This is a genomic window from Streptomyces sp. NPDC054757 (genome assembly GCF_053612185.1).
In genome coordinates this window covers 57,672-149,218 of the sequence record NZ_JBSHBW010000021.1, presented here as the reverse complement: position 1 = coordinate 149,218, position 91,547 = coordinate 57,672, and the positions used below count along the sequence as shown (strand labels likewise).

Genomic DNA, 91,547 nt, shown 5'->3' with positions numbered 1-91,547 from the left:
TCACCCTCTCGGGCTTTCCTCCGGGCTTTTCCCTTCGGTCTTGCGTTTCCGACTCTATCAGACTCTTTCGTGTCCGATTCCCGGCCGGCCGGGTGATTTCCAGTTCCACGCTTTCGCGTTTCCCTTTCCGGCGATTCCGACTTTATCAGAAGCATTTCGGCCGACCTAATCGGCTTCTTGATTCGGATTCGTCGAGTGGCTCTGCGAGAAATTTGATTTCCGCGAGCGAGATAAACAGTAACTGCTGGGCCCGATCTTGTCTAACTCGGGGCAACCGTTCTAACCTACCTCCCCACTCGAACCGTGTCAACGGTTTTTGTGGGCAGACGAGACACTAGCAGCTCAGCAGGGTCGGACGCACATCGCGCCGGCGACCTGACCGGTGCGGTTCGTCAGCCGAAGACCGACGGTGGCGTTTCCAGGTGTTCCAGCTCGATGCCGGGGGCCGCGAGGACCACGTCGCCGGCGATGTGGACCGTGTGCTGCTCACCGGTGTCCAGGGCGCTGACCTGGTATTCGTCCACCATCAGGGGCCCGTTGTCAGTGGCGTGCGCTTCACTCTTCAGCAGCGCCCAGGACTGGTCGACGGTTCGGGGGGCCAGGACCGGGTCGGTGAAGGCGACCAGACGGACGCGAGTAGCGGAGGAAGCGGGGGTGAGACCGAGCAGGCGGGCGGTGGCGACAAGGAAGGCGGGGGACGTACCGGTGAAGGCATGGGCGGGGGCATTGCCTTCGGTGGCATGAACCCCCGTGGGGTCGGATCTGACCCAGGTGACGCCCTCGATGGCCGCGCCGCGAACCTGCCAGCTCGCGGTGTGGAGTTCGAGGCGGATGGGGCGGCCGAGTTCGTCGATGGCCAGGTCGACGGAGCCTCTGTGGTCGCCCGAGGGGGCGGTGGTCTGAGAGACGTAGCGCCAGCCGGAGGGGCCTGGCGCGCAGTGGAAGTGTTCTTCACCGAGGGGGGTGTGGTCGTGCAGATCGTGGAGCGAATAACGGCCGCGGGGCATGGGGTCCTTAAGGTCCTTCCGGAGCCGGTACGGGGCAGGCCCCCGACACGGGGGTGCGGGGGCCTGCCTGGTACCTACTGCTTCTGCGGTGCCGGCTGCTGACGGTGCGACGCGGTGCGCACCAGCGGCACTGGCTGCGTCAGTAGCGGTAGTGGTCCGGCTTGTACGGGCCTTCGACCTCGACACCGATGTACGCGGCCTGCTCAGGGCGGAGCGTCGTGAGCTTCACCCCGAGGGCGTCGAGGTGGAGCCGGGCGACCTTCTCGTCCAGGTGCTTGGGGAGCACATACACGTCGGTCGGGTACTCGGCGGGCTTGGTGAACAGCTCGATCTGGGCCAGCGTCTGGTCCGCGAACGAGTTCGACATCACGAACGACGGGTGGCCCGTCGCGTTGCCCAGGTTCAGCAGGCGGCCCTCGGAGAGGATGATCAGGACCTTGCCGTCAGCGAACGTCCAGGTGTGGACCTGCGGCTTGACCTCGTCGCGCACGATGCCGGGGATCTTCGCCAGGCCGGCCATGTCGATCTCGTTGTCGAAGTGGCCGATGTTCCCCACGATGGCCTGGTGCTTCATCTTGGCCATGTCGGCGGCCATGATGATGTCCTTGTTACCCGTGGTGGTCACGAAGATGTCCGCGACCGAGATCACGTCGTCCAGCGTCGAGACCTGGAAGCCGTCCATCGCCGCCTGCAGCGCGCAGATCGGGTCGATCTCGGTGATGATCACGCGGGCGCCCTGGCCACGCAGCGACTCCGCGCACCCCTTGCCCACATCGCCGTAACCGCAGACGACGGCGACCTTGCCGCCGATCAGGACGTCGGTGGCGCGGTTGATGCCGTCGATCAGCGAGTGGCGGCAGCCGTACTTGTTGTCGAACTTCGATTTGGTGACGGCGTCGTTGACGTTGATCGCCGGGAACAGGAGGGTGCCGTCGCGGTGCATCTCGTACAGCCGGTGCACACCGGTCGTGGTCTCCTCGGTGACACCGCGGATCTCGGACGACAGCTGCGTCCACTTCTTCGGGTTCTCGCCGAGGGTGCGGTTGAGGAGTTTGAGGATGTAGCTGTACTCCTCGCTGTCCGCGGTCGCCGGGTCCGGGGCCGCGCCGGCCTTCTCGAACTCGACGCCCTTGTGTACGAGGAGGGTGGCGTCACCGCCGTCGTCGAGGATCATGTTCGGGCCGCCGGTCGGGGTGTTCGGCCAGGTCAGCGCCTGCTCCGTGCACCACCAGTACTCCTCCAGGCTCTCGCCCTTCCAGGCGAAGACCGGCACGCCCGCCGGCGCTTCCGGGGTGCCCTTCGGGCCGACCGCGATGGCCGCGGCCGCGTGGTCCTGGGTGGAGAAGATGTTGCAGGACGCCCAGCGCACCTGAGCGCCGAGAGCGACCAGCGTCTCGATCAGCACGGCCGTCTGCACCGTCATGTGCAGAGAACCGGTGACCCGCGCACCGGCCAGCGGCTGGGCCGCGGCGTACTCCTTGCGGATCGACATCAGGCCCGGCATCTCGTGCTCGGCGAGAGTGATCTCCTTGCGCCCGAACTCGGCCAGCGAAAGATCCGCGACCTTGAAGTCCAGGGTGATGGCGTCGGTCGTCATACGAGCTGCTCCTCGGAAGGTTGGTCGAGGGTGTATGGGCTGGATGCTGCGGCGACGGGCGGAAAGGCACACGAATGCCCGAGCGCTCGCGGCGCAGTCCGTCGGAGGCCCTCTCTCCCTCGGCCGGTCCGCGGAACGGACCGCCCGACCGCCATCAGCAGCGACGTCTGGCTCCCGTCGAATCTACACCGATCGGCCCAGCAGCCCCCAGCCCGCCGTGGGTACCGGCCGGATTCCGGCCGGATTCCAGCCCGGTAGGGGCTGGGGCGCGGTCCGGTTCCGTACCTCGGACGGCGCCCGTGGCGGGGTGGGTGGGGTGGTGCTCGGCCCGGTTGGGCCGAGCGGCCACTGGTGGCTCGGGTCAGTGGTGCGGCACGGGTGACGGGCCACCCGGTGTGGCCTTCGGGTCTGCGCCCGCGGTGGCCTCGGCGTCGCTGTAGATGTCCGGTTCCAGATAGATCACCCGGGCGATGGGGACGGCTTCGCGGATACGGGCCTCGGCGGCGTTGATCGCGCGGGCCACTTCCGCCGCCGTGTCGTCGTGCTGGACCGCGATCTTGGCGGCCACCAGCAGCTCCTCGGGACCGAGGTGCAGCGTACGCATGTGGATCACGGAGGTGACGGTGTCATGGTCGACGATGGCTTCCTTGATCTTGTCGACCTCCGCCGTGCCCGCGGCCTCACCGAGCAGCAGGGACTTCGTCTCCGCTGCCAGGACGATCGCGATCAGGATGAGCAGGGTACCGATGCAGAGCGTGCCGATGCCGTCCCAGACGCCGTTGCCCGTCGTCACGGCCAGCCCGACGCCCACCAGTGCGAGGGCCAGACCGATCAGCGCGCCGAAGTCCTCCAGCAGCACCACGGGAAGCTCGGGGGCCTTGGCGCGGCGGATGAACTGCGCCCATGAGAGCGTGCCGCGCGTCTGGTTGGACTCCTTGATCGCCGTACGGAAGGAGTAGCCCTCCGCGATGATCGCGAAGACCAGGACGCCGACCGGCCAGTACCAGTTGTCCAGGGAGTGCGGATGCTTGACCTTCTCGTACCCCTCGTAGACGGCGAACATCCCGCCGACCGAGAAGAGCACGATCGAGACGAGGAAGGCGTAGATGTAGCGCTCGCGGCCGTAGCCGAAGGGGTGTTGCGGGGTTGCCTCGCGCTGGGCCTTCTTGCCGCCGAGGAGCAGCAGGCCCTGGTTGCCCGAGTCGGCGAGTGAGTGGACGCTCTCTGCGAGCATCGACGACGAGCCACTGAAGAGGAACGCCACGAACTTCGCTGCCGCGATCGAGAGGTTGGCGCCGAGCGCCGCCACGATCGCCTTGGTTCCACCTGACGCACTCATGGGTGGACGTGTTCCCTTCGTCGGTGCCGCGGCGTGGGTGCCGCTATTCGGCCGCACATTGTTGCATCAGGCCACAACGGTGGCGCGGAAGACCGTCCCTGCCCCGGTCAGGGTGACGGTCTCGCCCGCGGGGACGAACACCGACTGCCCTGGTGCCAGGACGAGTTCACCCGCGTGGGGAGCGCCGGCGGTGCAGAGCAGGATCTGTGCGGTGCCCGCGGGGAGCCGTAGGGGCCGGGCGTCCTCGGGGCGTACGTAGCGCGAGAGCCGGAACTCGTCGATCGGTGTCTCGTACAGCTCCTCGCCGTCCGGGGCCGCTTCCGGGCGCAGGACGGCGGGTTCGGCCGCCTCGAAGCGGACGACCCGGAGCAGTTCGGGAACGTCGACGTGTTTCGGGGTCAGACCACAGCGGAGCACATTGTCGGAGTTCGCCATGATTTCGACACCGAGGCCGTCGAGGTACGCGTGCGGAATGCCGGCGCCGAGGAACAGTGCTTCGCCCGGCTGGAGTTGTACGTGGTTGAGCAGCATCGCGGCGATGACGCCCGGGTCGCCGGGGAAGTGGTGGGCGAGCGAGGCGTACGGGGTGTAGGGGCCGCCGAGGCGTTCGGCCGCGGCGGCGGCCTCGGTGACCGTGGCCGCCATCTCGGCCGGGTCCGCCGACAGGATGGCCGTCAGGACCTCGCGCAGCGCCGCCTCCTCGGGGTGCGCGCGCAGGATGTCCACGTACGGCTTGAGGGAGTCCACGTCGAGGGCGGCGAGCAGGTCGGCCGATTCGGCGGGGGCCCGGAATCCGCAGAGGCCGTCGAAGGGCGTCAGCGCGCAGATGAGTTCGGGTTTGTGGTTGGCGTCCTTGTAGTTGCGGTGCGGGGCGTCGATGGGGATGCCCCGGCGCTCCTCCGCCGCGAATCCCTCCTCCGCCTGGGCGAGATCGGGGTGGACCTGGAGGGAGAGAGGGGCTCCGGCGGCGAGGACTTTGAGCAGGAAGGGCAGTCGCGGGCCGAACTTCGCCACCGCCGGTGCGCCCAGCTCGGCCTCGGGGGCCGCGTCGATGACGGCCGAAAGCGCCTGGTCTCCGCCGCCGCGGTCGATACGGGAGGGGGCTCCGGGGTGCGCGCCGAGCCACATCTCGGCCTGCGGTTCGCCGGTGGGCTCGGTGCCGGTGAGGGCCGGGATGGCGGTGGTCGAACCCCAGGCGTAGGGGCGCACGGTGTTGGCGAGGCGGTCCATGAGGCTACTTTCCGGGCTGCTGGGTCGGCTTCGGGGCGGGTCCCGCGCGGCTGGGTGGGTCGCGGGGCGGGGCTGGTCGCGGGGCGGGGCTGGTCGCGGGGCGGACGTGATGGTTTGCGGTGAGGTGGGGCGGTACGGGGGTGGTGATGCGCGGTGGTGCTGCGTGATGTGCAACGCGGGGTGGTGCGGTGCGGCGGGCTCTCGTACCGGCGTGCGCCCGGGAACGGGACGGGGTGGGGTGGGCGGTCGGTCGGCGGTCGGCGGTCGGCGGTCGGCGGTCGGCGGTCGGCGGTCGGCGGTCGGCGGTCGGCGGTCGGACCGTGGTGTCAGACCGTGGCGAGAGCGGTGTAGGCGGCGGCGAAGTCGGTGACTGCCAGGAGTTCGGCGAGGCATTCCAGCTCGCTGCCCTCCTCCGGTTCGAGCTCGCTGATCGGGGTGTCCTGGGCGAGGGCGATCTCGCGGGCCGCCGGGGCCGCGGTGAGGCCGCCGGCCGGGCGGTCGCGGAGGAGCACCACACGGGCGTGCAGCGCCTGCGGGTCGTCCACCCGGTCACGGAAGAAGTCGTCCGGGTCGGCGTCGCCCGCGAAGGGGCCGACGAGCAGCGCACCGTGCGCGGGCAGCGCCTCGGGCAGTTCGGCGGCGAGAGCGGGCCTGCCCGCCAGCTCGGTCAGTACGGCGGCGAAGCGGCGGCCGACGGAGGCCGCTGCGGTGCCTTCGGTCCAGACGAGCGGGAGGGAGTCGGCGAGCTCCGAGGCCAGGGTCTTGGCCGGGTTGCTGTAGGTGGCGATGGCCGGACCGCAGCGTTCCGCCGTGCTGTCCAGGCGGTCGGCCACCTGTTGCAGCGTCTCGGGCGGTGCGCCGACCAGGCCGACCCGGTCGAGCAGGACCAGCAGTGGGGTGAGGAGCGCCCACAGGGCTCCGGGGCCGACGTCGGTGAACGGGACCTCGGCCTCCTCCTCGTACGGTGCCTCGGCCATCGGTACGACGAGGCCGTGCGCACCATTGACCGCTTCGGTCAGCGGCGAGCGGCGCGGGGCGACACCGACGACGGTGCAGCCACGCCGGTATGCCTGTTCGGCCAGCAGCGAGAGGCCGGGCTCGGTGCCGTCGGCGGTGGCGATGAGCAGCAGGTCGACGGAGCCGGCCCAGCCGGGCAGCGCCCAGCGCAGTGCGCCGGCGGCGGGGGCCACGCCGGTGGGGCGCAGCCGGGTGACCGGGGCCGCCCCGCCCGCCAGGGCGGTGAGCAGATCGGCCACACCGGTCGCGGCGGCGCCGGACCCGGCGACGAGTACGGCGCGGGGCCGCCCTTCCGGCCGCAGGTCGCCGAGGCCGGCCTCGGCCGCGTGCCGGGCGGCGGTACGGACGCGGGCTCCGGCCTCGGCTGCGCCGCGGAGCAGGCCGCGTCGGTCGGCTCGGGCCAGGGCCTCGGGGGCATCGAGCAACGACTCGTCGAGCATCGGGGGTGCCTCTCCGATTCCCCTTGCGGGTGCGGGTGCGTACGGATACGGGTGCGTGCTGGGGGCGGCGCCGGTGCTGGGTGCTACGCCGTGGCTGCGGCGCGACAGTGCGCGGCTGTCGTGCGGCGCCGGGGCCCGGGGCGCGCTGTCCTACGCGGGTCGGCGGGCCTCGTCGACGAGCAGGACCGGGATACCGTCGCGGACGGGGTACGCGAGGCCGCACTCCTTGCCCGTACAGATCAGTTCCGGGTTCTCATCGGCCGCCGACTGGTCGTTGAGCGGGGAGTGGCAGACCGGGCAGGCGAGGATCTCCAGGAGACCGGCTTCGAGCGGCATGGGGGTGGTCCCTTCGAACATACGGTTTGGGCCAGGTCAGCGTACCGCCGGGGCGGGGCGGGTGCGGGGCATCGGGACGGTTCGGGCGGGGCCGGAGGAACGGGTGGGGTCCAGCGGAACAGACCGGGCCGGGCGAACGGGCCGGGCCGGGCCGGGCCGGGCCGTTGAAGGCCAGGCCCGTCAGCCGGGTTTCTCAGCCGTGTGCCTCAGCCGGGCCCCTCACTCCGTGGGCCAGTCCCGTCAGCCGGTGCCACCAGCCGGTCCCTTCAGCCCGTCCGCCCCTCTCATCGGCCAGTCCCGTCAGCCGGTTCCGCGTACCAGACGGAGAACCTCGTCCCGGACTCCGGCCATCGTCGCCTCTTCACGCGCCTCCACGTTCAGCCTCAGCAGCGGCTCGGTGTTGGACGGGCGGAGGTTGAACCACCAGTCGGCGGAGGTCACCGTCAGACCGTCCAGGCTGTCCGTCGTGACGCCCTCGCGGTGCTCGTACGCCTCCCGTACCAGCGCCGCGCTGGCTGCCTGGTCGGCGACCTCGGAGTTGATCTCGCCCGAACCGGTGTAGCGGTCGTACGGAGCGACCAGTTCCGAGAGGGTGCCCGGCTGGTTGCCGAGGGCGGCCAGGACGTGGAGCGCCGCGAGCATTCCGGTGTCGGCGTTCCAGAACTCCCGGAAGTAGTAGTGCGCCGAGTGCTCACCGCCGAAGATCGCCCCGGTCGTGGCCATCTCCTGCTTGATGAAGGAGTGCCCCACCCGGGTGCGTACGGGGGTGCCGCCGTGCTCCCGTACGACCTCGGGGACCGACCAGGAGGTGATCAGGTTGTGGATGACCGTGCCGCCGGGGTGCGCCGCCAGTTCGCGGGCAGCGACCAGTGCCGTGATGGCGGACGGTGAGACGCCCTCGCCGCGCTCGTCGATGACGAAGCAGCGGTCCGCGTCGCCGTCGAAGGCCAGGCCGAGGTCCGCGCCGGTCTCGCGGACCTTCGCCTGGAGGTCCACGAGGTTGGCCGGGTCCAGCGGGTTGGCCTCGTGGTGGGGGAAGGTCCCGTCCAGCTCGAAGTAGAGGGGGACCACTTCGAGCGGGAGCGGGGCGAGCACCGTGGGGACCGTGTGGCCGCCCATGCCGTTTCCCGCGTCCACCACGACCTTCAGCGGGCGGATCGCCGAGAGGTCGACCAGGGAGAGCAGGTGGGCCGCGTACTCCTTCAACGTGTCACGCTCGGTGACGGTTCCCGATGCCGGTACGGGTTCGGGGGCGCCCGTGGCGGACCAGGTCTCGACGAGCGTACGGATCTCCGCGAGGCCCGTGTCCTGACCGACCGGTGAGGCTCCGGCCCGGCACATCTTGATGCCGTTGTACCGGGCCGGGTTGTGCGAGGCCGTGAACATCGCTCCCGGCAGGTCGAATTGGCCGGAAGCGAAGTACAACTGGTCGGTCGAGCAGAGGCCGATGAGGGTGACGTCTGCGCCGCGGGCGGCCGCGCCGCGCGCGAAGGCCCCGGCGAGGCCGGGCGACGACGGGCGCATGTCATGGCCGACGACGATCGCCGAGGCGTCCGTCACCTGCACAAAGGCGGCACCGAACAGCTCGGCGAGCGATTCGTCCCACTGGTCGGGTACGACCCCTCGCACGTCGTACGCCTTCACGACCTGTGACAAATCGACAGCACCAGCCACGTCGGTCCTCCTGATATCCGCTCTGTCCGCTACGGGTCCATCAAACTACCTGGAGGAATCGGCACTCTTCGCGCACCGGAGCCGATAGTGGCGGTATGCCGGAGCCGGTGGCGTCCAGGTGCCGGAGCCGGTGGCGTCCGCTCAGGCCCGCACCGCGGAAGCGGTCCCTCACGGCAGCATCCAGCCCAGGAGCGCCGTACTCTGCGCCGTCACGATCAGGCACATCACAAGGAGCAGCCCCAGGCTCCACGGCAGCACCCTGCGCAGCAGATCGCCCTCCTGTCCCTTCAGGCCCACCGCCGCACACGCGATCGTCAGATTCTGCGGGGAGATCATCTTGCCCAGGACTCCGCCCGAGCTGTTGGCGGCCGCCAGCAGCTGCGGGGAGAGTCCGGACTCATGGGCGGCGGAGACCTGGAGTGCGCCGAAGAGCGCGTTGGACGAGGTGTCGGATCCCGAGACCGCGACCCCGAACCAGCCGAGCACGGGTGAGAGAAAGGCCAGTCCGGCACCCGCGGCGGCGACGAAGTGGCCGATGGTGGCGGCCTGTCCGGAGAGGTTCATGACGTAGGCGAGAGCGAGTACGGAGGTGACCGTGAGGATCGCGTACCGCAGTTCGTGCACGGTCGCCGCCCATTCGCGGAGCGCGGCGCCCGCCCGTACGCCGATGACCGCCGCCGTGAACACCCCCGCGAACAGGACCAGTGTCCCGCCGGTCGAGAGGAGCGGGAGCGAGAAGGCGTTGCCCGGCACCGGTGTGCCGCCAGGACCCGCGACATCGAGGAACGGCCAGTCGAAGAGCCGGGTCGCCCCGTCGAACAGCCGCTTCACGGGCGGGATCTGGGCGAGCGAGAAGACCACGACGATCAGCGCGTACGGGGCGTAGGCGCGTACCACTTCGCGCCGCGGGTCGGCCTCGTCCAGGTCCTCGCTGCGTTCGCCGGTGAGCACGGCGGCCCGCACCGGTTCCGCGACGGGCCTGCGGGCGCCGGGCACCGCCATCAGAGCCGCGGCGCCGGTCAGCGCGGCCAGGATGTCGGCGAGCTGGACGGAGACGAAGTTGGACGCGGCGAACTGCGCGGCCGCGAAGGCCACTCCGCAGACGAGCGCGGGCGCCCAGGTCTCGCGGAGTCCGCGCCGGCCGTCCACGATGACCACGAGCAGCAGCGGTACGACGAGGGCGAGCAGCGGGGTCTGCCGGCCGACGACCGAGGCGACCGTGTGCAGCGGCACTCCGCTGACCTGTGCGAGCGTCACCACGGGGGTTCCCATGGCGCCGAAGGCGACCGGCGCGGTGTTGGCGACGAGCGCGACGACCGCGGCACGCGCCGGAACGAAGCCGAGCGCGACCAGCATGACCGCGCAGATCGCCACCGGAGCCCCGAATCCGGCGAGCGCTTCGAGCAGCGCGCCGAAGCAGAACCCGATGACGAGGGCCTGGATGCGCGGGTCGTCGGAGAACCGGCCGAAGGAGCGCCGCAGGATGTCGAAGTGCCGGGTGCGGACCGTCATCCGGTACACCCAGAGGGCGTTGACGACGATCCACAGGATGGGAAAGAGGCCGAAGAGCGCCCCCTGCGCGCCCGATGACAGGGCCTGGCCCAGCGGCATGCCGTACGCGAACAGGGCGACCAGGACGGCGACGGCCAGCCCGGCCGGGCCTGCCCAGTGGGCTCTCATCCGTACGGCGCCCAGCAGCACCAGGACGGTGAGCAGCGACAGAGCGGCGACGAGTGCGGACAGGGCGAGTGAATCGGCTACGGGTTCCAGCGGCTGCACAAACACGGGGCCTCGATCCTCGCGGGTGGAGGAATGCTCATGTTCATGGCAACCGGAAGTCAATGCTCCGGACCGGACGCTCCGGACGGCATGCGGAGCGTGCGGGAACGTGCCCTGTGCACGAACTCCGGGAACACTCGCCGGTGTCAGGACTCCGGGGAGCGCAGTACGCGGAGGTGGCCCCTTCGGCCGCTCTCGGCCGGGCCGGCCTGGCGCATGCCGCCGCCCGGCTCGGGTGCGCGCTCATGCGGCCGGGCGGCTTCCCGTACGGCGTTGGCGAGCGCTTCGAGATCGTCACCGCTGGGCCTGGCGGGGGCCGAGCCGTCGGTGAGGCGGACGACCTCCCAGCCGCGCGGGGCGGTCAGCCGCTCGCCGTGCTCGGCGCACAGGTCGTAGCAGTGGGGCTCAGCGTAAGTCGCGAGCGGACCGAGGACCGCGGTCGAGTCGGCGTAGACGTACGTCAGCGTCGCGACGGCGGGGCGGCCGCACGCGGTGCGAGAACAGCGACGTACAGGGCTCACGGTATTGGACGGTACCGCACTCTTGAGCGGGCCGCGACGACTCGCCCCGGCGTCACCCCACCGTGTCGTGGCGCGGAGGCCGCCCCGTCCGGGCCGGGGCAACTCGCTTGACCTGCACGGGTACAGGCGCATACAGCGAGTGACGAATCGAATCCAGTCATTCCTCCGTCGATATCCAGTCAACCGACGTGAGATCACCGATCGAAAGCAGCGGAGCCGCCGGTCGCGAACTTGTCCGGAATGTTCATTCCGCGACATGACGGCCCTGCTGCCGCCGTCGGCCTCGCCGTACCGTACGGAGAGCTACCCTGCGTCAGTGATGGACAGCTCACTACCGCCCCAGCCCGCGGACCCCAGACCGCGCCGACGCGACCGGCACGGCAGGGGGATGCGCGGGCCCGTGGCACCTCCGCAGGTTCCGCTCTCGGCCAGTCGCGGGGACTCCTTCCGTGATCTTGTGGCGGACTCCGTTGAGCGCCTGGAACGGCGCTGGCCCCAACTCTCCGAAGTCGACTTCCTGGTGCTCGACGTCCCACGCGTCGAGGGCGCGGGGGCTGCCGGAAGTGCCGACGAGTGGCCGGGCGAGACCTCCGTACCGCTCGGCAGCGCGGTCTCCGCGGAGAAGGACCGGCCCGCGCGGATCGTCGTCTACCGGCGCCCCGTCGAGATCCGCACCAAGAACCGCGACGAGCGGGCGCTGCTGGTGCACGAGGTCGTCGTGGAGCAGGTCGCCGAACTGCTCGGCCTGGCGCCGGAGTCGGTGGATCCGCGGTACGGACAGGACTGAATAGGACTGAACAGGACTGAACAGTGCTGAACAGGACTGAGCCCGGCGGTCCGCCCGCCGGGCCTGCTTCCTGTTCCGCGTCTTCCGCGTCCGCTTCCCTTTCCGGTCCGCGGCCGTTTCTGATCCGCTTGCCGTTTCTGATCCGAGGCCGTCAGACGTCAGCCGTCAGTCGTCCAGCAGCGACAGGTCCTCCCGGGCCCGCGGCACCGAGACCGTCCCCCGGTCGTCGGGGAGCGTCTGCACCGTGAACATCGGGACGCCGTCCTGCGGGAGTTCGAGCGTGCGCGACGCGTAGACCGGGCCGCCGCCCGCCTCCGGTTCGACCGTCAGCGCGTACGAGCCCTTGAGTCCGGACGGCGGGGTCGGCTTGACCGCGAGCGTCGTACCGCCCTTGACCGTGTACGTCTTGACGACCGGCGAACCGCCTTCGCTGCCCTGCGACGCGGTGACCTTCACCTTCGCCGTCGCGCCCGGGGCGGCCAGGGAGAGCACCGAGCCCTTGGAGCGGTTGTCGGCCACCGATGCCCGCTCCCCCACCGGCGAGGTGGCCGGGATGAAGGCGACCTCCTGCTTGCTGCCCTTGCCGCGCACCACGCGCAGCGCGGCCACCACGGGCGTCTTGCCGCCGCCCGAGGGAGAGAGCACCAGCGACCCTGCCGCGTCCCTGGTCACGGGGCCCAGATCGGCGGAGGTCGTCATGCCCGCCTTGAGGTGCAGCGACTCATGGCCGGCCGGGGAGATCGTGCCGTCGGCGCCGGCCAGCTGGACCTTGAGGTCCACGTCGTCGGAGCCCGGGGCGAGGGCCACCAGCCGTACGGATGTGGCGTCCGCCGGGATCCCGGGGAGTACCAGCTTGTCGGCCGGGGCGGTGGAAGCGGGCAGCCAGTCGCTGCCGAGCTTGTTGTCCATCGACTGCACTACGGCGCCCACCCGGCCGGTACGGGTGCTGACATGGACGGTGAGGTTCTCCGCCGGATCGGGTGTCAGCGTCGAGAGCAGGACCGGGACCGACGACTTCGCGGGGACCGTGATCCCCTCCCCCACATCGGACTTGATGGCGCCGTTCTTGCCGTACAGCTCGATATCGGCGACGGCCGCGCTGTCGTCGGGGTTGGTGAGGTGCACATAGTCCTGGCGGGAGGCCGCCGTGCTGGCCGCCGGGAACCAGAAGTCCGTGTCCGGGGCTGTGCAGTTGGTGCCGAGCACCCCGCGCGAGCCGCCGACGTCGACGGTCGTGGTCTGCTGCGCGGTCCAGCCGGGGGCCAGCGGGCCATCGGCCGAACCGGTCAGGGCCGGTGAATCGCCGCCGGACTCCTTGTCGACGACCGGCTTGCCCGGCTCCTTGAGCGACACCACCGGCTTGCCGTCCGGTGCGCCGCTCTTGTCCTTGCCGTTCTTGCCGCCCTTCTTGTCCTTCCCGGCGCCCGTGACCGACGGCAGCAACTGGGCGCTCCCGGCGGAACCGCCGCCCTTCCCGGCCGGGGTGAAGGCGGTGTACGACGTCTCCGCGATGTCGGACGTGCTGGGCACCGGGCACGTCAGGGTGGAACGCTCGACCGGCAGCCGGGCGGCGCCCTGCGGCGTGGTGGCGGCGTCCGAAGGGGCGGCGACCACGGCGAACCCGGTGATGGCCGCGAGGGCTGCGACGGCCGCCGCGAGGGCGATGGCGGTGCGGTTCACTGGTTGCTCCCGTCGGGGCGGTGCTCGTTCTCGTCGGGGTAGGGCGGTCGCTGCTGCGGCTGCTGGGCGTAGCCGTACGGGTCGTAGGGGGCGTCCTGCTGCTGATAGGGGTCGTACTGTTGCTGCCCCTCCGGGTACTGGCCCGGGTGGCCGTCCCCGCCCTGGCCGTTGCCGGTGTACCCGCCCTGGCCCTCGTCGGCGTATGTGGCGTCGTTGCCGTACGGGTTCTCGTGGCCGTACTGCCCCGGGGCGTACGCGCCTTCGCTGCCGTAGTGGGCTTCGCCGCCGTCGTTCCCGTAGTGGCCTTCGTTGCCGTACTGCCCTGCCGGGTAGGGGCTGTAGTCGCCCGTCGCGTACGCGGACTGCTCCCACTCGCCGTAGGCGGGCTGCTGGGGGACCTCCGTCCCATACTGCGGGGCGAAGTTGTCCTCGGTCGCGGGTGCGGCCCGGTCCGCTGCGGGGTGCCCTGCGGGATCGTCCGCGGGGTCTGCGAAGTCTCCTGCCGGGTGTCCTGCGAAGTCTCCCGCCGGGGTGTACGGGCCCTGCTCGCCGGGTTCGCCGGCCGGGCCGTCATCGGTGGGGCCTGCCGCGCCCGGTGCGGCCGGGCCGTCCGGGGAGCCCGCCGCCTCCGCCTCGGCCTGGGCGGCGGCGCGCAGTCTGCGGGCCCTGCGGCCCTCCCCTGCCACCGGCTCGGCCGGTACGGGGAGTTCCTCGTCGGGCAGGTCGTCGTCGTTCCGCTTCCGGCGGCCGGGCAGGGCGAGCACCAGCAGCACGACCGCGAGGAGCACCTGGGCCCAGACCCAGAGGGTGTGGGTGAGTGGCTCGTCGTAGCTGACGTCGAGCTTGCCGCCCTGGGTGGGGAGTTGGAACCCCTGGGCCCAGCCGTCGACGGTCGTCCGGGTGAGCGCGCGGCCGTCCAGCGTGGCCTGCCAGCCCGGGTCGGCGGAGTCCGCGAGCCGCAGGACGCGGCCGGACTTCCCGGCCGGGACGGTGGTGTGGATGTCCACCGGGCCCGCGGCGACGGACTGCGTCTCGGCGCTCGCGTCCGACGTACTCGTTGACGTACCCGTTGACGTACTCGCCGACGAGCCGGACGACGTACCGGACGACTGGCCGGGGACGATCGTGGCCCGCGCGACCTGCCGGTCGACGCGCCAGAGTTCGCTGCCGTCCAGCTGGCTGAGCCGGCTCAGCCCCGGGGTCGCGTCGAGCACCCGGCTCATCCCGCGCGGCGCACCGCCCCTGACCAGCAGGTAGCGGATGGCGTACCCGCTGAGCTGGCTGGACTGGTCAGCGCCCGAGCCCGCGACCAGATGGGACACGACCTTGTCGAGCCGGGGGCTGCTGCCGCCCGAGCGGGCCAGCTCGGCGTCGCCGAGCCTGGCGCCCGAGCCGCGTACCAGTGTGTACGAGACCTCGGCGGGCGAGGTCCCGCCGAGGATCAGGGTGCGGGCCTGGTCGCGGGTGCCGCTCTCCTCGGCGACGAACGCCGGGACCTGCACCGGATCGCGCCGCTCCAGCGGCCCGTCCGCACCGCTGACCATCCAGCTGAAGGCGGCGATCACCGGTGCGAGCAGCGCGGCGATCGCGATCAGCCCGGCGACGGGCTGGCGCCAGCCGAAGCTCTGGGTGGCCACGCGCCCGCGTGCCCCCTCCGCGCCGAGCACGGCGGCGGCCAGCAGCGCGATCCCGTAGACGAGCGTCGTGGGTCCTGCCCAGCCCGACCTGTTGGCCAGGACCGAGAAGACCAGGCCCAGCAGGGCCACCGCCCAGGCGGAGCGGATGGCGAACTGCCGCTCACCGCGCAGCAGTGCGGCCAGTGCGGCGAGCACCACTCCGATGAGCAGCGCCCCGCCCGCGGCCTTCGGGCCGCCGGGGCTCATACCGAGCAGGTCGAGCGCGGATGCCGAACCCTTGCCGAACTCCATGCCCGACTCACGGAAGAAGCCCGAGGGGCCGGCGAGGAGCGAGAGCGACCAGGGCGCGAGCAGGACGAGCGGGGTGCCGACGACGGCGAGGAAGCGCAGCCCGTACGCGGTGATCTCGTCGCGGCGCAGCGCCAGGACGCCGATCCCGGTGACCACGGCGAGCGGCCAGACGACGGGGGTGAAGGCCATCGTGAGGGTCAGCAGGAAGGCGTAGGCCCAGGCGGCCCGCCAGCTGCCGCGCTCCCCGCGCATCCCGGAGGCGGCGACGGCGCAGCGGGCGATCAGCGGCAGCAGGACGGCGAGTACGGCCGTGCCGAGCCGCCCGGATGCCAGGGCGCCGGTGGCGGCGGGCAGGAAGGCGTACGCGATGCTTCCCCAGGCGCGCAGCAGCCGTGATCCGGTGAGCGGGCGGGAGGCGAAGTACGCGGTGAGACCCGCCAGCGGGACCGAGCAGACCAGGAGCAGGGTCAGCGCGAGTCCGGTGTGTCCCAGGAGGACGGTGGAGAACACGGCGAGGATGCCGAGGTACGGCGGGGCGGTCTGGGTGCCGCCGGTGCCGAGGGGGTGCCATACGTCGGCGTAGCGGTTCCACAGCTCCGATACGTGATCGGGCGCGGGGAGCAGGGCGCCGCCCGAGAGTGCGCCTCCGCCCAGCAGCGCCCGGCAGGCGACGAGCGACACCAACAGGAGGACGGCGAACAGCACGGGGGCCGGTTTGCGGGCTATCCGCTTCAGCCGGGCGAACTGCTCGATCTCCAGGAAGTCGGCGTCGTCGCCGCCCGGACCGGATTCGACGGCGCCGTGCCGCGAACCGGCCTCTACGTCGGAGCTACCGCCGAAATGGCCGACCACCTGCTCGGCGGTGGCCTTGACGGTGGCTCCGGGCGGCGGGAAGAGCGGGCGCAGTTCGCCCGCCTCGACCGTGCCCGTTCCTCTGGCGCGCCGTGCGGCGAGGATCCGCTCGGGGCGCAGCAGGGTGCCGATCAGCCCGGCGACCTCGTCGAGCGCCTGTCCCGGCGCCTTGCCGACGAGATAGGCGATCACCCGCAGCAGCGTGCCGAAGACCAGCCGGAGCAGGACGTACGGCACTCCGCGGCCACGGGTGTTGACGAGCAGGGTGTAGACGGCGCCGGCCTTGTCGACGCGGTGCGGGCTGGCGACGGAGCGGCCCACGCAGTCGATGGGCCTGCGCTCACGGGCGGATGCCTCCGCGTGCCGCAGTACGGCGTCGGGTGCGACGACGACGCTGTGGCCCGCGGCATGGGCCCGCCAGCACAGGTCGACGTCGTCGCGCATCAGCGGCAGCCGGCGGTCGAATCCGCCCAGTTCCTCCCAGATGTCCCGCCTGATGAGCATTCCGGCGGTCGATACGGAGAGTACGGAGCGGACCTGGTCGTGCTGGCCCTGGTCCTGTTCGCGGCGGTCGAGTCCGGTCCAGCGGCGACCGCTGTTGGCGATCGAGACGCCGACTTCGAGCAGTTGCTTACGGTCGTACCAGCCGCGCAGCTTGGGTCCGACGATGACGGCGTGCGGGTCGTTGTCGACCACGCGCAGCAGCCCGGCGAGCGCGTCGGGGTCGGGGGCGCAGTCGTCGTGCAGCAGCCAGAGCCACTGCACCGGTTCCCCGTGCGGCAGTTCGGGCATGTCGTAGGTGTCGTCGTTCCAGCTGCGGCTCACCGGATCCCAGCCGCTGGGCCGCTTCAGATACGGCAGCTCTTCGGGGGTGAGGACTCCGGCGGTGCGGGCCGCCTCGTCGACGGCGGCTCCGAAGCCGGTGCGGCGTGCAAGGTGCAACACCCGGTCGGCGCCGATCGCTTCGGCGACCAGGCTCGCGGAGGCGTCGGCGCTGCCGGTGTCGGCCGCGACGACGTTCTGGACGGGCCGCTCCTGTCCGAGCAGTCCGGCGAGTGCGTCGGGCAGCCAGCGGGCACCGTCGTGGGTGACGAGTACGGCGGTGACGACGTGCTGCGGGAATTCGGGTGGGTGTGCGGGAGCGAACGCAGGCGTTGCGGCCTCGTAAGGGGCCGTCGATTGGCTGTGCACGGACATCGAGGTACGGGCCCCTCCGGCCGGAGTCCGGGTGGCGTGGCCCCCCGGAAGGCTGGTGTGCGGATGCGGTGGACGCACGCGCCCCGTGGGGGCGTTGGTGCATCGCGGACGGGGCCCCACACTAACGGCTGGTTCGGACAGCGGTCCGCCGCCCGCCCCAGGGGGACGGACGGCGGACCGGGTGGCGTGCAGGGACTTGTGCCGGTTCCCCGGCCGGGCGGCCGGGGAGCGGGGGCGGTGAACCTGCCTGGCAGCGGCTGGAGAGCGGCTAGACGGCGGCCTTTTTGAGCCGCCGGCGCTCGCGTTCGGAGAGGCCGCCCCAGATCCCGAACCGCTCGTCGTTGGCGAGGGCGTACTCAAGGCATTCGGAACGGACCTCGCAGGCGAGACAGACCTTCTTGGCCTCGCGGGTGGAACCGCCCTTCTCGGGGAAGAAGGACTCGGGGTCGGTCTGGGCGCACAGTGCGCGCTCCTGCCAGCCGAATTCTTCGTCCGCGTCCTCGACCAGCAGTTGCTGGAACAGCTCGGTCATGTGCGCCCCTTGTCCGTCTTTGCGTCCCCGTGTTGCTGTCGCTACCGATTTCGGCCGAACGACACGAGTGAAATTACAAGTGTGCGGATCCGAGCCAGTCAAGCCGAGATCTGCTATTGGGCCCCTTATTCACTCTGCGGAACCAAGGCTATGCGGAAAGTGTTCAAATCACGAAAAATCTGACACATGCCACTGGCCCATACCTTCGCCTTCCCTGCCTGCGGAGGGTGATGCCCTCACAGACTGAGACTCCACAGAGGCCGGCCCCGTTCGCGCTCCGCCCGCTGAAGCGATCAAGATCACAGTCAGGTCACGAGATCTCCGTGACGTTTGCGGTGGGACCTGCTGCGCCACATCTCCCGGGCGGCGGACGAGCAAACCTCCCACCGGGCCGAGTAACCGGATGAGGTGAAACATTGCACCCAAATCGGTCAGCAAGTTGACAGGGGAGGCGAGGGCCCGCTCTTCTAGGTCCCATGCCAGCGACCGCAGCGTTCTCCGTGACCCACGCCCGTGGGTTCCGTAGCGCTGTCCGGGCGTGCTGTTGCTGTTCCTGCTGTTGAAGCCACCGGGCTCCAGCGTCTTTCCGCAGCTCTGACTGCACTTTCCTTGCGACACCCCAGCACTTTCACTGCCGAGGAACCCCCGCATCATGAACAGCGACAGCGACCTCCAGATCGCAGGCGACATCCTCGCCGTCCAGCACCTGCTCAAGCCCGCCCGCGAGCACCCGGCCACCGTGGCCGAGTTCGCCGGGCTCGCGCGGGCCATCGCCGCCGACCGCAGCCAGTGGGCCCCGCTCGTCCAGTACGACGCGATCTCGCGGTGGTACCACCGGCTGCGCGCCGTTCCCCCGTCCCTCGGCCACGCCCGGAGCGGCGAGACTCCGCTCGGCTACGAGATCTGGCTGCTCAGCTGGGTCCCCGGGCAGGGCAGCGGGGAGCACGGCCACGGGCGTTCGTCCGGTGTGCTGACCGTCCTCGACGGCAGGCTGACGGAGCGGACGGTGCACGGCGGGCAGGTACTGGAGGCGGGCGCGCAGCGCGTCTTCGCGCCGGAGTACACCCACGAGGTCGTCAACGACTCGCTGGAACCGGCCGTCAGCCTGCACATCTACTACCCCGGGCTCACGGAGATGCCGATGCACAGCCCGCAGTGCGCGGTCCCGGCCGCCCACGACGCCGTCCCCGCCTGACGGCCGCTCCCCTCTCCCCGCCGTCACCCCCCGGGGAATCACTGACAGACTGTCCGTATGCGCATTGTGGTTCTGGCCGGCGGCATCGGTGGTGCCCGGTTTCTGCGTGGCCTCAAGCAGGCCGCGCCTGACGCGGACATCACCGTCATCGGCAACACCGGTGACGACATCCATCTGTTCGGGCTGAAGGTCTGCCCCGACCTCGACACGGTGATGTACACCCTCGGGGGTGGCATCAACGAGGAGCAGGGCTGGGGGCGTACCGACGAGTCCTTCACCGTCAAGGAGGAGCTCGCCGCGTACGGCGTCGGACCCGAGTGGTTCGGGCTCGGCGACCGTGACTTCGCGACCCATATCGTCCGTACCCAGATGCTCGGCGCCGGCTATCCGCTGAGCGCCGTCACCGAGGCGTTGTGCGAGCGCTGGCAGCCGGGGGTGCGGCTCATCCCGATGTCCGACGACCGGGTCGAGACGCATGTCGCCGTCGACATCGACGGAGAGCGCAAGGCCGTCCACTTCCAGGAGTACTGGGTGCGGCTGCGGGCGTCGGTCGACGCCGAGGCGGTCGTGCCGGTGGGCGCCGACCGGGCGAAGCCCGCGCCGGGTGTGCTCGACGCCATCGCCTCCGCCGACGTCGTTCTCTTCCCGCCGTCGAACCCGGTGGTCTCGGTCGGCACCATCCTCGCCGTGCCCGGTATCCGGGAGGCCATCGCCGACGCAGGGGTGCCGGTCGTCGGGCTCTCGCCCATCGTCGGGGACGCGCCCGTGCGCGGGATGGCCGACAAGGTACTCGCCGCCGTGGGCGTCGAGTCGACGGCGGCCGCGGTGGCCGAGCACTACGGATCGGGCCTGCTGGACGGCTGGCTGGTCGACACCGTCGACGCCGCGTCCGTGGCCCGGGTCGAGGAGGCGGGGATCCGCTGCCGCGCCGTGCCGCTGATGATGACCGACCTGGACACGACCGCGGTGATGGCCCGTGAGGCGCTCACCCTGGCCGAAGAGGTCAGGGCGTGACGTCCTTCCACGTCTGGGCCGTCCCCGGACTGCCCGAGGTGCGCGAGGGCGACGACCTCGCCAAGCTGATCGCGACAGCGGCGCCCGAGCTGGCGGACGGCGATATCGTCCTCGTCACCTCGAAGATCGTCTCCAAGGCCGAGGGCCGGATCGTGCAAGCCGACGACCGCGAGGCGGCCATCGACGCGGAGACGGTACGGGTGGTGGCGCGGCGCGGCACGCTCCGTATCGTCGAGAACCGGCAGGGCCTGGTGATGGCCGCCGCCGGGGTCGACGCCTCCAACACCCCTGCGGGGACGGTCCTGCTGCTCCCCGAGGACTCCGACAGCTCGGCGCGGACGATCCGCGAGGGGCTGCGGGACGCGCTGGGTGTGGCGGTGGGTGTCATCGTCACCGACACCTTCGGGCGACCGTGGCGCAACGGCCTCACCGATGTGGCGATCGGGGCCGCCGGGGTGCGGGTCCTCGACGACCTGCGCGGCGGCACCGACGCGTACGGCAACCCGCTGAGCGCCACGGTCGTCGCCACCGCGGACGAACTGGCCGCGGCGGGCGACCTGGTGAAGGGCAAGGCGGCGGGTCTGCCGGTCGCGGTGGTCCGCGGTCTGCCGCACGCCGTGACGGATCCGGCGTCCGGGCCGGGCGACGACACCGATGACGCCGGTTCCGCGTCCGGGGGCGCCCGCGACCTGGTGCGGGTCGCCGCCGACGACATGTTCCGGCTCGGTACGTCCGAGGCGGTACGGGAAGCGGTCACCCAGCGGCGTACGGTCCGCGACTTCACCGATGAGCCGGTCGACCCGGGTGCGGTCCGGCGTGCGGTCGCGGCGGCGGTCACCGCGCCCGCCCCGCACCACACGACACCGTGGCGTTTCGTCCTGCTGGAGTCGGCGGCGGCGCGCACCCGGCTGCTGGACGCGATGCGGGACGCGTGGATCGCGGATCTGCGGCGCGACGGCAAGTCGGAGGAGTCCATCGCCAGACGGGTGCGCCGCGGTGAAGTGCTGCGGCGGGCACCGTACTTGGCGGTGCCCTGCATGGTGCTCGACGGCTCGCACACGTACGGGGATGCCCGGCGGGACGCGGCGGAGCGCGAGATGTTCACCGTCGCGGTCGGTGCGGGCGTGCAGAACTTCCTGGTGGCGCTCGCGGGTGAACGGCTGGGCTCCGCCTGGGTCTCGTCGACGATGTTCTGCCGGGACGTGGTGCGGGAGGTGCTGGCGCTGCCCGCGGAGTGGGAGCCGATGGGGGCGGTGGCGGTCGGTCATCCGGCCGCGTCGGCGGCTCCGCGACCGGGGCGTGCGGTGGAGGGGTTCATCGCGGTGCGGTGAACCCTGGGGGCGGGGTACGGGGCCGCGGTGCGGCGCCCCCCGTGCAGGTCACAGCCGCGCGATGTCCGTACGGGGCATTTTCGGGACCCGGCGCTGCGGTACCCGGCCCGCGAGCAGGATCAGTCGGACCGCGCGGTGGCGCTGGCCCGCGTACGGCTCCAGGAGTTCCAGCATCCCGTCGTCGTCGACGCCCCGGCGGCCGGTCAGCGCGTAACCGACGATGCCCGGCAGATGCAGATCGCCGACCGTGACCGCGTCCGGTGCCCCCATGGCGCGCTGGAGGGTCTCCGCCGAGGTCCAGGGGCCGATGCCGGGGATCAGCTCCAGGCGGCGGGCCGCGTCGGCGGGCTCCATCGCCACCGCTTCCTCCAGGCGGCGGGCCACCCGGACCGCGCGCAGGATCGTGGAGGCGCGCTTGTTGTCGACGCCCGCGCGGTGCCACTCCCAGGACGGGATGAGCGACCAGCCGCGCGGATCGGGCATGACGTACATCTGCTCGGGCGCCGGGCCCGGTGCCGGGGTACCGGAAGCGCGGAGCAGCCGTCGCCAGGCGCGGTACGCCTCGTCCGCCGTGACCTTCTGCTCCAGGACCGACGGGATCAGCGACTCCAGGACCAGACCGGTGCGGCAGAGCCTGAGGTGGGGGCGGCGGCGGTGCACATCGGCGACCAGCCGGTGGCGCGGTACGAAATCCGACGGGTCGTCCAGCTCGCCCAGCAGCCCGGGAAGGGCCGCGAGCAGCCAGTCCGCGCCGGGGCCCCACGCCTCGGCCCCGTCCGCCGTGATCCGCAGGGTGCCGGGCCCCTCCGGCGTACGGCTGGCCCGCCACACCGCACCGTCGGGGGTCGCCCGGTAGGTGGGGTCCCAGGGGCCACGGCGGAGCACCCCGAGGACCAGAGCGAGGTCGACGGGGCCGCCCCTCGCGATGAAACGTCCTGCCACGGCGTAGAGGTTACTGGTCCGACGAGAAGCGCACGGAGCCGTCCGGCAGCACGGCCCCGCACCAGATCCGTATCCCGGCACGCAGCTCGTTGTCCGCGCCCACCCGGGCGTGGTCGCCGATCACCGCGCCGTTCAGCACCGAGCGGGCACCGACCCTGGCACCGGCCCCGATCAGCGAGTCGGTGACCACCGCGCCGGGCTCGACGACCGCATGATCGAGGACGGTGCTGCCGTCGATCCTGGCGCCCTCGCCGACGACCGCGCCCGCACCGATGACCGTGCCGCCTGTCACCTTGGCGCCGGGGGCCACCGTGGCGCTGTCCAGGATCAGCCGGTCGCCGCAGCGGCCCGGTACGGCGGGCGAGGGGGCGTGGCCGAGTACGAGGTCGGCGGAGCCACGTACGAAGGCCTGCGGGGTGCCGAGGTCGAGCCAGTAGGTCGAGTCGACCATGCCCTGGAGGTGGGCGCCCGAGCCGAGCAGGCCGGGGAAGGTCTCCCGTTCCACCGAGACCGGGCGCCCGGCCGGGATGGTGTCGATGACCGAGCGCGTGAAGACGTACGCCCCCGCGTTGATCTGGTCGGTGACGATCTCCTCGGGTGTCTGCGGCTTCTCCAGGAAGGCCGTCACCCGGCCGGTGCCGTCCGTGGGGACGAGACCGAAGGCACGCGGGTCGTCCACCCGCGTCAGATGCAGGGAGACGTCGGCGCCCGAGGTCTCGTGGGTGGTGACGAGCGCCTCGATGTCGAGTCCGGTGAGGATGTCACCGTTGAAGATGAGGACCGGTTCGTCCGGCTCCGATTTCAGGCGCCCGGCGACGTTGCGGATGGCGCCGCCGGTGCCCAGCGGCTCCTCCTCGGTGACGTACTCCAGGTGCAGACCCAGGGCCGACCCGTCGCCGAAGTACGGCTCGAAGACCTCGGCGAGATACGACGTGGCGAGCACGATGTGATCGACCCCGGCGGCCCGCGCGCGGACGAGCTGGTGGGTGAGGAAGGGGACCCCCGCGGCCGGGACCATCGGTTTGGGTGTGTTGACCGTGAGCGGCCGCAGCCGCGTGCCCTTGCCGCCGACCAGGAGAATCGCTTCTGTCACCTTGACGTCTCTGCTTCCTGCTGGGGCGGGCCTTCGAACGGGCTGGCCAGTGTATGCAGACGGGTGAGGCGCGGGTGCGGGCAGGCCGTACGGAGTCGGTACGGCCGGCACGGCTGTCCTGGATGGTGTGGCTCGGCGGGCCCGGCCGGTGTGGCTGTCCTGGCCGGTGTGGCTCGGCGGGCCTGGCACGGCCCCGGCTGCGTGGCGGGCCTGCTGCTCAGCGGGGCCTGCTGCTCAGCGGGCCCTACTGCTCAGCAGCCCCTCGCCTCAGCAGCCTGTCGGTTCAGCGGCCCGTCGGTTCAGCGGCCCTGGTCCTTGGCGGCCGCGTCGCGGATCTCGCCGAGTTTGGCGTAGAGGCGGGCTCCCGGGCACTCGGTGGCGAATCCGTCCCGGTGCCCGGAGATCACATTCAGCTTCACCTCGTCGCCTTCCGGGTAGCGGTTGCCGCCGCCGGACACCAGCGTGGCCTTCCCCTTCGGGTCGGCGCCGGTCAGCCCGAGCTTCCACGCCGTGAAGTGCGAGAGGGCGGTGACGACGGCGGCCGGCGGTTCGGCCGATGTGAAGGTGCCGAGTACGGCGATGCCGGTGCTGTCGGTGTTGAACCCGAGAGTGTGGGCGCCCATCACCGGCTTGGTCACCCCGCCCGCGCGGCCCTCGTAGACCGTGCCGCACTTGTCGATCACGAAGTTGTAGCCGATGTCGCGCCAGCCGAGGCTCTTCACGTGGTAGCGGTACATGCTGCGCAGCAGTGCGGGCGACTGTGCGCAGGTGTAGTTGTTGCCGGTGGCGGTGTGGTGGACGAACGCGACCTTCACCGTGTCCGTGTAGCGGAAGGACGGCTCGCGGACCTTCTCGTCGGCGCCCCAGCCCTTACGGGTGACGATGCGCGGCCGGGGCGCGACATAGGGGGTCGCCCTGGCCCCGGTGGCCTCCAGCTCGGCCACGGTGGCCTCCTTGCTGAGGGCGGGCAGTTCGGTGGGGTCGGACTGGGCGGCGTGTTCGGGGCCTGCGGTGTTCGCGCCGGATGCGGTGGGGTCGGCCGCGGTCGGGTCGGTCGCCGTGGGGTCGGCCGCGGTCGGGTCGGATGCGGTCGGGTCGGTCGCCGTCGGGTCGGCAGCGGTCGGATCGGATGCGGTCGGGTCGGTCGCCGTCGGGTCGGACGCGGTTGGATCGGTCGCCGTGGGCTCGGTGGGCTTCGGCGTCGTCGGCTTCGGCTTCGGCTTCGTCGGCGTCGGATCGGGGCCCGGGTCCACGAGGTCCAGCCGCAGCCCCTCCGGGAGCGGGGTGGCCGCGGCGCGGGTGGAACCGGCGGGCGCCTTGGCCCGCACACGGACCTGGACGGCGTCCGAATTGCCCACCCAGAGCGGCGCGGTGGAGCCGCGCACGGCCGAGGACCTCGCCTCCGCCGTGCCCGGGTCGGCCGCGTGGTCCTCGTTCTGTGTCTCGACCGGCTGCCAGCCGGTCCAGGCCGTGGAGCCCACCGGCCGGGTCCGCACCTGGACGGTGCCGTCGAGGCGGGCGTTCTTGTCGTTCCAGACGACGCCGACCAGCGAGAACGGCTTGACCTTCTGCCGGGACAGCGCGGCGGTGGCCGAGGTGTCCGTGGAGCGGTCGGCGGAGACCGGAGCGATCCGCAGCGACTGGGTGGAGCCGGGGAACGGCGTGGCCGGCGGGTCGGTACGGGGCGTGGTCGCGCCGGCCGGTGCGGCGAACGGGAGGGTGAGCGCGGCGGCGCAGGCCACGGCGATCGAGGCGGAGAGCACGGAGGCAGTCATAGGAGCACGCATAGCAACGATTTGGACATAGCACCCTGCCACCGGCATCCCGGAACTGACGCCTCATCGGCCCACCGGCGCGGCCGGCCGGCCGCGGAATCCGCGGCGGCAGCCGTCTGCGGCCCCGCCCCGCGACGTACGCTTCGCGCATGACTGCCAGCGACCACACCCCTGCCGACCTGCTGCGATCCGCACTCGCCCTGGAACCGGCGCGCCCGCTCGTCACGTTCTACGACGACGCGACCGGCGAGCGCGTCGAACTTTCCGTGGCGACCTTCGCCAATTGGGTGGCCAAGACCGCGAATCTGCTCCAGGGCGAGCTGTCGGCCGAGCCCGGCGACCGGCTCGCGCTGCTGCTCCCCGCGCACTGGCAGAGCGCCGTGTGGCTGCTCGCCTGTTCGTCGGTGGGCGTGGTCGCCGACATCGGCGGCGACCCGGCCGATGCGGATCTCGTGGTCAGCGGCCCCGACACCCTGGAGCAGGCGCGCGCCTGTGGCGGGGAACGGGTGGCGCTGGCGCTGCGCCCGCTCGGTGGCCGTTTCCCGCAGCCGCCGGCCGGCTTCGCCGACTACGCGGTCGAGGTCCCCGGCCAGGGCGACCGCTTCGTGCCGTACGCCCCGGTCGACCCGGACGCGCCCGCGCTCGCGGTCGGCGGGACCGAACTGTCCGGTGCGCAAGTGGTGGAGCGGGCGATGCACGATGCGGCGGGCGTCGGACTCGCCCCGGGCGCACGGCTCCTTTCGGGACGGCCGTACGACAGCTGGGGCGGTCTCTCGACCGGGCTGTACGCACCGCTCGCGGCGGGCGCGTCGGTGGTGCTCTGCCGCAATCTGGACCAGCTGGCCGAGGGCGGTCTCGAACAGCGCGTCGAGACCGAGCGGGTCACCCACTCCGTCCCGCACTGACGCCCGCCAGGACCGACGCCCTCCCGCGCCCCCCACCCGGACCGACACCGCCCCGCACGGGCCCCGTCCCGGACCGACGCCGCCCCGCGCGCCCCCTCCCCGGACCCATTCCGCCCCGCACTGACGAGCGGGTCGCGTACGGCGCCACGCACGCGCCGGCCACCCGTCTGGCCCACCGCAGGACGAGCCCCCGGGAACACTCGCGGTCCGCGGTACATGATCGGGAGAGAGCACAACCAAGCGCGCGGTTCAGTCGTCTATCCGTTCGATCGGCGGCCCAGCGCGTCGCCGACTCCGTGAAGGATGGACGCAGACGTGACGGACAGTGCTGGCACGCCCGACGACGAGCCGCAGACGGACGCCCCGGACACTGATCCGTCGAAGGCCCCCGAGCCGCCGGACCGCCACCGACGGCACTGGGTGCGCTGGGCCGCGCTGGGGGTCGCGTTCGTCGTGCTCGTCGCCGCGGGCGTCGGCTGGTGGTTCTACAACAAGCTCGACCACAACATCAGGACGGACAACACCGCGACCGCGGAGCTGCGCGCGTACGAGAAGGAGCGCCCCGCGCCCGTCGCGGCCGGCGCCGAGAACATCCTGCTCATCGGGTCCGACTCACGCGCGGGCGACAACAAGAAGTACGGCAGGGACGAGGGTTCGCAGCGCTCGGACACCACGATCCTGCTGCATCTCGCGGCGGACCGGAAGAGCGCGACGGCGGTCTCGCTGCCGCGCGACCTGATGTCGCACGTGCCGAGCTGCATCAAGGCGGACAAGAGCCGTACGAAGAAGCAGTTCGTGCAGTTCAACTGGGCGTTCGAGATCGGCGGCACCGCCTGCACCGTCCGTACCGTGGAGAACATGACCGGCATCCGGGTCGACCACTACATGGTGGTCGACTTCGAAGGCTTCAAGGGCATGGTCGACGCGGTCGACGGCGTCCAGGTCTGCCTCAAGAAGCCGGTGGACGACAAGGACGCCCATCTGAAGCTGCCCGCGGGCCGCCAGACACTCAACGGGGAGCAGGCGCTGGGATATGTACGTGTCCGGCACTCCATCGGCAACGGCAGCGACACCGAACGCATGCAGCGCCAGCAGGAGTTCCTCGGTTCGCTGGTGAAGAAGGTGCAGAGCAACGGCGTCCTGCTCAACCCGACGCGGCTCTACCCGGTGCTGGACGCCGCGACCAAGTCGCTGACCACGGACCCCGGTCTGGACACGCTGAAGGATCTGTACGACCTGACCCGGCGGCTGCGCGACATCCCCACGGACAAGGTCCAGTTCCTGACGGTCCCGCGCGAGCCGTACACCGGCAACCGCGACCGCGACCAGCTGGTGCAGCCGGACGCGGACCGGCTCTTCAAACGGCTCCGCGAGGACGACCCGGTCAACGTCACCAAGGGCAGTACCGGCACCGCCGCGGGCACGCCGGGTGCGGAGAGCACCGGGGGCACCGCGGACGCCGACGGCAAGGGCAAGCCGTCTCCTTCGCCGCGGAGCACTTTCCCGGGGACGAATGCGGCAGCCGCGGCCTGTGGGTAAACAATTCCCAAATCCGCGTCCGCGGGGCATGTGGATTGAGTGGTATGCCCAGTTGTAAGCGCCAAGGAATACATCCCGGACGTCGCTCGACATTGACCCGGGCAGATAGTGTGACGCGATCCGGTGCGTCCGGCCATGTGGTCGCGCACTGCAGGACGAAAGACCGAGCGCCCGGGGGGAGGGCGCCTCGCGTGGCACCGACGGAGGACACAGGCAACCGTGGACGCGCATAGCCGTGGGCGGGACGATATCGACCCCGCAGACCAGTGGGTGCTCAACCCGGAAACCGGCAATTACGAATTGCGACTGAACCCCTCCGGACCGCAGTCGGGAGGCAGACAGTCATCCGGGCACGAATCCGCTCCCGCCCGGCCGCAGCGCAGGGACTCGGTGCCCGAACAGGCTTCCCGCAGGCGCTCGCAGCAGCAGGCGCCGCGCCGCGACGTGCCGGGCCAGCGCAGCCGCAGAGGATCGGGCGGCGGCGGGCAGGACGGCCGTCCCGGGGGCGGTCCTCAGGGTCCCGCGGGACGCCGTAAGCGCAAGCAGCAGAAGTCACGCAAGAAGAAGGCGCTGCTGTGGACCGGCGGTGTGGTGGCCTTCGTCCTCGTCGCCGGGTCCAGCGGGGCGTACCTGCTGTACCAGCACTTCAACAACAACATCAACAAGATCGACGTGGTCGGCGGCACTTCGGGCTCCACCAAGGACCGGGCCGTCAACATCCTGCTGATCGGTACGGACAAGCGCACCGGCAAGGGCAACGAGGGCTACGGGGACAAGGGCAGCGTCGGCCACGCCGACACCAACATCCTCTTCCATGTCTCCAAGGACCGGACCAACGCGACCGCGCTCTCCATCCCCCGGGACCTGATCACCGACATCCCGGACTGCCAGGTCAAGGAGCCGGACGGGACGACGAAGACGATCCCGGGCAGCTCGCAGGTCCGCTTCAACACCAGCCTGGGGCAGGACGACCGCGACCCCGGCTGCACCATGAAGACGGTCAAGGCGATAACCGGCCTGACGGTTGATCACTTCATGATGGCCGACTTCAACGCCATCAAGACGCTCAGCACCGCGGTGGGCGGCGTCGACGTCTGTGTGGCACACCCGGTGGACGACAAGGAGTCGCATCTCAAGCTCCCTGCGGGCAAGTCCAAGGTCGAGGGCGAGCAGGCGCTGGCCTTCGTCAGGACCCGGCACAGTTTCGGCAACCACGGCGACCTCGACCGCATCAAGGTGCAGCAGCAGTTCCTGGCCTCGCTGATACGCAAGATGACGTCGGGTGACACGCTCACCAGCCCCACCAAGCTCTACAACCTGGCCAATTCGGCGACCAAGGCGCTCACCGTCGACAGCGGCATCGGCAGCATCGACCACCTCAAGAGCCTCGCGATGGACCTGAAGTCGGTGGACCCGAAGAACGTCACCTTCACCACGCTGCCGGTCGTCGACAACCCGGCGGAGAAGACAGTCCACCTCACGGTCGTCCTGAACCCCACCCAGGCGGACCCGCTCTTCTCGATGATGCGCGACGACGTCTCGCTCACCGAGGTCAAGAAGGAGAAGAAGGAGGCCGCGAGCAAGCAGGAGGCGCTCCTCAAGGGGAAGCAGGCCAACGCCTCCGACGTCCGGGTGAAGGTGCTCAACGGCGGGGCCCAGGCGGGATCGGCGCAGACCACGCTGACCTGGCTGCAGAACACCGAGGGCGTGCTGAAGTCGGAGAACGGCGGCAACTACAAGCCCGATCTGGCCAAGACGACCCTCACCTACGCGCCGAACCAGGCCGACCAGGCCCGCAAGCTCGCCGACATCATGGGCCTGCCGGCAGCGGCGATGAAGCCCGGCACGAAGGACTCCGTGGGGCTCACCCCGATGACGCTGGTCCTCGGTGCGGACTTCAAGGCGGCCGGTACGCCGATCAGTGCGCCGACCAAGGCGCCGGCGGACATCCAGAAGGTCGAAGCAGACAAGACCATCTGCGCCAAGTGACACCAGGTCACCGGGGCATACGCAGACCTGAGCAACAGGGGGGACCTGGTGGGACAGAACAGCACGCGGGGGGAGGGGACTCGGCCTCGCGTTCCGGGCGCGGGGCAACTCGGCTGGGACGAGAGCCTCTACGAGGAGGGGGCCTCCCGACCGGCCCCCGACGCCCGGGCGGGCGGCGGCGCGGGCGGAGGCCGCAGGAAGCAGTCCCGGCGGCGGGCGCGGCGCGGGAAGCGCCGAATACTCCGCTGGGTGGCGGGCACCGTGGCGTTCCTCGTCATCGGCACGGCGGGCGCGGGATATCTCTACTACCGCCACCTGAACGGAAATCTGCAGAAGAGCGCCCTCAACCTGGGTGACCACCAGGCCCCGAAGACGAAGGCCAACGCGGCGGGCCAGACCCCGCTGAACATCCTGCTGATCGGCTCGGACGCACGGGACTCCAAGGAGAACCAGAAGCTCGGCGGCGCCAGGAACACCTTCGGCGGCACTCCCCTGGCGGATGTGCAGATGCTGCTGCACGTCTCGGCGGACCGCAGCAACATGTCGGTGGTCAGCCTGCCGCGCGACACCGTGCTGAAGATCCCCAAGTGCACGGACGAGAAAGGCAAGACCTACCCGGCGACGGGCTGGACGCTGGCCAACGAGTCGCTCGGCCGCGGCGGTCCCGGCTGCACCGTCGCCACCTGGGAGTCCCTCACCGGCATCCACATCGACCACTTCATGAAGATCGATTTCTCCGGTGTGGTCTCCATGGCCGACGCGATCGGCGGGGTGCCGGTCTGCGTGGACGCCAATGTGTACTCGCACACCCGCGACGGCCACGGCTCGGGACTCAAGCTGAAGAAGGGCATCACATCGGTCAAGGGGCAGCAGGCGCTCCAGTGGCTGCGGACGCGGTACGGATTCTGGCCGGACACCGACGTCGTACGGACCAAGGCCCAGCACGAGTACATGAATTCGATGGTCCGCCAGCTGCGCAAGGGCACCAAGCTCACCGACCCCGGCAAGCTCATGGACCTCGCGGAGGCGGCCACCAACGCGCTCAAGGTCGACAACGGGATCCGCGACATCAAGAAGCTGTACGACCTCGCGGGGGAGCTCAAGAAGGTCCCGACGGCGCGGATCACCATGACGACCATGCCGAACGTGAATTCCGTACGGCCCGGGTTCGAGGAGAAGGTCGACCCCAAGGCGGGCGACGCGGACAAGCTGTTCGCCATGGTCAGGAACGACACCCCGCTGGACGGCAAGGGATCGAAGAAGAAGAAGCCCGCCGAGAAGGTCTCGGACGACCCGGCGGCGCCCAAGGCCGAGATCGGTGTCACCGTGCGGAACGGCACGGGCGGTGACGGCGGGCTGCCGTCGAAGGGCCGGGCCGGGTCGGTCGCGGCGCTGCTGACGGGCCAGGGTTTCGCGCGCGCCGTGGCCGATCAGACGCTCGACCCGCAGAAGACGACCCAGGTGCTCTTCCCCGGCGCCGATCTGGAGGGCGACGCCCAGGCGGTGGCGAAGGCGCTGGGCGTGCCGCTGACGTCGGTGAAGAAGTCCACCGGGGTCACCGGGGTCACGGTGGTCGTGGGAAGCGACTGGCGTGAGGGGACGACGTACCCCAAGTCCACGGCGGACGACGGGAAGACGCCGGACTCGGCCAACGCGCTGCACGGGGACGACGAGTCGGCGTGCATGAACGTCGACAAGGCGTACACCTGGACCTCGTAGCCGGGTGAGCACAGCGGAAAGGGCCGGTCCCGGGCGCCTCACGGCGACCGGTCCGGCCCTTTCCGTCTCCCGTTTCCGTATCGCGCTGCCGTCTCCCGGACGGCGGCGCCCCGTGAGCCCCTCAGACGGCGGCGCGGACCGCCGGGCGGCGGCTGGCGATGACCTTGCGGGCCAGCGCGCGCGGGCTGGTCAGGAAGCCGAAGCCCCAGCACATGTGCATGGTGGCCAGGGCCACCGGAATCCGTACCCGAGCCTTCGGCGAGAGGCCCTTACCGGCCGGCAGTGAGCCCGCGACGATGGCCGCGACGTAGGCGGCCGGGACCAGGAAGGCCCACGGGGTGACGGCCGCGCCGACCACGATGCCCGCCGCGATCGCGCAGACCGCGGTCGGCGGGGCGAGGTAGCGGAGGTTGATCGAGCCCTCGTGGTAGCGGGCGACGACATGGCGCCAGCGGCCGTAGTCCTTGTACTGCTTGGCGAGCGCCCGGACCGAGGGGCGCGGGCGGTACTGGACGCGCAGCTCGGGCGAGAACCAGATGAGGCCGCCGGCCTCACGGATCCGGAAGTTCAGCTCCCAGTCCTGGGCGCGGATGAACTCCTCGTTGTATCCGCCCTGCTGCTCCAGCGCCTCACGCCGGAAGACCCCCAGATAGACGGTCTCGGCCGGGGCCGCCTTGCCGCCGGTGTGGAAGGCCGCGTTGCCGACGCCGATCCTGGAGGTCATCGCGGCGGCGACCGCGTCCTCCCAGGCGTTCTCGCCCTCGGCGTGCATGATCCCGCCGACGTTCATCGCGCCGGTCTCCTCCAGGAGGCGGACCGCGGTGGCGATGTAGTTCGGCGAGAGCATGCCGTGGCCGTCGACGCGCACCACGACGGGGTGGCTGGACGCCTTGATGGCGGCGTTGAGCGCGGCGGGCGTACGGCCGGTGGGGTTGGCGACGGTGTGGATCCTGGGATCCTCCCGTACCAGCTCGGCGGCGATCTCCTCGGTGCGGTCCGACGAGGGGCCCACCGCGATCACCACCTCCATCTCACCGTCGTACTCCTGCTCCAGGATGTGGCGGACCGAGTTGCGCAGATGCCGCTCCTCGTTGAGGACCGGCATGATCACAGAAACAGCGGGCGTGGCGTGCGTGGCGTCCATAGGACGGTCACGTTACCGCGAACGAGGGACACCGGGCGCGGCGGCCGGGTGGCCTGCCCGGGATGTTGATCACAGCGGCTTACGGTGGTCGCTTCTCCTGCCCGTCCGCCGCGGAGGTGTCCCAGTTTCTCCCGTGCCCCCGCCCCGTCGCAGAAGGCCGCCGCCGCGCCGCCCGCCCCGCCCCCGCTGGGGCATGCGCCTCACGACCGCCCTGTCCGTCCTGGTGCTGGGCGCCGGCGGGATCGGCCACGCGCTCGTCGGTGAGCTGGACGGCATCGGGCGTATCGACCCGTTCAAGGACATGAAGAATCGTCCCGCCCCGGGCCGCGGCATGAACGTGCTCCTCGTCGGCACCGACGGCCGCGACAAGATCACGCCGGCGGAGAAGAAGAAGTACCACCTGGGCGGCGCGCCCTGCCACTGCACCGACACGGTCATGCTCGTCCATGTCTCGGCGGACCGCTCCCGGGTGAGCGTCGTGAGCCTGCCCAGGGACAGCTACGCGGTGGTGCCCGAGCACACCGATCCGGTCACCAGGAAGCAGGTCACCGCCCATCCGGTCAGACTGAACGCGGCGTATGCGCAGGGCGGCCCCCAGCTCACGGTGGAGACCGTGGAGAAGATGACCGGTGTGCAGATCAACCACTATCTGGAGGTCGACTTCACGAGCTTCATGAAGACGGTGGACGTGCTCGGCGGCGTCGACATCTGCACGGCCCGCCCGCTGAAGGACTCCTACACCGGACTCGACCTGCCGGCGGGGACCAGCAAGCTGGACGGGGGCCAGGCGCTCCAGTACGTACGCTCCCGGCACCTCGACGCCGCGTCGGACCTGGGCAGGATGCAGCGCCAGCAGCGCTTCATGGCCTCCCTGATCGCCAGGGCGACCGGCAGCGGTGTGCTGCTGAACCCGGTGAAGTTCCGCGATGTGGCGTCCACGGTCTTCGGCTCGGTCCGGGCGGACAGGGGCTTCGGCCCGGACGAGATGCTCTCCATCGGGGAGGCGATGCGGGGCTTCAAGCCGTCGTCGTCGGAGTTCACCTCCGTACCCATCGGGCAGATGAACTACCGGGTCCCCGGCATCGGCTCGACGGTGAAGTGGGACCCCGCGAAGTCCGGGAAGCTCTTCAAGGAGATCCGCGAGGACGTGCCGATCGCGGTGCACAGGGCGTCGGAGGCGAAGGCCCGGACGGTGGACGTGCCGCCCGACCAGATCAGGGTCCAGGTGGCGAACGGCACATCGACCACGGGACTGGCCGCTCGCGCGGACAAGAGCCTGCGCGCCACCGGCTTCCTCTCCTCGGTCGCCGCCACGGCACCGGGCCACTCGGCCTCCGACGCCGCGCACACCGTCATCGAGTACGACCCGCGCTGGAACCGGTCGGTGCGTTCGCTCGCGGCGGCGCTGCCGCACGCGCAGCTGCGCGCGGTGGCGGGGATCGGCTCCACGCTCAAGGTGACGCTCGGCACGGACTTCAGAACGGTGACACCGGTCCGGGCGGACGAGCCGGACCCGGGCAGGTTCGCGGCGGTCACGGGCGATCAGGTGGCCTGCAAGTAGGGGCCCGGCCACGGGCCACCCGGTCGTCACGTGCCACCCGGTCGTCACGTGCCACCCCGTCGTCACGTGCCCCTCGGTCATCAGGGCCGGGGCGGTCCGCCTCCGGTGGGCTCAGTCGTCGATGCCGTCGGCGATGCGCTGCTCCCGTAGCTCCTTGATCGCGCGGCGCCGGGCCAGCCGGTGGGTGCGGCGGATCTGCGCCTCCTCGTAACGCCGCTTGTCACGCTCACTGCCGGGCAGCACCGGCGGTACGGCCCGGGGCTTGCCGTCCGCGTCGACCGCGGCGAAGACGAGGTACGCGCTGCCGACCTGCTGGGCCGGTGAGGACTCGTTCCACCGCTCGGCCAGGACCCGTACACCGACCTCCATCGAGGACCGGCCGACCCAGTTGACCTGTGCCTTCACATGGACCAGATCGCCGACCCGCACCGGTTCGAGAAAGACCATCTCGTCCATCGACGCGGTGACGGCGGGCCCGCCGGAGTGCCGGCCCGCCACCGCGCCCGCCGCGTCGTCCACCAGCTTCATGATCACGCCACCGTGCACGGTACCGAGCAGATTGGTGTCGTTGCCCGTCATGATGTGGCTCAGGGTGGTTCGTGAGGCCGAGGTGGGCTTGCCCGGAAGATCTGTCATACGTGCCACCTTAGAGCGGCCCGGCACCACGGGACTTTGCATCAGCTCTGCAACAGCACTGCCGCGATTCCACACCCGCCCTGTATTACATACGCACCGTGACGGCACACTGGTCCACATGGACGACAGGGACCGCTACGGACGTGGCAGTGAGAACGTGCAGCCCGAGGGCGCCCGGGTCATGCGGCACGTGCAGCGCCCGGCGCCTCCCGCCCAGCGGCAGTACGGCGGACGCCAGCAGGGACAGGGGTACGACGACGGGTACGACGACCCGTACGACAGTGGCTACAACACGGGCCAGGTCTACGGACAGGGCGGCCCCAGCGGACCCGGCAGCCGCAGAAGCCAGGGTGGCCAGGGCTACGGCGGCCCGCGCCCCAGCGCCCGCCCGGGTACCACGCCGAACTGGGGCCGCCGCATCAGGATCGGCGCGCTGGTCCTGGTGATCGCCTTCCTCGGGGTCTCCATCGGTACGTACTTCTGGGCGGACGGAAAGCTGCGCCGCGAGGTCGACCTGTCCAAGGTGATCGACCGCCCCGCCACCGGCAAGGGCACCAACTACCTCATCGTCGGCTCGGACAGCCGCGAGGGCATGTCGGCGGCCGACAAGAAGAAGCTGCACACCGGCTCCGCCGAGGGCAAGCGCACCGACTCCATGATCATCCTGCATGTCGGCGACCACGGGAACACGATGGTCTCGCTGCCCCGTGACTCGAACGTCACGATCCCGTCGTACAAGGGCTCCGACTCCGGCAAGCTCTACCCGAACACCGGCCGGCAGACGAAGCTCAACGCCGCGTACGCGGAGGACGGCCCGGAACTGCTGGTGCGCACCATCGAGTACAACACCGGTCTGCACATCGACCACTACGCGGAGATCGGCTTCGACGGCTTCGCGAGCATCGTGGACGCGGTCGGCGGTGTGGAGATGGACATTCCGCAGGCGTTCAAGGACAAGGACTCCGGCGCCGACTTCCCGGCGGGCAAGCAGACCCTCAACGGCAGCCAGGCCCTGGCCTTCGTCCGCACCCGGCACGCCTTCGCGGCCAGCGACCTCCAGCGCACGAAGAACCAGCAGAAGTTCCTGGCGGCCCTGGCCTCCCAGACGGCCACCCCCTCCACGCTCATGAACCCGTTCAAGCTCTACCCGGTGATGGGCGCGGGCCTGGACACGGTGATCGTGGACAAGGACATGAGCCTGTGGAACCTGGCGTCCATGTTCTGGGCGATGAAGGGGGTCTCGGGCGGTGACGGCAAGCAGATGAACATGCCGATCTCGGGCTCCACCGGCGGGAACCTGGTCTGGGACAAGACCAAGGTCAAGCAGCTGGTGCAGGAGATGAAGGACGACGACACGGTGACGGTCTCGGGCAACTGACACCCCGCACCCCGCAACAGGCCCCCGGAGACGGCTCCGGGGGCCTGTTCTGTCTCCTGCGCGCCGCCGCGTCCTGCGCGCCGCCGCCTTCGGCGCTACTCCGACTCCGCCCCCTGGGTGATCGTGCCCCACTCGTCCATCGTGGGGCGGATCTTGATGGGCTCCTGGATGTCCGTGTCCGAGCGGCGCGGGGGCTCGGGGCCGTCCGGGCCGATGCGCATCATGCGCTCCACCCGGACGATCTGGAAGCAGCGGCCCCTGACCCGCAGTTCATTGGGCCTGCGCTGCCGGGTGAACCTCTCGGCGGCCTTCGCGTACACCGCGGCGTCCCGTTCGCCGATCTCCCCGGAGACCGGCAGCGACTCGGTCAGATAGTGGACCAGCAGCCGCCTCGCCTCCTGCGGGGTGTCGCACTGCGCGCCCACCATCGACCACGAGTGCTCCTTGTGCTCCATGATCCGGAAAGCGACGGGCAGCAGCACCAGGCCCGGGTGGGTCGCCACCGCGCGCCGCGAGTCCGCCAGTACGTCGGGCGGGAAGCGCCGCGAGGTGTACGAGAGCGAGAGCAGGCCGACCCGGTCCATGCCCTCGGTCAGCCCGACCGCCGCGCTGTGGTCGATCACGAAGCCACTGGTGCGCGGCACCGGACGGACGGGTGGCTCGTCCCAGCCGTCCGTATCGACGTCGGTGGCCCTGGGCGGCTCCAGCCGGCCGCCGCCGATCCTGGCGAACTCGTCGGCGCGCACGATGCGGTAGCGAGTACCCCAGGCGGACACGGCGTTCACCGGTTCGGTCTCCAGCCGGGCCACCGCGGCGAGCAGTTCACGCCGTTCCAGATGGTCGTCGGTATCGTCCTTGGCCTTGAGCCAGAGGTACGAGTTGAGCTCGTCCCGGGCGTCCTGCGGATAGCCGGTGTCCATGCCGCCGAGCAGCCGCCACCGCGGCCGCTCGCCCCGCCGCTGCTCCGCGAAACCGAAGAGCGGGCCGCGCACCACGATCTCGCCGTAGGTGCGCGCCGACGCCATCGCGTCCAGCTCGGTGACTTCGGACACGGGGTCGTCCCGCCGCCGCACATTGATGAAGAACTGCCCCGGGGCCTGTGTCTGCTGCTCCTGCTCCTCCATGGCGACAGTGTGCAGGCGTCCGGTCACACCGGGCGAGGGAATGCCGAAAGAGGGTCCGCATCGGTGGGCGCTGCCGTATATCTGTCTGGTTCACGGCCGTGCGTACCCGGGATACCTGAGCCCGAAGCCCCGCTTCGGGGCTTCGGGCTCAGGGGTTCAGGGGTTAGCGCCCCGTGTTCGTGGTGACAGCCGCTACGGCAGGTTCCGGGCCATCACGATCCGCTGGACCTGGTTGGTGCCCTCGTAGATCTGGGTGATCTTCGCGTCCCGCATCATGCGCTCCACCGGGTAGTCGCGCGTGTAGCCGTATCCGCCGAGCAGCTGGACCGCGTCCGTCGTGACCTCCATCGCGACGTCCGACGCGAAGCACTTGGCCGCGGCACCGAAGAAGGTCAGGTCGCCGTCGACGCGCTCCGACTTCGCGGCGGCCGAGTAGGTGAGCTGGCGGGCCGCTTCGAGCTTCATCGCCATGTCCGCGAGCATGAACTGGATGCCCTGGAAGTCGCCGATCGGCTTGCCGAACTGCTTGCGCTCCTGGACGTATCCCTTGGCGTAGTCGAGTGCGCCCTGCGCGATGCCGATGGCCTGGGCGGCGATCGTGATGCGGGTGTGGTCCAGGGTCTTCATCGCCGTGGCGAAGCCGGTGCCCTCCTCGCCGATCATGCGGTCGGCGGGGATCCGGACGTTGTCCAGATAGACCTCGCGGGTCGGGGAGCCCTTGATGCCGAGCTTCTTCTCGGGGGCGCCGAAGGAGACGCCCTCGTCGGACTTCTCGACCACGAAGGCGCTGATGCCCTTGGAGCGCTTGGCGGGATCGGTGACGGCCATCACCGTGTAGTACTCGGAGACGCCCGCGTTGGTGATCCAGCGCTTCACACCGTTGAGCACCCAGAAGTCGCCGTCGCGCACGGCCCTGGTCTTCATGCCCGCCGCGTCCGAACCCGCGTCGGGCTCGCTCAGACAGTACGAGAACATGCCGTCGCCCTGGGCGAGGCGGCCCATGTACTTCTTCTTGAGGTCCTCGGAGCCGGAGAGGATCACCGGGAGCGAGCCCAGCTTGTTCACGGCGGGGATCAGCGAGGAGGAGGCGCAGACGCGGGCCACCTCCTCGATGACGATGACCATGGCGAGCGCGTCGGCCCCGGCGCCGCCGTACTCCTCGGGTACGTGGACGGCGTGCAGGTCGGCGGCGGTCAGCGCGTCCAGCGCCTCCTGCGGGAAGCGGGCCTCCTCGTCGACCGCGGCGGCGAACGGCGCGATCTTCGCCTCGGCTAGGGCACGGACCGAGTCGCGGAGCATGTCGTGCTCTTCGGCCGGGCGGTACAGGTCGAAATCGGGCGAACCTGCCAAGGTCACTCACTCCCCAGGATGCTAACTACCGTTAAGTAACCCAATTTTAGGGGCTGCCCGCGTCCAGGGATACGTGAGGTTGGCGACAGGTTCGCGGCAGGGCGGGCCGGGAGTGCGCGACAGGGCCGGAGCAGGGCGCCGAACGGCCCGGCTATGCTCGGGCGCGCACCCGATCCCGTACGCCCCCTGGAGCTTCCGATGGCCCTGAAAATCACCGTGATCGGTACCGGCTATCTCGGTGCCACCCACGCCGCGGCCATGGCGGAGCTGGGATTCGATGTGCTCGGCCTCGATATCGTGCCCGAGAAGATCGAGATGCTCTCGCAGGGGCGCGTACCGATGTACGAGCCCGGCCTTGAGGAGATCCTCCAGCGCCATGTCGCGGGGATCGAGGGGTCCACCGGGCGGCTGCGCTTCACCACCTCGTGGGAGGAGGCGGGCGAGTTCGGTGATGTGCACTTCGTGTGCTGCAACACCCCGCAGAAGCACGGTGAGTACGCCTGCGACATGTCGTACGTCGACAACGCGTTCCGCTGGCTCGCCCCGCATCTGAAGCGGGACGCGCTGGTCGTCGGGAAGTCGACCGTGCCCGTCGGCAGCGCGGCCAGGCTCGCCGGGGTGCTCCGGGAGCTGGCGCCCGCGGGTGAGAGCGTGGAGCTGGCGTGGAACCCGGAGTTCCTGCGCGAGGGCTTCGCCGTCCAGGACACCCTGCACCCCGACCGGATCGTCGTGGGGGTGGAGAGCGCGGGGGCCGAGAAGCTGCTGCGCGAGGTGTACGCGGGCCCGGTGGGCGAGGGCTCCCCGTTCGTGGTGACCGACTTCCCCACGGCCGAGCTGGTGAAGACGGCGGCGAACTCCTTCCTCGCCACGAAGATCTCCTTCATCAACGCGATGGCCGAGGTCTGCGAGGCCGCCGACGGCGATGTCGCGAAGCTGGCGGAGGCGCTCGGGTACGACGAGCGCATCGGCAACAAGTTCCTGCGGGCCGGAATCGGCTTCGGCGGCGGCTGTCTGCCCAAGGACATCAGGGCCTTCATGGCCCGCGCGGGCGAACTGGGCGCCGACCAGGCGCTGACCTTCCTCCGTGAGGTCGATTCGGTCAACATGCGCCGCCGCGGCCACATGGTGGAGCTGGCTCGCGAGGCGGTGGGCGGCGGTTCGTTCCTGGGCAAGCGGGTCGCGGTGCTCGGCGCGACCTTCAAGCCGGACTCGGACGACGTACGGGACTCCCCCGCACTGAACGTCGCGGGGCAGATCCACCTCCAGGGCGGCCAGGTCACCGTCTACGACCCCAAGGGCATGGAGAACGCCCGCCGGCTCTTCCCGACGCTCGGTTATGCGGAGAGCGCGCTGGACGCGGTGCGCGGCGCGGATGTCGTCCTGCACCTGACGGAGTGGCGCCAGTTCCGCGAGCTGGACCCGGCGGCGCTGGGCGCGGTGGCCTCCGAGCGGATACTGCTGGACGGCCGCAACGCGCTGGACCCGGCGGCGTGGCGGGAGGCCGGCTGGGTGTACCGGGCGATGGGACGGCCGCGGGCCTAGGGTCTGCCGGACCGGGACGGGCCGGACCGGTCCGTCCCCGGGTCGCGTCCGGAAGGGCGACCGGATGTACGCGGACCCGCCCGGAACCCGTTCTGCCGCCGCGCGCAGCGGGCGAACGGGTTCCGGGCGGGCCGGCTCAGCCGTCCAGCTCGGCCAGAGTCGCGTTCGACGGGCCGCGTTCGGTCCGGAGGGTGCGGGAGACGTCCTCCGCCGCGCGCAGCACCCGTACCGCGTTCTGCCAGGTCAGCTTCGCCAGGTCCGGCTTCGACCAGCCGCGGGCGATCAGCTCGCCGATCAGGTTCGGATAGCCCGCCACGTCCTCCAGGCCGGCCGGGGTGAAGGCCGTGCCGTCGTAGTCGCCGCCGATGCCGATGTGGTCGACGCCCGCGACCTCGCGCATGTGGTCCAGGTGGTCGGCGACCGTCGACGCGGTGGCCATCGGGCGGGGGTGCGCCTCCTCGAAGGCGCGCTGGACCTTCAGCCCGGCGGGTGTGGTGTTCAGGTGGTGCAGCCCGTGGGTGCGCATGTTCTCGTCCGCGCGTGCGGTCCAGGCGACCGCATCGGGGAGGATGAACTTCGGGACGAAGGTGGCCATCGCGATGCCGCCGTTGGCCGGGAGCAGCGCGAGTACGTCGTCCGGGATGTTGCGCGGGTGGTCGCAGACCGTACGGGACGAGGAGTGCGAGAAGATCACCGGCGCCGTCGATGTCGCCAGCGCGTCACGCATCGTGGACGCCGCCACGTGCGAGAGGTCCACCAGCATGCCGGTGCGGTTCATCTCGCGGACGACCTCGTGGCCGAAGGCGGTGAGCCCGTGGGCCTTCACGACATCGGTCGCGGAGTCCGCCCAGGCGATGTTGTCGTTGTGCGTGAGCGTCATGTAGCGCACGCCCAGCGCGTACAAGGAGCGCAGCGTGCCCAGCGAGTTGTTGATGGAGTGGCCGCCCTCGGCCCCCATCAGTGAGGCGATCCGGCCCTGGCTCCTGGCCTTCTCCATGTCGTCGGCGGACAGCGCGCGTACCAGGTCGTTGGGGTAGCGGGTGAGCAGCTGGTCCACCGCGTCGATCTGCTCCAGCGTCGCGCTGACCGCGTCCTCGCCCGCCATGTCGCTGCGGACGTAGACCGACCAGAACTGCGCGCCGACGCCGCCCTTGCGCAGCCGGTGCAGATCGGTGTGGAGGTGGCCCGTCTGGTCGCGGGCGATGTCCAGCGCGTCGAGGTCGTACCGTACGTTCTCGCGCAGCGCCCAGGGCAGGTCGTTGTGGCCGTCCACCACCGGGTACTCGGCGAGCAGGTCAAGCGCTTCGGTGAGGTGATTGCTCATGAGGACCGCCTACTTTCCGAATCCGAAGGTTTCCGCCCCCGCCGCCCTGGCGCGCAGCCGGGCGCCCTTCTCCGTCGCCTCGTCGTTCAGCTTCTGCTGGAACTCCCGCATCCGCTCCTGGAGACCGGCGTCGGATGCGGCCAGGATGCGGACCGCGAGCAGCCCCGCGTTGCGCGCGCCGCCCACCGAGACCGTCGCCACCGGGACACCGGCCGGCATCTGCACGATGGAGAGCAGCGAGTCCATGCCGTCCAGGTACTTGAGCGGTACGGGGACGCCGATGACCGGCAGTGGGGTGACCGATGCCAGCATGCCCGGCAGATGGGCCGCTCCCCCGGCGCCAGCGATGACCGCCCTGAGGCCCCGGCCGTCCGCCTCCTCGCCGTACGTGATCATCTCGCGCGGCATCCGGTGCGCGGAGACGACGTCCACCTCGTACGCCACCCCGAACTCGTCCAGGGCCTTGGCCGCGGCCTCCATGACCGGCCAGTCGGAGTCCGAGCCCATCACGATGCCGACGACGGGGGACCCGGAGGCCGTGGAAGCTGACGGAGAGGTCATTCGGTGATCGTCCCTCGCAGATATCCGGCGGCGTGACGGGCGCGCTCCAGCACCACGTCGAGATCGTCGCCGTAGGTGTTGACGTGGCCGACCTTGCGCCCCGGCTTCACGTCCTTGCCGTACATATGGATCTTGAGCTGGGGGTCGCGGGCCATGCAGTGCAGGTACCCCTGGTACATGTCCGGGTAGTCGCCGCCCAGGACGTTGCACATGACCGTCCAGCGGGCGCGCGGGCGCGGATCGCCGAGCGGGAGGTCCAGGACCGCGCGCACGTGGTTGGCGAACTGCGAGGTGATCGCACCGTCCTGGGTCCAGTGGCCGGAGTTGTGCGGGCGCATCGCCAGTTCGTTGACGAGGATGCCCGGCGTGCCGTCGGGGCCGCGGACCTCGAAGAGCTCGACCGCGAGATGGCCGGTCACATCCAGTTCGTCGGCGATCCGCAGGGCGAGCTGCTGGGCCTCGCCCGCCAGCTCCTCATCGATGCCGGGCGCGGGGGCGATCACCGTGTCGCAGACCCCGTCGACCTGCCGGGACTCCACGACCGGATAGGCCACGGCCTGGCCGTGCGGGGAGCGGACGACATTGGCCGCCAGCTCCCGTACGAAGTCGACCTTCTCTTCGGCGAGGACCGGGACACCCGCCTTGAAGGGGGCCTCGGCGTCCGCGAGGGAGCGTACGAACCAGACGCCCTTGCCGTCGTAGCCGCCCCGGACCGTCTTGAGGATGACCGGGAAGCCGCCCACCTCGTCCGCGAAGGCGACCGCGTCGGCCGGGTCCGAGACGATGCGGTGGCGCGGGCAGGGGGCGCCGATCGCGGTGAGCTTCTCGCGCATCACCCCCTTGTCCTGGGCGTGCACCAGTGCGTGCGGGCCCGGCCGGACGGGAATGCCGTCCGCCTCCAGGGCGCGCAGATGCGCGGTGGGCACATGCTCGTGGTCGAAGGTGATCACATCGCAGCCGCGCGCGAAGTCGCGCAGCGTGTCCAGGTCGCGGTAGTCGCCGATGACGACTTCGCTGACCACCTGGGCCGCCGAATCCTGCGGGGTGTCACTGAGCAGCTTGAATCTGAGGCCGAGGGGGATACCCGCCTCGTGGGTCATCCGGGCGAGCTGTCCGCCACCGACCATGCCGACTACGGGGAACGTCACGTACCCCAGGGTATCCGCAGCCCAGGACCGGCGTACCAGCACGTCACGGCCTGGCCGGGGCACCCGAACGGAGCACTGACTAGCATGGGCGCGTTGACACACTCGACCGAACGGGGCTTTCCACCACCATGAGCGATTCCGGCGGGATGCGGACGCGGGTGCAGCGGCTCTGGCGCGAGGTCGCCAAGTTCGGCGCGGTGGGCGCGCTGGGCCTGCTGGTCAACATGGCGGCGTTCAATCTGCTCCGCCACACGACATCCCTCCAGGTGGTACGGGCCAGTGTGCTGGCGACCGTCATCGCGGTGGTCTTCAACTACATCGGTCTGCGGTACTTCGCCTACCGGGACCGCGAGAAGAGCGGCCGGGGCAGGGAGATGGGGCTCTTCCTGCTGTTCAGCCTGGTCGGGGCGGTCATCGAGAACGGGATCCTCTACGCGGCGACGTACGGCGCCGACTGGAACTCGCCCCTGCAGAGCAACTTCTTCAAGTTCCTCGGTATCGCCGTCGCGACGCTCTTCCGCTTCTGGTCCTACCGCACCTGGGTGTTCCGGGCGCTGCCCGCGCAGGTCCCGGCCCCCGGGCCCCTGGTGGAGGCCGGGCCGGAGTAGGGCCCGCACCGGGCCACCGGGCCACCGGGCCAGGGTCACCGGATCGTCGGCCGCGGGTTCCCGGAGTTCTGCGAGGGGTCCTGCGGGCCCTGTTCCTTGGACGGGTTCCTCGACACCCGGCTCAGGAAGAGCGCGAAGACCGGCGGATGCTGCTGGAGCATTTCGAGCCGCCCGCCGTCCGCCTCGGCCAGATCGCGGGCGACGGCGAGGCCGATGCCGGTGGAGTTGCGTCCGCTGATGGTCCGCTCGAAGATCCGCGCCCCGAGGTCGGGCGGCACCCCGGGCCCCTCGTCGGTCACCTCGACGACCGTCTGTGTACCGGTGACCCGCGTACGGACCGCGACGGTGCCACCACCGTGCATCAGCGAGTTCTCGATCAGCGCGGCCATCACCTGGGCCACCGCGCCCGGCGTGCCGATGGCCCGCAGCCCGCGCTTGCCCGACCGTACGATCGCGCGCCCCGCGCTGCGGTAGGCCGGGCGCCACTCCTGGAGCTGCTGGGTGACGACCTCGTCCAGATCGAAGGTGACGGCGGAGCTGGTGCGCGGGTCGCGGGAGTTGGTCAGCAGCCGCTCCACGACGTCCGTCAGCCGCTCGACCTGGGTCAGCGCGATGGTCGCCTCCTCCTTCACCGTGTCCAGGTCCTCGGTGAGGGTGATCTCCTCCAGCCGCATGGAGAGCGCGGTCAGCGGCGTACGGAGCTGGTGGGAGGCGTCGGCCGCGAGCCGGCGCTCGGCGGTCAGCATCCGGGTGATCCGCTCGGCCGACGAGTCCAGCACATCGGCGACCCGGTCCAGCTCCGGCACCTGGTACCGCTTGTGCCGGGGGCGCGGATCGCCGGAGCCGAGGCGTTCCGCGGTCTCGGCGAGGTCGGTGAGCGGCGAGGTGAGCTTGTTGGCCTGGCGTACGGCGAGCAGCACCGCCGAGACGATGGCGAGGAGGGCAACCGCGGCGATGATCAGCAGGGTGCGGCCGACCTCGCGGGTCACGGTGGAGCCCGCCTCCTCGACGGTGACCTCCTCACCGTCGGCGCCGGTCGCCCTGGACCGGATGACGCTGCCCTGCGGCTCGGTGCCGAGCCTGATGGTGTCCCGGCCGGGGATCTTGATCACCGCGTAGCGGTGGGCGTCGACCTGGTCGTGCAGGATCGTCTCGGTGACCTGTTCGTCGCTGAGGATCCGGCTCTCGACGATGCTCGCGAGGCGCAGCGCCTCGGAGTCCACGCTCTCCTGGGCGCTGTTGCTGATGGTGCGCGTCTCGACGATGACGAGCGAGACACCGAAGACGGCGATCACGACGAGTACGACGGCGAGCGTGGAGTTGATGAGTCGGCGGCGCATGCGGCAAGTGTCGCAGTCGGCGCCCGCGGGGCCGGGACGGTGCCGCCCCGGCTACGGCCCCCGGCCTCAGCTCTTCTCGAAGCGGAAGCCGACGCCCCGCACGGTGGCGATATAGCGCGGGTTCGCCGCGTCGTCGCCGAGCTTCTTGCGCAGCCAGGAGATGTGCATGTCGAGCGTCTTGGTCGACGACCACCAGGTGGTGTCCCAGACCTCGCGCATCAGCTGGTCCCGGGTGACGACCCGTCCCGCGTCCCTGACCAGAACCCGCAGCAGGTCGAACTCCTTGGCGGTGAGCTGGAGTTCCTCGTCGCCCATCCAGGCGCGGTGCGACTCGACATCGATCCGTACGCCATGGGTGGCGGGCTGCGGGGCGGTGTCGGCGGCGCCGCGCCGCAGCAGGGCCCGCACCCGCGCCAGCAGTTCGGCGAGGCGGAACGGCTTGGTGACGTAGTCGTCGGCGCCGGCGTCCAGGCCGACCACCGTGTCGACCTCGTCGGCGCGGGCGGTGAGCACCAGGACCGGCACCGTGTGCCCGTCCGCGCGCAGCCGCCTGGCCACTTCCAGACCGTCCATGCCGGGCAGGCCCAGATCCAGGACGACCAGGTCGATCCCTCCTTGAAGGCCGGCGTCGAGCGCGGTCGGTCCGTCTTCCCGCACCTCGACCTCGTAACCCTCCCGACGCAGTGCGCGGGCCAGCGGCTCCGAGATGGATGCGTCGTCCTCGGCGAGCAGTACACGGGTCATGAAGGTGATGGTAGACCGCGACAGGTCGTGCTCGTGAGGTGATCGCACAGGGCTGCGGGCGCGGGGGCTCCGGTTTGAGCCAGGCCGGATCCGGACGGTGGACCCTGGGCGGCCGTACGGGTTGTTACCTTCGAATACGGTCGCCGGTTCCGGCATTCACCTGTGATCCATGTCTCAACCCCTTTCAAATGCCGCAGCTGCCTCTTTATGGTGGCGAGACGCCTGTAGCAGTACGTGGACGTCTTTGGCATGCCTTGTTGCGCCAAAGACTCCTTCTTCTGTGCGCGGTTGGCACCCCGGCCGCGTGGACAGTGAATGACCTAGCGGCCGGGCCCCGTGTGCGAGGAAGCACGTGGAGCGTGGATCCCGACACGGTCTCCCCCTTCGGTACGGAACCCATCCGGCTGGCCCCTCTGGCGTGGGGCGGGGAAGGACCGTGCCGGTGCCGGCCACCCCCCACCGGGCGCGTCACCGATCTGCGACGCGTCCCGAAAAGCAAGGAACGACCATGGCGTCAAGCCTGACGAAGGCTCCGGAGACCCCGGAAAAGACCTTCTTCGGACACCCCCGCGGCCTGGCACCGCTCTTCATGACGGAGATGTGGGAGCGTTTCAGCTTCTACGGCATGAGGGCGCTGCTCCCCCTGTACCTGGTGTCCAGCGCCGGCCCGCATCTGAGCGGGGCCACCGCCACGGCGATCTACTCGATCTACCTGGCGATGGTCTATCTGCTCACCATGCCGGGCGGCTGGTTCGGCGACCGTGTCTGGGGTGCCCGCAAGACGGTCACCATCGCGGCCTCGGTCATCATGGTCGGGCACCTCGTCCTGGCGCTGCCCGGCACAGGCTCGTTCTTCGCGGGTCTCGCGCTCGTCGCGTTCGGTTCCGGACTGCTGAAGGCCAACATCTCCACGATGGTCGGGCACCTGTACAAGGGCCCCGACGACCCGCGCCGGGACGGTGGCTTCACCGTCTTCTACATGGGCATCAACATCGGCTCGTTCTTCGCGCCGCTGGTGATCGGCACGGTCGGCGAGAACGTCAACTGGCACCTCGGCTTCGCCCTCGCGGCGGTCGGCATGGGTCTGGGCCTGCTGCAGTTCCTCATCGGCACCCGCCATCTGAACGAGCGCAGCTCGATCGTCCCGAAGCCGCTGTCGGCGCAGGAGCGCAGCTCGGTCCTGACCAAGGGCCTGATCTGCCTGATCATCGCCGCGGTCTTCTACGGCATCGTGGTCTTCAGCGGCGCCTTCACCCAGAACTGGGCGCTCTACCCGATCACCGTGCTCGGGCTGCTCATCCCGATCGGTGTCCTGGTGCGCATGAAGCGCGACCGGGAGCTGTCCGGCCTGGAGCAGAAGAAGATCTCCGGGTACATCTGGTTCTTCGTAGCCGCTGCCGTCTTCTGGATGATCTACGACCAGGGCGGCTCCACGATGTCGCTCTTCGGCGAGAACTCCACGACGAACAGCCTGCTCGGCTTCCACTTCCCGACGTCCTGGTACCAGTCGGTGAACCCGGTCTTCGTCATGGCGCTGGCCCCGGTCGTCGCCTGGATCTGGCTGGCCCTCAACAAGAGGGGCAAGGAGCCGAGCACGGTCGTCAAGTTCGTCTCGGGTCTCTTCCTGATCGGTGTCTCCTTCTTCGTCTTCATGCTGCCGCTGATGTCGACGACGGACGGCTCCAGGGTCAGCCCGATGTGGCTGGTGGCGATCTACTTCGTGCAGACCGTCGGTGAGCTCTGCCTCTCCCCGGTCGGCCTCTCGGTGACGACGAAGATGGCGCCGGCGAAGTACGCCAGCCAGATGATGGGTGTCTGGTTCCTCGCCGTCACGGCGGGCGACTGCGTCACCAGTCTGCTGTCGCTCTCCGGCGTGAACCTCAACAAGTCCGGCATGGTCGGCCTTGAGGCGGCGCTCGCGGTGGTCGCGGCCGTCGCGGTCTGGATGTACCGCGGCAAGGTCAAGGAGCTCATGGGCGACGTCCGCTGACGCGTTCCGCTCGTGCTGTACGCAGGCCCCGCCGCACCGGTCAGTGCGGCGGGGCCTGTTCCGTAGGTGCGGGGGCCTGTTCCGTAGGTGCGGGGCCCTGTTCGTAGGTGCGGGGCCCTGTTCGTAGGTGCGGGGCCCGTCGCCGTGAGGGTGGCGGGCCGTCGGCCCCGTGTCCGGGGTCAGCGGGTGCCGCGCAGCCTCCTCCAAGGGGTGAAGGTGAAGACCGCGCCGCCCAGCAGGATCACCGTGCCGGCCACCAGGCCGAGCGCCCGCAGGCCGCCGTTGTCGCTCGCGCCGGTCTCGGCGAGACCACCGCTGGTGCTGGCGGAGCCGCCCGAACCGCCGGTCGCCGAGCCGCCGGTGGCGCCGCCGGTCGATGTGCCGCCCGACGCACCGCCCGGCTGGGCCGAAGTGTCGAGTTGCAGGGAGACGGCGACATTCGCGGGCGGGGTGCAGGTGGTGGTCGTACCGAGCGCCTTGACCGTCAGTACGCCGGGGCTGAGTGTCGTCTTGCCGTCCGCGCCCGGCTTGTAGGTGCCGGTGAGATCGGGGATCTCGATGGGCGCGCCCGACTTGATGGCCGACTTGTTGGCCGGGCCCGCCACATGGACCGTGCCCTTGTCGGAGCCGCCGAGCTTGACCTCCATGGACGGGACGACCGAACCGGCGGGGATGTCGGCCGGGCTGTCCATGACGGACTTGCTGAACTTCACGGTGAGGCCGTAGTCCCCGCCGCTCTTCTTCGCGTTGATCTGGACCGGCGATGTGGCGTTCTTGTCGCCGATGGGCGTCTTGCAGGCGTACGGGACGGAGACCTGCTTGCCCGTGAAGTCCGTGGCGCCCCCGGTGCCGCCCGAACTGCTGCCGCCCGTGCTGCTCCCACCGGTGGTGGTGCCCCCGGTGGTGCTGCCGGCCGTCGTGCCGCCGGTGGTGGTCCCGCCGGTGGTACCGGCCGTGGTACCGCCGGTCGTGGAGCCCGCGGTGGTGCCACCCGTGGTCGTACCGCCCGTGGTGGTGCCGCCGCTGGTGGTGCCGCCGCCGTCCGTGACCTTGATGGTGGCCGACGACTTCACCGTCTCCTTGGGCGAGCACTTGGTGTCCGTGGAGATCGGCTTGCTGACGTTGATGTTGTACTTGTCGGCCGTCAGCGTGACGTCACCGGCCTTGGTCAGCTTCAGCTTCCCCGTCATGTCGGAGAGGACCATCGGGGCGCCCTTGGCGATGGGCGGATTGGTCCGGGGCCCCTGCATGGCCAGGTCGGCGGTCTGCGCCCCGGCCACCTTGACCGTGCCGGTGGGCTGCACGGTGTTGGCGTCCAGGTCGAGGATGTCCGGGTTCTTGGAGGCGGCCGAGACCGTCTTCCACACGACGTCGACCTCGTCGCCCACCTTCGCTGTGGCGGGCGCCGTGATCGCCACCTCCGTCGTGCCCTCGATGGCCGGCAGGCCGGAGATCGCGGGCGGTATGCACTCGGTCTTGTACGAGACGTCCGCGGCATGGGCGGGGCCCGCGGCCAGCATGATCCCCGCACCGCCGAGCATCAGCGCGAACCCTGCCGCGCTCATCCTCCGTTGTCTGATCACGGGTTTCCCTTCGTCGTGGGGTGCTTCTCGGCCGGGTGGTTCTCAGACAGGTGGTGCTCGGACGGTGCGGTGTCCGGGGTGAACCACGGCAGAGCCGTGGTCGTCGGGGGATGCGGCCCGGCACCGGACGGCGGTGCCGCCCGCTCGGGCCTGCGGAAGGCGGGCATGCGTACGGTGATCCCCGGCAGCAGCGCGTTCCGGTGACGGCCCGCGCCACCCGGCGTACCGCGTGCGGCCCGCGGCCTGACCTTGTCGACGACCGCCATGCCGATACGGAAGACGGCGGCCGGTACGACCACGCACAGCAGCAGCCAGAAGAAGGTGACGCCCCAGGGGCGCCCCACCCCCCAGGGCTGCTCGATCAGCACCTTGCCCGCGTACTTCACCGCGATCTGGTAGTCGCCGTGGGCGCCCGCCGACAGTTCGGCGTCCAGTCTGATCCGCGCCTTCTTGCCGGGCGCGACCGTGCCGTGCCACTGGCGGTCCTCCCACTGCGGGGCGAACACCCCGTGCGAGGTGCCGAGGGAGAAGAGCGGGTCCTTGACGGGCGTCGAGCCGAGATTGCCCACGGTGAAGACGACGGTCCTGCTGGGCGGCGCCCCGAACCAGGTGAGGAGGCCGCTCGACCCTTCGAGCCGGGCGCCGGAGAGTACCGCGAGCCGCCCGCCCGGCGGGGGCTTCGGCAGGGCCGCGACCGGATGGCCCGCGACCTTGAACACGACATCGGCCGCGGCCTGTTCACCGGTCACCGTGGCGATGTGCACCACGCACGGGCATGGTTTGGGCGGCTCGGCGACCGGCAGCTTCTTGGTGAACGCGCCCTTGGAGTCGGTGGTGACGGCCCGGCCCTCGGAGTTGGCGCAGGCGTTGGTGCCGCCGATCACGCCACGGGCCGGGGTGGCCTGACCGCAGATCAGCAGCATCAGCAGCGCGTCGCGGCGCCAGCCGGTGCCCTTGACGGTGATGTCGCCGCCCTTCCCCGCCTGTTGCTGGGAGAGCGTAGCGCCCGGCTTCCCGGCCGCGGCGGCGCCGGGGGCCGGTACCAGGGCCAGAGCGGGCAGCAGCGCCAGGAGGAAGGCCAGGGACGCCCCCCAGCTCCCGAGGGCCCGCAGCCACCGGGCGGGTTCGATCTTCACGTTGCCGCTCCCGCCGTCGCCGGTTCGCTGTCGGTGGTGCTGGTGCTGGTGCTGGTGCTGGTGCTGTCAGTGCCGCTGTCGCTCTCGTACGCTCCCGTGTCCCGGGCACGTCGGCGGCGTACGGTGAACCAGCCGCCCGTACCGGCGAGCACCAGTGCCACCACCCCCGCCACCCGCCACCACGGCACGAACACCGCGGAGGCCGATCCCGTCCCGCGCGCCCCTCCGCCTGCCGTCACCACGAGGTGCACGGAGGCCGAGTCGAGCGCCGGCGGATGCGGCCACTTCTCCGTGAGCCGTACGCGCCGTCCGGGCAGCAGTTCCACCGGGAGCGTGCGCTCCTCGATGGAGTGGCCGCCGCTGAGAAGGCCGTCGGAGCGCAGAGCGAGGTGCGGGGTGAGGGCCGTGTTGCCGCGGTTCACCAGCGTGTAGTGGACCAGCCCCGGGCCCTTGTCGACCCGTACGTCCTCCACCGTCAGGGCCGAGAGCGTCGGCCCGCTCACCCGCAACTGCACCCGCACCCCGGTCTCGTGGCCGCCGGACGCCGCCACGATCGCGGCCGGGTGGTCGCCCGGTCCTGCGGTGGCGGGGACCGTGACGCTGAAGGGGACCCGGGCGCTGGTGCGCGCCGGGACCTTCACCGTGCGCGCCGCCGGGGTGATCCAGGTGTCGTCCGCGGCGCGGAGCGCGGACCCGCCGGATGCCGTGTTGTACGCCTCGGCGCCCCGCAGCCGTACCGTCACCGCCTTCCTGCCCGTATTGGTCAGCGCCAGGGTGTCCTCCAGGACGGTTCCCGGCGCGCCCTCCAGATAGAAGTACGGGCGGCCGTCCGCGCTGGGCCTGGTCCCCTCGCCGGACGCGGGCGCGGCCGTCCAGCCGGGCCCCGCGGCCGACGGCCCAGCGGCGGACGCGGACGCGGGTACGAGCGCGGGCCCGGCCGGACAGAGCAGTACGGCGGCCGTGAGCACGGCGGAACGGATGGTGCGCGTGAGCATGAAAGGGCTCCCTGTTGCTGTGCCGGTCGGTCTCAGACCGCCTCCCTGTGCCCGGCGGGTCTCACGCGGACCGCTGGCTCCGCCGGGTCAGCCACAGCACGCCGGCGGCTCCGCTGAGCAGCACGGTCCCGCCGAGCGTGCCGAGCGCCATCGTGGAGTCGAGCGGCCCGGTCTTCGGCAGGCTGCCGCCCGACGCGCTCTGCGACGTACCGGAACCCCCGCTCGAACTGCCGCCGCTGCTGCCGCCCGTGGAGCCGCCGCCCCCGCTCGTACCGCCACCGCCCGATCCGGCGACCGTCAGCTCCAGGGAGGGCTTCGGGCTGTTGGACGGGGTGCAGGTGGTCGTCGTGCCGAGCGCCTTGATGGTCAGCGTCGACGCGGTGAAGGTGACCTTGCCGCTCTTCTTGGGCGTGTAGGTGCCCGACAGGTCGCTGATCTTGATGGGTGAGTTGGCGGGGATGGCCGCCGAGTTGGTCGCGCCCGAGACCGGGACCGTCCCGCTCTCCGCGCCGCCGAGTTTGATGAGCGCGCTGGGCTTCATGGCGCCCTTGCCCAGTTCGACCGGGCTGGAGGAGACACCCTTCTGGAAGGACATGGTGAGGGTGTAGCCGCTGCCGCTCTTGACGCCCTTGATGTCGATGGGCGAGACGGCTCCCTTGTTCCCGATCGGCGTCTTGCACTGGTAGTTGACGTCCACCACGTCGGCCTGAGCTGCTGGTGCGGTCATCAGCACCACCGAGCCCGCGACGGCCGCCGCCAGCGCAAACGCTGTCCGCTTCTGGTACGACACCTCGAAACCCCTTATGCCGGATGCCGCCGCTGGGTAACTGACGACACATCAGATTGGGCGCTCAAGGTACGCCCGAGCCCTTGCCGAGGGAAGACAAAGAGCGCACCGGATCGGCGCGTTCACGGGAGATGCCCGAAGTGCAGCGCACCGGGGTTCAGCGCCCCGGACCGGTCGGAACCTTTCCGGAGCGCGCTTCGTCCTGCCCTGTGGCTGATCAACACGAGCGGCCCGTACGGAACGAACAGCACGAGGCGCCCGGACGCCGTGACACCGGAGGAGAAGAGAGCAGTTGCGGAACGGCGAAGGAGACAGCAGCGAACCCCAGGCGGCCGAGGACCCGCCGACCGGCGACGAACCCTGGTGGGCGGGGACCGGCGGGCCGGGAGGCGTACTCCTCATCGCGGCCGGCGTCGCGCTGCTGCTGTGGTTGCTGCTGTCCGGCAAGTCGGCCGACGACGACTGGGCCCTCTACTACGGAGCGGGCAAGGTCATGGCCATCGGATGCGTGGCCGCCGGGTCGGCCCTTCTGGCCCGTCGCCGCCGGGGAGACGGCTGAGGGCGGCCCGGCGGGCCGTGTCGCGGGCACGGAACCAGGGGTGACGGTGGCTGCCCAGCGCGTCAGCCACTGCCCGGCAGCCGCTGACGCCCCCTGTCAGCCATACGAGCCATATGAGCCGTCAGGGGGCTGAGCGGTCGGCTCAGGCCGGTGCGGCCAGCTCGGCCCAGACCATCTTGCCGGGACTGCCCGGTGTGCGGACCACGCCCCAGTCGAGGCAGAGCCGCTCCACGATGAACATGCCGTGCCCGCCGGGCCGGCCCGCCCGGTGCGGGCTGCGCGGTGCGGGCTGGCCCGCGCCGCGGTCGTCGACCTCAAGACGGAGCACTTTCTGCCCGTACGAGACACGGAGTTCCTCGGGGCCCTCGGCGTGCAGGCACGCGTTGGTCACCAGCTCGGACACGACCAGCAGGACGTCCTCAGCCGCGGCACGGCGGTCGGCGCTCTCGGCGGGCAGCCAGGCCCAGTCGTAGAGCGCCTGGCGCGTGAAATCACGCGCCAGAGGGACAATGCCGCTCGCGCTCAGCAGGGAGAGCGTGCGGCTACGGCCTTCGGCGGACACGGTAAAGGCTGGTCCGGCGCCGTCGCGCTCGGGGCCGAGGTCCCCCGGCGGCTGCTGCCGGGTGGTGCTCATCAGCGCTTCACCTCACCGATTCACCAGTTCAAAAAAGTCAGCGGTACAGAGATTGCGGAGGGACTCCTGCCCTGCTTAATGGTGACAACACTCATTTCTTTCTACAGAGTGTGCGGATCAGTCGCGCAGCGCATCTTCAAGAGAATCGTGCACGGTGAAGACCGCCTCGGCACCTGTGATCTCGAACACCCTGGCCACCACAGGGAGCATTCCGGCCAGATGAACCCCTTCCCCGGCGGACTCCGCCTTGAGGCGGGCCCCCAGGAGCACGTTCAGCCCCGTCGAGTCACAGAATTCCAGCTGGGAGCAGTCGATGACCAGCCGTGACCGGCCCTGCTCCAGCGCTTTGTCCAGCGGCTCGCTCAGCAAACCGGCCGTGTGGTGATCCAGCTCACCGGCCGGAGTCACGACCTCGCTCCGGCCCTCGGACCTGACTTCGACCCGAAGCCGGCCCTGGTTCGCGCTGCCGACCGTCCCGCGGTCCATGTCCGTCCCTCTTCGCCGTGTTGGAGATGTCGCTGACGTGCGACGAAGACTACGCCTTCCGCACGCCGACCGGTAGCGGAACAACCCCAACGAACTAGTGCAATACGGACATTTGACACTTGCGCTTGTGCATCCGGAGCCGATAGGGGTAGTAGCGACCACATTCGAACATGGCCGGCTTCGGAGGCGCCGCTACACCGCAGCACACAGGCATCGGCAGCCATATGCCGAGAACCATGGAGGACACCATGTCACCCCAGCTCGACGAAACCCACAGCGGTACGTCGACTGCACGTCCTACCCCGTCCGACCCGATCGAGTCCGGCATCGAGGATTTTCCTGAGATTCCGCCGTACACCGAAGTGGGTCCGCTGGACGCCAGGGCACTGTCGAAGACGCTCTTCTCGCGGCTGGAGTCCCTCCAGGAGGGAACGCACGAGTACGCGTACGTGCGCAACACGCTCGTCGAGCTCAACCTGGCCCTGGTCAAGTTCGCCGCCTCCCGGTTCCGCTCCCGCAGCGAACCGATGGAGGACATCATCCAGGTCGGCACGATCGGCCTGATCAAGGCGATAGACCGCTTCGAGCTCAGCCGCGGCGTGGAATTCCCCACCTTCGCGATGCCGACGATCATCGGCGAGATCAAGCGCTTCTTCCGTGACACGTCCTGGTCGGTGCGGGTGCCGCGCCGTCTCCAGGAGCTGCGTCTCGACCTCGCCAAGGCCGGTGACGAGCTCGCTCAGCAGCTCGACCGCTCCCCGACCGTGGCAGAGCTCGCCGAGCGTCTCGGCCTGAGCAAGGAAGAGGTCGTCGAGGGGATGGCGGCGAGCAACGCGTACACCGCGAGCTCGCTCGACGCCCAGCCCGAGGAGGACGAGTCCGAGGGCGCGCTGGCCGACCGGATCGGCTACGAGGACCACGACCTCGAAGGCGTCGAGTACATCGAGTCGCTCAAGCCGCTGATAGCCGGGCTTCCCGCACGCGACCGGCAGATCCTCTCGCTGCGCTTCGTCGCCAACATGACGCAGTCGGAGATCGGCGAAGAGCTGGGCATCTCGCAGATGCATGTGTCGCGGCTGCTGTCGCGCACCCTGGTGAAGCTGCGCAAGGGGCTGACCCTGGAGCAGTGAGGCACGTCCCGAGGAGCGTCCGTCCGGTCCGCCGGCCGGGCAGCGCCTCGACGGAAGAGCCGGTCCCGCTCGTCGGGACCGGCTCTTCCGCGTGTGCGGCTGTTCAGGGGCCCGTCAGACCACCCGGGCTCCGCGCTGCCACACCGCCGAGACCAGCGGGACGCCGGGCCGGTAGGCGAGGTGGACATGGGACGGGGCGTCCAGCAGCGTCAGGTCGGCCCTGGCACCCGGCACCAGACGGCCGATGTCCGTACGGCGCAGGGCCCGCGCGCCGCCCGCGGTGGCCGACCAGAGCGCCTCGTCCGGGCTCATCCCCATGTCGCGCACCGCCAGGGCGATGCAGAACGGCATGGAGGATGTGAACGACGAGCCCGGGTTGCAGTCCGTGGAGAGCGCGACCGTCGCTCCGGCGTCGAGCAGCCTGCGGGCGTCCGGCCAGTCGGCGCGGGTGGAGAACTCGGCGCCCGGCAGCAGCGTGGCGACCGTGTCGCCGTCCGCCAGGGCCCTGACGTCCTCGTCGGTGAGATGGGTGCAGTGGTCGGCCGATGCGGCGTCCAGCTCGACCGCGAGCTGCACCCCGGGGCCGTGGCCGAGCTGGTTGGCGTGGACGCGCGGATGCAGGCCCCTGGCCCGCCCCGCCGTGAGGATCGCGCGCGCCTGGTCGCCGTCGAAGGCGCCCTTCTCGCAGAACACGTCGACCCAGCGGGCGTGCGGCGCGCAGGCGTCGAGCATCTCGCCGGTGACCAGGGCGACATAGCCGTCCGGGTCGTCGGCGAACTCGGGCGCGACGATATGGGCGCCCAGGTAGGTGACCTCGTCGGTGTGGCGGGCCGCGATCCGCAGGGCCCGTGCCTCGTCCTGGACGGTCAGGCCGTAGCCGGACTTCGTCTCCAGTGTGGTGGTGCCCTGGCGGAGCGCCTCCTGGAGGTAGGACGCGACGTTCGCCGAGAGCTGTTCGTCGGTGGCCGTACGGGTGGCGGCGACCGTGGTGCGGATCCCGCCCGCCGAGTAACTGCGTCCCGACATACGCGCGTTGAACTCGGCCGTCCGGTCACCGGCGAAGACCAGGTGCGAGTGCGAGTCGACGAACCCCGGGATCACCGCCCGGCCGCCCGCGTCGACCGCGTTGTCAGTGGCGGGTGCTTTGCTTGATTCACCGACCCAGGCAATGCGGTCGCCGTCGATGACGAGCGCCGCGTCCTGGATCAGACCGAGCGGGGATCCGTCCCCGAGGGAGGGGTCGTTGGTGACCAGACTGCCGATGTGGATGAGGGCGGTGGCGGGCTTCGTCGTCGCGGGGGTCGCCGTCGCTGGGTTCGTCATCGCGGTGTGCTTCTCCGGATTCGGGTGGGGGATCAGGGGCGCAGCGCCGCGATCGACTCGGCCAGCGCGTCCGGGACATCCGGGACGAGCGCGTGGACTCCGTCGCGTACGACATGGCGGCCTGCCACGACCGTGTGGCGTACGTCGGCGGCGGAGCCGGCGAATACGGCGGTCTCCGCTCCGAGCCGCGGTACCGGGCCCGCGGTTCTGACCGTGTCGAGGGCGACCGTCGTGAGGTCGGCGAGCGCGCCGGTCTCGATGACGCCTCCCTCGGGCCAGCCGAGCGCGTTGTATCCGCCGCCGGTGGCGGCGCGGAGCAGCGCCGCCGCGGTCCAGTGGCCGCGGGTGCGGGTGCGCAGCCGCTCGTCGAGCTCCATGGCGCGCGCCTCTTCGAGGATGTCGATCACGGCGTGGCTGTCGCTGCCCAGGGAGAGCGGGCTGCCCGCCTGCTGCAGCCGGACGGCCGGGCCGATTCCGTCGGCGAGGTCGCGTTCGGTGGTGGGGCACATACAGGTGCCGGTCTCCGATTCACCGAGCAGCCTGATGTCCTCGTCGGTGAGATGGGTGTTGTGGACGCCGGTGGTCCGGGGTCCGAGCACTCCGTGGTCGGCGAGCAGCCGGGTGGGGGTGCAGCCGTGTGCCTCCAGGCAGGACTCGTTCTCGGCGGTCTGCTCGGAGAGGTGGACATGCAGCGGGGCGTTCCGGCTCCCGGCCCAGGCGGCCACGGTGGCGAGCTGACCGGCCGGGACCGCGCGTACGGAGTGGACGGCCGCGCCGATCCGGGCGTGGTCGCGGTCCTTCAGGAGGGAGACCCGCTCGGCCCAGCTCTGTGCCGAGCCGTCGGAGAAGCGCCGCTGGTGCTTCTCGGGCTCTGCGCTGCGGTACTTGTCGATCATCCCGGACGCCAGGTAGGCGGTGTCGAGGAGGGTGATGCGGATACCGGCGTCGGCGGCGGCCGCGATCAGCGCCTCCCCCATCGCGTTGGGGTCGTCGTAGGGGGTGCCGCCCGGGGCGTGGTGCACATAGTGGAACTCACCGACCACGGTGATCCCGGCCATCGCCATCTCGGCGTACACCGCGCGGGCGAGCGCGTGGTAGGAGTCCGGGGTCAGCCGGGCGGCCACGCCGTACATCACGTCGCGCCAGGTCCAGAAGGTGCCGGAGCCGACCTGAGCGGCGGACCGCAGGGCGCGGTGGAAGGCGTGGCTGTGGGCATTGGCCAGGCCGGGGATGGTCAGTCCGCGCAGCGCCGTCGCACCGGGCGGCGGTGTCGGCACCTCCTTGCGGACGGCTGTGATCCGGCCCTGGTCGGTCTCCAGGACGACGCCCGGCTCGACATGGGTGTCGAGCCAGGCGTGCTCCAGCCAGTACGTCACCTGCACGCCAGGCCCTCCAGTACATCGGCGAGTGCGGTCACCCCGGCCAGGCAGTCGTCCTCGCCGGCGTTCTCCGCCGGGGAGTGCGAGACACCCGTGGGGTTGCGTACGAACAGCATGGCGGTCGGGACGGACGCGGAGAGGATCCCGGCGTCGTGTCCCGCGCCCGTTCCGAGAACGGGCACATCGGTGCCGCCACCGCCGAGGATCTTGGAGAGCTCGTCGCGCAGGGCGTGCTCGAACTCGACGACGGGGGTGAAGGACTCCCGGGTGACCCGGACGTCCACGCCGTCCCGCTCGCCGCGTTCCTTTGCCGCCTGCTCGATACCGGCGATGACGGTGTCCAGCGTCGGCTGGTCGGCGGCGCGCGAGTCGAGCCAGCCGCGCACCAGGGAGGGGATGGCGTTGACACCGTTCGGCTCGACGGAGACCTTGCCGAAGGTGGCCACGGCGCCCGCGAGTTCGGCCTGGCGGCGGGCGGCGATGACCGTCTCGGCGTACGTCAGCATCGGGTCGCGCCGGTCCACGAGACGGGTGGTCCCGGCGTGGTTGGCCTCGCCGTGGAAGTCGTACCGCCAGCGGCCGTGCGGCCAGATCGCCGAGGCGATACCGACCGGGTCGCCGCTGAGGTCGAGGGCGCGCCCCTGCTCCACATGGAGCTCGACGAAGGCACCGATCCTGGCGAGCCGCTGGGGGTCGGCGCCGATGGCAGCGGGGTCGTATCCGGCCCGCTCCATGGCGTCGGGCAGCGAGATGCCCTCGCCGTCGCGGAGCTGGTGGGCCTGGTCGACGGTGAGCTGTCCCGCGGTGAGCCGGGAGCCGACACAGGCGAGCCCGAAGCGGGCGCCCTCCTCGTCACCGAAGTTGCTGATGGCCAGCGGCCGGGTGAACTCAGCACCCCGGCGGCGGAGTTCATCGAGCGCGGCGAAGGAGGAGACCACCCCGAGCGGTCCGTCGAAGGCACCGCCGTCCGGTACGGAGTCCAGATGCGAGCCGGTGACGACGGCGTCGGTACCCAGCGGGTCGCCGAGCCAGGCCCACTGGTTGCCGTTGCGGTCGAGTTCGTAGGTGAGACCGCGGGTCTCGGCCTGGTCCTTGAACCAGGCGCGGGAGTCGGCGTCGGCGGCGGTCCAGGCGTACCTGCGGTACCCGCCGGAGGCGGAGCTGCGGCCGACCGGCAGCAGCTCGGCCCACATCTCGTGGAACGAGGAGGTCACTGACGGCCGCCCTCGCTGTCGGCGCTGCCGGCACCATGGGCGCTGCCGGTGCCGTCGGCGCTCTCGGCTCCACCGGTGTCGCCCTCGCGCATGGGCACCCGGACGCCGCGCTCGTCGGCCACCCGCTCGGCGATGTCGTATCCGGCGTCGACATGGCGGATGACGCCCATGCCCGGGTCGTTGGTGAGCACCCGGCGGATCTTCTCGCCCGCGAGCGGGGTGCCGTCGGCCACCGAGACCTGTCCGGCGTGGATGGAGCGGCCCATGCCGACCCCGCCGCCGTGGTGGATGGAGACCCAGGAGGCGCCGGACGCGACGTTGACCATGGCGTTGAGCAGCGGCCAGTCGGCGATGGCGTCGGAGCCGTCGAGCATGGCCTCGGTCTCGCGGTACGGAGAGGCGACCGAGCCGCAGTCGAGGTGGTCGCGGCCGATGGCCAGCGGGGCGGCGAGGGTACCGTCGGCGACCATGTCGTTGAAGAGGGCGCCGGCCTTGTCGCGTTCGCCCTGGCCGAGCCAGCAGATACGGGCGGGCAGGCCCTGGAAGTGGACCCGCTCACCGGCCATCTTGATCCAGCGGTGCAGCGACTCGTTCTCCGGGAAGAGCTTCAGGAGCGCCTTGTCCGTCTTGTGGATGTCCGATGCCTCACCGGAGAGCGCGGCCCAGCGGAACGGGCCCTTGCCCTCGCAGAAGAGCGGCCGGATGTAGGCGGGCACGAAGCCGGGGAAGTCGAACGCCCTGCTGTAACCGGCCAGCTGGGCCTCGCCGCGGATGGAGTTGCCGTAGTCGAAGACCTCGGCCCCTGCGTCCATGAAGCCGACCATCGCCTCGACGTGCCGGGCCATCGACTCACGGGCGCGCTGGGTGAAGTCGGCGGGCTTCTCGGCGGCGTAGGCGGCCATGTCGTCGAAGTCGACGCCGACCGGCAGGTAGGCGAGCGGGTCGTGCGCGGAGGTCTGGTCCGTCACGATGTCGATCGGCGCGCCTTCGGCGAGCATCCGGGGCAGCAGCTCGGCGGCGTTGCCGAGGAGGCCGATGGAGAGCGGCTTACGGGCGTCGCGCGCCTCGACGGCGAGCTGGAGGGCGTGCTCCAGGGAGTTCGCCCGGACGTCCAGGTAGCGGTGCTCGATACGGCGGTCGATGGCGCGCGGGTCGACGTCGATACAGATCGCGACGCCGTCGTTCATCGTCACGGCGAGCGGCTGGGCGCCGCCCATGCCGCCGAGCCCCGCGGTGAGCGTGATGGTCCCGGCGAGCGTGCCGTTGAAACGCTTGGCGGCGACGGCCGCGAAGGTCTCGTAGGTGCCCTGGAGGATGCCCTGGGTGCCGATGTAGATCCAGGAACCGGCCGTCATCTGGCCGTACATGGTGAGACCGAGGGCTTCGAGCCGCCGGAACTCCTCCCAGTTGGCCCAGTCGCCCACCAGGTTGGAGTTGGCGATCAGCACCCGGGGCGCCCACTCGTGCGTCTGCATCACGCCGACCGGGCGGCCGGACTGGACGAGCATCGTCTCGTCCTGCTTGAGCGTCCGCAGGGTGCGCACCATGGCGTCGAAGGAGCGCCAGTCACGGGCAGCCTTGCCGGTGCCGCCGTAGACGACGAGCTTGTCGGGGTGCTCGGCGACCTCCGGGTCCAGGTTGTTCTGGAGCATGCGGAGGGCGGCCTCCTGCTGCCATCCCAGGGCACTCAGCTCCGTACCGCGCGGTGCCCGTACCGGCCGGGGTCCTGACATGGTCTGCCTCCTCGTTCTCACACTGTTGCACGAACTATTCACATCTTGACCAGGTGAATAGAGCTAGTCAATACGTCCGGGGCACCCCGGACCCGTACCGGCGGATGATTGGCCGGATCACGTGGTGCGCGAAAGGCTTGCGCATCGGGGTCTTGGGCGGGTTCCGGAACGGTCTGAACACATTCCGTAACAACCCCGCCGGCCCCGTGAAGTACGTGAAGTACGTGAAGTACGTGAAGTACGTGAAGTACGTGAAGTACGCGGCGGTGCGGGCGCCGCCCTGTGGGCGGCCCGCGACGAGGTCGCGCCGCCGGGAGGCGGACCCTAATCCCGTCGCGCATGTTCCGCTGGAAAATGCCAGAACTCCCCTCAGGAGGCTGAGCGTTGCGTAACTTGGCCGTCACTGCCGCACGGCCGCCCCCGCGGTCACGCGCACCACGCTGGGAGGGGAGTTCCGCGTGCCCGGAATCGACGAGTGTCTGCTGGAAGCCATGCGGCTGCCCGGCTCCCTCGGTGCCGCCGTGGTCGACTGGACCAGCGGGCTCGCTCTCGGCACCATCGGCGAGTCACCGAACAAGGACCACGAGACGACCGCGGCCGAGACCGCGGAGCTGGCCCGGATGGCCGCCGAGCACCCGGCGTTCGCCCCCGCCCCGGCCGCTGCGGGCACGACCGGAGGCACCGCGGGCACGGCGACGGGTACCGCGGGCACGACTGAGGACACTTCGGGCATGACCGGAGGCACCGTGGGCCCCGGCGCACCGTCCGGCGCCGAAGTCCCCACATCCTTCCCCCGAGAGGGACTTCCCGTAGAGGACGTCATCGTCACCAACCGCACCGGTTACCACATCCTGCGCTTCGTCGAGACGACCTTCGACAGCAGTGTCTTCCTGCACCTCTGGCTCGACCGCGACGAGGGCAATCTGGCACTCGCCCGATTACGGCTGCGGGATCTGGCCGGGCGACTGGTGCTGTGATGACCACCGCGACAGGCCCCAGACCCCCGGGCGTCTCGCCCATGCTCGTGCGCCTCGCGGGGGAACGCGCCACCGGCGCCCTGCTGCGTGACCGCGGCACGCTCTATCTGGTCGACGGCCAGGTGGTGCACGCGGAGAGCCCGGCCGCCCCCGGGATAGACGTCCTGCTGACCGCGTCGGGGCGGTTGCGTCCCGAGGGCTGGCGGCAGGCCCTGGACCGGGCCGGGGCGCACGGCCGGGTGGGCCGGTTCCTGGTCGAGAGCGGCCAGGTCACCGACGGCGAGCTGGAGATCTGCCACATCGGCGCCCTGCACGACGCGGCGTACTTCGCACTCGCCCCCAGCAGCGGCCCCTCCCGCTTCCGCTACGGCGTGGCCCACTGGATCGGCACCGTGCACCCGGTCCCGGCCGAAGCGGTGGAGCGGGAGGCCGCCCGCCGCCGGGAACTGCTCGACCGGCTCTGGCCGTACCCGGACATCGACACCGCCCCGGTGGTACGGGCCCGGAACCACCCCGGCAGCCCGGTCGTCCCGGTCACCCCGCGCCAGCGGGCCGTGCTCGCCCTGGTGGACGGGGTCCGCACACCGCCCGGTATCGCCCGGGAGCTGGGCCGTCCGGCCTTCCACACCCTCATCGACATCCGCAGACTCGCGGCCGCCGGCGCCGTGGAGACCCCGCACGCCCCCGTACCGCAGCCGTCCCCGGTCCCCGCCCGGTACGCCGACGCGGTCGCGGAAGTGTCGCAGGACCCGGATGTCGCCCTGCTCCGCCGGCTGCGAGACGCATTGGAGGCCACGCTGTGATCCGCGCTCTGCGGCAGCGCGCCGAGAGGAGACAACTGATGTCCGCGGAGGCCGAAGTGCTGGACGAACTAAGGCGGTTGAGAGTCCGGGTGCCCCTGATCAGCGGGGCGCTCGCGGCCAGCGCCGACGGCCTGGTGCTCGCGCAGGACACCACGTCCGCCGAGGCCGAGTCGGTCGCCGCGCTCACCGCGGCGGCCCTCGGGGTCGCACAGCGGCTGACCGAGACGACCGGGCAGGGCGCCTTCCGTGAGCTGCTGGTCCGTGGCGAGCACGGCTATGTGGCGACGTACGCGGCAGGCCCGTCCGCCGTGCTCACGCTGCTCGCCCAGCCTCGTATCAACGTGGGCCGACTGCATCTGGAGGCCCGCAGGTCGAGCACCCGGATCGGCGAGCTGGTCAACGGCGCCCTCGACCGGCCGGACAGCCCACGGCCGGACAGCCCACGAGCGGACAGCCCGTGACCGGCGGCCCCGCCCGGGGAGCCGACTCCCGGGCCCGCCGCCCCCGTACCCGCCCCCGCGCCTCCCCGGAAACCACCGGCCGGGACACCCACGGCTCAGACACCCACGGCTCAGACACGCACGACTCAGACACCCACGACTCAGACACCCACGGCTCAGACGCTCACAAGAAGAGAGGAAGTACGCCTCCCATGGCGAACACCGAAACCGCACTCAAGGACGCGATGGACTCGATCGAGGGCACCATCGGGGTGGCGCTCGTCGACTACACCAGCGGAATGGCCCTCGGCACGCTCGGCGGCCGCAAGGACCTCGATCTCGCCGTGGCCGCGGCCGGGAACACGGACGTGGTGCGTGCCAAGGTGCGGACGATGGAGCACCTCGGCCTCAAGGACGAGATCGAGGACATCCTGATCACGCTGGGCGGGCAGTACCACCTGATCCGGCTGCTCAAGGGCCGCGGGAACAACGGCCTCTTCCTCTATCTGGCGCTGGACAAGTCCCGTTCGAACCTCGCGATGGCCCGCCACCAGCTGAAGAACATCGAGGCCGGCCTGGAGGTGTGACCGGCCGTGCCCGGCCCCGTCAGCGACGCCGTGCCCCGCCGGGTGCGGCGTCGCCCGCGAGGACACCCGTCGAGCTGTAGCCCCTGACCGGTTTCCCGGCGGGGCCCCGCGCGATCCAGTCGGTACGGACCCAGAGGAGCAGATCGTCCGCGCGTTCGCGGCGGCCGAGCCGTACCGCCCTGAGCCAGAGTCCGGCCCCCGCTCCGGCGAGGACCAGCCCGCCCGCGGCCGGCAGCGCGAACGACGAGCCGAGCGCCGCGACGAAGGCGGCCAGCAGCCACCAGCGGTGGGCGCGCCGCCAGTTCCGTACCGTCACCCGCCGGTCCTGGAGGAAGTCGGACCGGCCCGCCCGCACGGGCGACTTCGCCAGATGGACGAATCTGCGCCTGCGGACCAGGGCGACCACCGCGCAGGTGATCAGCGCGAGCGCGGCCCCGGCGAGCACTCCGATCCTGCGCCCGGTCAGTCCTGGCGGCAGCATCCCGGCGGCAGCGGCCACCAGCCCCAGCCACCCCATCGGGGCGGCCCCGGCCCGTACCAGCACCGCGACCCTCGCCACGGTCCGCGGCCGGCTCTTCCCCGGACGGTCCGGCCGCCGTTCCCGGCCCCGCCCCTTTGTCTGCGTCTGCGTCTGCGCACTGCCGCGCCCCACGTCGCGTACTCCCTCGCTCGTCTGCTCCGGACCGGGCGGAGATTAGCGACGGTTTCTGAGTACGCCGTGAGAAGCCACCGGGGCCGCACAGGCCACGGAGACAGCTGCTCCGTCACTCCGTGAACAGCCCGGCTACTCCATGAACAGCCCCCGCGCCGCCGCCCGCGCGTCGAACTCCTCCAGCCGGGACTGGGCATCCGGCAGGTCGTCGCACATCGCCTCCAGGAGGACCCGCCCCAGCAGCATCGGCCCGCACACCGTGTCGAAGGCCAGCCCGGTGCCGACCGCCGCCGGGATCAGGATGTCGCTGTGCCGGGCGACCGGCGCGAAGGCCGAGTCGGCGACCGTCACCACGGTCAGCCCGGCCGACTGGGCGTACGCGAGCGCCTCGACCACCTCACGCGGGTGGCGGGGCAGCGCAAAGCAGAGCAGCACCGTGGCCCCCGCCCGTACCGAGGCGTCGATACGGTCGGCCAGCATCGTGCCGCCCTCGTCCAGCAGCCGTACGTCCTGGTGGACCTTGGCCGCGAAGTACGCGAAGCCCCTGGCCTGCGAGGAGGCCGCGCGCAGCCCGAGTACCGGCAGGGAAGGGGACTGGGCGAGCAGCCGGCCCGCGCGCTCCACCAGGGAGGGATCGGCCAGTATCTCGGCGAGCTGGCGCAGATTCTCCATCTCGGCGTGGACGGCCTGCTGGTACTCGTTGAGGCTGTCGTCGTCCGCCTCGCGGCCGGCCGGGGCGACCTCCCGCAGATGGCGGCGCAGCGCCGGGTAGCCGTCGAAGCCGAGCGCCACCGCGAACCGGGTGACGGACGGCTGGCTGACCCCGGCCAGTTCGGCCAGTTCGACCGAGGAGAGGAAGGGCGCCTCGGCTGCCTGCCGCACCATGCAGTGCGCGATGCGCCGCTGGGTCGGTGTCAGCCGGTGCCCTTCGAAGAGCTGTTGCAGCCGTGCGGCCGGGCTGTCGCTCATGCCGTCGTCCCCCTCAAGTTCCGCATCCACATCAGAGTTCATTGAACCGCCCGCCCCTGGCAGCCGTCCGCCGGGGAGCGTGGTCCGCCCCCGGTGGGCCGTCCGCCCGGGAGAGGTACCGGCCGCGGAAGGCCCGTCCGCCTCAGAGGTCATGGAACCGGTCGAGCAGCGCGGCGGCCGTCTCCACGTCGTCGGTGAGCGGCCGGTCCGCGACGTCCGGGTCGAGCGTGGCGTCCGCCAGGGCGAAGGCGCGGCCAACCGGAAGATCGGGGTCGATACGCAGCTCCCGCTGACGCAACGCCCTTACCGAGGCGACCAGTTCGCAGCCCACGACATAGCGGTACGCCCGTCCGGCCCGCAGCGCCTGACGGGCCGCCAGCGAGGCGAAGCTGGCCTGCTCCTCGACACCGCGGGAGAGGACGGCATGCCCGAGCGAGGCCGGTGCGGAGAGCGCGCTCAGCTCACCGAGGGCCGCCCCGGCCGCGTACTCCAGGATCATCACGCCCGACGAGGCCGCCTCGCCGTCCGCGAGGAAGGGCCTGAGCCGGGTGAAGCCGGGCTCGTTCAGCGCGGAGAGCCGCGAGGTGGAGAGCCGCGCGGTCTGGGTGAGGGCAAGCCTGAAATGGTCGAGCGCCAGGGCCAGTTGGGCCATGTAGAAGCCGCCGTGGTGGTAGGCGGCCATGTCCGACGCACGGATCAGCGGGTTCTCGGCAGCCGCGTTGATCTCCACGGCGATGGTGCGCTCCAGCAGGTCGGCCGCGTCCTGCGCGGGTCCGTGGATCTGCGGGACACAGCGGAAGCCGTACGGGTCCTGGATGCGGCCGAGCGGCGGGGTGGGCCGTTCGGGTGCGCCGAGGAGGCGGCGGCTGCGGGCGGCGACGGCGTACGAACCGGGGTGCGGGCGGGCCGCGTGCACCGGCTCCGCGTACGCCTCGAACGAGCCGTCCACGGCGAGCAGCGAGAGCGCCGCCACCACCTGGGTGGCGTCGACCAGGGCGCGCAGCTCGTCGAGTGCGAGCGCGGCCTGGCCGAGGGTGAGGGCGTTGCTGCTGATCAGGGCGAGGGCGTCGTTGTTGTCGAGGCTCAGCGCCGCGGGCGCCCGGCCGCCCTGCCAGGGGTGTTCACCGGCCAGCGCGAGGCCCATCTGGGCGAGGGCCGCGATGTCGCCGGTCCCGACCGAGCCGAAGGCGTTGACGACGGGGTGGGCGCCGGACTCCAGGGCTTCGCAGAGCGCGGTGACGACGGTGGGCCGCAGCCCGGCCCCTCCGGCGAGCAACTGGTTGGCCCGCACCGCCAGCATGGCCCTGACCTCGTGGCCCGGCAGCGGGTCGCCTATCGCCCCGGCGTGCGAGCGCAGCAGCCGCAGTCCGTGGTCGGCGGCGGCCTCGGACGGCACCGACTCGTTACGGTTGGCGCCGACACCGGTGGAGCGTCCGTACACGCGGCCGGACGCGGCGAGCTCACGGGCCGCGTCCCAGGACTGTTCGGCGCGCTTCATCGCTTCGTTTCCGGGTACGGGCTTGGCCGTACCGCGGGCGAGCCGGACCACATCGGCGACCGGAAGGGACTCACCGTCGAGGACCACGATGCCGGTCTGGGTCTCCACCGTGCGGTACGACATCATGCGCGAACGCCTCCTTTTTCCGACATTCGGTCTTGCCTGATGGACCGGCGTCACCGGTGTTCTATCGCAGCCCATTGACAAATTATTCAGACACCGAGAACTCTGCATGACCATATGCAGTCGGGCAAGGGATGACCGATGATCAAATTCGACGCCGTGCACAAACGTTTCCCGAACGGCACCACAGCGGTCCACGACCTCAGCCTGGACATGCCGGAAGGACAGATCACGGTCCTCGTCGGGTCGTCCGGGTGCGGCAAGACCACCACGCTCCGCATGATCAACCGCATGGTCGACCCGTCGTCGGGCACGATCCGCCTGGCGGGCAGGGACATCCTCGAAGCGGACGCCGCCGAGCTGCGGCGCGGTATCGGTTACGTCATCCAGCAGTCCGGGCTCTTCCCGCACCGGACGGTCCTGGACAACGTGGCCACCGTCCCGCTGCTGCTCGGCTGGGGCCGCAGAAAGGCGCGGGCCCGCGCGGCGGAGCTGCTGGAGACGGTCGGGCTGAACGCCGACACCGGCAAGCGCTACCCGCACCAGCTCTCCGGCGGCCAGCAGCAGCGCGTCGGGGTGGCCCGCGCGCTCGCGGCGGACCCGCCGGTGCTGCTGATGGACGAGCCGTTCGGCGCCGTGGACCCGGTGGTCCGCACCCAGCTCCAGGACGAGCTGCTGCGGCTGCAGAAGGATCTGAACAAGACCATCGTCTTCGTCACCCACGACATAGACGAGGCCGTCCGGCTCGGCGACCGCATCGCGGTCTTCCGTACCGGCGGCCATCTCGTCCAGTGTGCCGAGCCCGCCGAACTGCTCGCCCGGCCCGCCGACGACTTCGTCGCGGACTTCCTGGGCGCCGAGCGCGGGCTGAAGCTGCTGTCGCTCTCCACGCTCGGCGGGATACCCCAGGCCACCGCCCCGGCCGTCCGCGCCGACGAGCGGATATCCGACGCGCTGCGGACGGGCCGCTGGCAGCTGGTGACATCGGCCGACGGCAAGCCGCTGGGCTGGCTCGACACGGACAACGCCCCGGCGGCCGGGACCGCGGGCGACGCCCCGCTGCTCCCCGTCCGGGCGCTGCGCGACAGCGACTCGCTGCTCTCCGCGCTCAACGAGTCCGTCGCCTCCCCGGCCGGCCTGGTGGCCCGGGTCGACGCCGCCGGCACCCTGACCGGCGTCACCTCCCGTGACGCCATCCACGACCGCGCGGGCGAGGCCCATCTGACCGCGGGAGCCACCGGCGCCCTCACAGCGTCGGGCACCACCGCGAACCCGGGAGCCACCACGGACTCCGGAACCACCACGGCCCCGGCCACCACCGCGGACTCCGGCATCCCCGCGGACTCCGGCACCCCCGCAGCCCCGGGGGCCGCCACGGACTCCGCTACCTCTGCGGACGGCACCCCCGCAGACGGCGCCCCCACGGACTCCGGTACCGCCGCATGACCGTCGACTGGGGCTGGTTCCCCGATCACACGGGCGAGATGGCGCACCTCACCGCCGACCATCTCTCCACCGCGGTGCCCGCCGTCCTCATCGGCCTGCTGATCGCGCTCCCGCTGGCGGTCCTGGCCCACCGGGTGCGGGCGCTGCGCGGCTTCGTACTCGGCCTCTCCAACATCCTCTACACCATCCCCTCGCTGGCCTTCTTCGTCCTGCTGCTGCCGATCACCGGGCTCACCCGGACGACGGCGATCACCGGACTGACCGCGTACACGCTGGTGGTGCTCGTACGGAACACCGTCGAGGGACTGGACGCGGTGCCCGCCCGGGTGCGCGAGGCGTCCACCGCCATGGGCACCCGGCCGCTGCGCACCCTGCTCACCGTGGAACTGCCGCTGGCGCTCCCGGTGATCATGGCGGGGATCCGGGTCTCCACGGTGATGTCGATCTCGCTGGTGAGCGTCGCCAGCTACATCGGATACGGCGGCCTCGGCCAGCTCTTCACCGACGGCTTCCAGCGCAACTACCCCACCCCGGTCGTCGCCGGGGTGGTCCTGACCCTGCTGCTCGCCCTGGTGGCGGACGCGGTGCTCGTCACCGTCCAGTGGCTCTGCACGCCCTGGGCCAGGCAGCGCCATTCCATGAAGAGGGGCGCCTGACCCATGCTGGAACTCCTCAAGAACCTCGCGTCCTGGCTGACCAGCTCCGCCCAGTGGTCCGGCTCGGAAGGCATCGCGCACCGGCTGGTCGAGCATCTGCAGTACTCGCTGCTCGCCACCCTCGTCGCCGCCGTCATCGCGCTCCCCGTCGGGCTGCTGATCGGCCACACCGGACGCGGTGCGTTCATCGCGGTCAACCTGGCGTCCTTCGGCCGTGCGCTGCCCACCGTCGGCCTGGTGACCCTGGTCTTCCTGGCGGGCGGGCTCTCGATCTGGCCGGTGTACGTCTCGCTAGTCGCCCTCGCCGTACCGGTGATCATCACCAATACGTACGCGGGCATGGCCGCCGTCGACCCGGAGGTCAAGGACGCGGCGAAGGGCGTGGGGCTCCGCGGCCACCAGGTCCTCTGGCAGGTCGAACTCCCGCTCGCGCTGCCCCTGATCATGACCGGCATCCGGCTGGCGACCGTCCAGGTCGTGGCCACCGCCACCATCGCCGCCTATGTCAGCTTCGGCGGACTCGGCCGGTACGTATTCGACGGGCTCGCCCAGCGCGATCTGGTGCAGGTGCTCGGCGGCGCGGTGCTCGTCGCCGTCCTCGCCGTCCTCGCCGACCTCGCCCTGGGCGGGGTGCAGCGGCTGCTGCTGCGCGGCCGACCCGACACCGCCCGCTGACTTCTGGAGACCCGAGATGAACCGACGTACCGCACTCACCGCCCTGCTGGCCGGCGCATCCGCACCCGCGCTCGCCGCCTGCTCGTCCGGCATCACGTCCCTCAACGGGGGCGGATCCGGCGGCGACTCGGGGAGCAGCTCGGGCGGGCTGGTCATCGGCACCGCCAACTTCACCGAGAACCAGATACTCGGCTATCTGTACGCGGGGGCCCTCAAGGCCGCGGGCATCAAGGCCACGGTCAAACCCAACCTGGGCTCCCGCGAGATCATCGTCCCCGCGCTGAAGGGGGGCGACATCGATCTGCTCCCGGAGTACCAGGGCAGTCTGCTGCTCTATCTGAACAAGAAGGCCACCGAGACGGAGGCGGGCGCGATGCAGAACGCGCTGGCCGCCGTGCTGCCCGCGAGCCTGGAGGTGCTGCCGTACGCGGCGGCCGAGGACCGCGACAGCTTCGCGGTGACGCGTGAGACGGCCGACAAGTACGGTCTCAAGACCCTCGCCGACCTCAGAAAGGCCAACGGGAAGCTGGTGTTCGGCGCCGCGGCCGAGATGAAGAAGCGGGTCGTGGGGGTGGTCGGCCTCAAGGACCAGTACGGCGTGGAGTTCAAGGAGTTCAAGGCGCTGGACTCGTCGGGGCCGCTGGTCAAGGGCGCGCTCAAGAAGGGCGATGTGGACGTCGCCAATGTCTTCACGACGGACGTGGACGTCGCGGCGAACAAGTGGGTCGTCCTGGAGGACCCGAAGCATCTGGTGCCCGCCCAGCACGTCGTCCCGCTGATCGCCGCCCGCAAGGCGGACGGCAAGGTCCGCAAGGCGCTGGCCCTGCTGGGCAACGCGCTGACGACGGAGGAGCTGACGCAGCTGAACCGCCTGGTCGACAAGGACAAGAAGGACCCCGACAGGGTCGCGGACGCGTGGCTGAAGCAGCACAAGGTGACGGCGTAACGGAGCCACCCTCCCGGGGCGCCGCCCCGGGCCCCGGCCTCTCAATCCCCGGTCCTCAATCGCCGGACGGGCTTGGATCCGTCCGGCGATTGAGAAGCCATGTCACGCTGGTCGAGCCGCAGTTCAGCGGTCTTGCGTCCGTCGGGCGATCAGGACCTCGATTCCGTCCAGGATCCGGGTCAGACCGAACTCCACGTCATCGTCGCCGACCTCGTCGTCGTATTCGTGGTGCGCCATCATGGACGCCAGAATCGGATATCCGTGCTCGTGCAGGAGCGGTTGGAGGAACCGTGCGACAGCGGCCGACTCGACCGGCGCCGCACTGCTGTCGCGCACGTCCCGGCGGGCACTGGCGATGCGCCGCGCGTAGCCGTCGAGCAACAGCGCACACCGCAGCGATTCGGCGGAGCTCAGCCCGGCGCCGGTGAGCGCTTCCAGCAGTACTTCTGTCCAGCGCAGCAGGTTCGGGGTCGCGGGCGCTCCGCGGATGGGCAGGTCGGGCAGCCATGGATGGGTGTCGCAGCGCTCGATCATCGCCCTGGTCCACCTGGCGGCGGCGGCCCGCCACCGGCCCGTGCCGGTTTCCAGGTCAGGCGCCGGTCCCCACGCGGTCTCGGCTGCGAGCACCAGCAGTTCGTCCCGCGAGCTGACGTACCGGTAGACCGCGTTGGCGGTGAGCCCCACCCGCTTGGCGATGTTCGGCATGGACAGGGCCGCGAAGCCTTTCTCGTCGGCCAGCCCGACCGCTGCTTCGACGATTCCCTCGACGCTCTGCGAGGGCTTCCGGCCCAGCCGCCCCGTCTTGACGGGCAGCCCCCACGCCAGGGCGAGGCCGGGTGGCAGCCGCTCGTCGTCACTTGTCGGCATCGGGCTCACTCATCTCCATGTCTCGTCCACAGGGGCACTGTTCCGTCCACGGGGCATTGACTTTGTGGGTGCCCCACACTTTATATTCGTGTGGGCCACACACGAACTCTCTGAGGATGTGAACATCGGTGTCTTCCCTACGTCAGGATCTCTTACCGGCGCACCGCCGTCGGCAGGTCACGGTGCGGTCGCGCCTGCGGGCCCTGCTGACCGTCCTGCTCTGCGGCGCCATGATCAGCGGCGCAGCCGGAAGCTCACAGGCAGCGCGTCACGCCGGGGGAGGCCGGAGCGCCCCCGCCCCCGTGGTCAGGACGGACACCGGCCTGGTCGAGGGACGCCTCGGCGCAAACACCCGGATGTTCCAGGGCATCCCTTACGCCGCCCCGCCGGTCGGGCGGCTGCGCTGGGCGTCACCCCGGCCGGCCGCGTCCTGGTCAGGCGTACGGAACGCCACAGGGCCCGGCAACCGGTGCGCACAGGCAGCGGGCCTCATCGACCAGCAGAGCAGCAGTGAGGACTGCCTCTATCTGAACGTCACCACGCCGGTGCGCGGCAGCGCCCGCGATTTGCCGGTGATGGTGTGGATCCACGGCAACGGCTTCATCAATGGCGCAGGGAGCCTTTACGACGCACAGCGCCTGGCCGCCATGGGCAAGGTGATCGTGGTGAGCTTCAACTACCGGCTCGGTGTCTTCGGATTCCTCGCCCACCCCGCGCTCGACCACGGTCCGGCGAGGCACCTGTCGGGCAACTTCGGCCTGGAGGACCAGCAGGCCGCGCTGCGGTGGGTGAGGCGCAACGCGGCGGCATTCGGCGGCGATCCGGCGAACGTCACGCTCTTCGGTGAGTCGGCCGGCGGTACCAGCGTCTGCGCGCATCTCGTGGCGCCCGGGTCGGCGGGCCTCTTCCAGAAGGCGATTCTGCAGAGCGCCCAGTGCACAGGACGCAAGTGGTCACCGGGTCCGGCGACCTGGTTCCCGCTGCCGCGCGCGGAGCGCGAGCGGCACGGGCTCGACGTAGCGGCCAAGGTCGGCTGCTCCGCCCCCCGCACAGCAGCAGCCTGTCTGCGCGCCGTACCCGTGGCGGAACTCGCCAAGTGGTCCGACTACGGACTCGGGTCGGGACCGGCGGTCGGCGGCGGCATCCTGCCCGTGAGCCCGGAAAAGGCTTTCGCCACCGGCCACTTCAACCGGGTCCCCGTCATCCAGGGAACCACCCGGGACGAACACCGCCTCTTCACCGCGGCCATCGAAGCCGCGACCGGCCGGAGGACGACCGACGCCGCCTACCGGCAGCAGATCCGGACGCTCTTCACCCCGGCCGACGCGGCCCGCGTCCTGGCCCGCTACCCCGTCGGCCGCTTCCGGTCCCCCGGCGAGGCGCTGTCCACCGTCGTCAGCGACTGGGCCTGGGGGTGCACGGTCCTCGATCGGGACCGGACCCTGAACCGTCAAGTGCCGACCTATGCCTACGAGTTCGACGACGCCCGGGCCCCCTGGTTCAGCACCCTCAAGAAACCCGATTTCCCCACCGGGGCGTTCCACGGCAGCGAGTTGCAGTATCTCTTCACCGACGAGCAGCTCCCCGGCCCGGCCACACCCGCTCAGCACCGGCTCGCGGACACGATGGTGCGCTACTGGGCCCAGTTCGCCCGCACGGGCAACCCGAACGGCCACGGCGCGGCCCCCTGGCCCCGGTTCGGAACCGGCGAGCATGTCCAGACGCTGCAACCGGGGAAGACGGAACCGGCCGATCTCGCCCAGGAACACCAGTGCGGCTTCTGGAAGACCATCGGCAGCTGACGGCTGCCACGGCGCCCGCCTCCACCGGGCCCCTGGCCCGTCAGCCCGCATCAGCCCCCTTGCGACAAGCGGGGCCGGCGCTTGAGCGCAGACCTCAGCAAAAACGAGCCCGGCCGGCGCCAGAGGGCAGACCCCAGCCCAAATCAAGCCCAGCCGGCGCCAGAGGGCAGACCCCAGCCCAGAACAAGCCCGGCCGGCGTTTGAGGCCACACGTCAAGCCCGGCCGGCGCTTGATGCCCCGGGGCCCGGGGGCAGCGCCCCCGCAGCCGACCCGCGCTCCACCAGGCGAGGCGCACACAGAATCCGCTTGCGCCGCACCCGCCGCCCCTCGATCGCCGCCACAGCCAGCCGCGCCGCCTCCGCCGCGATCTCCGCGAGCCCCCAGTCCAGGGTGGTCAGCGCGGGCGTCAGCACCCGGGAGACCGGGTGGTCGTCGAAGCCGACCACCGACAGGTCCCGGCCGATCACCAGGCCCGCCTCGGCGACCGCCGCGTACACCCCGTACGCGATCGAGTCCGAGAAGCAGAAGACCGCGGTGGAGCCACCGTCCACCACCCCACGCACGACCCCGCGCGCCACCCCGGTCGCCTCACCCAACTCCTGTGCGCACGGCACTACTTCGACGTCGAGACCGAGCCGTTCCGCGGCCTCGCGCACATAGACGTCGGCAGGGCGGTCGGGGGTGCTCGGCCCGGTCGGGGTCAGCACCGTCACCCGGCGGTGCCCGAGCCGTGCCAGGTATCCGAGCACCGCGTCGATCCCGGCGCGGTTGTCGAAGAGCACCTCCCCGGCGGTCCTGGCCCGCTGGAGCGAGTCGCCGACGGAGACCACGGGGACCGCGTCCGCGATCTTCGCCCACCCCTCGGCCGAGGGGTCGACGGGCGAGACGAGCAGACCGTCCACCCGCTGGTCCCTGAGCTGCTTGGCGAGGACCAGTTCCCGCCGGGGGTCGCCGCCCGCGTCGAGGATCAGCGCATAGCGGTCGCCCGCCAGGAGTTCGCGCCCTATGGCCGCCATCAGCTGCTGCTGCCAGAGGTCCTGGAGGTCACCGGCGATGACGCCGACCATGCTCGTACGGCCGCTGGCGAGGGCGCGGGCGATGGGGTCCGCCTCATAGCCCAGCTCGGCGGCGGCCTTGCGGACCCGCTCCTCGGTCTCCTTGGACACCTGCTTGCCGCGCAGCGCGTACGAGACGGCGGCAGTGGAGAGGCCGGTGGCCTCAGCCACCTCGCGGAGGGTGGTGCGCTTGCTCGGCCTGGCCATGGAGGAAGCCTACCCGCGCCCCGGTGCCGCTCCCCGACATCGCGCCTTACTGCCTCATCCTGCCGCCCCATCTTGACGCCGCAAGGGGTTAACCGCTTCACTTAAGCGCATCAGTTAACCGCTTCACTTCCCTTCACTTCCCTTCGACCCGAGGTCGGCCTTGCACGTAGACGTCCACCAGCACCTCTGGCCACCGGCCTTCACCGCCCTGCTGCGCGCCCGGACCACCGCCCCGTACCTGGACGGCTGGACCCTCCATCTGCGAGGCGAGCCGCCGTACGAGGTCGATCCGGCCGATCACGACATCGCGGCCCGCACCGCACTGGCCCGTGCCGACGGGCTCGGCCTCGCGCTCGTCTCGCTCTCCAGTCCGCTCGGCATCGAGTACCTGCCGCCCGCCGAGGCGGACCCGCTGCTCGCCGCCTTCCACGACGGCGCCCTGGCCCTTCCGGCACCCTTCGGCGTATGGGCGTCGGCCGGGCTCGTCGCACCGGACCCGGAAGTGCTGGCCCGCGCCCTGGACCGGGGGTGCGTGGGTCTCCAGCTGCCCGCGACCGCGCTCCAGGACGAGGCGGGCTGGGCGCACTGCACACCACTGCTCGACGCCCTCAGCCGCGCGGGCCGGCCGCTCTTCGTCCACCCGGGCGCGGCGCCGCCAGGCGGCCCCGGCACCCCGCCGTGGTGGCCGGCGCTGGTGCCGTACGTCCAGCAGTTGCACGCGTCCTGGTTCGCCTTCCGCGCGTTCGGCCGACCGCGCCACCCCGGGCTGCGGGTCTGTTTCGCCGCCCTGGCGGGCCTCGCCCCGCTGCACGGCGAGCGGCTCGCGGCCCGGGGCGGCGGCCGGGGCGCGGTCGACCGCGACGTCTTCTACGAGACCTCCTCGTACGGCACCCGGGCCGTGGACAGCCTGGTCCGGGTGGTCGGCATCGACGGAGTCGTGAACGGCAGCGACCGCCCGTACGCCCGCCCCGCCACCCACCACCACCCTCCCAACGAGGCGCTGCGCGCCACACCTCTCGATCCCGCCACCCACCACCACCCTTCCAACAAGCCGCCACGCACCGCACCCCCCGGTCCCGTAACCCCCGACCTCGGCGCCGAAGCCGCCCTCCACGCGCTGCGCGCGACCAACCCCGCCCGCCTCCTGAACGGAGCAACCCCGTGACCTACGACGCCGCACTGCCCGACCGCGCCCTCGACAAGCGTGAACTCCAGTCCCTGGTGGACGACCTGGCCACCCGCCCCGAGCTGTGGCGCTCCGAGGTCGCCTTCTCGGACACCGAGCGGCACTACGCCTCACTGCACCGTGACGAGTACGTCGACATCTGGCTGCTCTGCTGGACCCGGCAGAACGACACCGGCTGGCACGACCACGACATCTCGTCGGGTGCGGTCCGGGTGATCCAGGGCGTACTGACCGAGTCGAACCCGCGCATCGGCGGCCAGCACCTCGCGACGGCCGTCGGCGCCGGCACCTCCTTCTGCTTCGGCCCCGACCACATCCACCGGCTGACCGGGGCGACCGATGACGCGGTCTCGATCCACGCGTACTCGCCGCCGCTCTGGCGGCTCGGCCAGTACGACATCAGCGACGACGGTCTGATGCGTCGAATTTCCGTCTCATATGCGGACGAACTACGCCCAATGGACAGTTCGGCGGCCTGAAGAAGCAGCTAATTGACCTGGACCTATTGACCTTCCATTCATCACGACACACTCTGCATAGATCGATACATCGCGGTCGGCACACCTACCGGCCCGCGTGGGCAACGCAGTGGTGAGAGGGAGGCCGTCCGGTGGCAGGCCTGGTGGAACAGCGGTCGATCGATGTCGTCCCCGACGAGGAGCGCCATGGCAGCGCCTTCTCCCAGTTCACCCTCTGGGTGGGCGCGAATCTGCACATCACCGCCGTCGTGACCGGGGCGCTCGCCGTGGTCTTCGGCGGCGGCGCGCTCTGGTCGATCGTCGGGCTGCTGCTCGGCAATCTGCTGGGCGGGGCGGTGATGGCCCTCCACTCGGCGCAGGGCCCACGGCTCGGGCTGCCCCAGATGATCTCGTCCCGGGCGCAGTTCGGCGTCAAGGGCGCGGTGGTGCCGCTGGCCCTGGTGATCCTGATGTACGTCGGGTTCTTCGCCAGCGGTACGGTCCTGGCGGGCCAGGCGGTGGGCAAGCTGACCCACCTCGGGGACACCACCGGGATCGTCGTCTTCGCGGTGATCACCGCCGCCGTGGCCACCATCGGCTACCGGGTGATCCACACTCTGGGCCGGGTGGCGAGCATCATCTGCGCCATCGCCTTCATCTACCTCGGGATCCGGCTGCTCGACCGCATCGACCTGGGAACGGTCCTGCACGACCACAGCTTCTCGTTCCCGCTGTTCCTGCTCGCGATCTCGCTCTCGGCCTCCTGGCAGCTGGCGTTCGGCCCGTATGTGGCGGACTACTCGCGCTATCTGCCCCGTACGACCAGTGGCCGCGCCACGTTCTGGTGGACGCTCGGCGGTACGACACTCGGCTCGCAGTGGTCGATGACCTTCGGCGTCCTGGTGGCGGCGACCGCGGGCGACGCCTTCCTGAACAGCCAGGTCGGCTATGTGGTGGGCCTGGGCGGCACCGGTCTGATGGCCTCGCTCCTCTACTTCGTCATCGCGCTGGGCAAGCTCACGATCAACGTGCTCAACACGTACGGCGGCTTCATGTCGATGGTGACGAGCATCAGCGGCTTCCGCGGCCAGAAGACCCTCACCCCGCGCGGCCGCTCCCTCTACATCCTGGTCATCATGGTGGCCGGCACGGTGGTGGCGCTGGCGGGCAAGGACAGCTTCCTCGACTCCTTCAAGGACTTCCTGCTCTTCCTGCTGGCCTTCTTCACACCGTGGTCGGCGATCAACCTGGTCGACTACTACCTGGTCTCCCGCGAGCGCTACGACATCCCGGCCCTCTCCGACCCGAAGGGCCGCTACGGCGCCTGGCGCTGGGACGCCCTGCTGGTCTACGGAATCGGCCTGGTCGCCCAGTTCCCCTTCCTCGCCACGTCCTTCTACACCGGCCCGCTGGTCAGCCACCTCGGCGGCGCGGACATCTCCTGGATCGTGGGGCTCGTGGTCCCGGCGGCGGTGTACTGGGTGCTGGCGCGGCGCAACACCGCGCACATCCCGGAGGCCACCATCCTGGCCCCGGCCGCCGACCCCGTACCGGAGCGGGTGCCTTCCCCGTAGGGCGGTACGCGGTACGGATCCTGGGGGGGTGGAAGTACCCCTGCGGATTGGGGGGTTAGCACCACTGCCTCCCCGGCCCCGGATTCATACCGTGGACACCATGGAAGCCAGCGACCAGGAGTTGAAGAAGGAACTCGACGCCGCCCTGCACGCCCGCAGGGAACTGGGCGAGGATTACGACTCGGCCCTGGTCGAATCGTTCCTGGAGAAGGTCGAGCAGCGGCTCGACGGCACGGTGGACCGCCGGGTGCGCCGGCAGATGGCCGAGCAGCAGATGGTCGTCGCCCGGGGCAGCAGCCGCCCGCAGCAGCCCGAGAGCGGCTTCGGCGAACGGTTCGGGTTCGGGATCGTCACGATGATCCTGGCCGTCCCGCTGTCGGCGATCGCGGTGATCAACGCGGAGCTGCCGGGGCTGATCGTCACCTGGCTGGGGATCGTGGGCGTCAATACGGTCCACGCCGCCCGGGACGGCGGCCTGTTCCGGCATCTGCGCAGCCGCTCGAAGCCGTCGCCGTCCTCGTCGGGATCCGACTGGGAGGGGTGAGGTCGCCGGGGGGGCCGGCTGACGGGGGGGCTGGCTGGCGGGGGCTGACTGGCGGCGCCGGTCCCGCGTACGCCCTGCCGCCGTGCCAGGAGGTCGGGGGAATCGGGGGCAGGGACCACAGGTCGCAGGATCGTGGGGCCGCGGGGGGCCACGCGAGACAACCCGGGAAATCACCGGGGACCACGCGACCACGGGGAGAATCGCGGGGGCCGTCGCACCCCCGGCGGACCGGGGGGCGGGACGACGACGGTCCCCGCGAGGGACGCGGGTCCGGGTCAGGGCCGGGTTGCCGCGTCCATGGCGTCCTGGAGGCCGGGAGCCGCTCCGGAGGTCCGTGACGCCGTTCGTGGTGCCGGGGGTCTCCCCTCCGGCATCCACCAATCTGCCGCAGCCGTGTTAAGCCGGTGCTGCGCGGGCGTGTCACCCGTGTACCACTTGGGCGAACCCTGACCGCGGCCGGACGCCGGAAAGACCGTCAGGCGGTCCGGACGCCGAAGTAGTGCCCCTCTTCGAGGTCCGCCACGAGTCCGGGGTGCTCGGGCTGCCAGCCCAGCAGTTCACGCGTCAGGCTGCTCGACGTCGGGACACCGGCCCCGAGAGCACCGCCCAGCCAGCCGAAGTGCCCGGCCGCGTCCCCGGGGGCGACGGAGGCCACCGGAAGCCCGAGATGGCGGCCGACCACCTCGGCGATGGTGCGGACCGGCACGCCCTCCTCGCCGGTCCCGTGCAGCACGGAGCCCGCCGGGGCCTTCTCCAGAGCCAGCCGGAAGAGCCGTGCGGCGTCGAGCCGGTGCACCGCCGGCCACTCGTTGGACCCGTCCCCCACATACCCGGAGACGCCCTTCTCCCGTGCGGTGGCGATCAGCACCGGTACGAAGCCGTGGTCCCCCTCCCCGTGCACCGAGGGGGCAAGACGTACGACGGACGAGCGGACACCGCGCGAGGACAGGGAGAGCGCCGCATCCGCCGCGGCCGTCCGGGGTGAGTCCGGTGCGGGCATGTCCTTCTCCGTCGCCACCCGGCCCAGGGCCGGAAGCCCGAGCGTGCCGGATGCGATGACCAGCGGGCGGCCCGATCCCTCCAGCGCGGCGCCCAGCGTCTCGATGGCGCGCAGATCGACACGTACAGCGTTCTCGTGCTGCGAGAAGTCATGGATGAACGCGAGGTGGATCGCCCCGTCCGACGCGGCAGCCCCGGCGTGCAGGCTGTCCGTGTCACCGAGGTCGCCGCGGTGCACCCCGGCCCCCATCGCGGTGAGCGCGGCGGCCGAGGCGTCCGACCTGGCGAGCCCGGTGACCTGGTGTCCGGCGCCGATGAGTTCGGCGACGACGGCCGAGCCGATGAAGCCCGACGCTCCGGTGACGAAGACACGCATGGGAGAACCTCCGGATTTCCGGCGTCCCGGTTCGGGGTTCAGGGTTCAGGAGCTGCACCCGGACGGCCGACGCCATTGATGTCAGTGACTGTCGTCGTCACCGTAACATCTGACGGCAGTCACTGTCATCGCGTAGGATCTGCGGCATGAGTCGATGGGAGCCGAACGGGAGGGACCGGCTGGCGCAGGCCGCGCTGGAGCTCTATGTCGAGCGAGGGTACGAACAGACCACGGTGGCGGAGATCGCCAAGCGGGCCGGGCTCACCGAGCGCACGTTCTTCCGGCACTTCGCCGACAAGCGTGAGGTGCTGTTCGGGGGCTCGGAAGTACTGCAGGATCTGCTCGTCGGCCACCTCACCGAAGCCCCCGCGTCGGCGGCGCCGATCGACGCGGTAGCGGTGGCGCTGGAACCGCTGGGCGGCTATTTCCATGAGCGCCGCGAGCAGGCCAGGCGTCGTCAGACCGTCATCGCCGCGAATCCGGAGCTGCGGGAGCGCGAGCTGATCAAGCTGGCCTCACTCGCGTCGGCGCTGGCCGAGGCGCTGCGGCAGCGCGGTGCCGGGGAGCCGACCGCGAGCCTGGCGGCCGAGGCGGGGGTCGCCGTCTTCCGGGTCGCGTTCCAGAGCTGGATCGGCGACAGCGGCGAACGGGATCTGTCGCAGCTCATCGGGGAGGCGCTCACCGAGCTCAAGGCCGTGACCGCCGGAGCCTGAACCCCACGCACCGGACCACGCACCGGACGGCGAGGCCGAGCCCCGCGCGCGGGGCCCCGGGGCTCTCCCCCGCGCGCGGGTCCCACGCCGCCCGCACCCCCGGGGCCACTGGGGCACGAATCCCCGGGGGCGCGAACCGTACGACCCCAGTGGTCCGCCGCCCCCCTGCCCTGCGCCCCTAAGCGGTCCGGGCCGTGCGGGCCAGATACGACAGCAGGTCCTGACGGCTGACCACGCCCGTCGGCTTCCCCTCGACCAGCACGATCGCCGCGTCCGCCTTGCCCAGAACGGCCATCAGATCGGCGACCGGCTCGCCCGAGCCGACCAGCGGAAGCGGCGAGGACATGTGCTTCTCCAGCGCGTCACCCAAGGAGGCCCGCTGAGTGAACAGCGCGTCGAGCAGCTCGCGCTCCACCACCGAACCGATGACCTCGGCGGCCATCACGTCCGGGTGGCCGGCGCCCGGCTTCACGATGGGCATCTGGGAGACGCCGTACTCGCGCAGCACGTCGATCGCGTCGCCGACGGTCTCCTCCGGGTGCATGTGCACCAGATGGGGGATGCCGTCCTCCTTGCCGAGCAGTACATCGGCGACACGGGGCTCGGTGCCGGGCTGCTCCAGGAAGCCGTAGTCGTTCATCCACTCGTCGTTGAAGATCTTCGAGAGATAGCCGCGCCCGCTGTCCGGCAGCAGCACGACCACGATGTCGTCGGGCCCGAGCCCCTCGGCCACCCGCAGCGCCGCCACGACCGCCATCCCGCAGGAGCCGCCGACCAGCAGGCCCTCCTCCTTGGCGAGCCTGCGGGTCATCTGGAACGAGTCCTTGTCGGACACGGCGACGATGTCGTCGGTCACCGTCCGGTCGTACGCGGTCGGCCAGAAGTCCTCACCGACGCCCTCGACCAGATAGGGCCGCCCCGAGCCCCCCGAGTACACGGAGCCCTCCGGGTCGGCGCCGATGACCCTGACCCGTCCGTCGGACACGTCCTTGAGGTACCGGCCGGTCCCGCTGATCGTGCCGCCCGTGCCGACACCCGCGACGAAGTGGGTGATCCGCCCCTCCGTCTGCTCCCACAGCTCGGGCCCGGTGGTCTCGTAGTGCGAGCGCGGGTTGTTCGGGTTGCTGTACTGGTCGGGCTTCCACGCGCCCGGCGTCTCGCGGACCAGCCGGTCGGAGACGTTGTAGTACGAGTCGGGGTGGTCGGGGTCCACTGCCGTGGGGCAGACGACGACATCGGCGCCGTAGGCCCGCAGTACGTTGATCTTGTCCGTGGACACCTTGTCCGGGCAGACGAAGATGCACTTGTAGCCCTTCTGCTGGGCCACGATCGCCAGCCCGACGCCGGTGTTGCCACTGGTCGGCTCGACGATCGTGCCGCCGGGCACCAGCTCGCCGCTCTGCTCCGCCGCCTCGATCATGCGGACGGCGATACGGTCCTTCACAGAACCGCCCGGATTGAAGTATTCGACCTTGGCCAGGACGGTCGCCCTGATCCCTGCGGTCACATTGTTGAGCCTCACCAGCGGGGTGTTGCCGACGAGGCTGATCATCGAGTCGTGGAATTGCACCATGGCGGTCAGCGTATTGGACAAGATTGGGCAGCACAGGTCTGCGGGCAATTAGGTGGTGCGAGCACGGCGCACGAGTCCGGCGCAGGGGCACGGCGCAGCAGCACAGCGCTCGGGTACGGCGCACGAGCACGACGCACGAGTACGGCTATGGAGGAGGCGGCAGTGTCGAGGGCGAGGGTGGCGCGACGGATCGCCGCGGGCGCGGCATACGGCGGCGGGAGCATCGGGCTGGTCGGAGCGGCCGCGGTGGGAGTGCTGCTGGCCGAGGTCCAGCTGGCGAAACGTTCCGTGGGCGGCGGACGGGCCCCTCAGGCACCGAGCGCGGACGGGCGGTACGGACTGGCGTTCGCGGGCCGTACGGGGCATCTGGAGCCGTTACGGCTGGCCATGCTCGGCGACTCGACAGCGGCGGGCCAGGGCGTGCACCGGGCGGGCCAGACCCCGGCAGCGCTGCTCGCATCGGGGCTCGCCGCGGTGGCGGAGCGGCCGGTGGACCTGCGGAACGTCGCGCTGCCGGGTGCGATGTCGGACGACCTGGACCGGCAGGTCGGGCTGGTGCTCGGCGACCCCGGGAAGCTGCCCGAGGTCTGCGTGATCATGATCGGTGCGAATGACGTGACCCACCGGATGCCGGCCACCCAGTCCGTACGCCATCTCGCGACATCGGTCCGCAGGCTGCGTACGGCGGGGGCCGAGGTCGTCGTCGGGACCTGCCCCGACCTGGGCACGGTCGAGCCGGTCTACCAGCCGCTGCGGTGGCTGGCCCGGCGGGTCTCCCGGCAGCTGGCGGCGGCCCAGACGATCGGGGTGGTCGAACAGGGCGGCCGTACGGTGTCGCTGGGCGAGATGCTGGGCCCGGAGTTCGCGGCGAACCCCCGCGAGCTCTTCGGCCCGGACAACTACCACCCCTCGGCCGAGGGGTACGCGACGGCCGCGATGGCGGTACTGCCCACGCTCTGCGCCGTACTCGGTCTGTGGCCGGAGACCGACCACCTGGACGCCACCCGCGACGAGGACATGCTGCCGGTGGCCAAGGCCGCGTCGGCCGCGGCTTCGGAGGCGGGCACCGAGGTCACGGGCGCCCGCGCACCCTGGGCCCTGCTGAAACACCGCAGGAGGCGGCGGCTTCCCGAGACGGCGGAGGCGGCCGGGACTGCTGAGGCCGCCGGGAGTGCCGAGGCGGCCGAGATCGCGGAGGCTCCTGGAACAGCTGGGGCTACGGGGACAGCTGGGGTGACCGGGGCGGCTGCGACGGCTGAGACCACGGATGCTCCCGCGCCTCCCGAGGAGCGAGAGCACGGGCGGCAGCCCACCGGGAACCGCCCCACCGGGGCGCACCCGCCGGCCGCTCCCCAACCCGGCTCCGGTCCTGCCGCAGGGCAGGACCGGGAGCCGGGGGTCGCGCAGCCCCCGGCGCCGCCGTCCTGAACGGTCCGCGCAGCCCCAGGCGCCACCATCCTGAGCGGTCGCTTAGAAAAGAGGCCCGCATCACACACCGACCCCGGTGACCTCGGCGGTACGTACGGGTAACTTCCAATCAGCCCTGCCCCCGACCCGTACGGCCGTCCCGTCAGCAGCGCAGCGTCAAGCACTGCCACCCCGGCAGCGCTGCCGCCCGACCCGCACCGCCGCCCGACCCGCACCACCGCCCGACCCGCACCACCGCCCGACCCGCACCACCGCCCGACCCGCACCACCGCCCGACCCGCACCACCGCCCGACCCGCACCACCGCCCGATCAGCACCGCCGCCCGATCAGCCCGCTGTCCCCGCCTCAGCCCCATGGAGCCGTGATGCCCGAAGCCGTGATCGTCTCAACCGCCCGCTCCCCCATCGGCCGCGCTTTCAAGGGATCGCTGAAGGACCTGCGCGCCGACGACCTCACCGCCACCATCATCCAGGCCGCGCTCGCCAAGGTCCCCGAGCTGGATCCCCGGGACATCGACGATCTGATGCTGGGCTGCGGGCTGCCCGGCGGCGAGCAGGGCAACAACCTGGGACGTATCGTCGCCGTGGCCATGGGGATGGACCACCTCCCCGGCTGTACGGTCACCCGCTACTGCTCGTCGTCGCTCCAGACCTCGCGGATGGCACTGCACGCCATCAAGGCGGGCGAGGGCGACGTCTTCATCTCGGCCGGTGTCGAGATGGTCTCGCGCTTCGTGAAGGGCAACTCCGACAGCCTGCCCGACACGCACAACCCGCTCTTCGCCGAGGCCGAGGCGCGCACCGAGGCCGTCGCCAAGAGCGAGGGCGCCTCCTGGCACGACCCCCGCGAGGACGGCCTGGTCCCCGACGCGTACATCGCGATGGGCCAGACCGCCGAGAACCTGGCAGGGCTCAAGGGCATCACCCGCCAGGACATGGACGAGTTCGGCGTACGGTCGCAGAACCTCGCCGAGGAAGCGATCAAGAACGGCTTCTGGGCCCGCGAGATCACCCCCGTAACGCTCCCCGACGGCACTGTCGTCTCCGCGGACGACGGCCCGCGCGCGGGCGTGACGCTCGAAGGCGTCCAGGGGCTGAAGCCGGTCTTCCGCCCCGACGGCCGCGTCACCGCGGGCAACTGCTGCCCCCTCAACGACGGCGCGGCGGCTCTGGTGATCATGAGCGACACCAAGGCGCGCGAGCTGGGTCTGACCCCGCTGGCCCGGATCGTCTCGACCGGTGTCACCGGCCTCTCCCCCGAGATCATGGGGTACGGCCCCGTCGAGGCGTCGAAGCAGGCGCTGAAGCGGGCCGGCCTGACGATCGGCGACATCGACCTGGCCGAACTGAACGAGGCGTTCGCGGCCCAGGTCATCCCGTCCTACCGCGACCTGGGCCTCGACCTGGACAAGGTGAATGTGAACGGCGGGGCGATCGCCGTCGGCCACCCCTTCGGCATGACCGGCGCGCGCATCACCGGCACGCTGATCAACAGCCTCCAGTTCCACGACAAGCAGTTCGGCCTGGAGACGATGTGCGTGGGCGGCGGTCAGGGTATGGCGATGGTCATCGAGCGCCTCAGCTGACCCCTGGCGCAGAGCTGAATCCGGCCGCGCGGCGCAGGCCGCCCCTGCGATACACAGCGTGGTCAACCAGTGACACCGCGTCGAACCATGCGCCCCGATCCCTCCTGCCGGAGGGGTCGGGGCGCTCGCAACTCCGCTACCCAGAGGCATGGTTGATGACGGCACTGTCACAACTCACCGCCACTCACGCCTCTCGCCGCCCAGTCGTGACCGAATCTCCCCCAGGATGTGACCTATCTCCCGGGGTCACTTGATTCCCGCAGGTCACAGCAGCCTCAGAGGGAAAACCAGGGCCCAAAGACCTGTCCAATTCATGACGTAATGCACTGCCGGGGGGCGCGCTCTCACGACAAGCTGATGTAGGAAGTCGGGGAACGATTGAATCCGGGAGTAAGTCAGTGAGCACTTTGTCGATTGCCCTGCTGCTGACGACGGCCGCCGCCACGGCCGTCGGCGCTGCGTCCCTGCATGCCGCACACGGCCTGCGCCGCCAGATCGCCGCGCTCCGCGACGACCTCGCGGGCGCCTCCGGCGGCAACGCCCGGGGCGCGGCCATACCGGCAGCCCGCGAGGAGACCCCGGCGGACGAGATACGCGCGGCCGTCGCCGAAGCACTGGCCGAGGAGCGCGAACGCGAGCTGGCCGAGGCGCGCGCCTTCTGGGCCGCCCAGGAGTCCCGCGACGCGGCGGACGCCCCGTCCCTCCTCGGCGGTCTGACCGGCCTCGGGGACGACGCCGCGTTCTTCCTGCCGCGCCAGACCGATTTCACCGGCATGGACCCGGCCTTCGAGACCGGCTTCGGTCCTGAGCTGGAGTCGGCCGTCGAGCAGAGCGCCGAAGCGGACGAGGAGCCGGGCGCCGAGGAGTACGCGCCGGACAGCGCCGAACTGGCCGCGGCCCGCCGCAGGCACCCCTCGCACCCCGACTTCGTCCCGGTGCAGACCCCGGTGGTGACCGAGCACGAGCGCATGGTGACCCGCCTCGAAGAGCTGGCCGAGACCCGCACCGCGCTCTCCGACGTCCGTCCCGGCCCGCTCGGGACGCTCGATGTGTACGTCTTCACGGACGGCACCACGCTCTGCATGACCCCGGGCCACCGCGAGACCGCCGAGCGGCTCTCCGAGGCCCTGCGCGCGGGCGACAACCCGGTCCTGCTGGGCGGTTCCGGCATCTCCGGTGCGTACGCGCTGACCTTCACCTGCGGCGAGGAGAACGTCTACATCCTCGCGGACCGCGTCATAGCGTCGCTGTAACGCACCACCGGGGCGCGCCCGCACGGGACTTGCGTATCTCACGCCCCCCGGGTCGCACCGCTCGCGCCCCTCACAGCCCCGATCCGGCCTCCGCCGACTCCACCGACTTCACGGCCTCGTCCAGCTCGACGGACGGGGCCGTTCGCAGCTCCTCGGCCAAGTCGTGTGCGGCGACGGCGAGTTGGTCGGCCACCGCGAACATCCCGGCATCCGGCATGGTCCGCACGGCGGAGTCCGGAGACTCCAGGCGCTGGGCACGCGACGACAGTTCCCTGGCCAGCGCGAGCCCGACGGCGGCGGCACCCCGCTGGAGCCGGCTCTGCGGTGCGGAGCGCAGCCGGTCGGCGAAGCGGTCGGCGGCGGCGGTGAGAGGGGTCGTATCGAGCACGCCGCGACCCTACGCGCCCGCCCCGGACTGTTGCCAACGGGCCGATGCTGAGGCACGGTGCAGGGAAGGCACCAGTAAGGCCGACTCAGCAAGGCCGACTCAGCGCAATGCCTCCGGAGGCGCCGATGTCCCAAGTCTTCTCCGAAGAGACCCATCGCAACATGCTCTCCCGCATCCCCGAGTGCACGGGCCGTGAAGTGTCCGACTGGCTGCGCGCCGTCGACGAAGGCCCCACCCTCGTCCGCTTCGACGAGAAGGTCAGCTGGCTCAGGACCGAACACCACCTCGCCTACGGCCATGCCAAGGCGATCATCCACGAGTACGACCTGAGACGAGCCGCACGGCGCCTGCTGTAGCAGCCCTCCGGGAACTCACCCGGCACCACAGAGCCGCTCATCCGATCCAGTGAACGCCGGTCCAGTGAACACCGGTCCAGTGAAGCCGAAGGGGCCCGCCCGGAACGAGAACGTCCGGACGGGCCCCTCACTGTCGGCCGATGGCCGCTCTGGATCCAGTCGTTACCGATCTAGTCGTTACCGCTGAAGATCGCGACCAGCCGCAGCATCTCCAGGTAGATCCAGACGAGCGACATGGTCAGCCCGAAGGCCGCGAGCCATGACTCCTCGCGCGGAGCGCCGTAGGTGATGCCGTCCTCGATCTGCTTGAAGTCCAGCGTCAGGAAGAAGCAGCCGATCAGGATCGCCAGCACCCCGACGAGCGCGCCGAGCGGCCCGAAGTCGCGCAGTCCGCCGTCACCGGCGACACCGAAGGCGACCAGCAGCAGATTGACCACCATCACCATGAGGAAGGCCATGGCGATGATCATGCCGATCCAGGCGTACCGCGCGGTGACCCGGATCCAGCGCTGCTTGTACGCCACCAGGCTCGCGGCCGACACCGCCATCGTGCCCAGCACCGCCTGGAAGGGCGCACCCGACCACTGGCTGTTGTACATCTCGCTGATCACGCCGAGGAAGATGCCCTCGAAGAACGCGTAACCGAGGATCAGCGCGGGCGCCGGTGTCCGCTTGAAGGACTGCACCATCGCCAGGACGAAGGCCACCAGCGCGGAGCCGAAGGCCAGTCCGTAACTGGTCGACGAGACCGGCAGCAGCACCCAGGCCAGAGCCGCGCCGACCACGACCGTGCCGAGCGTGACGGCCGTACGCGTGACGACGTCGTCCATCGTCATCGCGCCGGCGCGGGCGGGCGCCTGGGGGCCGTCGGGGTCGGTCACGTACGGGTTGGCGGCGTACGGGTTCTGGCCTGACGGGTTCTGCGCGTACGGGTTGGTCCCTACCGCTGGGCCCCCGGCCTGCGGCGCCGCGTTGAACCCCGCGTAGCCGTTGTCGCGGCTGAAGCCCCGTCGCGAGAAGACCGGGTTGCTGCTCCTCATCTCACTCCTCAGTGGCCACGGTGCGTGGCCTCGGGACCAGAGTAATGGGAGAGCAAAGAGAAGGACGTAGTGCCTGGGAAGGATCTTTCGGTGCTTTCGGTGCCTTCGGTGCCTTCGATGCGGGCCGGACCGTGGTCATCCCCGGCGCGGGCACCTCACGGCCGATCCGGACCGGCTTCCCTGGCATGGGCCCCCACCGACCCCGGCCGGGGTCGTTCCGGCCGCTCGGCAGCGCCCGAGAGACGGTCGAGCAGGTCCGGGACGGCGAGCAGGGTGCGTCTCTCGTCGGCGGTCAGCCGCTCCGCGATGGTGTCCGCCACCCAGCGACGGCGGGTGCGCCGGTCACCGTCGAGGGCCTCGGCGCCCGCCGGAGTGATCGCGATGAGGAAGGAGCGCCCGTCGCGCTGGTTACGGGAGCGGCTGACCAGACCGAGCGCCTCCAGCTCGATGACCGTACGGCTCATGCTCTGGTGCTTCACCCCGTGTGCGGCGGCCAGACCGGCGATGGTCTGCGGGCCCTCGCGGTCGAGCGTCCCCAGCGCCGTGGCCTGCATCGGCGGCACCGTGTCGGCGCGGGCACGGACGGCGCGCACGAACCGCCCGATCGAGCGCCGCAGCTCCTCGGCGATGTCTTCGTCATCAAGGTCCATCCGGAAAATATACAATGTGGCTGTACAGTTTCGTTGCAGAGATCAGTGCAGAGATCAGATGCAGAGATTGAGTACAGAGAACAGAGAGAGGAATCCCATGCGCCTCACCAAGCACGCCCACGCCTGTGTCACCCTCACCGACGGCGACCGCACCCTGCTGATCGACCCGGGCACCTTCACACCGAACGCGGCTGAGCTGATCGCCGACGCCGACGCGATCCTCGTCACCCACGAGCACTTCGACCACTTCGACGAGGCCGCACTCAGGGCGGAGCTGGCCAGGCGCCCCGGCCTCACGGTCCACACCACCGCCGAGGCGGCGGCGAAGCTGGGTGCGCAGGCTGTCGCCGTGTCGGCCGGCGACCGGATCGACGTCGCGGGCTTCCAGGTGACCGTGCACGGCGAGCAGCACGCGCTCATCCACGAGAAGATCCCGCAGGGGCAGAACGTCGGGTTCCTGGTGGAGGGCCGCGTCTTCCACCCCGGCGACTCCTACTCCGTGCCCGAGGCCCCCGTCGAGACGCTGCTGCTGCCGACCAGCGGCCCGTGGACGAAGTTCGGCGAGGCCGCCGACTTCGTGCAAGCCGTGCGCCCCGGCCGCAGCATCCAGATCCACGAGCTGATGCTCAGCGAGCTGGGCCAGAGTTCGGCCGCCATGTTCCTCGGCGAGGACGGACTGACCGGCATCCCGCTGGAGATTCTCGCCCCGGGCGCATCCACCGAGCTCTGATCCGGGGATCCGGGAGGGGGGCCGGGCCAACGCCCCGCGTTTCCGGGCCGGTTGCACCACGGCAATCGGTCACGGGCAAGGAAATCCGGACACGTACTCTGCTCGACGGCACGAGGTTCCCGGCGACGTGCCCGCGTCGGCACCTTCCGCCGGCCGCGCCCGGCGTCCGGCGGGAGTGCCCGGAACCGGACTTGAACCGGAATCGCCCCGCCCTCTGACCTGCGATGACGCTCTGGCTTCGGGAAATGCCCCCGGTCGAAGGGGTTCCGGCCCGGATGAGCCGGGGACAGCTGGGCCCCGTGCGCCCATGGGCGCACGGGAGCGGAGCACTCTCGGCACTCGGCACATATACGAGCGACATAGCGCCTGGCCACTCCGGCCAACCAGCCCCGGGAGCACAGCGTGCATACTGCCCCCCCCAGAAGCTGACGAACCCGGCTGCCGTGTCAGTGGCCAAAACATGTTCCTCAGGCTCCGTGACGAGACCGAGCGGGTGTCCCTGTGGCCTTCACCGATTATTGCCAGAGGTCATGCCCTGGCCTGGCAGTCAAACGAGCCATCGCCACATCCCGCTCCGTCAGGAGGTGAAGGCGAGGTAGGTACCGGCGGTGAGGCCGGAGAAAGTGACGAGTTGGCGTGGTTTGAGGCAGGTGAAGGCCGCGTGCATGGCGATGCCGACTGCGACGGCGTACGGCATCGTCTGCGGGATGAGGAGCGCGGGTGGCAGTGCGATCTCCGCTGCGATGGCGGTGGCCGCGACCGTACGCCAGAGACAGACGTCCCGATGGGTGAGGTTTCCCATGTGTCGGCGGATCAGGCCGGGGACGGCGTACTGGAACCGGCGGTGGGGCAACTGGTCACGGACCTGGGTGTAGGTGTGGATCCACTGGGCGAGGTAGAGGCCGCTGCGGAACTGGGGAGAGCGGAGTTTCTGCCAGGCGCTGTTCCAGTAGATGTCGGTGGTGATCAGCACGATCAGGCACTGGGCCCAGGTGTTGGCCGTGCTCGGATCGTGCTCGATGGTCAGGCCGTGGCCGAGGTCCCCGGCGAGCAGGAGGCAGGTGCCGGTCAGCAGGGTGTAACGCACCGCGTTGGGACTCCTGAGGTAGAGCAGTTCCATGGCGGCGCCGGTCAGGACGATCAGCAGCGACAGGCGTGGTAATACGAGCCCGGCGGCCAGGGTGAGGGCGGCGATCGTGCGGATGATCAGCGCGGGCCGGTAGACACCGGCAAGGAGGTGGGCCCGGCGGGAGCCGAAGCGCTCTTCGGCGAGGTGGAGGCTGAGCGAGCCGGGAGCAAAGCGGTCCCAGCCGCCCTGCCCGAAGGAGAGGGCGTACCGGGCGGTGAGGACCGTGCCGAAGAGGATGCGGAACCACTGGATGCGTCCGGGATCGGTCGGGTGCTGGAATCCGGAGGCGATGGCCTCAAAGAACCACACGGCTGTCCCTCACCTCCACGCGTTGTTCGCCTCGGCCTGTCAGGACGCGGCCGGTGCCGTCGATCCGTTCGTAGTGGCCACTGCGGGTGAGGTGATCGAGGATCGCCTGGAGCTGGGGTGGTCCGAGGATGAAGGAGCCGGGCGAGAGGTGGTCGTAGACGTTCACCGGCTCGGTGCGGCCGTCCTTGGCGGTGCCGGTGAGCGAGACGATCGTGAAGGTGGCCCGGCAGAACATCTTCCAGCGAAGCCAGCGGCCGGGCAGGGAGGTGAAGCCGGTGATCATCCAGGCCACGAGGGTGCAGGCGATGGCGGTCTGGACAGCGGACAGCACGGATGGGGGCATGGCGAGGACCTCCGTGTCGGGAGGGTGAAGGTGAAGTGCGGTGGGCCCGTGTCCGGGGCGCCCGCGGGGGTCAGCGCTCGGGCTTGGGGGGCCGCTGCATCAGCGCGGCCGCGGCCTGGTCGAGGGTGACCGTCTCGTGCAGCAGGGCGGAGATCACGTCGGTGATCGGCATCTCGACGCCGTGGGCCTGTGCCAGTGCGAGGATCGCCTCCGCGCTCTTGACACCCTCGGTGGTCTGCCGGGTGGCGGCCGTCGTCTGCTCGACGCTCAGGCCCTGGCCGAGGTGGGTGCCGAAGGTGCGGTTCCGGGAGAGGGGGGAGGAGCACGTCGCCACCAGGTCGCCCAGCCCGGCGAGCCCGGCAAGGGTGGCCGGGTGGGCGC

General features: G+C 70.9%; 80 protein-coding genes and 1 pseudogene (1 of these 81 only partly in view). 34 read left to right on the top strand and 47 right to left on the bottom strand.

Annotated features, from left to right (window positions below; genetic code table 11):
* Nucleotides 1–392: 392 nt before the first annotated feature.
* The 9 genes from ACWGKJ_RS23935 to ACWGKJ_RS23895 form a co-directional block, all read right to left on the bottom strand.
* A complete protein-coding gene (locus ACWGKJ_RS23935) occupies nt 393–1,007 on the bottom strand; it encodes a hypothetical protein (protein WP_385028542.1) in 615 nt (204 codons plus the stop codon).
* Between the two features lie 139 nt (nt 1,008–1,146).
* Nucleotides 1,147–2,604: an adenosylhomocysteinase gene (gene ahcY, locus ACWGKJ_RS23930; protein WP_385028545.1), complete on the bottom strand. Its 1,458-nt coding sequence runs from the start codon at nt 2,602–2,604 to the stop codon at nt 1,147–1,149.
* Nucleotides 2,605–2,965: 361 nt separating this feature from the next.
* Nucleotides 2,966–3,943 (bottom strand): cation diffusion facilitator family transporter, encoded by a 978-nt coding sequence (locus ACWGKJ_RS23925; protein WP_385028548.1) that lies wholly within the window; start codon nt 3,941–3,943, stop codon nt 2,966–2,968.
* Nucleotides 3,944–4,009: 66 nt separating this feature from the next.
* Entirely contained in the window at nt 4,010–5,173 is a 1,164-nt protein-coding gene (manA, locus tag ACWGKJ_RS23920) for a mannose-6-phosphate isomerase, class I (RefSeq protein ID WP_385028551.1), read from the bottom strand.
* Nucleotides 5,174–5,499: 326 nt separating this feature from the next.
* Nucleotides 5,500–6,630 carry an SIS domain-containing protein gene (locus tag ACWGKJ_RS23915; RefSeq protein WP_385028554.1) on the bottom strand — a complete coding sequence of 377 codons (1,131 nt, stop codon included), beginning with the start codon at nt 6,628–6,630 and terminating at the stop codon, nt 5,500–5,502.
* A gap of 150 nt (nt 6,631–6,780) precedes the next feature.
* Nucleotides 6,781–6,966 (bottom strand): Trm112 family protein, encoded by a 186-nt coding sequence (locus ACWGKJ_RS23910; RefSeq protein ID WP_385028557.1) that lies wholly within the window; start codon nt 6,964–6,966, stop codon nt 6,781–6,783.
* A gap of 300 nt (nt 6,967–7,266) precedes the next feature.
* Nucleotides 7,267–8,640: a phosphomannomutase/phosphoglucomutase gene (locus tag ACWGKJ_RS23905; protein WP_385028560.1), complete on the bottom strand. Its 1,374-nt coding sequence runs from the start codon at nt 8,638–8,640 to the stop codon at nt 7,267–7,269.
* A gap of 168 nt (nt 8,641–8,808) precedes the next feature.
* On the bottom strand, nt 8,809–10,425 hold the full coding sequence (locus tag ACWGKJ_RS23900; RefSeq protein WP_385028563.1) for an L-lactate permease: 1,617 nt from the start codon (nt 10,423–10,425) through the stop codon (nt 8,809–8,811).
* A 140-nt stretch (nt 10,426–10,565) separates the two neighbouring features.
* Nucleotides 10,566–10,940: a DUF3499 domain-containing protein gene (locus tag ACWGKJ_RS23895; RefSeq protein ID WP_385028566.1), complete on the bottom strand. Its 375-nt coding sequence runs from the start codon at nt 10,938–10,940 to the stop codon at nt 10,566–10,568.
* 319 nt (nt 10,941–11,259) lie between these two features.
* Between ACWGKJ_RS23895 and ACWGKJ_RS23890 the strand changes: the two genes are divergently transcribed.
* Complete coding sequence (locus ACWGKJ_RS23890) at nt 11,260–11,727, top strand: metallopeptidase family protein (RefSeq protein ID WP_385028568.1); 468 nt, start codon at nt 11,260–11,262, stop codon at nt 11,725–11,727.
* Nucleotides 11,728–11,892: 165 nt separating this feature from the next.
* On the opposite strand, the gene ACWGKJ_RS23885 is transcribed toward ACWGKJ_RS23890, so the two are convergent.
* The 3 genes from ACWGKJ_RS23885 to ACWGKJ_RS23875 all read right to left on the bottom strand — a co-directional run bounded on the left by ACWGKJ_RS23885 (nt 11,893) and on the right by ACWGKJ_RS23875 (nt 17,916).
* On the bottom strand, nt 11,893–13,407 hold the full coding sequence (locus tag ACWGKJ_RS23885) for a DUF5719 family protein (protein WP_385028570.1): 1,515 nt from the start codon (nt 13,405–13,407) through the stop codon (nt 11,893–11,895).
* Nucleotides 13,404–17,384 (bottom strand): glycosyltransferase, encoded by a 3,981-nt coding sequence (locus ACWGKJ_RS23880; protein WP_385028573.1) that lies wholly within the window; start codon nt 17,382–17,384, stop codon nt 13,404–13,406. The genes ACWGKJ_RS23885 and ACWGKJ_RS23880 overlap by 4 nt, the downstream gene beginning before the upstream one ends.
* Nucleotides 17,385–17,652: 268 nt before the next feature.
* Nucleotides 17,653–17,916, bottom strand: a complete 264-nt coding sequence (locus tag ACWGKJ_RS23875) for a WhiB family transcriptional regulator (RefSeq protein ID WP_164266780.1) — start codon at nt 17,914–17,916, stop codon at nt 17,653–17,655.
* A 652-nt stretch (nt 17,917–18,568) separates the two neighbouring features.
* Here ACWGKJ_RS23875 and ACWGKJ_RS23870 point away from each other — a divergent pair.
* From ACWGKJ_RS23870 to ACWGKJ_RS23860, 3 genes are read left to right on the top strand one after another with little or no spacing between them, the layout of a single operon-like run.
* On the top strand, nt 18,569–19,111 hold the full coding sequence (locus tag ACWGKJ_RS23870) for a cysteine dioxygenase (protein WP_385028576.1): 543 nt from the start codon (nt 18,569–18,571) through the stop codon (nt 19,109–19,111).
* A gap of 57 nt (nt 19,112–19,168) precedes the next feature.
* The gene (cofD, locus tag ACWGKJ_RS23865) at nt 19,169–20,125 is read left to right on the top strand and encodes a 2-phospho-L-lactate transferase (protein ID WP_385028579.1); all 957 of its coding nucleotides are present in this window, start codon (nt 19,169–19,171) and stop codon (nt 20,123–20,125) included.
* A complete protein-coding gene (locus ACWGKJ_RS23860) occupies nt 20,122–21,456 on the top strand; it encodes a coenzyme F420-0:L-glutamate ligase (RefSeq protein ID WP_385028582.1) in 1,335 nt (444 codons plus the stop codon). The genes cofD and ACWGKJ_RS23860 overlap by 4 nt, the downstream gene beginning before the upstream one ends.
* Nucleotides 21,457–21,504: 48 nt before the next feature.
* Here ACWGKJ_RS23860 and ACWGKJ_RS23855 read toward each other — a convergent pair whose 3' ends face one another.
* The 3 genes from ACWGKJ_RS23855 to ACWGKJ_RS23845 all read right to left on the bottom strand — a co-directional run bounded on the left by ACWGKJ_RS23855 (nt 21,505) and on the right by ACWGKJ_RS23845 (nt 25,266).
* Nucleotides 21,505–22,398: a DNA-3-methyladenine glycosylase family protein gene (locus ACWGKJ_RS23855; RefSeq protein ID WP_385028585.1), complete on the bottom strand. Its 894-nt coding sequence runs from the start codon at nt 22,396–22,398 to the stop codon at nt 21,505–21,507.
* Between the two features lie 10 nt (nt 22,399–22,408).
* Nucleotides 22,409–23,491: a mannose-1-phosphate guanylyltransferase gene (locus ACWGKJ_RS23850; protein WP_385028587.1), complete on the bottom strand. Its 1,083-nt coding sequence runs from the start codon at nt 23,489–23,491 to the stop codon at nt 22,409–22,411.
* Nucleotides 23,492–23,790: 299 nt separating this feature from the next.
* Nucleotides 23,791–25,266, bottom strand: coding sequence for a peptidoglycan recognition protein family protein (locus ACWGKJ_RS23845; protein ID WP_385028590.1), 1,476 nt, complete (start codon nt 25,264–25,266; stop codon nt 23,791–23,793).
* Between the two features lie 149 nt (nt 25,267–25,415).
* On the opposite strand from ACWGKJ_RS23845, the gene ACWGKJ_RS23840 reads away from it, so the two are divergent.
* From ACWGKJ_RS23840 to ACWGKJ_RS23825, 4 genes are all read left to right on the top strand, one after another.
* Nucleotides 25,416–26,171 carry a TIGR03089 family protein gene (locus ACWGKJ_RS23840; protein WP_385028593.1) on the top strand — a complete coding sequence of 252 codons (756 nt, stop codon included), beginning with the start codon at nt 25,416–25,418 and terminating at the stop codon, nt 26,169–26,171.
* Nucleotides 26,172–26,474: 303 nt separating this feature from the next.
* On the top strand, nt 26,475–27,710 hold the full coding sequence (locus tag ACWGKJ_RS23835; RefSeq protein WP_385028596.1) for an LCP family protein: 1,236 nt from the start codon (nt 26,475–26,477) through the stop codon (nt 27,708–27,710).
* Between the two features lie 219 nt (nt 27,711–27,929).
* Nucleotides 27,930–29,699, top strand: a complete 1,770-nt coding sequence (locus tag ACWGKJ_RS23830) for an LCP family protein (protein ID WP_385028599.1) — start codon at nt 27,930–27,932, stop codon at nt 29,697–29,699.
* Nucleotides 29,700–29,747: 48 nt separating this feature from the next.
* Nucleotides 29,748–31,418 (top strand): LCP family protein, encoded by a 1,671-nt coding sequence (locus ACWGKJ_RS23825; protein WP_385028602.1) that lies wholly within the window; start codon nt 29,748–29,750, stop codon nt 31,416–31,418.
* A gap of 121 nt (nt 31,419–31,539) precedes the next feature.
* Here the strand turns inward: ACWGKJ_RS23825 and ACWGKJ_RS23820 are convergent, their stop codons facing one another.
* On the bottom strand, nt 31,540–32,562 hold the full coding sequence (locus ACWGKJ_RS23820) for a glycosyltransferase family 2 protein (RefSeq protein WP_385028605.1): 1,023 nt from the start codon (nt 32,560–32,562) through the stop codon (nt 31,540–31,542).
* 97 nt (nt 32,563–32,659) lie between these two features.
* Between ACWGKJ_RS23820 and ACWGKJ_RS23815 the strand changes: the two genes are divergently transcribed.
* Nucleotides 32,660–34,123 (top strand): LCP family protein, encoded by a 1,464-nt coding sequence (locus ACWGKJ_RS23815; protein WP_453315810.1) that lies wholly within the window; start codon nt 32,660–32,662, stop codon nt 34,121–34,123.
* Between the two features lie 111 nt (nt 34,124–34,234).
* On the opposite strand, the gene ACWGKJ_RS23810 is transcribed toward ACWGKJ_RS23815, so the two are convergent.
* Nucleotides 34,235–34,759, bottom strand: a complete 525-nt coding sequence (locus ACWGKJ_RS23810; RefSeq protein ID WP_385028611.1) for an acyl-CoA thioesterase — start codon at nt 34,757–34,759, stop codon at nt 34,235–34,237.
* Between the two features lie 118 nt (nt 34,760–34,877).
* Between ACWGKJ_RS23810 and ACWGKJ_RS23805 the strand changes: the two genes are divergently transcribed.
* Entirely contained in the window at nt 34,878–36,137 is a 1,260-nt protein-coding gene (locus tag ACWGKJ_RS23805) for an LCP family protein (protein ID WP_385028614.1), read from the top strand.
* Between the two features lie 95 nt (nt 36,138–36,232).
* Here the strand turns inward: ACWGKJ_RS23805 and ACWGKJ_RS23800 are convergent, their stop codons facing one another.
* Nucleotides 36,233–37,261 (bottom strand): DUF5954 family protein, encoded by a 1,029-nt coding sequence (locus ACWGKJ_RS23800; protein ID WP_385028617.1) that lies wholly within the window; start codon nt 37,259–37,261, stop codon nt 36,233–36,235.
* Between the two features lie 192 nt (nt 37,262–37,453).
* Nucleotides 37,454–38,611 carry an acyl-CoA dehydrogenase family protein gene (locus tag ACWGKJ_RS23795; RefSeq protein WP_385028620.1) on the bottom strand — a complete coding sequence of 386 codons (1,158 nt, stop codon included), beginning with the start codon at nt 38,609–38,611 and terminating at the stop codon, nt 37,454–37,456.
* Nucleotides 38,612–38,809: 198 nt separating this feature from the next.
* On the opposite strand from ACWGKJ_RS23795, the gene ACWGKJ_RS23790 reads away from it, so the two are divergent.
* The gene (locus ACWGKJ_RS23790; RefSeq protein ID WP_385028624.1) at nt 38,810–40,153 is read left to right on the top strand and encodes a UDP-glucose dehydrogenase family protein; all 1,344 of its coding nucleotides are present in this window, start codon (nt 38,810–38,812) and stop codon (nt 40,151–40,153) included.
* Nucleotides 40,154–40,289: 136 nt separating this feature from the next.
* Here ACWGKJ_RS23790 and ACWGKJ_RS23785 read toward each other — a convergent pair whose 3' ends face one another.
* From ACWGKJ_RS23785 to ACWGKJ_RS23775, 3 genes are read right to left on the bottom strand one after another with little or no spacing between them, the layout of a single operon-like run.
* Nucleotides 40,290–41,477: a dipeptidase gene (locus ACWGKJ_RS23785; RefSeq protein ID WP_385027966.1), complete on the bottom strand. Its 1,188-nt coding sequence runs from the start codon at nt 41,475–41,477 to the stop codon at nt 40,290–40,292.
* Between the two features lie 9 nt (nt 41,478–41,486).
* Complete coding sequence (gene purE / locus ACWGKJ_RS23780) at nt 41,487–42,038, bottom strand: 5-(carboxyamino)imidazole ribonucleotide mutase (protein WP_385027963.1); 552 nt, start codon at nt 42,036–42,038, stop codon at nt 41,487–41,489.
* Nucleotides 42,035–43,186, bottom strand: a complete 1,152-nt coding sequence (locus ACWGKJ_RS23775; RefSeq protein ID WP_385027960.1) for a 5-(carboxyamino)imidazole ribonucleotide synthase — start codon at nt 43,184–43,186, stop codon at nt 42,035–42,037. Before ACWGKJ_RS23775 ends, purE begins: the two co-directional genes overlap by 4 nt.
* 128 nt (nt 43,187–43,314) lie before the next feature.
* Between ACWGKJ_RS23775 and ACWGKJ_RS23770 the strand changes: the two genes are divergently transcribed.
* Complete coding sequence (locus ACWGKJ_RS23770; RefSeq protein ID WP_385027957.1) at nt 43,315–43,794, top strand: GtrA family protein; 480 nt, start codon at nt 43,315–43,317, stop codon at nt 43,792–43,794.
* A gap of 35 nt (nt 43,795–43,829) precedes the next feature.
* On the opposite strand, the gene ACWGKJ_RS23765 is transcribed toward ACWGKJ_RS23770, so the two are convergent.
* The gene (locus ACWGKJ_RS23765; RefSeq protein WP_385027954.1) at nt 43,830–45,134 is read right to left on the bottom strand and encodes an ATP-binding protein; all 1,305 of its coding nucleotides are present in this window, start codon (nt 45,132–45,134) and stop codon (nt 43,830–43,832) included.
* A gap of 66 nt (nt 45,135–45,200) precedes the next feature.
* Nucleotides 45,201–45,878 carry a response regulator transcription factor gene (locus ACWGKJ_RS23760; protein WP_328317821.1) on the bottom strand — a complete coding sequence of 226 codons (678 nt, stop codon included), beginning with the start codon at nt 45,876–45,878 and terminating at the stop codon, nt 45,201–45,203.
* A gap of 508 nt (nt 45,879–46,386) precedes the next feature.
* Between ACWGKJ_RS23760 and ACWGKJ_RS23755 the strand changes: the two genes are divergently transcribed.
* A complete protein-coding gene (locus tag ACWGKJ_RS23755; RefSeq protein WP_385027951.1) occupies nt 46,387–47,868 on the top strand; it encodes a peptide MFS transporter in 1,482 nt (493 codons plus the stop codon).
* Between the two features lie 179 nt (nt 47,869–48,047).
* Here the strand turns inward: ACWGKJ_RS23755 and ACWGKJ_RS23750 are convergent, their stop codons facing one another.
* The 4 genes from ACWGKJ_RS23750 to ACWGKJ_RS23735 all read right to left on the bottom strand — a co-directional run bounded on the left by ACWGKJ_RS23750 (nt 48,048) and on the right by ACWGKJ_RS23735 (nt 52,372).
* On the bottom strand, nt 48,048–49,433 hold the full coding sequence (locus ACWGKJ_RS23750) for a hypothetical protein (protein WP_385027948.1): 1,386 nt from the start codon (nt 49,431–49,433) through the stop codon (nt 48,048–48,050).
* A gap of 14 nt (nt 49,434–49,447) precedes the next feature.
* On the bottom strand, nt 49,448–50,587 hold the full coding sequence (locus ACWGKJ_RS23745) for a hypothetical protein (RefSeq protein ID WP_385027945.1): 1,140 nt from the start codon (nt 50,585–50,587) through the stop codon (nt 49,448–49,450).
* On the bottom strand, nt 50,584–51,582 hold the full coding sequence (locus tag ACWGKJ_RS23740) for a COG1470 family protein (RefSeq protein WP_385027943.1): 999 nt from the start codon (nt 51,580–51,582) through the stop codon (nt 50,584–50,586). Before ACWGKJ_RS23740 ends, ACWGKJ_RS23745 begins: the two co-directional genes overlap by 4 nt.
* A gap of 61 nt (nt 51,583–51,643) precedes the next feature.
* Nucleotides 51,644–52,372, bottom strand: coding sequence for an LPXTG cell wall anchor domain-containing protein (locus ACWGKJ_RS23735; RefSeq protein ID WP_385027940.1), 729 nt, complete (start codon nt 52,370–52,372; stop codon nt 51,644–51,646).
* 289 nt (nt 52,373–52,661) lie between these two features.
* Here ACWGKJ_RS23735 and ACWGKJ_RS23730 point away from each other — a divergent pair, with 289 nt between their 5' ends.
* The gene (locus tag ACWGKJ_RS23730) at nt 52,662–52,928 is read left to right on the top strand and encodes a hypothetical protein (protein WP_385027938.1); all 267 of its coding nucleotides are present in this window, start codon (nt 52,662–52,664) and stop codon (nt 52,926–52,928) included.
* 142 nt (nt 52,929–53,070) lie between these two features.
* Here ACWGKJ_RS23730 and ACWGKJ_RS23725 read toward each other — a convergent pair whose 3' ends face one another.
* Nucleotides 53,071–53,562: an ATP-binding protein gene (locus ACWGKJ_RS23725; protein ID WP_385027935.1), complete on the bottom strand. Its 492-nt coding sequence runs from the start codon at nt 53,560–53,562 to the stop codon at nt 53,071–53,073.
* A gap of 117 nt (nt 53,563–53,679) precedes the next feature.
* The gene (locus ACWGKJ_RS23720; protein ID WP_385027932.1) at nt 53,680–54,048 is read right to left on the bottom strand and encodes an STAS domain-containing protein; all 369 of its coding nucleotides are present in this window, start codon (nt 54,046–54,048) and stop codon (nt 53,680–53,682) included.
* 236 nt (nt 54,049–54,284) lie between these two features.
* Here ACWGKJ_RS23720 and ACWGKJ_RS23715 point away from each other — a divergent pair, with 236 nt between their 5' ends.
* Nucleotides 54,285–55,178, top strand: coding sequence for an RNA polymerase sigma factor SigF (locus ACWGKJ_RS23715; RefSeq protein WP_385027929.1), 894 nt, complete (start codon nt 54,285–54,287; stop codon nt 55,176–55,178).
* 114 nt (nt 55,179–55,292) lie between these two features.
* Here ACWGKJ_RS23715 and hutI read toward each other — a convergent pair whose 3' ends face one another.
* Genes hutI through hutU form a run of 4 tightly spaced genes read right to left on the bottom strand, consistent with a single transcriptional unit; the run spans nt 55,293 to nt 60,827 of the window.
* Complete coding sequence (hutI, locus tag ACWGKJ_RS23710) at nt 55,293–56,501, bottom strand: imidazolonepropionase (protein WP_385027926.1); 1,209 nt, start codon at nt 56,499–56,501, stop codon at nt 55,293–55,295.
* A 32-nt stretch (nt 56,502–56,533) separates the two neighbouring features.
* Nucleotides 56,534–57,883, bottom strand: a complete 1,350-nt coding sequence (locus ACWGKJ_RS23705) for a formimidoylglutamate deiminase (protein ID WP_385027923.1) — start codon at nt 57,881–57,883, stop codon at nt 56,534–56,536.
* On the bottom strand, nt 57,874–59,073 hold the full coding sequence (locus tag ACWGKJ_RS23700) for an allantoate amidohydrolase (protein WP_385027981.1): 1,200 nt from the start codon (nt 59,071–59,073) through the stop codon (nt 57,874–57,876). The genes ACWGKJ_RS23705 and ACWGKJ_RS23700 overlap by 10 nt, the downstream gene beginning before the upstream one ends.
* Before the next feature lie 17 nt (nt 59,074–59,090).
* The gene (gene hutU / locus ACWGKJ_RS23695; RefSeq protein WP_385027921.1) at nt 59,091–60,827 is read right to left on the bottom strand and encodes a urocanate hydratase; all 1,737 of its coding nucleotides are present in this window, start codon (nt 60,825–60,827) and stop codon (nt 59,091–59,093) included.
* Between the two features lie 458 nt (nt 60,828–61,285).
* On the opposite strand from hutU, the gene ACWGKJ_RS23690 reads away from it, so the two are divergent.
* The 4 genes from ACWGKJ_RS23690 to ACWGKJ_RS23675 all read left to right on the top strand — a co-directional run bounded on the left by ACWGKJ_RS23690 (nt 61,286) and on the right by ACWGKJ_RS23675 (nt 63,634).
* Nucleotides 61,286–61,804, top strand: coding sequence for a hypothetical protein (locus ACWGKJ_RS23690; protein WP_385027919.1), 519 nt, complete (start codon nt 61,286–61,288; stop codon nt 61,802–61,804).
* On the top strand, nt 61,804–62,607 hold the full coding sequence (locus ACWGKJ_RS23685; protein WP_385027916.1) for a transcriptional regulator: 804 nt from the start codon (nt 61,804–61,806) through the stop codon (nt 62,605–62,607). The genes ACWGKJ_RS23690 and ACWGKJ_RS23685 overlap by 1 nt, the downstream gene beginning before the upstream one ends.
* 38 nt (nt 62,608–62,645) lie before the next feature.
* Complete coding sequence (locus tag ACWGKJ_RS23680; protein WP_385027913.1) at nt 62,646–63,068, top strand: roadblock/LC7 domain-containing protein; 423 nt, start codon at nt 62,646–62,648, stop codon at nt 63,066–63,068.
* Nucleotides 63,069–63,259: 191 nt separating this feature from the next.
* The gene (locus ACWGKJ_RS23675) at nt 63,260–63,634 is read left to right on the top strand and encodes a hypothetical protein (RefSeq protein WP_385027910.1); all 375 of its coding nucleotides are present in this window, start codon (nt 63,260–63,262) and stop codon (nt 63,632–63,634) included.
* A 19-nt stretch (nt 63,635–63,653) separates the two neighbouring features.
* Here ACWGKJ_RS23675 and ACWGKJ_RS23670 read toward each other — a convergent pair whose 3' ends face one another.
* The 3 genes from ACWGKJ_RS23670 to ACWGKJ_RS23660 form a co-directional block, all read right to left on the bottom strand.
* Nucleotides 63,654–64,151, bottom strand: a complete 498-nt coding sequence (locus ACWGKJ_RS23670; protein WP_385027978.1) for a hypothetical protein — start codon at nt 64,149–64,151, stop codon at nt 63,654–63,656.
* Between the two features lie 267 nt (nt 64,152–64,418).
* On the bottom strand, nt 64,419–65,255 hold the full coding sequence (locus tag ACWGKJ_RS23665; RefSeq protein ID WP_385027975.1) for a MurR/RpiR family transcriptional regulator: 837 nt from the start codon (nt 65,253–65,255) through the stop codon (nt 64,419–64,421).
* A 142-nt stretch (nt 65,256–65,397) separates the two neighbouring features.
* Entirely contained in the window at nt 65,398–66,876 is a 1,479-nt protein-coding gene (locus tag ACWGKJ_RS23660; protein ID WP_385027972.1) for an aromatic amino acid ammonia-lyase, read from the bottom strand.
* Between the two features lie 141 nt (nt 66,877–67,017).
* On the opposite strand from ACWGKJ_RS23660, the gene ACWGKJ_RS23655 reads away from it, so the two are divergent.
* From ACWGKJ_RS23655 to ACWGKJ_RS23640, 4 genes are read left to right on the top strand one after another with little or no spacing between them, the layout of a single operon-like run.
* On the top strand, nt 67,018–68,322 hold the full coding sequence (locus ACWGKJ_RS23655; protein WP_385027907.1) for an ABC transporter ATP-binding protein: 1,305 nt from the start codon (nt 67,018–67,020) through the stop codon (nt 68,320–68,322).
* Nucleotides 68,319–68,978 carry an ABC transporter permease gene (locus ACWGKJ_RS23650; protein WP_385027904.1) on the top strand — a complete coding sequence of 220 codons (660 nt, stop codon included), beginning with the start codon at nt 68,319–68,321 and terminating at the stop codon, nt 68,976–68,978. The genes ACWGKJ_RS23655 and ACWGKJ_RS23650 overlap by 4 nt, the downstream gene beginning before the upstream one ends.
* 3 nt (nt 68,979–68,981) lie before the next feature.
* Nucleotides 68,982–69,653: an ABC transporter permease gene (locus ACWGKJ_RS23645; protein WP_385027901.1), complete on the top strand. Its 672-nt coding sequence runs from the start codon at nt 68,982–68,984 to the stop codon at nt 69,651–69,653.
* 16 nt (nt 69,654–69,669) lie between these two features.
* Complete coding sequence (locus ACWGKJ_RS23640) at nt 69,670–70,599, top strand: ABC transporter substrate-binding protein (RefSeq protein WP_385027898.1); 930 nt, start codon at nt 69,670–69,672, stop codon at nt 70,597–70,599.
* A 123-nt stretch (nt 70,600–70,722) separates the two neighbouring features.
* On the opposite strand, the gene ACWGKJ_RS23635 is transcribed toward ACWGKJ_RS23640, so the two are convergent.
* Entirely contained in the window at nt 70,723–71,466 is a 744-nt protein-coding gene (locus tag ACWGKJ_RS23635; RefSeq protein WP_385027895.1) for a TetR/AcrR family transcriptional regulator, read from the bottom strand.
* A gap of 182 nt (nt 71,467–71,648) precedes the next feature.
* On the opposite strand from ACWGKJ_RS23635, the gene ACWGKJ_RS23630 reads away from it, so the two are divergent.
* Complete coding sequence (locus tag ACWGKJ_RS23630; RefSeq protein ID WP_453315809.1) at nt 71,649–73,268, top strand: carboxylesterase/lipase family protein; 1,620 nt, start codon at nt 71,649–71,651, stop codon at nt 73,266–73,268.
* Between the two features lie 213 nt (nt 73,269–73,481).
* On the opposite strand, the gene ACWGKJ_RS23625 is transcribed toward ACWGKJ_RS23630, so the two are convergent.
* Entirely contained in the window at nt 73,482–74,531 is a 1,050-nt protein-coding gene (locus ACWGKJ_RS23625; RefSeq protein WP_385027889.1) for a LacI family DNA-binding transcriptional regulator, read from the bottom strand.
* Nucleotides 74,532–74,691: 160 nt separating this feature from the next.
* Between ACWGKJ_RS23625 and ACWGKJ_RS23620 the strand changes: the two genes are divergently transcribed.
* From ACWGKJ_RS23620 to ACWGKJ_RS23605, 4 genes are all read left to right on the top strand, one after another.
* Nucleotides 74,692–75,696: an amidohydrolase gene (locus tag ACWGKJ_RS23620; RefSeq protein WP_453315808.1), complete on the top strand. Its 1,005-nt coding sequence runs from the start codon at nt 74,692–74,694 to the stop codon at nt 75,694–75,696.
* Nucleotides 75,693–76,196 (top strand): cysteine dioxygenase, encoded by a 504-nt coding sequence (locus ACWGKJ_RS23615; RefSeq protein ID WP_385027883.1) that lies wholly within the window; start codon nt 75,693–75,695, stop codon nt 76,194–76,196. The genes ACWGKJ_RS23620 and ACWGKJ_RS23615 overlap by 4 nt, the downstream gene beginning before the upstream one ends.
* 131 nt (nt 76,197–76,327) lie before the next feature.
* The gene (locus tag ACWGKJ_RS23610) at nt 76,328–77,749 is read left to right on the top strand and encodes a purine-cytosine permease family protein (protein ID WP_385027880.1); all 1,422 of its coding nucleotides are present in this window, start codon (nt 76,328–76,330) and stop codon (nt 77,747–77,749) included.
* 100 nt (nt 77,750–77,849) lie between these two features.
* The gene (locus ACWGKJ_RS23605; protein WP_385027878.1) at nt 77,850–78,293 is read left to right on the top strand and encodes a hypothetical protein; all 444 of its coding nucleotides are present in this window, start codon (nt 77,850–77,852) and stop codon (nt 78,291–78,293) included.
* 475 nt (nt 78,294–78,768) lie between these two features.
* On the opposite strand, the gene ACWGKJ_RS23600 is transcribed toward ACWGKJ_RS23605, so the two are convergent.
* Nucleotides 78,769–79,668 (bottom strand): SDR family oxidoreductase, encoded by a 900-nt coding sequence (locus tag ACWGKJ_RS23600; RefSeq protein WP_385027875.1) that lies wholly within the window; start codon nt 79,666–79,668, stop codon nt 78,769–78,771.
* A 146-nt stretch (nt 79,669–79,814) separates the two neighbouring features.
* Here ACWGKJ_RS23600 and ACWGKJ_RS23595 point away from each other — a divergent pair, with 146 nt between their 5' ends.
* Nucleotides 79,815–80,381 carry a TetR/AcrR family transcriptional regulator gene (locus ACWGKJ_RS23595; RefSeq protein ID WP_385027871.1) on the top strand — a complete coding sequence of 189 codons (567 nt, stop codon included), beginning with the start codon at nt 79,815–79,817 and terminating at the stop codon, nt 80,379–80,381.
* Nucleotides 80,382–80,559: 178 nt separating this feature from the next.
* On the opposite strand, the gene ACWGKJ_RS23590 is transcribed toward ACWGKJ_RS23595, so the two are convergent.
* A complete protein-coding gene (locus tag ACWGKJ_RS23590) occupies nt 80,560–81,951 on the bottom strand; it encodes a cystathionine beta-synthase (protein ID WP_385027969.1) in 1,392 nt (463 codons plus the stop codon).
* Nucleotides 81,952–82,131: 180 nt separating this feature from the next.
* Here ACWGKJ_RS23590 and ACWGKJ_RS23585 point away from each other — a divergent pair.
* The 3 genes and pseudogenes from ACWGKJ_RS23585 to ACWGKJ_RS23575 form a co-directional block, all read left to right on the top strand.
* Nucleotides 82,132–83,097: pseudogene (locus ACWGKJ_RS23585) on the top strand (SGNH/GDSL hydrolase family protein); the annotation flags it as partial.
* 650 nt (nt 83,098–83,747) lie between these two features.
* The gene (locus ACWGKJ_RS23580) at nt 83,748–84,968 is read left to right on the top strand and encodes an acetyl-CoA C-acetyltransferase (protein ID WP_385031561.1); all 1,221 of its coding nucleotides are present in this window, start codon (nt 83,748–83,750) and stop codon (nt 84,966–84,968) included.
* A 422-nt stretch (nt 84,969–85,390) separates the two neighbouring features.
* Nucleotides 85,391–86,221: a hypothetical protein gene (locus ACWGKJ_RS23575; RefSeq protein ID WP_385031563.1), complete on the top strand. Its 831-nt coding sequence runs from the start codon at nt 85,391–85,393 to the stop codon at nt 86,219–86,221.
* A 70-nt stretch (nt 86,222–86,291) separates the two neighbouring features.
* On the opposite strand, the gene ACWGKJ_RS23570 is transcribed toward ACWGKJ_RS23575, so the two are convergent.
* Nucleotides 86,292–86,609, bottom strand: coding sequence for a hypothetical protein (locus tag ACWGKJ_RS23570; RefSeq protein ID WP_385031558.1), 318 nt, complete (start codon nt 86,607–86,609; stop codon nt 86,292–86,294).
* A gap of 125 nt (nt 86,610–86,734) precedes the next feature.
* Here ACWGKJ_RS23570 and ACWGKJ_RS23565 point away from each other — a divergent pair, with 125 nt between their 5' ends.
* Nucleotides 86,735–86,965, top strand: a complete 231-nt coding sequence (locus tag ACWGKJ_RS23565) for a DUF4287 domain-containing protein (RefSeq protein ID WP_385031555.1) — start codon at nt 86,735–86,737, stop codon at nt 86,963–86,965.
* A 170-nt stretch (nt 86,966–87,135) separates the two neighbouring features.
* On the opposite strand, the gene ACWGKJ_RS23560 is transcribed toward ACWGKJ_RS23565, so the two are convergent.
* Both ACWGKJ_RS23560 and ACWGKJ_RS23555 read right to left on the bottom strand, forming a co-directional pair.
* Complete coding sequence (locus ACWGKJ_RS23560) at nt 87,136–88,005, bottom strand: Bax inhibitor-1/YccA family protein (RefSeq protein WP_385031552.1); 870 nt, start codon at nt 88,003–88,005, stop codon at nt 87,136–87,138.
* Between the two features lie 155 nt (nt 88,006–88,160).
* Nucleotides 88,161–88,655, bottom strand: a complete 495-nt coding sequence (locus tag ACWGKJ_RS23555; RefSeq protein WP_385031549.1) for a MarR family winged helix-turn-helix transcriptional regulator — start codon at nt 88,653–88,655, stop codon at nt 88,161–88,163.
* 97 nt (nt 88,656–88,752) lie between these two features.
* Between ACWGKJ_RS23555 and ACWGKJ_RS23550 the strand changes: the two genes are divergently transcribed.
* Nucleotides 88,753–89,385, top strand: a complete 633-nt coding sequence (locus tag ACWGKJ_RS23550) for an MBL fold metallo-hydrolase (protein ID WP_385031546.1) — start codon at nt 88,753–88,755, stop codon at nt 89,383–89,385.
* 577 nt (nt 89,386–89,962) lie between these two features.
* Here the strand turns inward: ACWGKJ_RS23550 and ACWGKJ_RS23545 are convergent.
* From ACWGKJ_RS23545 to ACWGKJ_RS23535, 3 genes are all read right to left on the bottom strand, one after another.
* Entirely contained in the window at nt 89,963–90,823 is an 861-nt protein-coding gene (locus ACWGKJ_RS23545) for a hypothetical protein (protein ID WP_385032164.1), read from the bottom strand.
* On the bottom strand, nt 90,810–91,166 hold the full coding sequence (locus ACWGKJ_RS23540; protein WP_385032167.1) for a hypothetical protein: 357 nt from the start codon (nt 91,164–91,166) through the stop codon (nt 90,810–90,812). The genes ACWGKJ_RS23545 and ACWGKJ_RS23540 overlap by 14 nt, the downstream gene beginning before the upstream one ends.
* Nucleotides 91,167–91,236: 70 nt before the next feature.
* A protein-coding gene (locus ACWGKJ_RS23535; protein WP_385032170.1) for an NAD(P)H-dependent glycerol-3-phosphate dehydrogenase crosses the window boundary here: on the bottom strand, nt 91,237–91,547 show its 3' end. Its footprint extends 700 nt past the window's final position; 311 of the gene's 1,011 nt are visible here — the last part of the coding sequence; its start codon lies off the right edge, out of view; its stop codon occupies nt 91,237–91,239.

Coding starts and splice junctions, on each gene's coding strand:
- ACWGKJ_RS23935 (WP_385028542.1), bottom strand. CDS start 1,007: ATGCCCCGCGGCCGTTATTCGCTCCACGATCTGCACGACCACACCCCC.
- ahcY (WP_385028545.1), bottom strand. CDS start 2,604: ATGACGACCGACGCCATCACCCTGGACTTCAAGGTCGCGGATCTTTCG.
- ACWGKJ_RS23925 (WP_385028548.1), bottom strand. CDS start 3,943: ATGAGTGCGTCAGGTGGAACCAAGGCGATCGTGGCGGCGCTCGGCGCC.
- manA (WP_385028551.1), bottom strand. CDS start 5,173: ATGGACCGCCTCGCCAACACCGTGCGCCCCTACGCCTGGGGTTCGACC.
- ACWGKJ_RS23915 (WP_385028554.1), bottom strand. CDS start 6,630: ATGCTCGACGAGTCGTTGCTCGATGCCCCCGAGGCCCTGGCCCGAGCC.
- ACWGKJ_RS23910 (WP_385028557.1), bottom strand. CDS start 6,966: ATGCCGCTCGAAGCCGGTCTCCTGGAGATCCTCGCCTGCCCGGTCTGC.
- ACWGKJ_RS23890 (WP_385028568.1), top strand. CDS start 11,260: ATGGACAGCTCACTACCGCCCCAGCCCGCGGACCCCAGACCGCGCCGA.
- ACWGKJ_RS23880 (WP_385028573.1), bottom strand. CDS start 17,384: ATGTCCGTGCACAGCCAATCGACGGCCCCTTACGAGGCCGCAACGCCT.
- ACWGKJ_RS23875 (WP_164266780.1), bottom strand. CDS start 17,916: ATGACCGAGCTGTTCCAGCAACTGCTGGTCGAGGACGCGGACGAAGAA.
- ACWGKJ_RS23870 (WP_385028576.1), top strand. CDS start 18,569: ATGAACAGCGACAGCGACCTCCAGATCGCAGGCGACATCCTCGCCGTC.
- cofD (WP_385028579.1), top strand. CDS start 19,169: ATGCGCATTGTGGTTCTGGCCGGCGGCATCGGTGGTGCCCGGTTTCTG.
- ACWGKJ_RS23845 (WP_385028590.1), bottom strand. CDS start 25,266: ATGACTGCCTCCGTGCTCTCCGCCTCGATCGCCGTGGCCTGCGCCGCC.
- ACWGKJ_RS23840 (WP_385028593.1), top strand. CDS start 25,416: ATGACTGCCAGCGACCACACCCCTGCCGACCTGCTGCGATCCGCACTC.
- ACWGKJ_RS23835 (WP_385028596.1), top strand. CDS start 26,475: ATGGACGCAGACGTGACGGACAGTGCTGGCACGCCCGACGACGAGCCG.
- ACWGKJ_RS23820 (WP_385028605.1), bottom strand. CDS start 32,562: ATGGACGCCACGCACGCCACGCCCGCTGTTTCTGTGATCATGCCGGTC.
- ACWGKJ_RS23810 (WP_385028611.1), bottom strand. CDS start 34,759: ATGACAGATCTTCCGGGCAAGCCCACCTCGGCCTCACGAACCACCCTG.
- ACWGKJ_RS23805 (WP_385028614.1), top strand. CDS start 34,878: ATGGACGACAGGGACCGCTACGGACGTGGCAGTGAGAACGTGCAGCCC.
- ACWGKJ_RS23800 (WP_385028617.1), bottom strand. CDS start 37,261: ATGGAGGAGCAGGAGCAGCAGACACAGGCCCCGGGGCAGTTCTTCATC.
- ACWGKJ_RS23790 (WP_385028624.1), top strand. CDS start 38,810: ATGGCCCTGAAAATCACCGTGATCGGTACCGGCTATCTCGGTGCCACC.
- ACWGKJ_RS23785 (WP_385027966.1), bottom strand. CDS start 41,477: ATGAGCAATCACCTCACCGAAGCGCTTGACCTGCTCGCCGAGTACCCG.
- purE (WP_385027963.1), bottom strand. CDS start 42,038: ATGACCTCTCCGTCAGCTTCCACGGCCTCCGGGTCCCCCGTCGTCGGC.
- ACWGKJ_RS23770 (WP_385027957.1), top strand. CDS start 43,315: ATGAGCGATTCCGGCGGGATGCGGACGCGGGTGCAGCGGCTCTGGCGC.
- ACWGKJ_RS23765 (WP_385027954.1), bottom strand. CDS start 45,134: ATGCGCCGCCGACTCATCAACTCCACGCTCGCCGTCGTACTCGTCGTG.
- ACWGKJ_RS23760 (WP_328317821.1), bottom strand. CDS start 45,878: ATGACCCGTGTACTGCTCGCCGAGGACGACGCATCCATCTCGGAGCCG.
- ACWGKJ_RS23755 (WP_385027951.1), top strand. CDS start 46,387: ATGGCGTCAAGCCTGACGAAGGCTCCGGAGACCCCGGAAAAGACCTTC.
- ACWGKJ_RS23750 (WP_385027948.1), bottom strand. CDS start 49,433: ATGAGCGCGGCAGGGTTCGCGCTGATGCTCGGCGGTGCGGGGATCATG.
- ACWGKJ_RS23740 (WP_385027943.1), bottom strand. CDS start 51,582: ATGCTCACGCGCACCATCCGTTCCGCCGTGCTCACGGCCGCCGTACTG.
- ACWGKJ_RS23725 (WP_385027935.1), bottom strand. CDS start 53,562: ATGAGCACCACCCGGCAGCAGCCGCCGGGGGACCTCGGCCCCGAGCGC.
- ACWGKJ_RS23720 (WP_385027932.1), bottom strand. CDS start 54,048: ATGGACCGCGGGACGGTCGGCAGCGCGAACCAGGGCCGGCTTCGGGTC.
- ACWGKJ_RS23715 (WP_385027929.1), top strand. CDS start 54,285: ATGGAGGACACCATGTCACCCCAGCTCGACGAAACCCACAGCGGTACG.
- hutI (WP_385027926.1), bottom strand. CDS start 56,501: ATGACGAACCCAGCGACGGCGACCCCCGCGACGACGAAGCCCGCCACC.
- ACWGKJ_RS23700 (WP_385027981.1), bottom strand. CDS start 59,073: ATGTGGGCCGAGCTGCTGCCGGTCGGCCGCAGCTCCGCCTCCGGCGGG.
- hutU (WP_385027921.1), bottom strand. CDS start 60,827: ATGTCAGGACCCCGGCCGGTACGGGCACCGCGCGGTACGGAGCTGAGT.
- ACWGKJ_RS23685 (WP_385027916.1), top strand. CDS start 61,804: ATGACCACCGCGACAGGCCCCAGACCCCCGGGCGTCTCGCCCATGCTC.
- ACWGKJ_RS23680 (WP_385027913.1), top strand. CDS start 62,646: ATGTCCGCGGAGGCCGAAGTGCTGGACGAACTAAGGCGGTTGAGAGTC.
- ACWGKJ_RS23675 (WP_385027910.1), top strand. CDS start 63,260: ATGGCGAACACCGAAACCGCACTCAAGGACGCGATGGACTCGATCGAG.
- ACWGKJ_RS23670 (WP_385027978.1), bottom strand. CDS start 64,151: ATGGGGTGGCTGGGGCTGGTGGCCGCTGCCGCCGGGATGCTGCCGCCA.
- ACWGKJ_RS23665 (WP_385027975.1), bottom strand. CDS start 65,255: ATGAGCGACAGCCCGGCCGCACGGCTGCAACAGCTCTTCGAAGGGCAC.
- ACWGKJ_RS23660 (WP_385027972.1), bottom strand. CDS start 66,876: ATGTCGTACCGCACGGTGGAGACCCAGACCGGCATCGTGGTCCTCGAC.
- ACWGKJ_RS23655 (WP_385027907.1), top strand. CDS start 67,018: ATGATCAAATTCGACGCCGTGCACAAACGTTTCCCGAACGGCACCACA.
- ACWGKJ_RS23650 (WP_385027904.1), top strand. CDS start 68,319: ATGACCGTCGACTGGGGCTGGTTCCCCGATCACACGGGCGAGATGGCG.
- ACWGKJ_RS23645 (WP_385027901.1), top strand. CDS start 68,982: ATGCTGGAACTCCTCAAGAACCTCGCGTCCTGGCTGACCAGCTCCGCC.
- ACWGKJ_RS23640 (WP_385027898.1), top strand. CDS start 69,670: ATGAACCGACGTACCGCACTCACCGCCCTGCTGGCCGGCGCATCCGCA.
- ACWGKJ_RS23635 (WP_385027895.1), bottom strand. CDS start 71,466: ATGCCGACAAGTGACGACGAGCGGCTGCCACCCGGCCTCGCCCTGGCG.
- ACWGKJ_RS23625 (WP_385027889.1), bottom strand. CDS start 74,531: ATGGCCAGGCCGAGCAAGCGCACCACCCTCCGCGAGGTGGCTGAGGCC.
- ACWGKJ_RS23605 (WP_385027878.1), top strand. CDS start 77,850: ATGGAAGCCAGCGACCAGGAGTTGAAGAAGGAACTCGACGCCGCCCTG.
- ACWGKJ_RS23600 (WP_385027875.1), bottom strand. CDS start 79,668: ATGCGTGTCTTCGTCACCGGAGCGTCGGGCTTCATCGGCTCGGCCGTC.
- ACWGKJ_RS23595 (WP_385027871.1), top strand. CDS start 79,815: ATGAGTCGATGGGAGCCGAACGGGAGGGACCGGCTGGCGCAGGCCGCG.
- ACWGKJ_RS23580 (WP_385031561.1), top strand. CDS start 83,748: ATGCCCGAAGCCGTGATCGTCTCAACCGCCCGCTCCCCCATCGGCCGC.
- ACWGKJ_RS23565 (WP_385031555.1), top strand. CDS start 86,735: ATGTCCCAAGTCTTCTCCGAAGAGACCCATCGCAACATGCTCTCCCGC.
- ACWGKJ_RS23560 (WP_385031552.1), bottom strand. CDS start 88,005: ATGAGGAGCAGCAACCCGGTCTTCTCGCGACGGGGCTTCAGCCGCGAC.
- ACWGKJ_RS23555 (WP_385031549.1), bottom strand. CDS start 88,655: ATGGACCTTGATGACGAAGACATCGCCGAGGAGCTGCGGCGCTCGATC.
- ACWGKJ_RS23550 (WP_385031546.1), top strand. CDS start 88,753: ATGCGCCTCACCAAGCACGCCCACGCCTGTGTCACCCTCACCGACGGC.
- ACWGKJ_RS23540 (WP_385032167.1), bottom strand. CDS start 91,166: ATGCCCCCATCCGTGCTGTCCGCTGTCCAGACCGCCATCGCCTGCACC.